Raw genomic sequence first — 113,725 nt, 5'->3', positions numbered from 1 at the left:
GCGAGGGCTGGGTCACCGCCGAGTACGCCATGCTGCCCCGGGCCACCAACACCCGCGGCGACCGCGAGTCCGTCCGCGGCAAGATCGGCGGCCGCACCCACGAGATCAGCCGGCTGATCGGCCGCTCGCTGCGCGCCGTGGTCGACCACCGGGCGCTCGCCGAGAACACCATCGTGCTCGACTGCGACGTCCTGCAGGCCGACGGCGGCACCCGCACCGCCGCGATCACCGGCGCGTACGTCGCCCTGGTCGACGCGGTCTCCTGGGCGCGCGGGAAGAAGCTGCTGCGGGCCAAGGGCCAGCCGATCACCGGCGGCGTCAGCGCGGTCAGCGTCGGCATCATCGACGGCGTCCCGATGCTCGACCTCCAGTACGAGGAGGACGTCCGGGCCGAGACCGACATGAACGTCGTCTGCACCTCCGACGGCCGCTTCGTCGAGGTCCAGGGCACCGCCGAGGGCGCCCCGTTCGACCGCGGGCTGCTCGACCAGCTGCTCGACCTCGGCAGCCTGGGCTGCGCCGAACTGGACGAGATCCAGCGCAAGGCCCTGGAGCTGTAGGAACCGCGACCGGCTGAACCGTCGTCAGGAAGGGTGGGCGGGCCCCGGAGTGCTGTACAGGCACGCGGGCCCGGCCTTAACGTTCGGGGTGAGCCCGCACACCCTCCTGGAGGACTCGCCGATGCAGCAGTCGCTGACCATCAACCGCACCACCGCCTTCGCCGTCGCCGCGCTGGCGCTGGTCCTCCCGTTGAGCGCGGTCAGCTGCTCCGCCGCGGAGAAGGCGGTCAGCTGCGCCAACACCGCGGTGCAGATCACCTCGGACGTGGCCCAGCTCGGCTCCGCGTACGACAGCGCCGAGCAGGACCCGGTCGCCGCCGGGAAGGCGCTGCAGAAGCTCAAGGGCGACATGGACAAGATCGGGCGCAACTCCAGCGACGCCGACCTCGGCAAGGCGATCGGCGACCTGCAGACCCAGATCGACAAGGCGCAGCAGGCCGTCGACAGCAACCAGGTGCCCGACCTCGGGCCGCTCGGCGACGCGGCGGGCCGGGTCAGCAAGGTGTGCACCGGCTGACCGGGCCGGTTCACTAGGCTGGGGGCATGACCAAGCGACTCGTTCTCGCCACCCGCAACCAGCACAAGGTCGCCGAGCTGCGCGACATCCTCGGCGCGGCCGGACTGGAGGTCGAGCTGGTCGGGGCGGACGCCTTCCCCGAGGTGCCGGACGTGCCGGAGACCGGGGTGACCTTCGCCGAGAACGCGCTGCTCAAGGCGCACGCGCTGGCGCAGGCGACCGGGCTGCCGGCGGTGGCCGACGACTCGGGGCTGTGCGTGGACGTGCTGGGCGGGGCGCCCGGGATCTTCTCCGCGCGGTGGGCCGGGCGGCACGGCGACGACAGGGCCAACCTGGACCTGCTGCTGGCCCAGCTCGGCGACATCGCCGCGGAGCACCGGGCCGCCTCGTTCGCCTGCGCCGCCGCGCTCGCGCTGCCGGACGGCACCGAGCGGGTGGTCGAGGGCCGGCTGCACGGCACCCTGCGCACCGAGCCGGCCGGGACGGGCGGCTTCGGCTACGACCCGATCCTGCAGCCGCTCGGCGAGAGCCGGACCTGCGCCGAGCTGAGCGCCGAGGAGAAGAACGCGATCAGCCACCGCGGGCAGGCGTTCCGCTCGCTGGCGCCGGTGGTCGCCGAACTGCTGGGCTAGGCCCTGTCCGGTCGATCTTGTCGGATCAGCGCGCGGCTCCCCCAGCCCCGAGGGGGGCTGGGAGGTACCCCCTTGGCGCCCGGCTGGGAGTGCCGGCCCGACGCCCTCGTACTGGATGTACTTGGGTGTTGGGCCGGTGCTTCCAGGCGAAGGGGGCACCTCCCGGCCCCCCTTGGGGCCGGGGGAGATCCGGCGTCGGGCGCCCGGCAAGATCGGCCGGACAGGGCCTAGGCGACGAAACACGCGGAGAGGCCCGTCCCGGGGGAACCGGGGCGGGCCTCGTTCGCGCGTGGATGCGCCGGTGCGGCCTGAGGGACTCGAACCCTCACGAGATCTCTCTCACGGGCACCTAAAACCCGGGCGTCTGCCAATTCCGCCAAGACCGCCGATACGTGACGTCCGCCATGCTACTGGCCCGTTGCGGGGGCGTGCACCACCCTTTCCGACGGCGGTTCGGGGTGTTCCCACTTGTTCAAAAATTGGTACAGACCTATTGACCCTTGTGGTCCAGACCACGTACGTTCGCGCCGATCCGCGGAAAACCGGGCCCCGGGCGGTGCGCAACGACCGGGCCCAGGCACGTCTTCCTCCCCCACGGCGTCCGGTCCCCCTGCCGGGCGCGAGCATTGGAGCGACCCATGCCCGAACGCGCCACAGCCGCGCGCTCCGCCGCCCGCACCGGGCGGCGTCCGCTGAAGGCCGGCACCGCGCTGGCGACCGCGACCGCACTGGTGGCCGGCGCCGCCGGACTGGTCACCGCGATGGGCGGCGCCTCCTCGGCCGCCACCGTCAACCTGCTGGCCAACGGCGACTTCGAGAGCGGCACGCTGACCGGCTGGAACTGCTCGGCCGGCCTCGGCTCGATCACCTCCACCGCCCCGCACTCCGGCACCAAGGCGCTGCAGGCGGCGGCCTCCGCCTCGGACAGCGCCCAGTGCTCGCAGACCGTCGCGGTCAGCCCGAACACCACGTACAGCCTGAGCGGCTGGCTGAAGGGCAACTACACCTACCTGGGCGTCACCGGGACGGGCACCACCGACACCAACTCCTGGGGTTCCAGCGCCGACTGGGCCAACCGCAGCACCACCTTCACCACCGGCGCCTCGACCACCTCGGTGACGGTCTACACCCACGGCTGGTACGGCCAGGGCACCTACTACGCGGACGACCTGGTCCTCACCGGCCCCGGCGGGTCGGGCTCCAGCAGCCCGTCGGCGAGCGGGAGTTCGAGCCCGAGCGCCAGTGCCAGTGCCAGCGCCAGTGCGAGCGCTTCGGCGAGCCCGTCCTCGTCCGCCTCCGCCTCCGCCTCGGCCTCCGCCTCGCCCTCGCAGAGCGCCTCGCCGTCGGCCAGTGCCTCGCAGACCGGGACGCCGGGCGGGGACGGGGTGGTGACCACGCCGACCGGGCTGAGCGCGAGCGTGGCGGGCACCGCGGTGACGCTGAAGTGGAACGCCTCGACCGACAACGCGCAGAACGGCAACAGCGCGGTCTACCGGATCTTCACCGGCGGGACCACGACCCAGACCGCGACCTCGATGGGCACCACGGTGACCATCTCCTCGCTGCTGCCGAACACCGCGTACTCCTTCACCGTGCAGGGCTACGACAAGGACGGGCACAGCAGCGGGTTCACCGCGCCGGTGACCGTGACCACCGGGGCGGCCCCGACCGGCGCGCTGAAGTCGGCGTACTTCGCGCAGTGGGGCATCTACGGGAACAAGTACTACCCGTCGACGATGGCCGCGACCGGCGCGGCGGGCGGGCTGAACACGATGACCTACGCGTTCGCCAACATCGACCCGTCGACGCTGAGCTGCTTCGAGACGATCAAGGCTGCGGACACCAACGACAACAACCCGAACGCCGGCGACGGCGCGGGCGACGCGTTCGCGGACTACCAGAAGGGCTACACCGCGGACATCGCGGTGGACGGCACCACCGACGCCTGGACCCAGCCGCTGAAGGGCAACTTCAACCAGCTGCGCGAGCTCAAGGCGAAGTACCCGAACCTGAAGATCACCATGTCGCTGGGCGGCTGGACGTACTCCAAGTACTTCTCGGACGCGGCGGCCACCGACGCCTCGCGCAAGAAGCTGGTCTCCTCCTGCATCGACATGTTCATCAAGGGCAACCTGCCCTCGATCCAGGGCGACGCGACCGGCGGCGCCGCCGCGGCGATGGGCATCTTCGACGGCATCGACATCGACTGGGAGTACCCGGCCTCCGCGGGCGGCCACACCGGCAACCACTACGCGGCCGCCGACACCGCCAACTACACCGCACTGCTGGCCGAGTTCCGCAACCAGCTGGACGCGTACGGGCAGACCGTCGGCAAGAAGTACCTGCTCACCGCAGCCCTGCCGTCCGGCCAGGACAAGATCGCGCTGCTGCAGACCGACCAGATCGGCAAGTACCTGGACTACGGCAACGTGATGTCCTACGACATGCACGGCGCCTGGGACGCGACCGGCCCGACCAACCTGCAGGACCCGCTGTACGACAGCCCGAACGACCCGAGCAACGTCGTCGCCCCGGGCACCCAGAAGTACACCGTGGACAACGCGGTCAACGCCTACCTGAACGGCGCCCCGGCGTACGGGATCAAGGGCGGCTTCCCGGCGAAGAAGCTGGTGCTGGGCGTGCCGTTCTACATGCGCGGGTGGACCGGGGTGCCGGCCGGCTCGAACTACGGCCTGTACCAGAGCGCGACCGGCCCGGCGGCGGCGCAGGGCACCAGCCAGACCGCCGGCGTGGCGTTCTGGAAGGAGCTGGTGGCGGCCGGCAAGACCACCGGTTCCTCGGTGCACTGGGACCCGACCACGCAGAGCTCGTGGATCTACGACGGCACCAGCCTGTGGACCGGTGACACCCCGCAGGCGATCGCGGCGCGCGGCTCGTACGCCACCTCCAAGGGCCTCGGCGGCATCTTCGCCTACTCGCTGGAGGCGGACGACCCGTCCGGAACCCTCGTCAACGCGATGACCGGAAGCATGAAGTAGCGTCAACTTCCCCTAGGGAGGGCCGGATCGTCCGAGTGCGGACGGTTCGGCCCTCTTCAGCAAGTTGGTACAGACCTGTTGACGTGGATGGTCCAGACCTTTTAAGTTCGGCGGAACTTCCCCCACATGTGCCCGGCTTCCCACGGCCGTGCGCACGACACTCTCTCCAGGAGGACCGAGTGTTGATCCGAAACAGGGCGGAGCAGCGTCCCACCGCTGCCGGCCGCCACCTCAAGGGCCGCAAGGTGGCGTTCGCCGCCACCGCGGCCGCGGGTCTGGCGGGCCTGCTGATGAGCACGCTCGGCGTGGCTCCGTCCGCGGCCGCCGTCGACAACCAGGCGTGCCGCCCCGACGGCATGTACACCACGCCCGGCGTCGACGTCCCCTACTGCAACGTCTACGACACCAGCGGCCGCGAGCAGATGGGCGCCGACCACCAGCGCCGCGTCATCGGCTACTTCACCAGCTGGCGCACCGGCAAGGACGGCACGCCCGCCTACCTGGTGAACAACATCCCCTGGGACAAGGTCACCCACCTCAACTACGCGTTCGCGCACGTGGCTTCCGACAACACGCTGTCGGTCGGCGCGGACGGCCCGAACAACGCCTCGACCGGGATGACCTTCCCGGGCGTGGCGGGCGCGGAGATGGACCCGGCGTACTCGTACAAGGGCCACTTCAACCTGCTCAGCAAGTTCAAGAAGCAGTACCCGAACGTCAAGACCATGGTCTCGGTGGGCGGTTGGGCCGAGACCGGCGGCTACTTCGACGACTCGGGCAGCCGGGTCAACTCGGGCGGCTTCTACTCGATGACCGTCAACGCGGACGGGTCGGTCAACCAGGCCGGCATCAACACCTTCGCGGACTCGGCCGTCACCTTCATCAAGAAGTACGGCTTCAACGGCGTCGACCTCGACTACGAGTACCCGACCTCGATGAAGGACGCGGGCAACCCGCTCGACTACACCATCTCCAACGCCAAGCGCGCCTCCCTGATGAAGGGCTACGCCGCGCTGATGAAGACCATGCGGGAGAAGCTCGACCGGGCCTCCGCCGCCGACGGCAAGTACTACCTGCTGTCGGTCGCCGCCCCGTCCTCGGGCTACCTGCTGCGCGGCATGGAGACCTTCCAGGTCACCCAGTACCTGGACTACGTCAACATCATGTCGTACGACCTGCACGGCGCCTGGAACAAGTACGTCGGCCCGAACGCGGCGCTGTTCGACGACGGCAAGGACGCCGAGCTGGCCGCCGCCAACGTGTACGGCACCTCGCAGTACGGCGGCATCGGCTACCTGAACGGCGACTGGGCCGTGCACTACTTCCGCGGCGCGATGCCGGCCGGCCGGATCAACCTCGGCGTGCCGTACTACACCCGCGGCTTCCAGAACGTGCAGGGCGGCACCAACGGCCTGTGGGGCACCGCCTCCACCACCAACTGCCCGGCCGGCTCCGGCCTGACCACCTGTGGTGACGGCGCCGTCGGCATCGACAACCTCTGGCACGACCTGGACACCAACGGCAAGGAGTCGCCCGCCGGCTCCAACCCGATGTGGCACGCCAAGAACCTGGAAGCGGGCGTCCTGCCGGACTACCTGTCCAAGTACGGCGTGAGCGACACCGCGCTCAAGGGCACCTACACCCGCAACTACGACTCGACCCTGGTCGCGCCGTGGCTGTGGAACGCCGACAAGAAGGTCTTCCTCTCCACCGAGGACGACCAGTCGATCGCGGCCAAGGCCGACTACCTGGTCAACCAGGGCGTCGGCGGCGCGATGATCTGGGAACTGGCCGGCGACTACAAGTGGGACGCCACCGCCAACGGCGGCAAGGGCGAGTACGTCCAGGGCAACACCATGACCTCGCTGCTGTACGACAAGTTCAAGTCGGCCTCGGCGTACGGCGCGACCCGCTCGACCATCGCGCTGCCGCAGCAGACCCTGCCGATCGACGTGTCCTTCACCGACTTCGCGCTGGGCGACAACAACTACCCGATCAACCCGAAGATCCACATCGTCAACAACTCGACCACCACCCTGCCGGGCGGCACCGAGTTCCAGTTCGACTACTCGGTCTCCGCGCCCAGCAACGCCGCCGACCAGTCCGGCTTCGGCTCCAAGGTGATCCGGGCCGACCACACCGGCAGCAACGTCGGCGGCCTCAAGGGCACCTACAACCGGGTCTCGCTGAAGCTGCCGACCTGGCAGACCCTGGCGCCCGGCGCCTCGGTGGACGTCGCCTTCGTCTACTACCTGCCGGTCTCCACCCCGTCCAACTGGACCGTGAACGTCGGCGGCACGCTGTACGGCATCAACGGCGACTTCACCCGCGGCGCCACCGCGGGCACCGCCTCGCCGTCCGCGTCGGCCAGCGCCTCCGCCTCGGCCTCGCAGTCCGCGTCGCCGTCGGCCTCGGCCAGCGCCTCCGCCTCGCAGTCGGCGTCCCCGTCGGCCTCCGCCTCGCAGTCCGCCTCGCCGTCGGCCAGCGCCTCCGCGTCGGTCACCGCCGGGACCTGCTCGGGCGCGCCGAGCTGGAGCGCGGGCACCACCTACGCCACCGTCACCAAGGTGTCGTGGAAGGGCCACTACTACCAGAACAAGTGGTGGACCGCGGGCGAGGACCCCTCGCTGAGCGGCGCCTGGGGCGTCTGGACGGACCTCGGGGCCTGCTGAGCCTGATCCCGAGCCCATGAACGGCGGTGGCGGTCGACCCGGTCGGGGGGTCGGCCGCCACCGCTGCCCGCGTTCGCGCGCCGGCTAGTCGCCGACCTTCAGGTCCTTCAGCAGCTTGGCGACGTGGCCGGTGGCCCGGACGTTGTACAGCGCCCGCTCCACCTTGCCCTGCTCGTCGACCACGACCGTCGAGCGGATCACGCCCTGGTAGGTGCGGCCGTAGTTCACCTTCTCGCCGTAGGCGCCGTACGCCTCCAGCACCCGGTGCTCCGGGTCGGAGAGCAGGGTCACCTTCAGCTGCTCGGTCTCGCGGAACTTGCCGAGCCGCTCCGGCGCGTCCGGCGAGATGCCGATCACGTCGTAGCCGGCGCCCGCGAACACCTCCAGGTTGTCGGTGAAGTCGCAGGCCTGCTTGGTGCAGCCCGGGGTGAGTGCCTTCGGGTAGAAGTAGACGATCACCTTGCGGCCCAGGTGGTCGGCCAGCGACACCTCCTCGCCGTCGGCGTCGGGCAGGGTGAAGGCGGGGGCGGTGTCGCCCGCCTGCAGGCGCTCGCTCACGGTGCTTGGATCTCCTCTGGAGCTGGACGGGGTCGGTACTGCCCGCCAACCTACTCCCGTTGGTGGGTGGCGCTGCGCGTGCGCGGCAGCGAGCTGACAGACTGTCGGTGGAGAAGAAGTACCTAGCGGTAACAGAGATGGGGTGGCCCCAGTGGCAGCGAGCGGCAAGGACACGTCGGCACCGCGTACGACGGCCCAGATCGAGGCGGACATCGCCGGGACCAGGGACCGGCTCGCCGTGACCCTCGACGAGCTCGCCATGCGCGTCCACCCGGCCACCGTCGCCGCCCAGGCCAAGGCCAAGGTCCGCGCTTCGGTCGAGCAGAAGGCCGGGCAGGCGTACGTCGCCGCGAGCGGGGCCCTCGAGCAGGCCAAGTCGAAGTTCGTTGACGAGGACGGGCGGCTGCGGACCGAGCGAGTGGTGCCGGCCGCGCTGGTCGGCGTCGGCGTGGTGCTGCTGATCGCCTCGGTGCGGCGGCGGCGCAAGGGCTGACCGCACGTCGCGGCGGGGCCCCGGGCAGGTGCCCGGGGCCCCGCCGTTTCCGCGGTCCGGTACGGTCGGGGCGTGAGTGAGAACGACACCCAGAACACGGCCGCGCCCGGTGAGGATGCCCCGCACGGGCGGCACGACCGGCTCGGGGAGAAGCTGCCGATCCGGATGCTGCACGACCGGGTGCTGGTGCGGACCGAGACCGGCGAGGGCGAGCGCCGCTCCACCGGCGGCATCCTGATCCCGGCCACCGCCGAGCTGTCCCGGCGCTGTGCGTGGGCCGAGGCGGTGGCCGTCGGCCAGAGCGTCCGGTCCGTCGAACCCGGGGACCGGGTGCTGTACGACCCGGAGGACAAGCTGGAGGTCGAGGTGCGCGGCGCCACCTACGTGCTGCTGCGCGAACGCGACCTGCACGCGGTCGCGGCCGGGCGGTTCGGCGACCTGGAGGGCTCGACCGGGCTGTACCTCTAGCGGCGCGGCCCCGGCGGCAGGTCAGCCGGAAATAGGGGTGCGGGGCGCGGGGCGGCGGGCCTAGCCTGATGGGTCGCTCCGGTGCGGAGCCCTGTCGACGGGGGGACACGGTGGTGGGCGGCGTCTACCTGTCGGTGGCCCGCGGCGCGTTCCGGCGGTACTCGACGTACCGGGCGGCCACCGTCGCCGGGACGGTCACCAACAGCGTCTTCGGCGTCATCCTGGCGTCCACCATGCTCGCGCTGTGGCGGGCCCGGCCCGGCCTGGGCGGGTACGACGCCGCCCAGGCGGTGACGTACACCTGGATCAGCCAGGCGCTGCTGGCCACCGTCGCGGTGTGGGGCGGCGGCTTCCAGGACGACCTGCAGGCGCGCTTCCGCAGCGGGGACATCGCGGTCGACCTGTACCGGCCGGTCGACTTCCAGGGCTGGTGGCTGGCCACCGACCTGGGGCGGGCCGCGTTCCAACTGGTCACCCGGGGCGCGCTGCCGGTCCTGGTCGGCGCGGCGCTGTTCGACCTGGCGCTGCCCGGCAGCCCGCTGGTGTGGGCCGAGTTCCTGCTCGCGGTGGCGCTGGCCGTGGTGGTCAGCTTCGGGCTGCGCTTCCTGGCCTCGCTGACCGGCTTCTGGCTGCACGAGTCCGAAGGGGTGCGGGCCGTGATGACCGTGGTGTCGATGTTCTTCTCCGGCATGCTGCTGCCGCTCGCGCTCTTCCCCGGCCTGCTCGGCGAACTGGCCCGGGCGCTGCCGTTCTCGGCGATGGTGCAACTGCCCGCCGACGTGCTGCTGCGCCGACGCACCGGCACCGGCCTGCTCGCCCTGTACGGGTTCCAACTCGGCTGGGCCGCCGCCCTGCTGGCCCTCGGCCGGGCCGGGCAGGCGCTCGCCGTGCGCCGGGTGGTGGTGCAGGGTGGCTGAACCGGACGGCCCGGCGGCCCGGGCGGGCTGGGCGGTGCGCTCGTGGTGGCTGATCGCCGGGATGTGGATCCGCTCCACCATGGCCTACCGGGCCTCGTTCGCGCTCAGCCTGGCCGCCAACACCCTGGTCACCTTCCTGGACTTCGCGGTGCTGCTGCTGATGTTCGCCCACACCCGGCAACTGGCCGGGTGGACGCTGGCCGAGACCGGCTTCCTGTACGGCACCTCCTCGGCGGCCCTCGGCGCGGCCAACGTCCTGGTCGGATCGGTCGGCGGACTCGGCGAGCGGGTCCGCTCCGGAAGCCTGGACACCATGCTGATCCGGCCCGCCCCCGCACTGGCCCAACTCGCCGCCGAGCGCTTCTCGCTGCGCCGCCTGGGCCGGCTGCTGCAGGCCCTCGCGGTGCTCGGCTGGTCGCTCACCGCGCTGGACGTGCACTGGACCTGGGACCGGGTGCTGATGGTGCCCGTGCTGCTGCTGTGCGGCACGCTGATCTTCTGCGCGCTGTTCATCGGCTGCTCCTGCGTGCAGTTCTGGTGGGGCGAGGCCGCCGAACTGCAGAACTCGGTCACCTACGGCGGCGCCACCCTGCTCCAGTACCCGCCCACCGTCTTCGCCCGGGAGCTCGTCGCGGGCACCGTGTTCGGCGTGCCGCTGGCCTTCGTCAACTGGCTGCCCGCGCTGCACGTCCTCGGCCGGCCCGACCCGCTCGGGCTGCCCGCCGCGTTCCGGTTCGCCTCGCCGCTGGCTGCCGCGCTCTGCCTGCTGGCGGCCGGACTGGCCTGGCGGACCGGGCTGCGCGCCTACCGCTCCACCGGAAGCTGACGGAAGGACCAGCATGGCGATGATCGAGGTCGAGGACGTCCGGCGGAGCTTCACCGTCCGGGTCCGGGACGGGCGCTGGCGGCGGACCAGGCGCGAGGTGCGGGCCGTCGACGGGCTGACCTTCGCCGTCGAGGAGGGCGAGTGCGTCGGCTACATCGGGCCCAACGGCGCCGGGAAGTCCACCACCGTCAAGATGCTCACCGGCATCCTGGTGCCCAGCGGCGGCCGGCTGCGGGTGGCCGGCGTCGACCCGGCCGCCCGCCGGGCCGAACTCGCCCGCCGGATCGGCGTGGTGTTCGGCCAGCGCACCACCCTGTGGTGGGACCTGCCGCTGCGCGACAGCTACGAACTGGCCCGCCGGATCTACCGGATCCCCGCCGCGGCGTACCGGGCCAACCTCGACCGGTGCGTCGAACTCCTCGACCTCGGCGACCTGCTGGACACCCCCGTCCGGCAGCTCTCGCTCGGCCAGCGGATGCGCGGCGACCTCGCCGCCGCCCTGCTGCACGACCCCGGCGTGCTCTACCTCGACGAACCCACCATCGGGCTCGACGTGGTCAGCAAGGCCAAGGTCCGGGCGTTCCTGCGCGAGACCAACCGGGAACGGCGCACCACCGTGCTGCTCACCACCCACGACCTCACCGACATCGAGCAGCTGTGCGACCGGGTGATGGTGATCGACCACGGCCGGCTCGTCCTGGACGGCCCGCTGGAGCGGCTGCACGAGATCGGCGGCAGCGAACGCACCCTGGTGGTCGACCTCGCCGAGGCGCACCCGCCGATCGAGCTGCCCGGCGTCCGGGTGGTGCGCACCGAGGGCCCGCGGCAGTGGCTGGCCTTCCCCGCCCGGCAGAGCGCCGCCCCCGTGGTCGCCGCCGTCGCCGAGCGCTACCCGCTGGTCGACCTGTCGGTGCGGGAACCCGCCATCGAGGACGTGATCGCCCGGATCTACGCCGGGAGCGCCCCCGCACCGGCGCACTGACCCTCCCTCACTCGTTCGGGTGAGGAAGGTGACCAGACGGCCGGTACGGGAGTTGACACCGCGTGACCGAGCAAGGACCGGACGTCAGCGTGGTGATCGCCGTCCACGACACCATGCCCTACTTGACCGCCTGCCTCGACTCGCTGGTGGGCCAGAGCATCGAGCGGCAGCGGATGGAAGTCGTCGCCGTCGACGACGGCTCCAGCGACGGCAGCAGCGAGGAACTCGCCCGCTACGCGGCCGCCCACCCGGGGCTGTTCCGCACCGCCCGGCAGCCCGCCTCCGGCGGCCCCGCCAGCCCCACCAACCGCGGCACCGACCTCGCCCGCGGCCGCTACCTGCTCTACCTCGGCTCCGACGACTGGCTCGGCCCCGAGGCGCTGGAGCGGATGGTCGCCGCCGCCGACCGCTGGCAGTCCGACGTGCTGATCCCCAAGCAGGTCGGCGAGCACGGCCGGGTCGTCCCGCAGGGCATCTTCGACCGCACCGCCGAACAGGTCGGCTTCACCGACTCCGCGCTCGCCTGGGCCCTCGGCGACACCAAGCTGTTCCGCCGCGACCTGGTCACCAGCCACGGCCTGCGCCGCCGCGAGGACCTGGTCATCCACTCCGACCAGCCCTTCACCCTCGGCGCGCTGCTGCACGCCCGCAAGGTCTCCGTCCTCGCCGACTACGACTACTACCACCTGGTGCTCCGCCAGGACCGCTCCAACGTCACCCACCGGGCCGGGCCGCTGGACCGGCTGCGCGGCTTCACCGCCGCCCACGAGGTGCTCGACCGCTCCACCCTGCCCGGCCCCGCCCGGGACGCCGTCCGGGCCCGCTACTTCAGCTGGGACGTCCCGCAGCTGCTGCAGGCCCCGTTCCTCGCCGAACCGCCCGCCATGCAGCGCCGGATCGTCCAGGAGATCGGCCGGTTCACCGAACGGCACTGCTCGCCCGCCGTGTTCCGCACCCTGCCCGTCCCCGCCCGGCTGCGCCTCGCCCTCGCCCGGCGCGGCGAACTGCTCGCCCTGTGCGACCTGATCACCTGGGAGCGGGACCACGGCGAGGCCCCCGCCGTCCGCCGCGGCTCCCGGCTCTACGCCGGCTACCCGGTCTTCCGCGACCGGCACCTCGGCCTGCCCGACGCCCTGTTCGAACTCGGCCGCGCCCCCGGACCGGCCGGCTGGCGCCGCCTCGTCCCCGCCCCGCTGCGCCGCGCCCGGTGGGCCGCCAAACGCCTGCTGCGCCGCACCCGGCGGCACGGCCTGGCCGCCGCGCTGCGCGGAGCCGCCCGATGAGCGCCGCACCCGCCCGGGACGTCTGCGTCGTCGGCCTCGGCAAGATCGGCCTGCCGCTGGCCGTCCAGTACGCCGGCAAGGGCCACCTGGTGACCGGCGCCGACATCGCCCCCGAGGTGGTCACCGCCGTCAACGCCGGCCGGCCGCCCTTCCCGCGCGAGGCCCACCTCGACGAGCGGCTCGCCGAGGCCGTCGCGGCCGGCCGGCTGCGCGCCACCACCGACACCGCCGCCGCCACCGCCGGGGCCGACGCCGTGGTGATCGTCGTCCCGCTGGTCACCGGCCCCGACGGCAGCCCCGACTTCTCCCTGCTGGACGCCGCCACCGACGCCGTCGCCGCCGGGCTGCGCCCCGGCACCCTGGTCAGCTACGAGACCACGCTGCCGGTCGGCACCGTCCGCGGCCGCTTCGCCCGGCGGCTGGAGGCCGGCTCCCAACTGGCCGCCGGGCGGGACTTCGCGCTGGTGTTCAGCCCCGAACGGGTGCGCACCGGACGGGTCTTCGCCGACCTGCGGCGCTACCCGAAACTGGTCGGCGGCATCGACGAGGAGTCCACCCGGCGCGGCGTCGACTTCTACCGGGCGGTGCTCGACTTCGACCCGCGCCCCGACCTGCCGCGCGGCAACGGCGTGTGGGCGCTGTCCACGGCGGAGGCCGCCGAGTTCGCCAAGCTCGCCGAGACCACCTACCGGGACGTCAACATCGCGCTGGTCAACCAGTTCGCCCGGTACGCGGACCGGGTCGGCGTCGACCTCGCCGAGATCGTCGACGCCTGCAACTCCCAGCCCTACAGCCACCTGCACCGGCCCGGCATCGCGGTCGGCGGCCACTGCATCCCGGTCTACCCGCGGCTGTACCTGTGGAACGACCCCGGCGCCACCGTGGTGCGGGCCGCCCGCGAGGCCAACGAACAGGTCCCGGCGTACGCGGTCGGGCTGCTGGAGGGCGCGCTCGGCCCGCTGGCGGGCGTCGCGGTGACGGTGCTCGGCGCGTCCTACCGGGGCGGGGTCAAGGAGACCGCGTACTCCGGGGTGTTCCCGCTGGTCGAGGCGCTGCGGGCGGCCGGGGCCGAGGTCGGCGTCAGCGACCCGCTGTACCTCCCGGAGGAGCTGGCCGCCCTCGGCCTGCCGCCCGACCAGGGCAAACCCGCCACCGCGCTGGTCGTCCAGGCCGACCACCCCGAGTACCGGGACCTCGGCGCGGTCGACTTCCCGGGCGTGCGGGTGCTGCTCGACGGCCGCCGGGTCACCGACCCCGCCCGCTGGGAGGGCGTGCGGCGGATCGTGCTCGGCGGGGGCGGCTGAGCGTTCCCGGCCCGGGCCCCGGCGCCCGGGCCGGGCGGATTCGCGGGGCGGGGGCCGTTTCGCCGGGCCGGTGTGCCAGGCTGGCGGGGTGAGCGCGGACCAGACTGCCCCCGGAGTCAGCTTCACCGCCGCCGACGAGGAGAAACGGCGCGGTGTCCGACGGATGAAGACCATCGCCACCGGCCTGCTCGGCCTGGCCACCCTGGTCTTCGCCCTCGCCACCTGGGCCAAGGCGGCCGGGGCGGGCGCCTGGGCCGGGTACGTGGCCGCCGCCGCCGAGGCCGGCATGGTCGGCGCGCTCGCCGACTGGTTCGCCGTCACCGCGCTGTTCCGCCGCCCGTTCGGCCTGCCGATCCCGCACACCGCGATCATCCCGACCAAGAAGGACGCCTTCGGGCGCTCGCTCGGCGACTTCGTCGGCGACAACTTCCTGTCCGCGCCGGTGGTCCGGGCCCGGCTCGGCCGGATCGGCGTGGCCCGGCGGCTCGGCGAGTGGCTGTCCGCGCCCGGCAGCGCCGAACGCGTCACCCGGGAGGCCGCCGCCGCGCTGCGCGGCCTGCTCGCGGTGCTCCGCGACGACGACGTGCAGGCCGTGGTCGCCGAGGCGGTCACCCGGCGGGCCGCCGCCACCTCGGTCGCCGAACCCGCCGGCCGGTTGCTCGGGAAGATCGTCGCGGACGGCGGGCACAAGGGCGTGGTCGACCTGGTCGCGGTGCGGGCCCACGACTGGCTGGTCGAGCACCACGGCGAGGTGGTCGCCCGGGTCACCGCCAAGACCCCCGGCTGGACGCCCAAGTTCCTCGACCAGCAGGTCGGCGAACGGGTCTACAAGGAACTGCTGCGCTTCGTCGGCGACGTCCGCGACGACCCGGTGCACCCCGCGCGCGGCGCCCTCGACAACTTCCTCGCCGACTTCGCGCAGGAGCTCCAGCACGACCCCGCGACCATCGACCGGGTCGAGCGCGCCAAGTCCGAACTGCTGGCCCGTCCCGAGGTGCAGGACCTGATCGCCTCCTCCTGGTCGGCCGTCCGCACCCTGGTGCTGAACGCCGCCGAGGACGAGGACAGCGAACTGCGCCGCCGCCTCACCGACGGGCTGCGGAGCCTCGGCCGACGGCTCGCCACCGACGGCAAACTTCAGGCAAAAACTGACGGTTGGCTGCTGGACGCCGCCGAGTACGTGGTCTCCACCTACCGGGAGGAGATCACCTCGCTGATCTCCGACACCGTGGCCGGCTGGGACGCCGCCGACGCCTCCCGCAAGATCGAGGCCAACGTGGGCCGTGACCTGCAGTTCATCCGGATCAACGGCACCGTGGTCGGCGCGCTGGCCGGCCTGCTGATCCACACCGTCAGCACCGCGCTGGGCGGCTGACGGACCGTCGGGCCGGCCCCCACCGACCGGTCGGTGGGCGTCCGGACCCTTGGGTAGGGTGAGCGACCGATCGGCGCGGCCAGGGGGGTCGGACGCCTGTTCTCCACGGGGGAGTTGACGGACATGACGGTACGTGCACGAAAGCTCGGGCTGCGGGTCGCGGCACTGGCGGCCGCCGGACTGGTGCTGACGGCCTGCAACGACGACCTGACGGACGCCGGCGCGGCCCCGTCCACGGCGGCCGGCTCGCCGGCCGCGAGCGCCAGCCCGACCGGCAAGGGCAAGGCCAAGGAGCCCGCCAACGGCGGCAAGCCCAGCACCAAGCCGAGCGGCGGCACCGCGACGGGCACCGACAAGGCGGCGCAGGCGAAGATGGGCAAGCTCGCGCTGACCGCCGCCGAGTGGGAGACCTACGCGGCCGACGGCGACGACAGCACCAGCACGGACAACTACGTGATGGACAAGTCCTGCGCCAACGTGCCGGACGGCACCGCGGTCAAGGGGCTGACCGCCACCGTGCTGCGCTTCGTCAAGCAGGACCACGAGAGCGACACCACCTTCGCCAGCACCGAGGCCGACCAGTTCGCCACGGTCGCCGACGCGCGCCAGGAGGTCCAGGCCTTCCGGCAGAACACCCAGCGCTGCCCGAACTACACCGAGGACGACGACAAGTACACCGGCGTCCACGCGGGCAAGGCGCCCGCGGTGCCCGGCGCCGACGAGGTGTACCTCGACGAGGGCAAGGCCACCTACCCCACCACCGACGGCGGCCGGACCGACCCGCGGGACTTCGTCCTCATCGCGGCCCGCAAGGGCACCGTCGTGGTCAAGGTGTTCCTGGACGTCGACCCGAACTTCAACGCCGCCACCAGCAAGGACGACGCGCGCGCCGCGATCGCCAAGCTGGCCGCCAAGTGGTGACCGGCCGGCGGGCCGCCGCGGGTTAGCATGCGAGGTCCGTTCGGGTCCGGGTGGTCCGGGCCCGGGCGACCCGCGTCCGGGCGGTCCGGATCCGGGTGAGAGCAGACGGGAGCGTGCCGTGGCCGAGGGTGTCCAGGGGATCGAGGCGTTCATCGCCGGAATGCCGAAGGCGGAGCTGCACGTGCACCACGTGGGCTCGGCCTCGCCGCGGGTGGTGGCCGAACTCGCGGCCCGGCACGCCGGGCGCAGCAAGGTGCCGGCGGACCCGCAGGCGCTCGCCGAGTACTTCACCTTCACCGACTTCGCGCACTTCATCGAGGTGTACCTGAGCGTCGTCGACCTGATCCGGGACGCCGAGGACGTCCGGGCGCTGACCTACGGCGTCGCCCAGGACATGGCCCGGCAGAACATCCGCTACGCCGAACTGACCGTCACCCCCTACTCGTCGGTCAGCCGCGGCATCCCCGACGTCGCCTTCATGGAGGCGATCGAGGACGCCCGGCTGTCCGCCGAGAAGGACCTCGGCATCGTGCTGCGCTGGTGCTTCGACATCCCCGGCGAGGCCGGGCTGGCCTCCGCCGAGGAGACCGCCCGCCTCGCCCTCGACCTGGCCCCCGAGGGGCTGGTCTCGTTCGGGCTCGGCGGGCCCGAGATCGGCGTGCCGCGCCCGCAGTTCAAGCCGTACTTCGACCGGGCCCGGGCGGCCGGCCTGCACAGCGTGCCGCACGCGGGCGAGTCGACCGGCCCCGAGACGGTCTGGGACGCGATCCGGGTGCTCGGCGCCGAGCGGATCGGCCACGGCACCCAGTCGGTCAAGGACCCGGCCCTGGTCGACCACCTGGGCGAGCACCGGATCCCGCTGGAGGTCTGCCCGACCTCCAACCTGGCGACCCGGGTGGTCGAACGGATCGAGGACCACCCCGTCCGGCAGATGGTCGACGCCGGGCTGCTGGTCACCATCAACAGCGACGACCCGCCGATGTTCGGCACCGACCTGAACACCGAGTACGCGGTCGCCGCGAAACTGCTCGGCCTGGACGAGGCCGGGGTCGCGGCGCTCGCCCGCAACGCCGTCGAGGCGTCCTTCCTCGACGAGGCGGGCAAGCGCCGGCTGGCCGGCGAGATCGACGCCTACCTGGCGGGGTGGCCCACCGCCTGACCGGTGGCGGGGCCGGCGGCCGGGCGGTGCAGGTACCACCGTTCGGCCGTCGTCCAGGCCGTGCTGGTCAGCAGGTAGAGCTGGCCCGCGAGCGGCAGCAGCAGGGCGAACAGCGGGGTGCCGAAGGCCAGCCAGCGGACCGGGCCGGCGGGGGCGGGGGCGTGCTTCGCGCGGCGGACGCCGGCCCAGGCCAGGGCCAGCAGGGCCGCCTCCAGGACGGCGAACACCGCGAACTGCGCCGGCGTGTGGGCCGCCGCGGGATGGACGGCCAGCGGGACGCCCGCGAGGGTCGCGTCGAGCAGGTGGCCCGGGGCGGTGGTGAACAGGCGGTACATCACCGAGAAGAACGGGGCCTGCAGCAGCACCGGGAGCAGCCCCGCGAACGGGCCGGTGCCCTCGGCGCGGTGCAGGGCGAGCAGTTCGCGGTTCAGCCGCTCGGGGTTTCGGGCGTGCCGCTCGCGCAGCCGCGCGACCTTCGGCGCGAGCCGGGCGCGGACCCGCTCGGCCCGGGCCGCCGACCGGGCCAGCGGGTGCAGGGCGGCCCGGACGGCCAGGGTGAACAGGACGATCGCGGCCGCGGTGGGGACGACGGCGGCGAGGGCCGCGACGGCGGCGTGGGCGAGGTGGACGGCGGGGTCGAGGACGCTCAGGACGGACATGGTCGGGCTCTCCGGGAGTCGGCGGGTCGTGACGACGGTGCTCGGAGGGCGGACGCGAGGAGGGGACGCAGGGCCGACCCGGCGGCGCCGCGCGCGGGCTGGCGTGGCGGGCGCGGCGGGAGCCGGGCGGTGCGTGTGCGTGTGGTTGCCCGCGCGGTTCCCCGTGCGGTTCCCCGCGCCCCGGGCGGGGTGCGCGAGAGCGGTGGGCCCTCGGCCCCGGCGGGGGGAGCGGGAGTTCGGGGACTGCAGGGAGGAACGGGCCCCTCAGGCGGCCGCGGGCCGGTGTCCCGGGGCTCGGGGGCGGGCGCGGCCCGCGGCGTCCGGGTCGCGCGGCGGCAGGTAGGCGGTGCGGTAGGCGCGGCGGCGCAGCGCCGCCGCGTGCACGGCCGCCGGGGTGCGGGCGCCGGGGAGGCGGGTGGTGGTGAGGGTGGCGGTGACGGCGACGGCGAGCAGCAGCAGCGCGGCCGTGGTCAGCGCACCCGGGCCGGTGAGCAGGTCACCGGTGAGGACCCGGAACAGGACGAGCAGGAGCGGGGTGACGAGCACGGTGCGCAACCTCCTCGGGCCGGGGCGGGAACCGTCCGGGCGGGGTGCCGCCGGACGGGTCGAGTGCGGACGCTGCGTCAACGGCCGGGCCGGGCGGCGCAGTTCCGGAGCGGTCAACGGCGGGGCGGGCACCGGAGTTCCCGGCTCCGGGTTCCGGGTTCCGGAGTTCCCGGCTCCGGGTTCCGGGTCCCTGGTTTCGCCCCGCCGTCGACGCGAGGGCTCGGTCCGTCCGGGGTTCAGGGCAGCCGGACCACCGAGGCGGTCGCGGCGGAGGCGCGGGCGGCCTCCAGGACGGCGAGGGTGGCGACCGCGTCGCGCGGGTCGACCGGCGGTGGGGTGCGGTCGGCGAGCGAGGCGGCGATGCCCGCGTAGTACGCCGGGTAGTCGCCCGGGTCGGTGGTGACCGGTTCGGCGTCGCCGTCGCTGCCGAGCAGGCCGTACGCGGCCGGGTCGTCGTCGCCCCAGCGGTCCGCCGGCCCGCCGGGGCGGCGGCCGGCCCGCAGGGCGGCCTCCTGCGGGTCCATGCCGAACTTGACGTACCCGGCGCTGTCGCCGAGGACGCGCAGCCGGGGCCCGGCGAGCGGGGCCAGCGCGCTGGTCCACAGCTGGGAGCGGACGCCGCCGATGTGGGTCAGGGCGAGGAAGGCGTCGTCGTCGACCACCGCGCCGTCGCGGCGCACGTCGATCTCCGCGTACACCGTCTCGACCGGCCCGAACAGGGTCAGTGCCTGGTCGACCAGGTGGCTGCCCAGGTCGTACAGGGTGCCGCCGACCTCGGCCGGGTCGGCGAGCTCGCGCCAGCCCGGCTTGGGCTTGGGGCGGAAGCGCTCGAACCGGGACTCGAAGCGGTGCACCCGGCCGAGCCGGCCCTCCTCGACCAGGCGGCGGGCGGTCAGGAAGTCGCCGTCCCAGCGGCGGTTCTGGAACACCGACAGCAGCAGGCCGGACTTCTCGGCGAACTCGCACAGGTCGCGGGCCTCGGCGCTGGTCGCGGCCAGCGGCTTGTCGACCACGGTGGCCAGGCCGGCCAGCAGGGCGGTGCGGGCGAGCGGGACGTGGGTGCGGTTGGGGGAGGCGATCACCACCAGGTCGAACCGGTCGGCGTCCTCGAACAGCTGCTCGGGGGTGTCGAGGGCGCGGGCGCCCGGGTGGTCGCGGTGCAACTGGGCCCGGCGGTCGGGGTTGGCGGTGACCACCGCGTCCAGCTGCAGTCCGGGCGTGGTGGCGATCAGCGGGGCGTGGAAGGCGGAACCGGCCAGGCCGTAGCCGATCAGGCCGACGCGGAACGGGGCGGAGGGCGTGCTCATGCCCTCAACTCAACCACCCCGGCCCCGCCGAACGGCGGAGGCCGACCGGTTCGCCGGACCCGGTCGGCGCAGGCCCGGGCCCCGGCTCCGGCGGCGTGCTCAGCGGTCGGAGGGCGGACGGCGCCGGTACAGCACGGCGCACGCCGCGCCGGTCAGCAGCAGCACCGAGCCCAGCGACAGCAGCATGCCGTTGCGGACCGCGTCCCCGCCGTCCCCGCTGCCGCCACCGTCGCCGGACCGGGCCAGCGGCGCGGTGACGGGGACGGCGGCGGCAGCGGCCGCGGCAGCGGCGGGGACGGCGGCCGGGACGGCGCCGGGAGCGGCGGCGACGGCGGGCCGGGCGGCCGGGCCGGCCGACAGCGCGGCCACGGCCAGCAGCAGGACGGCGGCGCGCGCGGCGGCGGCGCGGACGGCGCGGACGGCGCGGGGACGGGCGGGGGAGGCGGTGCGGCGGACGGAGGCCATCGAGGGCTCCCTTGCGTCGTGCGGAGAGGGCGTGTCCGGGACGCTAGCCAGTCCTGGTACGGGAATTGACGGTACGTCAGGGTAGTTACGGGCGGCTTAAGGCGGCGTTGAGGTGCCCCGGACCGGGTGCGACGGTCCGGGGCCGGGCGGTCACCCGCCGTTCGGGAGCGGGGCGGTCACCCGCCGTTCGGGAACAGGGTCTCGGCGACGTGCCGGGTGTCGGTGTACTCGCGGACGGCGGCGATCCGGCCGTCCCGGACGGTGAAGACGCCCAGGCAGTGGTTGTCGTAACGGCGGCCGTGCACGGTGGTGCCGCGCGAGGTCCACTCGGCGACCACCCGGTCGCCCTCGGCGATCGGCGTGCCGACCAGGGCGACCTCGACGGCGGTGCCGGGCTCGAAGACGCCGCCGACCGAGCCGAGGAAGTCCTCGACGACGGCCGTCCGGCCGCACCACTCGCCGCTCAGCGGCAGGTCGCCCGGGTAGCTCCAGACCACGTCCTCGGTGAAGGCGTCCCGGATGGCGTCCGCGTCGCCGCGGGCCACCGCGGCCACGTAGTCGGTGACGACGGTGCGGGGATCGGTGTTCATGGCGGATCTCCTCGGGTGGAAGGTCAGTTGAGGGTGAGGACGGTGTTGCCGCGCACGCGCCGGCCGCGCAGGGCGGCGATCGCCTCCGCGGTGTGCTGCCAGTCGTCGACCAGGCCGAGTTCGGGGTGCAGCCGGCCCTGCTCGGTCAGCCGGACCAGGGTGCGCAGGTCGTCCCCGTCCGGGTGGTCGACGTCCGCGTAGCTGAAGTGCCGGACGGTGGCCGAGACCGGGCCGTTCAGCAGGGCGAAGAAGTCCAGCCGGACCGGCTCGCGGGACGCCTGCCCGAACCACAGCAGCCGGCCGCGCGGGGCGAGCAGCGCCAGCGCCCGGGGCAGCTCCGTGCCGCCGGTCGACTCCAGCACCAGGTCGTACGGGCCGTGCGCCCCGGCCACCTCGTGCACCACCTCGGCCGCGCCCAACTCCCGTAGCCGGGCGCCGCGTTCGGCATTCGCGGTGACGACCGTCAGCTGCGCCCCGGCGGCCGCCGCCAGCTCGGTGACGTAGTGGCCGACGCCGCCGGACGCGCCGGTCAGCAGCAGCCGCCGCCCGGTCACCGGGCCCGCCGCGCGCAGCAGCCGCAGTGCGGTCAGGCCGGCCAGCGGCAGCGCGGCGGCGGTCGGGGCGGCCAGCCGCTCGGGCAGCACCGCCAGCGCGTCCGTGCGCACCGCCGCGTACTCCGCCCAGCCCGCGCCCGGCGGGTGCGCCACCACCCGCTGCCCGACCGCCGGGCCGGTGCCGTCCGCGGCGGCCTGCACGACCAGCCCGGCGACGTCCTTGCCGGGCCGCCAGTGCGGCGGGGGATCCTCCAGCAGGAAGGTCTCGCCGCGGTTCACCGAGAACGCGTCGACCTTCACCAGCACCTCGCCGGGGTGCGGCTCGGGCTGCGGGACCTCGGCGAACTCGACCGTGCCGTGCGCCGGAACCAGGGCCTTCATCAGGGGACTTCCTCTCGTGGGGACCGACTCGCTCGGTGCTGGACCCAGTCAACGGCCCGGGCCCCGGGAGGGTCCAACAACCAGAACGGCCCTACGACAACCGCCGGTTGTCGGCGATGATGGCCCGATGGACGACCCCGACCTCCGGCAGCTGCGGGCCTTCGTCGCAGTCGCCGAGCAGCGCCACTTCGGGCGCGCCGCCGAGCAGTTGGCGATCACCCAGCAGGCCGCCTCCAAGCGGATCGCCGCCCTGGAACGGGAGTTGGGCGTCCAGCTGCTCGACCGCGGCCCCGCCGCCGTGCAACTCACCGACGCCGGACGGCGGTTGCTCGACCCCGCGCGGGCCGCGCTGGCCGCCGGGCAGGCCGCTCTCGCCGCCGTCCGGCAGCGGGCCGCACCCGCCCGGCTGGACGTCTGGGGCCACCTGTTCGAGCCGCTGCGCACCGTGCGCGACGCGCTCGCCGCCGCCCCCGGACTGACCGTCGAGGTCGGCCCCGCCCGGGACCTCGACGCGGTCGCCGCCGCCCTGGTCCGGGGCGAGAGCGCCGCCGGGTTCGGACGCCACCAGCCGGGCGCCGGAGGGGAGTTGGCGCACCGGCTGGTCCGGCTGGAACCCGTCGACGCGGTGCTGCCCGCCGACCACCCGCTGGCCCGCGCCGACCGGCTGCGCCCCGCCGACCTGGCCGCGCTGCGGCTGGTGCTGCCCGCCGACCCGGCCCGGCTGGACTTCCTGGCCCGGTTCGGCGCGCACTTCGGCGTCCCGCTGCTGCCCGGCGAGGCCAACCTCGGCCTCGCCCACCTGCTCGACCGGGTCCGCGCCGTCCCCGACGGCTGCACCCTGCTGCCCGCCGAACTCCCGCTCGCCGTCCCGCCCGGCCTGACCGTCCGCCCGCTGGTGGACCCCGTCCCGCTGTACGCCTGGTCCCTGGTCTGGCACCGCGAACGCCCGCACCCCGCCGTCCCCACCCTGCTGCGCGCCTTCGCCGAACGCGGCCGCGAACGCCGCTGGCTGGAGTACCGCCCCGACCGCGACTGGCTGCCCGGCGCCGACGCCCGCGACCTGGCATGACGGAGGGCCCCGGCGCGGCGGCAGCACGGCGGCGGCACGGCGGAGGGCCCCGGCGAGGCGTTCGCCGGGGCCCTCCGGGGCGGGGTCAGACCAGTTCGACCAGGTCGGCGATCGAGTTGACCACCTGGGTCGGCCGGTACGGGAAGCGGTCGACGTCGGCGGCCTGGGTCAGGCCGGTCAGCACCAGGAAGGTCGACATGCCGGCCTCCATGCCGGAGACGATGTCGGTGTCCATCCGGTCGCCGATCATCGCGCTGTGCTCGGAGTGCGCGCCGATCGCGTTCAGGCCGGCCCGCATCATCAGCGGGTTCGGCTTGCCCACGAAGTACGGCTCCACGCCGGTCGCCTTGGTGATCAGCGCGGCCACCGCACCGGTCGCGGGCAGCGCGCCCTCGGCGGACGGGCCGGTCTCGTCCGGGTTGGTCGCGATGAACCGGGCACCGTCGTTGATCAGGCGGACGGCCTTGGTCATCGCCTCGAAGGAGTACGTCCGGGTCTCGCCCAGCACCACGAAGTCCGGGGCGGTGTCGGTCAGCACGTAGCCGACGTCGTGCAGCGCGGTGGTCAGGCCGGCCTCGCCGATCACGTACGCGGTGCCGCCCGGGCGCTGGTCCTCCAGGAACTTCGCGGTGGCCAGGGCGGAGGTCCAGATGTGCTCGGCGGGCACGTCCAGGCCCATCCGGGACAGGCGGGCGTGCAGGTCGCGCTGGGTGTAGATCGAATTGTTGGTGAGCACCAGGAAGGGCTTCCCGGACTCACGCAGCCGCTTGATGAAGGCATCGGCCCCGGGGATCGGCACGCCCTCGTGGATGAGGACTCCGTCCATGTCGGTCAGCCAGGTCTCGATGGGCTTGCGGTCTGCCACGTGGGTGTCTCCTTGGTCTTGCACAGGTCGAACGATCTTCGTGATCGCTCCGACCGGACACCACTGGCCGGCCGGGCGCCACAGGCTGCCCCAACGCCGATCAGCCTAGTCGTCCCGACCGGCCGGACACAGGGGCGTCCGCGCCCGCGGCCACCCGCGTGGGCACCCGTGCGGACCAGGGCCCGCGGGACCCGGGACGGGGGCGGGAGGCCGGCGAACGCCGACGGCGGGCGGCCCGGGCACTCCGGGCCGCCCGCCGTCCGGGCCGCTGCGGCGTCAGTTCGCGTACGGGTTCCCGCCCGAGGGCGGCGGCTGCTGCCCGTACGGCGGCTGCTGGCCGTACCCGGGGGCGCGGCGGGCGGTGCGGCGGGCCGGCCGTAGGGCGGCTGCTGGCCGTACCCGGGCGGGGCGGCCGGTGGCGCGGCGGGCTGCTGGCCGTAGGGCTGCGGCGCGGGCGGCTGCGGGGCGTACGGCTGCTGCTGCGGCGGCACGCCGTACGGGGCGCCCGGCGGCACCGGGCCCGGGCCGGTGGAGCGGTTGCGCCGGACGACCAGCACCACCACGAGCACCAGCACCAGGACGCCCGCCACCGCGCCGCCGACGACCAGCGGGAGGCTGCCCGAACCGGAGGACTGCTGCCCGGTCGCCTCGGGCGCCGAGGACTTCGCGGGCGCGGACCCCTCCGGCGCGGCACTCGCGGCGTCGCTCGCCGCCCCGCCCGGCTGGTCCGCCGCGCCCGACTTCCCGGCCCCGGGCGAGGCCGAGGCCCCGGCACCGGTGCCGGGCAGCGGGCTGACGTCCGCCGGGCCCGGGTCGCCCGGGCTGGTCAGGGCGATCCGGGGCCGGATGACGCCGTAGCCCAGGTAGTCGCTGCGCTCCTTCGGGTTGCTCGCGGTGTTGATCAGCACCCGCAGCACCTGGTTGGCCGTCCAGTCCGGGTGCACCGACCAGATCAGCGCGGCGGCGGCCGAGGTCAGGGCGGTGGAGTCGGAGGTGCCGTCGCCCTTGCAGTAGCCGGACCCGCTGGTGCAGGCGCCGTAGATCTCCACCGCCGGGGCGGCCAGCACCACCTGCGGGCCGTGCTGCGACTTCGACCAGGCCTTCGCGTCCCGGTCGGTGCCGGCCACGGTGACGACACCGGGCAGGCCGCCCGGGTAGTCGACCTCGTTACCCGTGTCGCCGCTGTTGCCGGCCGCGGCGATCACCAGAGAGCCCCGGGAACGGGCGTGGTCGACGGCTGCCTGGAGCTTGGCGCGGTCGGCAGCTTCGCGCAGGGGGCTGCCCTGGGAGACGTTGATGACCTTGGCACCCTGATCGGCCGCGTAGGTGATGCCCTGGGCCAACTGGTTCAGAATCTGGTTCTGGGTCTCGTAACTGCCGTCGTTGACGGTTCTGATCTTGATGGGGAGGATCTTGACTCCGGGCGCCAGACCGTAGGCGCCCTGGCCGTTCAGGTTTTTCCCGGTGCCGGCGATGTCGCTGGCCATGTGCGTTCCGTGGCCGATCGGGTCGGAGAGCACGCCGCCGGGCAGTCCGCTGAGGTCGGTGCCGGTCAGCAACTGGCCGGCCAGGTCGGGGGTGCCGTCCTGGAAACCGCTGTCGACCACCGCGACCGTGATGCCCTTGCCGGTGCTGATCTGCCACATCTCGTCGGCGTGCATCGCGTCCAGGTGCCACTCCTGCGCGCGGATCGAGTCCGCGGCCGACGCGGGTCCGGCCGTCCACCCCCACAGGACGGCGCCGACCGCCGCCGCGGCGGCGAACCGTCGCCCCCGCCCTGCCCTGCCCGTTCCCCGCATCACACGCTCCCTCGTCCTTCGCCACGTCCACCGGGGCGGCCCCGGCGCACAGTTCGGCCCGGCCGCGGGAGCCGCAGCCCCCGCGACCGGGCCGTCGAACCGGTCACTACTCGATCACGTTCGGATTGACCGGGCCCATCCCGGACGTCCAGGTGTTCTCGTCCTCGGTCAGGTAGTCCGGACGGTTGCCCTGGGCCTTGCCCTTGCGGTTGGCGCTGCCGCCGCCGTGCCCGCCGCCGAAGGAGCCGCCGGCCCGGCCGTCCGCGCCCCGCTCGGCCCGGCCGCGCAGGCCGGTCCCGCCCGGGGTGAACTCGCCGCGCCCGCCCGGGGCGCGGTTCGCGCCGACGGTGCCGCCCGCGCGGTTCACCAACCCGCTGCCGCGCGAACCGCCGGCCCCGCCGCGGGCACCGCCCGCGCCGCCACCGCCGTGCATGCCGCCCATGCCGCCCGCGCCCGAGGCGCCCGCCCGGCCGGTCTGGCCGGCCGCGCCCGCGGCGCCCGACGAGGCGCCGGTGCCGGTGCCGGTCCGGGCACCCGCGCCGGTCGTCCCGGCCGTGCCGCCGCCGGTGGCCCGGCCGCCGCCTGCGCCGCTCCCGCCGAGCGCACCGCCGCCGCCCAGGCCCGGGACCAGGCCGCCGGTGTAACCACCGCCGCCCCCGCCCCCACCGAGACCGCCGCCGCCCAGGCCGCCACCGCCGCCGCCACCGATCAGGCCGCCGCCACCGCCGCCCGTGGGTGGGAGGCCGCCCGGGCCGGGGACCGTCGGGGTCGGCGCCACGTGGTCGATCTTCAGCGGCGGCGGGTCCGGGATCACCGGGGTGGGGCCGCCCGGCGGCGTGACCGGGGGCGGCGGGGTCGGGGTCGGGTAGGGGTACGGGGTCGGCACCGGGCCGGGGTGCCGGATCAGGTGCGGCGGGCTCGGCGGGGGCGGTACCACCGTCGGAGGAGGTGTGGTCGTGCCGCCTCCGCCGCCCCCGGGCGGCGTCCAGGTCGGCGGCTGGGGCGGCGTGGTGCTGCCGCCACCGCCACCGCGGCCGTTGCCGCCACCGATCGGGACTTCCTGCAGGTTGTCGAGGTCGACGGCTCCTCCCGGCGGGGCCGGGAAGGTCGGCACCGCGGCCGAGTTGAGCTGGGTGCTCGCGTACTCGTACGACTGGCTGAGGCGCTCCATCTGCGTGATGGCCTCCTGGTGCGCCTGGAAGACCCGGTCGGACGCGGCGCGGGCCTGCTCCTCGGTGACCCAGTTCGGGTCGAGCATCCCGGCCACCTTGCCGCCGAGGTAGCCGCCCGCGGCGGCGCCGATGCCCGGCATGACCACCCCGCCGATGATGGCGCCGCCGATGGTCGCGGCCGTGTTGTCCTGCGCCTCGTAGCGGCGGACGGTCTCCATGTCGTCGTACGGCACCGGGGGCAGGCCGTACTTGACGGTGCTGAGGGTGTCGCCGGCCGAGGTCATGTGGGTGCCGGCGGTCCGCGAGTAGGTGGCCAGGTCCATGGTGGAGCGGGAGACCTGGGTGCCCCAGTTCTTGAAGCTGTCAGCGGCCTGGCCCTCCCAGTCGAGGCTGCTGATGTGGGTGTGCAGCTCCTCGCTGATCTGGTCCAACTGCTGGGCAGCGTCGACCAGTTGCTGTCCGACGCCGGACACCGCGAACGGGTTGGCGTTCTCGATCATGGCGACCAGCTGTTCGTGGCTGGCGCGGCCAATCTCGCCCGGCTGGATCCGGACCAGTCTCGACTCTTCGAGTTCCATCGGTTCTCTCCCCCTGTGCTGTGGTCGGACCGGGCGGTCAGTACGAGCCCTGCTGGACGTTGCTGCCGGGTGCCGCGGCCGGGTAGCCGGGCTGCTGCCCGTACTGCGAACTGCCGGCCGGCGGGAGCTGGGCCTGGGCACCTGCCCTGCGCAGGAGCGAATGGAACTGCTCCTGTTGTTCGGCGTCCGCGTTCTGGTAGCCCCGGGCCGCCATGTCGATGCTGGCGCTCATCGCCTCGATCTGCATGGACAGCGTCTTGGAGAGCTGGTCCAGGTTGGCGTGCACCGTGGTGTAGGCGCTCATCAGGTCGCCGGCCTGGCCGAAGTCCTGGCCGAGCTGGCCGGGCGTCAGCTGCTGCCGGGAGATCGTGCCCTGGCCCGCGGCCGAGCTGTCCAGCGTGCTGAGCAGGTCGTCGACCCGCTTCTTGAAGGTCTGCAGGTTCTCCACCTCGACCTTGACCGCGGCGGCGCCGACCTGGCCGATCAGGGCCTGGGTCTGGGCGACCACCGCGGCCGCCGCCACGCCGCCGACCACCGCGCCGATGGCGCCGCCCACCGCGGCGCCGGACGCACCGCTGTCGTTGGAGGGTTCGTTCATCGCGGTTTTCCTTCCCCCGTGGCACGGCTGGCCGCGCCCGTCACTGCTTCCACTGCCGGGCCCCGCTCCCCGGGCCCGTCCCCGTCCCCGTCCCGTTCCCACGGCGGGGCACGGGTCGCCACGGCAAAGATAGCGCTCCGCGCGGACACTCCGGGAGGGGCCTCGCGCGGGCGTCCGGAACGGGGCGGCGGCGGCCGGAGCCGGGCGGGCGGGCGTCTCGGTCGTACGCCAAGGGGCTTGCGGTGCGGGGGAGTTGCGGCGGGCGGCGCGGGCTGTCGGCGCGACTGTGTAGCGTTCACCGCGGTGGGTCCGGGACGGGCCCGCGGAACGCACGAGTCAAGAGCGGCCGCCGTGCGGCGCGGCCGGTGGGAGGTACAACGTGACGGAGCTGGCCGAGACGTCCGCGGGCGGCGTGCCGGAGCTGCCCGAGTCCTGGCGGGGAGTGCTCGCCGAGGAGACCGGCAAGCCCTACTTCGCGCAGCTGGCGGAGTTCCTGGCCGCCGAGCGCGCCGAGCACGAGGTGTTCCCGCCGGCCGGGCAGGAGTTCGCGGCGCTGGAGGCGGTGCCCTACCAGGACGTCAAGGTGCTGATCCTCGGCCAGGACCCGTACCACGACAACGGCCAGGCGCACGGCATGAGCTTCTCGGTGCTGCCCGGCGTCAGGACCCCGCCGTCGCTGCGCAACATCTACAAGGAGCTCGGCACCGACCTCGGCCTGACCGTGCCGGACAACGGGTACCTGATGCCGTGGGCCGAGCAGGGCGTGCTGCTGCTCAACGCGGTGCTCACGGTGCGGGCGCACGAGGCCAACTCGCACAAGAACAAGGGCTGGGAGAAGTTCACCGACGCGGTGATCAAGGCGGTCAGCGCCCGCGAGGAGCCCTGCGTGTTCGTGCTCTGGGGCGGCTACGCGAAGAAGAAGCTCCCGCTGATCGACACCGAGCGCCACGTGGTGGTCCAGGGCGCGCACCCGTCGCCGCTGTCCGCGAAGCTGTTCCTCGGCAGCAAGCCGTTCTCGCAGATCAACGAGGCCCTGGAGGGCTTCGGCCAGAAGCCGATCGACTGGCAGATCCCGAACATCAAGGGCTGACCGCAGGACGGAGGGGGCCCGCCGGGAACGGCGGGCCCCCTCCGGCGCGTGCTCAGGCCAGCACCGGCGGCTCGGTCGCCGCCCGCAGCTGCGCCAGGGTGACGCCGTCCGCGAGGGAAACCAGGCGCAGGCCCTCGGGGGTGACGTCGAGGGTGGCGAGGTCGGTGACGACGCGGTGGACGACGGCGCGGCCGGTGGCGGGCAGGCTCAGCTCGTCGACGATCTTCGGGCTGCCGTCCTTCGCGGTGTGCTCCATCACCACGATCAGCCGGCGGGCGCCGTGGACCAGGTCCATCGCGCCGCCCATGCCCTTGACCATCCGGCCGGGGATCATCCAGTTGGCGAGGTCGCCGCCCGCGGAGACCTGCATCGCGCCGAGCACCGAGACGTCGATCCGCCCGGAGCGCACCATGCCGAAGGAGAACGCCGAATCGAAGTACGCCGCACCGGGGTTGACGGTGACGGTCTCCTTGCCGGCGTTGATCAGGTCGGGGTGGACGTCGGCGTCCGCCGGGTAGGGGCCGGTGCCGAGGATGCCGTTCTCGGAGTGCAGGACGACGTGCACGCCGGGCGGCAGGTGGCCGGGGATCAGGGTGGGCAGGCCGATGCCGAGGTTGACGTACTGGCCGTCGCGCAGTTCGCGGGCGGCCCGGGCGGCGAGCGCGGCCCGGGGTCGAGCGCGGCCCGGGCGGCGAGCGCGTCGCGGGGGTCGAGGGCGGCGGTCATCGGGACTCCTCCGGGGCGGCGGGGCTGCTGACGGTGCGCCGTTCGATCCGGCGGTCGGCCGGGTCGGCGGCGACGATCCGGTCGACGTAGACGCCGGGCAGGTGGACGGCGTCCGGCGGGATCTCGCCCGCTTCGACGATCCGGTCGGCCTCGACCACCGTGATCCGGCCGGCGGTGGCGCACAGCGGGTTGAAGTTGCGGGCGGCGGCGTGGAAGACGCAGTTGCCGTGCCGGTCGGCGACCTCGGCGCGCACCAGCGCGAAGTCGGCGCGGATCGCCTCCTCCAGCAGGTGGCGGCGGCCGCCGAACTCCCGGACCTCCTTGGGCGGGGAGGCCACCGCGACCGCGCCGCCGCCGGGGGCGTAGCGCCAGGGCAGGCCGCCCTCCTCGACCTGGGTCCCGGCCCCGGCGGGGGTGTAGAAGGCCGGGATGCCGGCGCCGCCGGCCCGCAGCCGCTCGGCCAGGGTGCCCTGCGGGGTGAGTTCGACCTCGAGTTCGCCGCTCAGGTACTGCCGGGCGAACTCCTTGTTCTCGCCGACGTAGCTGGAGGTCATCCGGGCGATCCGCCCGGCCCGCAGCAGCAGGCCCAGGCCCCAGTCGTCGACCCCGCAGTTGTTGGAGACCACCCGCAGGCCGGTGGTGCCGGCGTCGACCAGGGCGCCGATCAGGGTGGACGGGATGCCGCACAGGCCGAAGCCGCCGACCGCGAGCAGTGCGCCGTCGGGAATGTCCCCGACCGCGCGGGCCGGGGAGTCCAGGACCTTGTCCAAGGGGGCCGCCTTAACCAGGGGGAGGGGCTGACTGGCGCACCACCCTCCCCGCAGGCCCCGGGGCTTTCCATGGCGGACGGCGCCATGGCGCGCACGCGCACCATGTGAGCCCCGCACACTCCCGGCCGCCGGCCGCCGCGACATGGCGGCGGGCCACGCAGTGCGGGCGGCCGATGTGTGGGCTCGTCACATGTCGTCCGGGGGGACGCACCCCTACGGTTCCGGCATCCCACCAGCACCGGCACGTCAGGAGCCCCCCACCATGCCACTCACGGACGCCACCCGCAGACGCCCCGTCCGGAAGTTCGCCGCGCTGGCCGCCTGCGTGCTGCTCGCCGCGGGCTGCGCGAAGGCCGGCACCGCGGGCACCTCGACCGGGGCCGGGAGCGGTGGGGGCGACAAGAGCCCGGTCAAGGTCGGCCTGGTGTACTCGAAGACCGGCCCGCTGGCCGCCTACGGCAAGCAGTACCTGGAGGGATTCAAGGCGGGCCTGGCGTACGCCACCAAGGGCACCGGCGCGGTGGACGGACACCCGGTGGAGGTTGCCGAGCAGGACGACGCGGGCGACCCGGCGAAGGCGGTCTCCGCGGCCAAGGACCTGATCGGCAAGAACTACAAGATCCTGGCGGGCTCCACCGCGTCCGGCGTGGCGCTGCAGGTCGGCCCGATCGCCGCGCAGAACAAGGTGCTGTTCATCTCCGGCCCGGCCGCCGCCGACAAGGTCACCGGCCTGAACAAGTACACCTTCCGCTCCGGCCGCCAGTCCTACCAGGACACCAGGGCGGCGGCCTCGTTCATCGGCGACGCCAAGGGCAAGAAGGTCACCGTGCTCGCCCAGGACAACGCCTTCGGCCAGGCCAACGTGGCCGCCGTCAAGGACGTGCTGGGCGGCGAGGGCGCCACCGTGGACGCCGTGCTGGCCCCGCCGTCCGCCACCGACCTGACGCCGTTCGCCACCCAGGCCAAGGACGCCAAACCCGACCTGCTGTACGTCGCCTGGGCCGGCGACACCGCGTCCGCGCTGTGGACCTCGCTCAACCAGCAGGACGTGTTCTCCGCGACCAAGGTGGTCACCGGCCTCGACGTGGCCGCCTCCTACCCGCTGTTCGGCCCGGCCGCCGAGAAGATCGACTTCCTGAACCACTACTTCGGCGGCGCCGCCGGCACCGAGGCCGAGAAGGCGATGACCGACGCGGTCGCCAAGGCCGGCTCCAAGCCCGACCTGTTCACCCCCGACGGCTTCACCGCCGCCCAGATGGTGGTGCACGCGCTGGAGGCCAACCAGGGCTCCGACGCGGACACCGACGCCCTGGTGAAGGCCCTGGAGGGCTGGAGCTTCGACGGCGTCAAGGGGAAGTTCACCGTCCGGGCCGAGGACCACGCGCTGCTCCAGCCGATGTTCCAGGTCAAGCTGACCGGCTCCGGCGCCGGCGCCATGCCCACCGCGGTCAGGACCCTGCCCGCCGACCAGGTCGCCCCGCCGGTCGCCAAGACGGCGGGCTGAGCCGGATGAGCACCCCCGCCCCGGTCCTGCGGCTGGACGGCCTCGGCTGGTCCGTGCGCGGCGTCCCGATCGTGCAGGACGTCAGCCTGGACGTCGCCGAGGGCGAGTTCGTCGCCTTCATCGGCCCGAACGGGGCGGGCAAGACCTCCCTGTTCAACCTGGTCTCCGGCATCTACCCCGCCACCCGCGGCACCCTCCACCTGGACGGCGCCGACATCACCGCCCTGCCGGTGCCCGCCCGGGCCCGGCGGGGCCTGGGCCGGACCTTCCAGACCTCCTCGCTCTGGCCCGGCCTGACCGTCGCCGAGCACGTCCGGCTCGCCGCCCAGGCCGCCGCCGGACCCGCCGCCTCCTACCGGATCTGGCGCCGGTCCGGGCACTACCGGCAGCAGGTCGAGCAGACCCTGGAGCGCACCGGCCTCGCCGACCGCGCCGACCACCTCGCCGGGTCCCTCTCGCACGGCGGCAAGCGGAAGCTGGAGCTCGCCGTGCTGCTGGTCGGCGAGCCCCGGCTGATCCTGCTGGACGAGCCGATGGCCGGCGTCAGCGCCGAGGAGGTGCCCGCGCTGGTCGAACTGATCCGCTCCGTCCACCAGGAGCAGGGCCGCACCGTGCTGATGGTCGAGCACCACATGGACGTGCTGCTCGGCCTGGCCGACCGGCTCGCCGTGATGCACCACGGCACCCTGCTCGCACTCGACACCCCCGACGCCGTGATGGCCGACGCCACCGTCCAGGGGGCCTACCTCGGGGAGGCGCTGTGACCGAACCCCTGCTCCGGGTACGGGAGTTGCGGGTCGTCATCGACGGCCTGCACATCCTGCACGGCGTCGACCTGGACGTCGCCGCCACCGGCGTCACCGCCCTGCTCGGCCGCAACGGCGCCGGCAAGACCACCACCGTCAAGGCCGTCATGGGACTCGTCCCGCGCACCGGGGCGGTCACCTTCGACGGCGCGGACATCACCGCCCTGCCCACCCACCTGGTGGTGCGCCGCGGCATCGGCTACGCCCCCGAGGACCGCGGCGTCTTCGCGGGCCTGAGCGTCGCGGAGAACCTGCGGCTGGCCGAACGCGACGGCGACCCCGCCTACGACCTGGTCCACGAGCTGTTCCCCGAGCTGAAGCAGCGCCACAAGCAGCCCGCCGGGACCCTCTCCGGCGGGCAGCAGCAGATGGTCGCCATCGCCCGCACCCTACTCAACGGCAACCGGCTGATCATCGCCGACGAACCCACCAAGGGCCTCGCCCCGAAGATCGTCACCGAGGTCGCCGACGTGCTCGCCCGGGCCGCCGAGACCGTCCCCGTCCTGCTGGTCGAGCAGAACCTCGCCCTGGTCCGCCGGGTGGCCGGCCACTGCGCCGTCCTCGCCGACGGCCGCACCGCCCACCAGGGCGACGCCCGCGCCCTGCTCGCCGACGAGGACGCCGCCCGCCGCCTGCTCGGCGTCGGCAGCCACCGACCCGACACCCACGGGAGGACGCCCCGATGAACACCGTCGTCCTGCTCGCCTGCACCGGCCTCGGGCTCGGCGCGCTGTACTTCCTGGTCGCCTCCGGCCTCTCGCTGATCTTCGGCCTGATGGACGTGCTCAACTTCGCCCACGGCGCGCTGCTCTCGATCGGCGCCTACGCCGCCTGGTGGGCCGCCACCGACGGCGGCATGGGCTTCTGGCTGGCCGTCCCGTTCGGCACCCTGGTCGGCACCGCCGCCTCGGTGCTGCTCGAACTCGCCCTGATCCGCCCGCTGTACGCCCGCCCCCGGGACCAGATCCTGGCCACCGTCGGCGTCGGCCTCGCCCTGCCCGCCCTGCTGATGGGCATCTGGGGCTCCGACGCCCGCCCCTTCCCGCAGCCCGCCGCACTGGCCGGCACCGTCGACCTGCTCGGCGCCACCGTCCCGGTCAACCGCTTCGTGCTGATGGCCGCCGCCCTGGTCGTGCTGGTCCTGCTGCGGCTGTTCCTGGCCAGGACCCGCTACGGCCTGATCGTCCGGGCCGGCGTCGAGGACCGGGCCATGGTCACCGCGCTGGGCATCGACGTCCGCAAGGCGTTCACCCTGGTCTTCGCCATCGGCGGCGCCGCCGCCTCGCTCGGCGGGGCGCTGGCCGGCCTCTACTTCGGCTCGGTCAACCCCTCGCAGGGCACCGGACTGCTGATCTTCGCCTTCGTCGTCGTGGTGATGGGCGGCATGGGCTCGGTCACCGGCGCCGCCGTCGCCTCGGTCGGCGTCGGCCTGGTCCAGCAGTTCGCCAACTACTACACAGCGGCCGGACTCGGCGACCTCTCGGTGGTCGTGCTGCTCGCCGTCCTGCTGCTCGTCAAGCCGCGCGGACTCACCGGGAGACTCGCATGACCGCCCACCTCAAGCGCTGGTGGCCGCTGGCCCTGCTGCTCGTCCTGTTCGCCGCGCCCTACAGCGCCCTGCCGGTGCCCGGCCTGCTGGACGGCCCGCTCGGCAGCCCCGGCAGCCTGCAGTTGATCGCGCTGTGCCTGCTGTACGGCGGCCTCGCCACCGGCTACGACCTGCTGCTGGGACGCACCGGGCTGCTCTCCTTCGGGCACGCGCTGTACTTCGCCACCGGCCTGTACGCCACCGACCTGGCGATGCTCGAGTTCGGCCTCGGCTTCGTGCCCGCCGCGCTGTTCGGCATCGCCTGCACCGTCGCGCTGGCCCTGCTGCTCGGCTCGGTGTCGCTGCGGGTCACCGGCATCGGCTTCTCGATGGTCACGCTGGCCTTCGCCCAGGCCGGCTCGATCCTGGTGCAGCGCAACCCCGGCGGCCTGACCGGCGGCGAGGAGGGCCGCTCCGCCCCCGCCGAGCACCTGCCCGACGCGCTGATCGGCATCCAGAACACCGCCAACCTGTACTGGATCGCGCTGGCCTACCTGGTCGTCACCCTCGCCGTGGTGCACTGGACGGTCTCCTCGCCCACCGGCCGGATCTGGGCCGGCATCCGGGAGAACGAGCGCCGCGTCGAGGTGCTGGGCCTGCGCCCGTACGGCTTCAAGCTGGTCGCGTTCACCGTCTCCGGCGCGCTGGCCGGCGCGGGCGGCGTGGTCTACCTGCTGCTCACCGGCGGCGCCACCCCGCAGGCGGCCGGCTCGGACGCGACGCTGGCGCTGCTGGTGATGGTGGTGCTCGGCGGCTCCGGCACCCGCTGGGGCCCGCTGCTCGGCGGCGTCCTGTACACCTGGGCCGCGCACCGGCTCGGCGACCTCGCCAACTCCGACTCGATCGCCCACCTGCCCCCGGTGCTGCGGGTTCCGCTCTCCCAGCCGCTGTTCCTGCTCGGTACGCTCTTCGTCGCCGTGGTCTACCTGCTGCCCGGCGGCCTCGCCAAGCTCCCCGCCCGGCTGCGCGGCGGCCGCGCCGCCAAGACCGCCGTCCCCGTCACCGCCGTACCGGAAGGCGCCGCATGACCGCCCCCCAGCCGCTCACCGTCCCCGTCGACGGCGGCGAACTCGCCGTCCTGCACTGGCCCGCGACCGTGCCCGGCGCGCCCGTGGTGGTCGCCGTCCACGGCATCACCGCCAACGCGCTGGCCTGGGGCGCGCTGGCCCGGCTGCTCGACGGCCGGGTCGCGCTGTACGCCCCCGACCTGCGCGGGCGCGCCGCCAGCCGCGACCTGCCCGGCCCGTGGGGCCTGGCCCGGCACGCCGAGGACGTCGCCGCGCTGGTCACCGCGCTGGACGCGGGCCCGGTCCGGCTGGTCGGCCACTCGATGGGCGCCTGGGTCTGCTCGCTGGCCGCCGCCCGGCACCCCCACCTGGTCGCCGAACTCACCCTGGTGGACGGCGCGGTGACCTTCCCGCTGCCGCCCGGCGTCCGCGAGCAGGACGCCCTCGCGGCGGTCCTCGGCCCCGCGCTGACCCGGCTCTCGATGACCTTCGCCAGCCGCGCGGCGTACCGCGAGTTCTGGCAGGCCCACCCCGCCTTCACCCCCTGGACCGACGAGCTCGACGCCTACACCCAGCGCGACCTGGTCGGCGAGGCCCCCGAACTGGTCTCCTCCTGCGTGCACGAGGCGGTCACCACCGACGGCACCCAGGTCCTGCTCGACGAGGAGGCGGCCGGCGCGGTCCACCGCCAGCGCGTCCCGACCCGGCTGCTCTACGCCGAGCGCGGCCTGCTGGACGAGCCCCAGGGCCTCTACGACCCGGCCCGGCTGGCGGCCGCGGAGGTCACCGTGCCGACCGAGCCGGTCGCGGACACCAACCACTACTCGATCATCTGGTCCGACCGGCTGGTGGAACTGCTGCTCGCGCCCTGACCGGCCGCACCGACGGCGCCGGGGCCCGGGAAGCAGCACGCTTCCCGGGCCCCGTGCCGTGCGGGCGCGCTACCCGCCCAGGAAGGCCTGCCAGCCGCCGGCCGGGGCCTGGCCGACGTTGAGGGTGCGCAGCTTGCGGAGGGTGGACTGGTCCTGGACCTCCAGCCAGTCGACCAGCTGCCGGAACGAGACCAGCCGGACGTCGGGCTTGTCGGCGATCTGCTTGAGGGTCTCCTCGACGGCGTCCATGTAGATGCCGCCGTTCCACTGCTCGAAGTGGTTGCCGACGAACAGCGGGGCGCGGTTGGTGGTGTAGGCCCGGTTGAAGCCCGCCAGGTAGGAGTCGCGGGCCTGGTCGCGCCACTGCCCGTACTTCGACGGGTCGCCCTTGGTGGAGCCGCCGGACTGGTTGGCCAGGATGTTGTAGTCCATGGACAGCACCTGGAAGCTGTGGCCGGGGAACGGGATGCCCTGCAGCGGGAAGTCCCAGATCTTGCCGTCCTGGACCTTCTGCGGCCAGATCTGCAGGCCGCCGGGGGAGCTGGCGTCGTACTTCCAGCCCAGCTTGGCGGCGGTCGGCAGCAGCGCCTTCTGGCCCTCCAGGCAGGGGGTGCGGCCGCCGATCAGCTCCTTCTTGTAGTCGAAGGGCAGCGGGTCGACGTCGGTGAAGCCGGTGTTGGTCCTCCAGTTGGTGACGAAGGAGACGGCCTGCTGGATCTCGCTCTCCCAGTCCTCCGGCGTCCACTTGTTGACGCCGTTGTGGTCCGAGCGGGTGGAGCAGAAGTGCCCGTTGAAGTGGGTGCCGATCTCGTGGCCGGCCAGCCACGCCTGGCTGATCAGCTTGATGGTGTTGCGGACGGCGTTGTCGGACAGGAACGGGATGTCCGAGGCGCCGACCGGGTGCTGCGGCGGGTGGTAGAGCGAGGACTTCTCCTTCGGCAGCGTGTAGATGCCGGAGAGGAAGAAGGTCATCGTCGCCTTGTGCTCCTCGGCGAGCTTGAGGAAGCGGGTGAACTGCCCGTCGTCGGTGGCGCCGGCGCCGTCCCAGGAGAAGACCACGAACTGCGGCGGGGTCTCGCCCGGCTTGAGCTTCTCGGGGGCGGGCTGGTGGGGCTGGGTGCCGGTGTCGGCGGTGGAGCCGTCGCCGATCGGGGTGCCCTTGACGGCGGACGGGCTGCCGCTGCCGGCGCCGGTGGCGCCCCCGGTCTTCGCGTCGGAGCCGGGGTGGTTCGCCGCGCCGCCCCCGCTGGAACAGGCCGCGACGGCGCCGAGGGCCGCCGTGGCCGCTGTGGCGGTCAGCACTGTCCTGCGCGAGATGCTGCTCATGGTCTCCCCTGCCACGGTGGGCCCGGCCAAAAGAAGGTCCGGACGCCGACACGCGGCTCCGGAGGTCAACTTCTGGCAAAATCGGACAATTTGACGGTATCGCCACCCAAGGATGGCATGTCCGGGGTGGCCGGTCCAACGCCGCCCACCCTCACCCGGTCATCACGCCGGCCGGGCCCGCCCGGCTCCCGGCCGACCCGCCTTGTTGCCGTCCTGAGACAGACAACCCCGAGGTCGAGGCCGCTACTCGCCCTCCACCAGGGCCGCCAACCGGCGCCGCCGCCGGACGAGTTGCACCACCACCGAGCTGATCGCGGTGGCCGCCGCGCAGGAGATCACGAAGCTCAGCCAGGCGGTGTCGAACCAGTGCAGGTTCAACCAGCCGAGGCTGACGATGTACGCCGCCCACACCACGGCGGCCACCGCCGACCAGCGCAGGAACGTCCAGGGCCGGTACGCGGAGTGCCCGACCGCCAGGTCCAGGACGGTCCGCCCGGCCGGCACGAAGCGCGCGATGATCACGATGGCCGCCGCCGCCCGGCTGGTGGTGCGCCCGGTCAGCGCCCGCTGCACCCGCTCGACGCTCGCCGCCAGCCGCGGCCGCCGGGCCAGCCGGCGGTGCACCGCGGGCGCGCCGCGCCGGGCCAGCTGGAGCAGCAGCAGGTCGCCCAGGAAGGAGGCGACCGCCACGCCCGCGCCCAGCAGCAGCGGCGAGCCGTCCACGTGCGCGGTCTTCAGCACGGCGAGGATCACCAGCGTCCCGCTGGGCAGGAACGGCAGGAAGGCGTCGCCGAGGACGGCCGCCAGTGCCAGCGCGCAGTACCAGGCGGGGCCGATGACGGCATCCAGATCCACGGTGTCTCTCCCTCCAGCACGCCCGGGGGGAGCAGCTGCAACGGGGATCAACGCTAGCGCGGGCAAATTTCATGGCATGAAGCACCCCCGTGTGGCATACCGCACACGGCCCCGGGCACGGCGAGAGCCCCCGGGCGGGGTGCCGCTCCGGGGGCTCATGGGATCGAACGACGCTGGTCGAGCCCGCCGATCTGTCGCTGGCGCGCGGAACCGGTACGTGTTCCGCGCCGGTCTCCAGACTGCCCCATCCGCACCCCCGAACGGGCCGCCGGACCTGGCGACTTCTCGCTGTGGCGTGAAGTCGCCACGCAGCGTGGCCTGCTGGCGGACCGTCAGCCGTCGCGCCCCGGCGGCCCCGCCGGGGCGGGAACAGCCCGGCCACCGGACGGGTTGTGCTCCGACGAACGCCCGGGCACCCGGCCGGGGCACCAGGAGGACGCACCGCATGAGCACCGCACCGGAGCCGACCGCCCCCGAGACCGCACCCGAGCCCGCTGCCGCCGTGGACCCGGTCCGCGGCCGGACCGCCGGCCGCGCCCCCGCCCCGCTCTCCATCCTGGACCTCGCCACCGTCGGCTCCGGCCACACCGCGGGCGAGGCGCTCGCCGCCACCACCGAACTGGCCCGGGCCGCCGAGGGCTGGGGCTACCACCGGTTCTGGGTGGCCGAGCACCACGGCATGCCCGGCGTCGCCTCCTCGGTGCCCGCCGTGCTGCTCGCCCACCTCGGCGCCCGCACCACGACGCTGCGCCTGGGCTCCGGCGGCGTGATGCTGCCCAACCACGCCCCGCTGGCGATCGCCGAGCAGTTCGGCCTGCTGGAGGCCCTGCACCCGGGCCGGATCGACCTCGGCCTGGGCCGCGCCCCCGGCACCGACCAGGCCACCGCCCGGGCCCTGCGCCGCGGCCTGGCCGACGGCGCCGACGACTTCCCGCGCCAGCTCGCCGAGCTCACCCACTTCCTGGACGGCGACTTCCCGCCCGGCCACCCGTACGCCCGGCTGGAGGCGGTGCCGCGCTCGGCCTCCCGCCCGCCGGTGTGGCTGCTCGGCTCGTCCGGCTTCAGCGCCCAGCTGGCCGCCCGGCTCGGGTACCCGTTCGCGTTCGCGCACCACTTCAGCGCCGCCAACACCGTCCCGGCGCTCGACCTCTACCGGGACGGCTTCACCCCGTCCGAGGTGCTGGAGAAGCCGTACGCGCTGATCGGGGTCAGCGCGGTGGCCGCGGAGAGCCGGGAGCGGGCGCTGTGGCTGGCCCGCTCGGCCGGGCTGGGCATGCTGCGGCTGCGCCAGGGCCGGCCGGGTCCGATCCCGACGCCGGAGGAGGCCGCCGCGCACCCCTACACCCTCGCCGAGGAGGACTTCCTCGACTCCTGGCTGGCGAACGTGGTGCTCGGCACCCCGGCCGAGGTCGCCGAGGGCCTGGAGGCACTGCGGCGGCGCACCGGGGCGGACGAGCTGATGGTCACCTCGCACATCCACGGGCACCGGAACCGGCTGGAGTCCTACGGCCTGATCGCCGAGGCGTACGGCCTCACCGGCTGATCGCGTCGAGCACGGCCAGCTGCTCGGCGACCCGCTCGGCGGACCAGGTCCGCACCCAGTCGGCGAAGTCGCCGGTGTACGCCCGGGGCGCGGCCTCGGTCCGCATGACCAGCGCCAGGTAGATCCGGTACAGCGCGAGCCGGGCCCGCCCCGCGTCGTCCACCGCGAAGGCCGGGTCGACCGAGCGGTAGCCGGCCACGAAGTCCTCGTCCCGCTCGGCGGCCCCGAGCGGGTCGAGGCCGACCAGTTCGGCGAGCGGGTCGCCGAAGAAGGCCCGCTCGCCGTCGATCACGCCGGTCAGCTCCCAGCCGCCGTCCGGGCCGGGGGTGAGCAGCAGGTTCCCCTCCCAGGCGTCGAAGTGCACCAGGGCGGGGCGGCGGACCTCGGCCAGCGCGGCCCCGAACCGCTCCGGCAGGGCGCGCAACTCCTCGGCCGGGGCGGGCAGTTCGACGCCGTAGCGGTCGGCGTCGGCGAGCAGCGCGCCGAGCATCGCGGCGAACGCGGCCGGCCAGTCACCGGCCGACAGCCCGGCCTCGGGCTGCGGGTAGCCGTAGCGCTCCCCGGTGGCCCGGGCCACCCCGGCGGCCCAGGCGCCCAGGGTGCGGCGCAGCCCGGCCCGGTCGGCGGCGGAGAGCTGCTCGCGCAGGCTGTCCCAGGTGCGGCCCTCGACGTAGCCGAGCAGCAGCCACTCGCGGCTGTCGGCGTCCCCGTCCGGGTCGTGGTGCAGCACCTGCGGGACGGTCAGCCCGGCGTCCGCGGCCAGCGCGTGGAACAGCCGCTCGGTGCCCAGCAGGCCGCGCTCGTGCGCCAGCCCCGGGGTGCCGGGCGGCGGGGCGCACTTGAGCACCAGCCGCCGCCCGTCGGCCAGTTCGAGCAGCCGGGCGGCGTTGTACAGCCCGCCCGTCAGCGGGGTCTCGGCGACCACCGCCACCCCGCCCAGCACCGCGTCCACGCGTCCCATCGTCCTGCTCCCCTCCGCACCGGAAGACCGCGGCCGTCACCGCGACCGGTCACGGAGTATCGCCGCGATCGCCTCGGGACCGCCAGGGCGGGCGTAGTACCAGCCCTGCGCGGTGTCGCAGCCGGTCTGGCGCAGCCGCTCGGCCTGGGCGGCGTGCTCGATGCCCTCGGCGGTGACGGTCAGGCCCAGGGCGTGCGCGAGCTGCACCATGGCGCCGACGATCTGCTCGTCGGCGGCCCGCCGCCGGCCGTCGGCGCCGGGCGCGGACTCGCGGAACGCCTCGATGAAGGTGGCGTCCAGCTTGAGCGCGTGCACCGGCAGCCGGGACAGGTAGGCGAGGTTGGAGTAGCCGGTGCCGAAGTCGTCGATGGCGATCCGCACGCCCATGTCGGCCAGCGCCTGCAGGGACTGCAGCGGGCGGCCGCCGGGGCCGAGCAGCGCGCTCTCGGTGATCTCCAGCTGGAGCAGCGCGGCGGGCAGCCCGGTGCGCTCCAGCACCTCGGCGACGTCCGCGACCACGTCGGAGTCCCAGATCTGGCGGGGCGCCAGGTTGACGCTGACCAGCACCGGCTGCCCGGGGAACCCGTCCAGCCACTGCCGGGCCTGCCGGCAGGACTCCTCCAGCACCCACTTGCCCAGCGCCACGATCGCCCCGGACTCCTCGGCGAGCGGGATGAACCGGTCCGGCGGCAGCAGCCCGTACCGGGGGTGGTTCCAGCGCACCAGCGCCTCCGCGCCGCGCACCGCGCCGTCGGCCAGGCCCACCAGCGGCTGGTACTCGACGGTGAACTCGCCGCGCTCCACGGCCGGGCGCAGCTCGGTCGCCAGCAGGTGCCGGGCGAGCTGGTCGGCGCCCCGGTCGCGGTCGTACAGCGTCCAGCGGGCGCGGCCGTCGGACTTCGACCAGTACAGCGTGGAGTCGGCGTCCCGGACCAGGTCGGTGGGCGTGGAGCCGTGCACGGGGCGCTCCACCACGCCGATCGAGGCGGTGACGGTCAGCCGGTGCCCGGCCACCTCGAAGGGCCGCTCCAGGGCCTCCATCAGGTCGGCGGCCAGCCGGGTCAGCTGCTGGTGGCCGGCGCTGCCGGTGACCAGCACGGCGAACTCGTCGCCGCCCAGCCGGGCCACCAACTGCCGCCCGTCCCGGGCGAACCCGTGCTCCAGCCGGGCGGCGACCGCCACCAGCAGCTGGTCGCCGATGTGGTGGCCGAGGGTCTCGTTGATGGCGGCGAAGCCGTCCAGGTCGACGTAGCACAGCCCGATCCGCCGCTCGCCGTCCGCGCCCGGCCCGCCCCGGCCGTCCGGCTTGAACGCGGCCTCCAGCCGCTCGTAGAACAGCGTCCGGTTCGGCAGCCTGGTCAGCGGGTCGTGCAGCGCCTGGTAGGCGAGCCGGTCGCCGAGCTGGCGGCGCTCGGTGACGTCCTCGACCATCACCATCGTGTAGTACGGGTCGCCCGCGCCGTCGCGGATCAGCGAGACGGTGACCCGGCCCCAGACCTCCCGCCCGCCGCGGTGCTTGAGCCGCTTCTCGGCGCGCATCCGGTCGCGCTCGCCGCGCACCAGCTCGCGGTAGCGGCTGCGGGAGGGCTCCTCCGGCTCGATGACCTGGTGGATGTGCATGCCGGGGAGCTCGGCCACCTCGCGGCCCAGCATCGCCGCGAACACCGGGTTGCCCTCGATCAGCAGGTCGTCGGAGTCGATCAGCGCCATGCCGATCCCGGCGTCCGAGAACGCGGCCCGGAACCGCGACTCGCTGGCCCGCAGGGCGGCGGCCAGCCGCTCGGCCTCGGTGTCCGGCGGGGCCCCGCAGGCGGTGCACGCCCCGGCTCCGGTACCCGGGCGCGGCGCTTCGGGCCGCCCACCCCGATGGTGTGCGTCGGCCCCGACGTTCCGGCCCGGCACGGCACGCTCCCGTCCGCTGCTGCCACTGGTCGCGCCGGACGCTCCTCGCGGACGGCGACCGGCCAGGCGGCCCGCGCCCGCCCGCGGCCCCGGCCCGGTGGGCGGGGAGCGGTCGGCGGCCTCGGGCCACGCCCGCCGATCATAGGCCGCCGGTGTAACTGTCCGCGACCGCCGCCAGGGTGATTGGCGAGGCTTGTCCCGAGCTGCCCGTTACATTCTGTGCGAGGCGCGCGGATCGCCGCCGGAGCGCGCCGGCGGGCCGGCCGCCGCCGCGCGGGCGGGGGCCGGGGAGTGCGCCCGCGCGCACGGACCGTGACGGCGCGGGCGGGCGGGCGCGGGGGTGCCGGACGGTCAGGCCAGGGCGGCGGAGAGCGTGATGGTGGTGCCGGACAGCGCCTGGCTCACCGGGCAGTTGGCCTTCGCGTCCTCGGCGGCCTTCACGAAGCCCGCCTCGTCCAGGCCCGGGACGGTGCCGACCACGGTCAGGTGGATGCCGGTGATGCCGGTGCCCGGCTGGAAGGTCACGTCCGCCTTGGTCTCCAGCTTGGTGGGCGGGGTGCCGGCGCCGGTCAGGCCGTGCGAGAGCGCCATCGAGAAGCAGGACGAGTGGGCGGCCGCGATCAGCTCCTCCGGGCTGGTCTTGCCGTTCGCCGCCTCGGCCCGGGACGGCCAGGACACCGGGAACTCGCCGACGCCGGAGGAGTCGAGGGTCACCAGGCCCTTGCCGTCGAGCAGGTTGCCCTCCCACTCGGTGTGCGCGGTGCGGGTCGTCGCCACGATCAGGTACCTCCCATGAGAAGCGGACAGCTGTCGAACTGCTGTGCCCGCGGCCGGACTTCCGGCCGAGGCCCGCCCAGCCTACGGCCCGCACCGCGCTCCGGAGGCCGAACGCCGCGCGGAGCGGCCGGCCGTCCCGAACGCCGTCCCACATGCCGGAACGGGCGGGTGATCAGGGCGGACGGGCCCGGCCCGCCCTGTTAGATTGGCCGTCCGCCGCGCCCGAGCGCCCACCCGAAATCCCGCATCGGAGCCACCCCACATGACGGACCAGCCCACTCCCTCCCCGGCGGGGATCGACGACGCCGTGCGGGCCGAGCTGACCCGCCTGCGCGAGTCCATCGACAACATCGACGCCGCCGTCGTCCACATGCTCGCCGAGCGCTTCAAGGCCACCCAGCAGGTCGGCCGGCTCAAGGCCGAGCACCAGCTGCCCCCCGCCGACCCGGCCCGCGAGCGCCGCCAGATCAAGCGCCTGCGCGAACTCGCCCTCAGCGCCAACCTCGACCCGGTGTTCGCCGAGAAGTTCCTCAACTTCATCATCGCCGAGGTGATCCGCCACCACGAGGCCATCGCCAACGAGGCCTGAGCCGCCCGCACGGCGGTTGTCTGCTCCGGGTAAGGGCCGGATTTCGCCCTGCCCCGGGCACGGGTTAGCGTGCAGTCCTTGCCAAGGAGGCGGTGTCGGTGTCGGTGGCGGTGACCGAGGGGCCCACCCAGGAACGGCGTCCGCGCAAGCGGCGGCCCTGGTACGTGGAACTGCCCGTGATGATCGTGATCGGCCTGGTCGTCGCCGTGCTGATCAAGACCTGCCTGTTCCAGATGTTCTCCATCCCGTCCGGCTCGATGGAGAACACCCTCCAGGTCGGCGACCGGGTCGCGGTCAACAAGTTCGCCACCCTCACCGGCTGGAAACCGGAGCCCGGCGAACCCGTGGTGTTCAAGGACCCCGGCGGCTGGCTGCCGCCCGCCCCGCAGAGCGGCAACGCCTTCACCCGCACCGTGCACTCCGGCCTCAGCGCCGTCGGCCTGCTCCCGCCCGGCGACGACTACCTGGTCAAGCGGGTCATCGCCACCGGCGGCCAGAGCGTCGCCTGCCACGGCACCACCCTCACCGTCGACGGGCAGCCCGTCGCCGAGCCCTACCTGCACCCCGGCGACGACTCCTGCTCCGGCATCGACTTCGGCCCGCTCACCGTCCCGGCCGGCCACGTCTGGGTCGAGGGCGACCACCGCAGCGACTCCGCCGACTCCCGCTACCACCGCGACGGCCCGGACGGCGGCGCGGTCCCCGTCGCCGACCTGGTCGGCCCCACCACCGCCGTCGTCTGGCCGCTCAACCACTTCACCTGGTTCGGCTGGACCGGCCACTGACCGGCCCCCGCCGGATCAGCCGCCGGTGACGCCGCGCCGCAGCCGCACCGCGCAGCCCGCCGCCACCGCACCCGACAGCAGCACCAGCACCCCCGCCTCCGCCCACTGGAACGGCCAGTAGCGGCGGGCCGGCTGGTACTCGACGCGCTGCACCAGCCCCATCGCGTTGATCGCCCCCCGGCACGCCGCGACCGAGTCCAGGTCCTGGTGGCACGCCGCGGGCACCGGCCCGGTGAACGTCCGCCCCGCCGGATCCACCGCGCGCACCGACAGCACCCACGCCCCCGGCAGCGACACCGGCACCGACGCGTACAGCTCGTCCCCCGTGATCCGGATCGTCCCCCGCTCCGGCTCCAGCACCAACGCCCCCTCCACCCGGGCCGGCGCCGCCAGGTGCGGGCGCACCAGCAGCGGCACCAGCACCTGGACGGCCACCAGCACCCCCAGCACCACCGCCATCGCCGCGACCTGACGGCGCAGCAGCAACCCCGCCGCCACCCCCGCCGCGAACCCGAACAGCGCCCACCCCACCGGGACGATCCCGTGCGCCGCGAACACCAGCGGCCCGAACCGGCCCGGCAGCGCGCCGTCCCCCGCCCCCGGCAGCGCCTGCGCCCGGTCCAGCGGCGCCGCCCACCAGGACACCGCCCACGACAGCAGCCCCGCCAGTCCCGCCACCGCCGCGCCCACCAGCGCCAGCCGCACCAGCAGCCAGCGCGTCCGGGACACCCCCTGCGTCCACGACAGCCGGAACGCCCCCGACTCCAGGTCGCGCGCCACCAGCGGCACCCCCGCGAACATCCCCGCCCCCGCGGGCAGCACCAGCAGCAGCACCAGCCCCAGCCAGAACAGGCCGGTGAGCAGCCCGTCCCCGTCCACCGCCGCCGCGAACGCCGACTGCGCCCGCTCGCAGCCCGCCCCCGTCCGGGCGCACCCCGGCAGGCCGCTGGAGTCGTACAGGCCCGCCAACCGGGGCCCGGTCGCGCCGTACAGGGCCGCGACGACCGCCAGCGCGGCCAGCGCGCACCACGCCTGCGCCCGGTACTGACGCCAGGTCAGCCAGCTCACGACAGCTCCTCCGCCCGCTCGTCGCGGTCCTGCTGCAACTGCTCCAGGACCACCTCCTCCAAGTCCCGCACCCGCCCGTCCGGGCCGGCCAGCAGCTCCGCCAGCGGGCCCGCCGACCGGACCCGGCCCCGGCCCAGCACGATCAGGTGGTCGCAGTCCCGGGCCAGGTCGCCGATCAGGTGCGAGGACAGCAGCACGCTCGGGCCGTGCTCGGCCCGGGCCTCCGCCAGCCGGTCCAGGAACTCCCGCCGGGCCAGCGGGTCCAGCGCCGCCACCGGCTCGTCCAGCACCAGCAGGTCCGGCCGCTTCGCCAGCGCCAGGGTCAGCGCGAGCTGCGCCCGCTGGCCCCCCGACAGCCGGTCCGCCCGCTGCCCCGGGTCCAGTCCCAGCTCCGCCACCCGCCGCCGCGCCCAGCCGTCGTCCCACCGGCGGTTGGCCCGGCGGCCGAACACCAGGTGCTCCGCCACCGTCAACCCCCGGTGCACCGGCGCGTCCTGCCCCACGAACCCCACCCGGGCCGGCCACTGCGGCCCGGACCCCGGCCGGGCGCCCCACACCCGCAACTCGCCCGCGCTCGGCGGCAGCAGCCCCGTCACCAGGTGCAGCAGCGTGCTCTTCCCGGCCCCGTTCGGCCCCACCAGCCCCACCGTTCGCCCCGCCGGCACCTCCAACGTGCACTCCCGCAGTGCCCACCGCCTCCGGTAGCGCCGCCCCACACCCCGAGCCTCGATCACGACCCCTCCTCCGTCACGTCCTGCGAACACCCACCACCCTGGCCCCGGGCCCCGCCGCACCGCGTCGGACCTGGGACCACGCCCGGAGCGGTACTCCAGCAGGAGGGCGCCCGGGGAACGGCGGGTCCGTGCCGCCGGCGGCCGGAGCCCCTCGAACGCCGGGGCTGCCGCGGGCCCTTGCCGGAACCGGAAGCCGATGCCCGCACCGGCAGCGAACCACCGGCGGACCCGGCCCCGCCGTCCCCCGAGCCCCCGGTGGTCGCTCCCAGGTACGACGTCCGCCGTCGTCCCCAGGTCCGATCCGCCCGCCCCCGCCCGGCCGCTAGCGTGGCGGGCATGGACTTGCACCGGCCGCTCGGCCCACGGTCGCGGGCCGCCGTGGACGCGGCCGCCGCCGCCGTCCTGACCTCACTGCCCCTGCTCCCGGTCTGGAACGCGACGTCCGGGCACCCGCAGCGGGTCGCCCTCGCGGCGGTGCTCCCGGGCCCGCGCCCGGCGGACCTGGCGATGGTGGCGCTGGCCGCGCTGGCCGCGCCGCTCGCCCGGCTCCGGCCCGCCGGGGTGCTGCTCGCGGTGCTGGGCCCGGCGGCGCTGAGCGTCGGCGTGGCGTCCTCGCCCGCGCCGTGGGTGGCGGTCGCGGTGGTGCTGTACCGGCTGCCGGGGGCGGTGCCGCGCCGCCGGGCCGGGCAGCTGCTGGCGCTGGCCCTGCTGGTGGCGGCGCTGTGCCTGTCCGGGATGCTGGGCTGGTTCTGGCCGCACCCCGGCTTCGGCGGCCCGGGCGCGGTCCTGACGGCCTGCCTGTTCCTGGCCACCGGCTGGACGGCGGGCTGGGCGGTGGACGAGCGCCGCCGCCGCCGGATCGAGCACGCCGCGTCCCGGGAGCGCGAGGAGCGGCTGCTGATCGCCCGCGAACTGCACGACGTGGTCGCGCACAGCCTCGGAGTGATCGCCGTGCAGGCGGGCGTCGCCAACCACGTCGCGGCCGAGCAGCCCGAGCAGGCCCGGCTGGCCCTGGCCTCGATCGAGGAGACCAGCCGCACCGCGCTGAACGAGATGCGGGCCCTGCTGGGCGTGCTGCGCACCGGCGGGGACGGGGAGCGGCTGCCCGCGCCGCGGCTGTCCGACCTGGACGGGGTGGTGCGCCGGGCGGCCGCCGCGGGCGTCCGGGTGGAGGTCCAACTGGTCGGCGAGCAGGCCGAGTTGCCGCCGGGGCTGGAGCTGGCCGGCTACCGGGTGGTGCAGGAGGCGGTCACCAACGTGGTCCGCCACGCCGCCACCGACCGCTGCCGGGTCCGGCTCGACTACCGGCCGGAGGCGCTGGAACTGACCGTCACCGACGAGGGCCGCGGCGGGCCGCCGCACGCAGGCGGCAGCGGGCACGGCCTGGCCGGGATGCGCGAGCGGGTCGCCGTGCACGGCGGCCGGTTCCGGGCCGGGCGGGGGCCCGCCGGGCGGGGCTTCGAGGTGTCTGCGGTGTTCCCGCTGGTGGTGGCCGGATGATCCGGGTGCTGGTGGCGGACGACCAGGCGCTGGTGCGCGGCAGCTTCCGGCTGCTGGTGGACTCCGCGCCCGACCTGGCCGCGGTCGGCGAGGCCGCGGACGGCGCCGAGGCCCTCGAACTCGCCCGCCGGGAGCGGCCGGACGTGGTGCTGATGGACATCCGGATGCCCCGGCTGGACGGCATCGAGGCCACCCGGCAGCTCACCGCCGACCCGGCCCTGGCGGGCGTCCGGGTGCTGGTGCTGACCACCTTCGACCTGGACGACTACGCCTTCGCGGCGCTGCGCGCGGGCGCCGCCGGGTTCCTGCTCAAGGACACCCGCCCGGCCGAACTGCTGGACGCGGTCCGGGTGGTGGCCGCGGGGGAGGCGCTGCTCGCGCCCCGGGTGACCCGCCGGCTGATCGAGGAGTACACCCGCCGCCCGGAGCCGTCCGCGCTGCCCGCCCCGGCGGCCCTGGCGGGGGCGACCGAGCGGGAGCGGGAGGTGCTGGCACTGGTCGGGCTGGGCTTCTCCAACGAGGAGATCGCCGCCGAGCTGCACGTCAGCCTGTCCACCGCGAAGACCCACATCGGCCGGCTGCTGCAGAAGCTCGCCGCCCGCGACCGGGCCCAACTGGTCATCGCGGCCTACGAGTCGGGCCTGGTCCGGCCCGGCGTACGATGACCGGGTGTTCATCCTCGAGCTGACCTACACCGCCCCGCTGGAGCGCGTCGACGCCCTGCTGCCCGCCCACCTCTCCTGGCTGGAGCAGCACTACGCGAACGGGACCTTCCTGGCCTCCGGCCGCAAGGTCCCGCGCGACGGCGGCATCATCCTGGCCGTCGCCCCCGACCGCCCCGCCGTCGAGGCCCTCGCCGCCACCGACCCGTTCGTCCCGGCCGGGATCGCCGCCTACCGGATCACCGAGTTCGTCGCCACCACCACCGCCCCCGCCCTCGCCGCCCACCGCGAGACCCTGCCGGTCTGAGGGCGCCTCAGCTCCGGGCCGCCGACTGGGCGGCGAACGCGCCTGCCAGGACGAGTGCGCCGCCCGCCAGTTGCGGGGTGCCGAGGTGCTCGCCGAGCAGGATCCAGGCGAGCACGGTGGCCACCACCGCCTCCAGGTTGGCGACCACGCCCGCGACCGGCGGGGAGAGGTGCTGCACCGAGGCCACCCCGGTCAGGTAGGCCAGCACGGTGGCCACCAGCACCATCCACAGCGCCGGCAGGAGCGCGGGCACCTGGTGGCCGTTCATCGCCACCGAGCGCCCCAGCAGCGACCAGTCGGCGTCCCAGGGCAGGGTGAACGCGGTCAGCAGCACGGCGCCGATCAGCAGGCCGTACGCGGAGACCGCCAGCGGGTCGACCGGGCGCTCGCCCTGCCGGCCGGCGTCGGCGAGCACGAAGTAGCCGACCTGGCAGCAGGCCGCGCCGAGCGCGAACAGCACGCCCAGCGCGTCGAAGGACAGCCCGTTCCACACCTCGACCACGCAGGCCAGCCCCGCCACCGCGACGCCTGCCCCGGCCGTCGCCCGCCGGGAGACCGGCCGCCGCTGCACCAGCCGGACGTAGGCGATCAGCAGCGGCGGTCCCAGGTACTCGATCAGCAGCGCGACGCCCACCGGGATCCGCGAGATCGCCGCGAAGTAGCAGGCCTGCACGCCCGCGACGGCCAGCAGGCCGAAGCCGAGCAGCACCCCGGGCCGCCGCAGCACCGCGTCCCGGTGCCGCCACGCCACCGGCAGCAGCACCAGCGCCGCCCCGGTCACCCGCAGCCACACGGTGTGCGCGGAGGACAGCCCGGCCTCGATCAGCGGCTTGGCCGCCGTCCCCGACCCGCCGAACGCGACCGCCGACACCAGCGCCAGCCCCAGCCCCAGCGGAGCCGCCCGCCGGGCCGCCCGCCGGGTCGGACCCGGACCCGGACCCGGACGCGGGGCCGCGGCCGCAGCCGTGGCCGGGACGGGCGGGGGAGGGGCGTCGACGGGAACGGCGGAGGGGTCCGAGCTGCTGTGCATCGCCGCATTCTGCCAGCCCGGACCCCTCCGCCGTAAGGTGTTACCCCGCCGGTTGGTACTGATCGCCGAGCAGCCCGCCGGCCCCGCCCAGCCCCGGCGCGGTGCTGGCGGACGGGCTGCGACCGGCCCCGCCGCTCGGCCGGGCCGAGGGCGAACGGGTCGGCCGGAGGCCGTTCTCGCCGCCGTCCGGGCTCGCCCCGCTGCCGCCGCTGGGACGGGCCGACGGCGAGGCCGAGGGCCGGTCGTCACCCGCGGACGGCGAGGGCGTGCTGCTCGCGCTGTCCGCCGCGGACGGGCTCTGGCTCGGCGAGGCGGAGCCGCTCGGCGTGCCGGAGGGCGCGCTCGCGGCCGGGGCCCGGGTCGGCCCGGCGAAGTCGGTGACCGGCTGCCCGGCCAGCGCGGACTTCATGTACGCCGTCCAGATCTGCGCCGGGTACTTGCCGCCCGCCGCGCTGCCGGTGCCGCCCACGCCGTCCAGGCTGACCTGCTTGCCGGTGCCCGGCTCCTGCCCGAACAGGCCGACCACGGTCACCAGTTCGGGGGTGTACCCGGCGAACCAGACCGACCTGGAGTCATCGGTGGTGCCGGTCTTGCCCGCCACCGGGCGGTTCAGCGCGGCGGCCCGGTAGCCGGTGCCGCCCTGGTCGTCGACGACGCCCTGCAGGATCGAGGTGGTGGCCCGGGCCGCGTCCTTGGAGATCGCCTGGGCGGTCTTGTGCTCGGGCAGCACGACCTGCTCGCCGCCCGCCTCCAGGCCCTTCACCAGCCACGGGGTGATCTGCTGCCCGTCGTTGTCCAGGGTGGCGTACACCCCCGCCAGCTCCAGCGCGCTCGGGGTGGCCGCGCCCAGCGGGATCGACGGGACGGCACTGAGGCCCGGCGTGTCGGCGGGCAGGCCGAGCGCCACCGCGGTGGCGCGGACCCTCTCCAGCCCGGTGTCCTGCGCGAGCTGCGCGAACACCGAGTTCACCGACCAGTCGGTGGCCTGCTGCAGCGAGATCTGCCCGTACGAGTGCTCGCCCTCGTTCGGCGGCGCGTACGGGGTGCCCTTCGCGCCGCGCACCGGCCGCCGGTTGGTGCCGTCGTACACGGTGTCGGCGGTGATCCGCTCGCCGGACTGGGTGCGCGCCCCGGAGTCCAGGGCGGCCGCCAGCGCGATCGCCTTGAAGGTGGAGCCCGCCTGGTAGTCGGTGCGGGTGGCGTTGTCGATCCAGTGCTTGGTGGCGTCCGCGCCGCCGTACAGCGCCAGCACCTGCCCGCTCTTCGGGTCCACCGAGACCGCGCCGGCCTGGGCCGCCGCGTCGACCTTCCGGCTGTCCGGCTTGAGGTTGTCGGTCAGCTGGGTCTGCACCGCGTCCTGCAGCTGCTGCTGCTTCTTCGGGTCGACGGTCAGCGTGATGGTGTACCCGCCCTGGGCGAGCTGGGCGTCCGAGACGATGCCGTGGTCGGTCAGGTACGAGGTGGCCGCGGCCACCAGGTAGCCCGCCTGCCCGGACAGGCCCGGCGCCGACTTCGGGGCCAGCACCTCCGGGAACGCGGTGTGCTGCCGCTCCTCGGCGCCCAGCCACTTCTTCGCCACCATGCCGTCCAGCACGTAGTTCCAGCGCGCCGTCGCCTTCTGCTTGCCGGCCTCGCTGGCCGAGGAGACGTCGAAGGCGCTCGGCGCGTTCAGCAGCGTCGCCAGGTAGGCGCCCTGGGCGGCGGTCAGCCGGCTCGCGTCCACCCCGAAGTACGCCTGCGCGGCGGCCTGGATGCCGTACGCGCCGCGCCCGTAGTACGAGGTGTTCAGGTAGGAGGAGAGGATCTCGTCCTTGCTCTGGGTGGCGTCCACCTTGATGGCGATGAACACCTCCTTCACCTTGCGGCTGACGGTCTGCTTCTGGTTCAGGTACGCGTTCTTCACGTACTGCTGGGTGATCGTCGAGCCGCCCTGGGTGGAGCCGCCGGACGCGGTGTTGAACGCGGCCCGGGCCATGCCCTTGAGGTTGACCGCGCCCTCCGAGTAGAAGTTGCGGTCCTCGGCGGCCAGCGCGGCGTGCTGCGCCTCGGGGGAGACCTTGTCCAGCGAGACGTTCTGCCGGTTGGTCTGGCCGGTGCGGGCCAGCACCGAGCCGTCCGCGTACAGCCAGGTGTTGGACTGGGCGGTGGCGGCCGCGTGCGCGTCCGGCACCTTCACCAGGGCGATGCCCAGGGCGAACAGTCCGACCCCCAGCAGCACCGACGCCGCCAGGCCCAGCAGGGTGATCCGCCAGGTGGGTATCAGCCGGCGCCAGCCGGTCCGCTTCTTGCGCTCACGAGGCTTTCGAGGCAACGGAGACCTTCCCGCAGGCCCCGGACGGGCTGCTCGCTCGGGCGACGGCGTGAACCTCGCCAGCCTGACTGATCGACTTGTCAGATGTTAGGGACCTATGTCCCATTTCTCCTAAGACGATCTTTAAATCCCCCTTAGCTTCACATCCTCCCCCTTCTCAACGAGCGCGCCGCGCAAGGGACATGGCGGGAACGGCCGGAAAACGCCGAAGGCCCCTCGCTGAGAGCGAGGGGCCTTCGTGCTGTCGGTGCGCCGCCAGGGACTCGAACCCCGGACCCGCTGATTAAGAGTCAGCTGCTCTAACCAACTGAGCTAGCGGCGCGTGCTGACGTGGAGAACACTACACGCTCCCCGACCTGCGGTGAAACCCGGTTCCCGGGCGAGCCGGACCGGGCCCGGAAACGCCGAGCGGCCCGGAAGCGCCGAGAGCCTCCCCGGAGGGAGGCTCTCGTGCTGTCGGTGCGCCGCCAGGGACTCGAACCCCGGACCCGCTGATTAAGAGTCAGCTGCTCTAACCAACTGAGCTAGCGGCGCCTGCTGACCCGGAGAACACTACACGCCCCGGGCCGCCCGCCGAAATCGTGACACCCCGCTCACCTAGCGTGCTCAGCGCGGTGGCGGCAGCCGGCTCAGGAACACCTCGAACGCGGTCGGCTTCACCGCGTTCGCCCCGTCGAACGGGTAGTTCATCTCCTTGATGGCGATCAGCGACAGCGCGATCAGCCCGGCCAGGCTGAGCACCATCGCCAGGTGCGCCCAGGTGTTGGAGAGGCCGAACAGGAAGGTGAAGGCGATGGTGACCACCGCGCCGGCGATCAGCGCCGCCCACAGCAGCGGCGGCACGCAGTCCGCGATCAGGTTCAGCCGGGCCCGGCGCTTGCTGGCCAGCCCGTCCACGTGCTGGATCACGTTCTGGTAGATCGCCGACTGCTGGTCCCCCTGCGGGTCGAAGGAGAGCGCGGACTCCCGGATCCGGTACATCAGCGCCGTCGCCGCCGGGTCGCTGTGGTGGTCGTTCATCCGCCGCCACTCGGTGTCCACCACCGCGTGCGCGTAGCTGAGCGTCAGCCCCTCCAGCTCGGCCCCCGCGGGCAGCGGCATCTGCCGGGACATCCAGTACACCCCCGCCAGCTCGTCCGCCTCGTCGAAGGTGGTCGCCTTCGCCGTCGACGAGTTCTCCCACACCACGATCACCACGAACGCCACCAGCACCGCGTAGAACGCCCCGACCGCCGCGAAGATGAACCCCGCCACGTCGTTGCAGTTCTCCCGCGCCGGCACCGACGCGTACTTCTGCACCAGCAGCATCCCCGCCGCGGTCCCCGTCAGCGTGCCCACCATGATCATCACATCGACCCAGTTCACGCCGCCCCCACATCCCCTCGGTGCCCGATTGTGCGCATACGGCCATCACACCGCCCGCCCTCGCCCCCCAGCGACCCGAACTAGCCCGACCGGCCGCCGGACGCACCCCTGCCGGACGGCGGGCGGCGCTGTCGGGCAGCGCGGTGATCACGAGGAGTTCGGGTCCTGCGGAGCGCGGGGGCCGGCCCCGTGCTCCACCCTCGTCCTTGACCTTCCGCGTTGCCCGCGAAGCGCCCTCGTCGGCCGTCCATCCGCAGAGGAATCTATCGGTCGAATTCGGACAGACGGGACAATCAACGCAACACGCGCCGAAATGGACCGCGCTGTCACTCGGATCGCGCACTGCGGCGTCAACTCCGGGTGACGAGTAGTCAGATCGGGTGGAAATCGGTCAACCGGCGTGCCGCGCCCGGTGCGTGCGCCGCGCACGCCGGGCTGCCAGGATCTCCGGTGTCCAACTCCCCTGCCGCGCCCGCCCCCTGCCCGCGCGGCCCGCTGCGAAGGCAGAACCATGAGCACCGCCCCCGACCCCTACCGGCCGGTCCGCCGGATGCGGGCCCGCGACCGGCGCGAGTCGCACCGGGTCTCCACCCCGCTCGAGCTGTTCTTCGACCTGTGCTTCGTGGTCGCCATCGCCCAGGCCGGCCGGGAACTCGCCCACGCCCTGGCCGAGGGCCACTACGCCGCCGCCCTCACCGGCTACGCGATGGCCTTCTTCGCGGTGTGGTGGGCCTGGATGAACTTCACCTGGTTCGCCTCCGCGTACGACGTCGACGACGTGCCCTACCGGCTCACCACCCTGGTGCAGATCACCGGCGTGCTGGTGCTCGCGGCGGGCGTCCCGCGGATCTTCGAGGACCAGGACCTGGTGCTCGGCGTGGCCGGCTACGTGCTGATGCGCCTGGCCATGGTCACCCAGTGGCTGCGCGCGGCCCGCGGCGAGAGCGGCCCGGCCCGCACCTGCGCGCTGCGCTACGCGGTGGGGATCTCGGTCGTCCAGGTGTTCTGGGTGGTGCTGCTGTTCCTCCCGCACGGCACCCAGGGCCCGCTGTTCCCGCTCGGCGTGCTGGTCGAACTCGCCGTCCCGGTCTGGGCCGAGAAGGACAACCAGACGCCCTGGCACCGGCACCACATCGTGGAGCGCTACGGCCTGTTCACCATCATCGTGCTGGGCGAGACGGTCGCCGCCGCCACCGTCGCGGTCCAGGCCGCGCTGGACGAGCACCGGGCGGTCGCCGAACTGCTGCCGATCGCGGCCGGCGGCCTGCTGATCTGCTTCGGCGCCTGGTGGATCTACTTCGCCGACGACAGCCACGACCACCTGCGCGACAACCGGCAGGCGCTGCCCTGGGGCTACGGCCACTACCTGGTCTTCGCCTCGGCCGCCGCGGTCGGCGCCGGCCTGGAGGTCGCCGCCGGGCACGCGGTGGGCACCGCGCACCTCTCGGCCCGGGCCGCGAGCGCCGCCGTGACCGTCCCCACCGCGCTGTTCCTGGTCACCGTCTGGGCCCTGCACTCCCGCCACCACAAGCGCGGCGCCGCCCAGGCGATCCTGCCGCTGGCCGCGCTGTCGGTGCTGGCTGCGACGCTGGCGGGGGAGTCCGCGGTGCTGATCGCCGGGCTCCTGGTGGCGCTGGCCGTCGCCACCGGCCTGATCCTGTCCGCGAAACGGAGCTGACCGTGCGCCTCGAAGACCTCCCCTACGCCCACCTGCTGCAGCGCCACACCGGGCCGCTGCGCCCCGACGCCCGGTACGACACGGTGCACTTCGACGGCCTCGCGCTGACCGGGCAGTTCGGCGGCGCGCACTTCCTGGAGTGCGCGTTCACCGGGGTGCGGATCGAGGAGGCGAAGCTGCGCCGGGCCGGGTTCAACGAGGTGTGGGTGCAGGGCGGCCGGCTGGTCGGGGTCGACCTGGCGGAGAGCGAGTGGCAGGACGCCGAGGTCGACTCCACCGTGCTGGCGGGCATCTCCGGGTACGGCTCGGCCGTCCGCCGCACGGTGTTCCGCCAGTGCAAGCTGGAGGCGGTCAACCTGCGCGGCGCGGTGCTGCGCGACGTGGTCTTCGAGGACTGCCTGCTGCGGGACATCGACCTCGCCGAGGCCAAGCTGACCGACGTCTCCTTCCCCGGCAGCACCCTGGACGAGGTCCGCCTGCGCGGCGCGAGCCTGAAGAACACCGACCTGCGCACCGCCGCCCGCCTCGGCCTGCCCGACGGCCACCTCGGCCTGCGCGGCGCCGTCATCTCGACCACCCAACTGCTCGACCTCGCGCCGCAGTTCGCCCACGCCCTGGGCATCGCGGTGCAGGACTGAACCCGGCCGCCGCGAGCCGTCCGTCGAGGATTTCCCCCGGCTGTTCACCTCCTGTCCGCCGTTGCGGCCGTCGGTGAACAGTCCGCCAAACCTTCGTCCCGGCCGGTGACCCGAGGGCCCGTCCTGCGTGAGGATGCTCGGCGTTCGACACGAAGGTGTCTGGACAACACCAGCAGCCGAGGGGACGGGCGGGTCGAAGTGGCAGAGCTGAGTCGTAGGAAGTTCATCGCGTTGTCGGCGAGTGCGGCGGCCGGGGCGGCGGTCGCCGGCACCGCGGCGGGAGCCGGGGCGGCACCCGCGGCGGCGGCCGCGGCGGGGGCCACCGGCACCCTCGCGGACGCCCGGCACATCGTGGTCCTGATGCAGGAGAACCGCAGTTTCGACCACTACTTCGGCATGCTGAAGGGCGTGCGCGGCTTCGCCGACCGGGCGACGATCCAACTGTCCGGCGGCTACGGCGTCTTCAACCAGCCGAACCTGCTCGGCCGCCAGTACCCGTGGCAGTTCTCCGCGACCAAGCCGGCGGGCGGCGCGGACCCGGAGCGCCTGGCCCAGTGCAACGGGGACCTCGCGCACGGCTGGAGCGACCAGCACAAGGCGTGGAACGGCGGGAAGTTGGACTCCTGGGTGTCCGCCAAGGGCAACGTGCGCACCCTCGGCTACCTGACCCGGGCCGACATCCCGTTCCACTACGCGCTGGCCGACAACTGGACGGTCAACGACGCCTACCACTGCTCGGTGCTCTCCGCGACCGGCCCCAACCGCACCTACCACTGGTCCGGCCAGATCGACCCGGCCGGCACGGCCGGCGGCCCCGCGTACGACGGCGGCGACGAGTCGGGCCTGAAGTGGCAGACGTACGCGGAGGCCCTGGAGGCGGCCGGCGTCAGCTGGAAGGTCTACCAGAACGCCGCCGACAACTACGGCGACAACGCGCTCGCCTACTTCACCGCCTTCTCCTCCGCCCCCGCCGGCAGCGCGCTCGCCGCCAAGGGCATGGGCTCGGTCCCGAAGGCGACCGGGAAGACCCCGGACGACATCGTCGCCGCGATCAGGGCGGACGTGCTGGCCGGGACGCTGCCCCAGGTGTCCTGGATCGTGCCGGACCAGGCGTCCTCGGAGCACCCGTACGCCACCCCGGCCGACGGCGCGCACTTCGTGCACAACGTGCTGGACGCGCTGAACGCCGACCCGGCCGTGTTCGACTCCACGATCCTGTTCCTCAACTACGACGAGAACGACGGCTTCTTCGACCACGTCCCGCCGCCGGTCGCCCCGTCCGGTACGGCGGGCGAGTTCTACAACGGCACCAACATCGGCCTCGGCTTCCGCGTCCCGATGATCGCCGTCTCGCCGTGGAGCCGCGGCGGCTGGGTCTCCTCGGAGACCTCCGACCACACCTCGGTGCTGCGCTTCCTGGAGAAGTGGACCGCCGCCCTCGGCAAGCCCGCGACCTGCCCGAACATCTCGGCCTGGCGGCGGAAGGTCACCGGCGACCTGACCGGCATGTTCGACTTCGCCCACCCGGTGTACGGGATGCCCGCGCTGCCGGACACCTCGCAGACCATCGGCCTGGCCGCCTGCGGCCCGCTGCCCAACCCGGCCCCGGTGAACAACCAGCTGCCGGTGCAGGAGCCGGGCACCCGCCCGGCCCGCGCGCTGCCCTACCAGCCGGTGGCCAACCTGGACCGCCTGGAGTTCGGCTCCGGCGGCGTGATCAAGGTCTGGATCGCGATGTCCAACCAGGGCAGCGCGAGCAGCCACTTCGCCGCGTACGCCAACGCCTACCGCTCCGGCGGCCCGTGGCCGTACACCGTCGACCCGGCCGGCTCGACCAGCGACTTCTTCAACTGCGGCACCGGCTACGGCGCGGGCAAGTACGACCTGACGGTGGTCGGCCCCAACCGCTTCCTGCGCCGCTTCACCGGCGACGCCACCGCCGCCGGCAAGAACGCCGCCGCCACCGCCACGTACGCCCCCGCCCCGGACACCGGCAAGCTCGCCCTCTGGTTCGAACTCGCCAACACCGGCAGCACGGCGGTGACCTTCACCGTCACCTCCAACGCCTACCGCTCCGACGGCCCGTGGACGTACCAGGTCGCGGCCGGGGCGAGCACCCGCGACTACTTCAACGCCGTCGCCTACACCAACGGCTGGTACGACTTCACCGTGACGGTCAGCGGCGACGCCGGCTGGTCGCAGCGCTTCACCGGCCACCTGGAGACCGGCGCCCCCTCGATCTCCGGCTGACGCCCGGGGCGGGGCCGCCGCACCCGGACGCCCCGGTCCGGGTGCGGCCTCCCGGGGCCGGTGCGAGGGTGGACGGAGCCCGATGTCCGCGAAACCCCGAGGAGGAGACATGGGCCTGAGCGACCAGTTCAAGGACAAGGCGAAGGACCTCGCCGACCAGGCCAAGTCGGCGCTCGGCGACCACGGTTCCAAGGCCGAGGAGACCGAGCAGAAGGCCCGCGAGCAGGCCGAGGGCATGATGCCCGGCGGCCAGGAGTCCGCGGACGACCAGCAGCAGCAGGAGGGCGAGTCCTCCTGACCTGCCGACCGCGTGGGACGGGCCCGACCGGGTCCGTCCCACCGGCGTACCGTGGCAAGGGGGGACCGCCCACCCGAGGAGGAGACATGGGCATCTTCGACAGGTTCCGCCACAAGGCGGCGGCCCAGCCCCCCGCCGACTCGCCCGAACGGGCCGCCCTCGCCCACGACGAGGCCGCCGACGCCTTCGGGGACCGGGTCGAACGGGCCCGCGACGACGCCGAACGCCGGATCCGGCAGGAGCGCGAGGACCGCGAGGCCGCCGAGAACATGACCGCCGAGGGCGACCCCTGGAGCTGACCCGCGCGACACCCCCGGAGCGCCGGCCCCGTCACCGGGCGCCGGCGCTCCGCGCGCTGTGACACGGCGGTGACGGTAGGCATACGTCACACGGATGTCGGGCTGGAAGTATTCCTTCTGCGCGGGGGAGCGGGCCGAGAGGGAAACCGGCCCGCGGAGCGCGCAACCCACACCAGTCGCAGCACCCGTATCCCTTGGGGGGAAACCCATGAACACCCGCCGGTCCGTGTCGTCCGCCGCCGCTGCGACGAAGGTCGCCGCCGCCGCGGCGCTGGTCCTCGCCGCCACCGCCGTGGCCGGCGGCACCGCGTGGGCGACCGACCGACCGGTCGTCCCGTGCGCCGACGGGGCGGTCAAGCTGCCGGGCGAGAACGCCGTCGAGGGCGCGCCCGCGCACACCGGGACGGTGTCGCTCCAGGTCGGCGGCGACGCCGCGCCGACCGTCGCGGGGGACGTGGCCACCTACCGGCTGCGGATCACCGAGAGCAACCGGACCGGCGCCGGCTACCGGCACGTGACGGTGGTGCCGGTGCTGTTCACCCAGCTCGGCGTGATGAACACCGGCAACACCAAGGTCACCTGGGTGCACGGCGGCACCGAGACCGAACTGCCCACCCGGATGGGCTGCGACCCGTCGATCTGGGGCGCCTCGGGTGCGCTGGACCTGGCGCTGGCGGACGGGCAGACGGCCACCGTCGAGCTGAAGGTCACCACCTCCACCGAGGTGGCGCGCAAGGTCAAGGAGCTCTCGGTGTCGGCGCGCGGCGCGGCGGACGGCGACCGCTCCCTGGAGAGCAACCTGATCACGCTGCCCGGCGTCGCCCCGGCCTCCGAGCCCACCGCGATGCCCACCAAGAAGCCCACCGAGCCGACCGCGACCCCGACCAAGCCGGCCACTCCGACGCCGACCGCGACCCCGACGAAGGCGCCCGCCGCCTCGGCGACCCCGACCGCGACCGCCGCCACCCCGGCCCCCGCGGCCGCCTCCGCCGAACTCGCCTCCACCGGCGGCGGCAGCAACACCGGCCTGCTGGCCGCCGCCGCGGCCCTGCTGATCGCCGCGGGCGGCGCCGTCCTCTACACCCTGCGCCGCCGCACCCGCTGACCTTCCGCCACCCTCCGTACGGCCGGCCCCTTCCGAGGGGCCGGCCGTACGGCGTTCAGGGCCGCGGCGGCAGCGGAGGGCGGCGCAGGTCGGGGCGGGGGTGTCGGCGGGCGGGGGCGCGGCGGCGGGCGTCGCGCTGAGCAGGGTGAGGGCGAGGTCGACGGCGGCGGCGAGGTCGGTGTGCTCGCCGCGGGCCCAGTCGTGGGGGGTGCGGACGACCTCGATGTCGGGGTCGACGCCCCGGTTCTCGACCGAGAAGCCGATGCCGCCGGTGAACCAGCTGGCGTTCTTCGGCACGGAGATCTGGGTGCCGTCGCCGAGCGCGTGCCGCCCGGTCATGCCGACCACGCCGCCCCAGGTGCGGGTGCCGACCACCGGGCCGAGGGCGAGTGCCTTGATGGCGGTGATGATGACGTCGCCGTCGGAGCTGGTGGCGTGGTCGGCGAGGGCGACGACCGGGCCGCGCGGGGCGTCCCGGGGCCAGCGGACGGGCTGCCGGCCGCGGGTGAAGTCCCAGGCCAGGACCCGGCGGTGGAGCTTCTCCAGGACGAGTTCGGAGACGTTGCCGCCGGCGTTGCCGCGGACGTCCAGGACCAGGGCGGGGCGGGCGAGTTCGGAGCGCAGGTCGCGGTTGAACTGGGCCCAGCCGGAGCCGCCGAGGTCCGGGATGTGCAGGTAGCCGCACAGGCCGTCGCTGAACTCCCGGACCAGGTGCCGCCGCCTGGCCACCCAGTCCTGGTAGCGGATCGGCCGCTCGTCGGTGAGCGGGGTGACCGCGATCCGCCGGGTCCGCCCGTCGTGGCGGACGGTCAGTTCGACGGTGCTGCCGCCCGTCCCGGCCAGCAGCGGGGTCGGGCCGCGCACCGGGTCGGGCGGACGGCCGTCCACCGCGAGCAGTTCGTCGCCGTCGTGCAGGCCGTAACCGGCCAGCGGGGCGCGGGCCTTGGGGTCGGAGGACTCGCCGGGCAGGATCCGGTCGACCAGCCAGCGGCCGTCGACGTCGCGGTGCGCGTTGGCGCCGAGCAGGCCGAGCGGCTGCTGGGCGATGGCCGGGCCCTCGCCGCGCCGGGACGGGGTGACGTAGGCGTGCGAGGTGCCCAGTTCGCCGAGGAGTTCGCGCAGCAGGTCGGCGAAGTCGTCGGGGGAGGCGATCCGTTCCAGCAGCGGGGCGTACTGGTCGGTGAGCGCGGGCCAGTCGAGGCCGCACATCCCGGCGTCCCAGAACTGGTCGGCGACGATCCGGGCCGCCTCGGCGTAGGACTGCCGCCACTCGGCGGCCGGGTGCACGGTGTGGGTGATCCGGCGCAGGTCGACCGGGACGGGGGCGGTGGGCGCGGCCAGCGGGTACAGCTTGAGCGCGCCGGCCGAGAACACCGAGACGGCCGAGCCGTCCGCGGAGACCGCGAAGCCGTCCAACTGCTCGACCAGGGTGGTGCGGCGGCCCCGGGCCAGGTCGAAGTGCTCCAGGGCGGGGCGGCCGGAGGTGTCCTCGGGGTTGGCGAAGGTCTGGCCGAGCGCGCCGGAGATCGGCCAGCGCAGCCACACCACGCCGCCGCGGACCGCCGCCGTCGCCGAGTACTTGGAGGCGATCACCGGGAACGGGACGAGCCGCTTGCCCAGCCCCTCCTCGTCGACCCGCACGGTGCCGTCGCCGGTGGCCTCCTCCGGGTCGAGGCCGACCGGCGGGCGGCCCTCGGCGGGCGAGGCGAACGGGGACGGGGTGCCGGCGGCCAGCGGGACCAGGTAGGGGCGGCAGCCGAGCGGGAAGGACAGGTCGCCGGTGTGCACGTCGTGCACCGGGTCGAAGCCGCGCCAGGACAGGAACACCAGGAAGCGGCCGTCCCGGGTGAACACCGGGTGCTCGTCCTCGAACCGGCCGCCGGTGACGGCGACCTTGTGCTCGGGCCGGTCGGTGCGGGCCAGCCGGATCGCCCGCAGCGAGCGGCCCGCGACCGGCTCCGACCAGGCCAGCCACTGCGAGTCGGGGGAGAACGACGGGCTGGAGACCGGCCCGAACCGGGACGCGGCGACCTCGGCGACCGCGCCGTCCGCGGTGTCCACCAGCAGCAGCCGCCCGTCCGAGCAGGCCACCGCGAGGCGCCCGCCGTCGGGGGCGGCGGCCAGCTCCTGGACCCGGCCGATCCGGCCGCCGGCGATCCGCCGGTGCGGGGGGTGCTCGTCGGCGGCGTCCTTGCCCGGCAGCGCCGCCAGCTCGATCGCGTCCTCGCCGTCCGCGTCGGTCACCCAGGCCGCCTGGTTGCCGTAGCCGAGCACCAGCGGCAGCCGGCAGCGCACGCCCGGGGTGTCGGCCAGCACCCGGGCCGGGCCGTCGCGGTGGGTCAGCCAGTACAGCGAGCCGCGGACGTTGATCACCCCGGCCCGGCCGGTGGCGTCGCAGGCCAGGTCCTTGACGTTGTTGGCGGCGCTGACCTGGTACGGCCGCCGCCCGGCCCGCGCCCCGCCCAGCGGCACCTCCAGCCGGCGCGGGGCGGGGGCGTCCAGCGAGTCCAGCAGCCAGACGTCCCCGGCGTGCTGGTAGACCACCCGGACGCCGTCGGTGGCGGCCTCCCGGGCGTAGTACGAGGCGTGGTCGGTGTGCCGGCGCAGGCCGGTGCCGTCCGGGCGGACCGAGTACAGGTTGCCGACGCCCTCGTGGTCGGAGAGGAACGCGATCCGGGTGCCGTCGGCGGCGGCCACCGGCATCGGCGAGGCCAGGTGCCCGGGCAGGCCGGGCAGCAGCAGGTCGTGGTCGACCCAGAGCCGGCCGGTCGCGCCGCCCCGGTAGCGCTTCCAGAACGCGGGCTCGTGCGGCGCCGCGTCGGTCAGCAGCACCGTGTGCCCCTCGCCGACCTGGGCGTCCGCGACCGGCCCCCACGGCATCCGCCGCCCCGGCGCGCCGTCCGGCGACAGCTCCCACGCCCAGGCGTAGTGCGCGAACGGCTCGTGGTACGAGGTCACCGCCAGCACCTCGCCGTTCGGCAGCCAGCCGCGCACCCGGGTGTCCTGGCTGCCCCAGTACGTCAGCCGCACCGCCGCCCCGCCGTCCACCGGCGCGGTGAACACCTCCGGCACCAGCGCCGACCAGCTCGTCCAGGCCAGCACCGCGCCGTCCGGCGACAGCCGGGGGTGGCTGACCCTGGTCCGGTCCGCGCTCACCCGCCAGGCCCGGCCCACCGTCCCGTCCGCCGCCAGCGGCGCGACCCAGACGTCGTCCTCCGCGGTGAAGGCGAGCAGCCCACCGCGCACATGGGGGTACCGCAGGTATCCGGACACCCCTCCATGGTTCGATCGGCGGCCGGGGCCCGCAAACGCGGTCGGTCCGGGCGGGCCGCCGGAGGGCCGCCGGGGCGGCTGACGCGGGGTCAGTGAACCGGGTCCGCCGGTCCATTGACAGGGGACGGCCGCAGCCGCTTCAGTGGTCTAGTCCAACTCCCTGGGTGGGTGCCGGTGCGGCGGCACGCCCCGGTCGGGAACCCCACAGCCCGGCGGACGGAGGAGGGCGTCCCCCACACAGAGGCAGGAGCATCCCCACATGCACACTCCCCGCAGGAAGCGGCTGCTCGCCGCCGGAACGGCCTGGGCGGTGGCGGCCACCGGCGCCGTCGCGCTCAGCTTCGGCCTGGCCGGGTCGGCCTCGGCCGGAGAATTCCTGGTCAACGGCGGTTTCGAGACCAATGCACTGAGCCCCTGGACCTGTAGCGGCTCGACCGGCTCGGTGGTCACCGGCCACGCCCACGGCGGCACCTACGCGCTCGCGGGCGCGGCCTCCGCGTCCGACACCGCGCAGTGCGCCCAGACCGTCGCGGTCGCCCCCAGCACCACGTACACGCTCAGCGCGTACGTCAACGGCGCCTACGTCTACCTCGGCGTGGACGGCGGCGCCTCGACCTGGACGCCGAGCACCGGCGGCGGCTACCAGAAGCTCTCGGTCAGCTTCACCACCTCCGCGACCCAGACCTCCGCCACCGTGTTCACCCACGGCTGGTACGGGCAGGGCACCTACTACGCGGACGACGTCTCGCTGGACGGCCCCGGCGCGCCCGCCTCGCCCTCCGCCAGCGCGAGCCCCTCCACGCCGGCCAGCCCCAGCCCGTCCGCCTCGGCCTCGGCCAGCAGCAGCCCGTCGACCAGCGCCTCGCCGTCGACCTCGGCCAGCCCGTCGAGCAGCCCGTCCACCTCGGTGCCGCCCACCAGCCCGCCGCCCGCGGGCGGCCACGCCCTGGTCGGCTACCTGCACGCCAGCTTCGCCAACGGCGCCGGGTACATGAAGATGTCCGACGTCCCCGACAGCTGGGACATCATCGACCTGGCCTTCGGCGAGCCGGACTCCATCACCGGCGGCACCATCCACTTCAACCGCTGCCCGGTCACCGAGTGCCCCGGCGTCGAGTCCGACGCCGACTTCAAGGCGGCCATCGCCGCCAAGCAGGCCAAGGGCAAGAAGGTCCTGCTGTCGATCGGCGGCCAGAACGGCGAGGTGCAGCTCACCACCACCGCCGCCCGCGACAACTTCGTCAACTCGGTCTCCGCGATCATCGACAAGTGGGGCCTGGACGGCCTCGACATCGACTTCGAGGGCCACTCGCTGTCGCTCAACACCGGCGACAACGACTTCAAGAACCCCACCACCCCGGTGATCACCAACCTGATCTCCGCGGTCAAGACCCTCAAGGCCAAGTACGGCGCGAAGTTCCAGCTCACCATGGCGCCGGAGACCTTCTTCGTCCAGCTCGGCTACCAGTACTACGGTTCGGGCCCCTGGGGCGGCCAGGACCCGCGGGCCGGCGCCTTCCTGCCGGTCATCTACGCCCTGCGCGACGACCTGACGCTGCTGCACGTCCAGGACTACAACTCGGGCTCGATCATGGGCCTCGACAACCAGTACCACAACATGGGCGGCGCGGACTTCCACATCGCCATGACCGACATGCTGCTCAGCGGCTTCCCGGTGGCCGGCAACACCAACAACGTGTTCCCGGCGCTCAAGCCCTCGCAGGTCGCCATCGGCATGCCCGCCAACACCTACGCCGGCAACGGCTACGTCGCCCCGGCCGTGGTCAACCAGGCGCTGGACTGCCTCACCAAGGGCACCAGCTGCGGCTCCTACACCCCGCGGGCCGGCAAGCAGCCGAACCTGCGCGGCCTGATGACCTGGTCGATCAACTGGGACAGCTACAACGGCAACGAGTTCTCGAAGAACTTCCACAGCTACTTCGGCTGAGACCCGGCACGGCACTGACGGAGCCGGCCGCCCTCCGAGGGGCGGCCGGCTCCGGCCGTCCTCCGGCCGGACCGCCGCTGGTCGACCGGGGCGGAGGGCGCGCCTAGCCTGGGGAGGAAGGAGGTGATGGCGATGCTGGCAGACGCGCCCCTGTTCGCGGTGATCCCCGTGACCGACCTCGAACGGGCCAAGCGCTACTACCACGACACGCTCGGGCTCACGCTCGCCCGGGAAGGCGCCGAAGAGGTGGTCTTCCGTTGCGGCAGCACCGAGTTCGGGATGTACGAGACCCCGTACGGCGGGCAGGCCGGCCACACCCTGGCCAGCTGGAAGGTCGCCGACCTGGACACCGAGATGGCCGAACTGCGCGGCCGCGGCGTGGTGTTCGAGGAGTACGACCAGCCCGGGCTGAAGACCCTCGACGGGGTCGCCGAGGCCGACGGCATGCGGGCCGCCTGGTTCAAGGACCCCGACGGCAACGTGCTGTGCGTCAACGAACTGCACCAGGCGTGAGCGGGCCGGCGAACAGCGGACCGGCGAACGCAGAAGGCCTCCCCGGAGGGAGGCCTTCGTGCTGTCGGTGCGCCGCCAGGGACTCGAACCCCGGACCCGCTGATTAAGAGTCAGCTGCTCTAACCAACTGAGCTAGCGGCGCCTGCTGACGGAGAGAACATTACCTGGTCAGCGCCTGAAACACACAATCGGCCCGGCCCGGACCCGGACGTATGCTGAAGCCGGCGCACCCCGCACCTGCCGAGAGGAACCACCGTGGGCCAGCTGACCCTGCTCTTCCTGGTGCTGCTCGCCTCGGTGGTCACGATGCCGCTGGCCCGCCGGAGCAGGATCCCGCAGCCGGTGCTGATGACCATGGTGGGCCTGGTCTTCGCGGTCGTCCCGCAGATCCCCAACGTGCAGGTCAATCCGGAGTTCATCCTGCCGTTGGTGCTGCCGCCGCTGATCTTCGCGGTGGCCCGGCGCTCCTCGGTGCGGTACTTCAAGGCCAACATCCGCTCGATCCTGCTGCTGGCCGTCGCCCTGGTGGTGGTCACCACCACCGCGGTGGCCGGGGTGTTCAGCTGGCTGGTGCCCGCCGCGCCGCTGGCCGCCGCGGTCGCGCTGGGCGCGCTGGTCTCCCCGCCGGACCCGGTCGCCGCCGTCGCGGTGGCCGGCGAGGTCGGGCTGCCGCGCCGGCTGACCGCGGTGCTGGAGAGCGAGGGCCTGTTCAACGACGTCACCGCGATCGTCATCTACTCGCTGGCCGTCGAGGCCGTGGTCGACGGCGACCTGTCGGTGGGCCGGGCGGTCGAGCGCTTCCTGCTCTCCGCCGTCGTCGCGGTCGCCGTCGGCATCGGGCTCGGCTGGCTGAACGCGAAGATCGCCGGGTTCCTGGACGACCCGACCCAGCAGGTCGCGCTCAACCTGCTCGTCCCGTTCGCCGCCTACACGCTGGCCGAGGAGGCGCACGGCTCCGGCGTGCTGGCCGTGGTGGTCTGCGCGCTCTACCTCGCCGACCGGGCCTCCGACGCCGACGAGGTCTCCTACCGGCTGGTCGGCAACGCGTTCTGGGAGATCGTCGAGACCCTGATCACCGGCGTCGCGTTCGGCCTGATCGGCCTGGAGCTGTCCACCGTCCTGCAGGACGTCAAGGACACCTGGCACACCATGATCGGCGACACCGCGATCGTGATCGGCGTGGTCGTGCTGCTGCGCCTGCTGTGGCTGCTGCCCGCCGCCTGGATCTCCCGGCGGGTCACCCACGGCGAGGAGGACACCCCGATCAGCTGGCGGGAGACCGTCGTGCTGTGGTGGTCCGGCATGCGCGGGGTGGCCACCGTCGCGCTGGCGCTCGGCATCCCGCTCGCGCTGCACGACGGGCTGGCGTTCCCGGCCCGCAGCGAGATCGTCTTCATCGCGTTCAGCGTGGTGCTGTTCACCCTGGTGGTCCAGGGCCTGACGCTGCCCTACGTGGTCAAGCTGCTCGGCCTGGACGACGCCCACGACGAGCACGAGCGGGCCGTCCGGGAGCTGTGGTGGCGCGCCGCCAAGGCCGGGCTGCACCGGCTCGCCGAACTGGAGGAGGAGGACCAGCTCCCGCCGGAGATCACCGAGCGGCTGCGCGAGCGCCAGCACGACCGCCTCGCCCGGCTCTGCCCGGAGAAGTACGAGGAGGAGGAGGCGCTGGAGGCCAAGCGCCGCGGCAAGCAGTGGCGGCAGGCCTTCGCCGTCGAGCAGGAGATGATCGCCGCCTCCCGCCGGGAGGTGCTGGTGGCCCGCGGCGAGGCCGGCGCCGACCCCGAGGTGGCGGACCGCGTGCTGCGCGCGCTCGACCTCCAGTCGGCCCGGAAGTGACGTCCCGTCGACCTCTCGCGGTGCGTCTCTGCGGGCGCGCCCGCAGGGCATAGGGTTGGGGGCGGGCAAGGCCGTCGACGGAGCCGGCACACGCACGCGTACCCGCCCGGACCAGCGCGACCCTCCCGCCGGAACCAGCCGGTAGACGCAACCCGTACGACGCTAGGAGCAACCGATGTCGGACACCCCTGCCAACGGCCGGACCCCGTTGGACCGCACCCCGCAGTGGGCCGCGCTGGGGAAGCACCGGGCGGAACTGGGCGACCAGCACCTGCGCGAGCTGTTCGCCGCCGACCCCGACCGCGGCACGCGCTACACCCTTCAGGTCGGCGACCTCTTCGTCGACTACTCGAAGCACCTGGTCACCGACCGCACCCTCGACCTGCTGCGCGAACTCGCCGCCGCGACCGGCGTCGCCGAGCTGCGCGACGCGATGTTCCGCGGCGAGAAGATCAACACCACCGAGGACCGCGCCGTCCTGCACACCGCGCTGCGCGCCCCGCGCGGCGCCGTGATCGAGGTCGACGGCGAGAACGTGGTGCCCGCCGTGCACGCCGTCCTCGACAAGATGGCCGACTTCTCCGGACGGGTGCGCTCCGGCGCCTGGACCGGCCACACCGGCCGGCGGATCCGCAACGTCGTCAACATCGGCATCGGCGGCTCCGACCTCGGCCCCGCGATGGCCTACGAGGTGCTGCGCTCCTACACCGACCGCGACCTGACGGTCCGTTTCGTCTCCAACGTGGACGGCGCCGACCTGCACGAGGCCGTCCGCGACCTGGACGCCGCCGAGACGCTGTTCATCGTCGCCTCCAAGACCTTCACCACCATCGAGACCATCACCAACGCGGTCGCCGCCCGCAGTTGGCTGCTGGAGCAGCTCGGCGCCGGCGAGGAGGCCGTCGCCAAGCACTTCGTGGCGCTGTCCACCAACGCGCAGGGCGTCGCCGACTTCGGCATCGACACCGCCAACATGTTCGAGTTCTGGGACTGGGTGGGCGGCCGCTACTCCTACGACTCGGCGATCGGCCTCTCGCTGATGATCGCCATCGGCGCCGAGCGGTTCCAGGAGATGCTGGCCGGCTTCCACCTGGTCGACGAGCACTTCCGCACCGCCCCCGCCGAGCAGAACGTGCCGCTGCTGCTCGGCCTGCTCGGCGTCTGGTACGGCGCGTTCTTCGACGCCCAGGCGCACGCCGTGCTCCCGTACTCGCACTACCTGTCGAAGTTCACCGCGTACCTGCAGCAGCTCGACATGGAGTCCAACGGCAAGTCCGTCGACCGCCAGGGCAACCCCGTCGACTGGCAGACCGGCCCGGTGGTCTGGGGCACCCCCGGCACCAACGGGCAGCACGCGTACTACCAGCTGCTGCACCAGGGCACCAAGACCATCCCCGCCGACTTCCTCGGCTTCGCGAAGCCGGTCGCCGACCTGCAGCCCGGCCTGGTCGCCCAGCACGACCTGCTGATGGCCAACTTCTTCGCCCAGACCCAGGCGCTGGCCTTCGGCAAGACCGCCGAGGAGGTCGCGGCCGAGGGCGTGCCCGCCGAGCTCGTCCCGCACAAGACCTTCCGCGGCAACCACCCCACCACGACCATCCTGGCCGACGAGCTGACCCCGCACGTGCTGGGCCAGCTGATCGCGCTCTACGAGCACAAGGTGTTCGTCCAGGGCGCGGTCTGGAACATCGACTCCTTCGACCAGTGGGGCGTCGAGCTCGGCAAGGTGCTGGCCAAGAAGGTCGAGCCGGTGCTGCTCACCGGCGAGGGCGCCGGGGCGCTGGACGCCTCCACCGCCAACCTGGTGGGCCGCTACCGGGAGCTGCGCGGCCGGTGATTTTCTAGGGGCTCGGTGAGAACGGCGGGCCCGCGTTCAGGGGCTCGGGGAACGGCGAGTCCGTGCTGCTGACGGTCGGAGCCCATCGGAGGTTCGTGCTGCTGCGTGCAGTGAACGGAACCGGAAGCCGATGCGCGCAACGGCAGTGCACCGTCAGCAGACTCGGGCTCGCCGTTCCCCGAGCCCCTGTTCTCACGTCATCCGCGCCAGCAGGGAGTCGGCGTGCGCGGTGACCAGTTCGCGGGCGCGGGCCGGGTCGGGGACGGCGAGGGCGCGGGCCAGCGCCAGGTGTTCGGCGTGGTCCCGCTCGGCGTGGTCGGCGGTCGCGGTGGCGGCGGCCGAGACGCGTATCTGGCGGTCCCAGAGGGTCTGGTAGAGCGAGGTCAGGACGGGGTTGCCGGCCGCCCGCAGCAGGGTGAGGTGGAAGTGCCGGCCGGCCTCGACGGGGTGCGGGTCGCGGTGTTCGCAGGCGGCCAGCAGGTCCGCGGCGGCGGCCGTCAGCGCGGCCGGGCCGCGGGCGGCCAGGGTGTCGACGGCGGCGTGCTCGAACAGGACCCGGGCGGCCAGCACGTCGCGGGCCTCGCCCGGGGCGATCGGGACGACCTGGGCGCCGCGCTTGGGGTACAGGTGCAGGAAGCCCTCCGACTGCAGGCGCAGGAACGCCTCCCGGACGGGCGTGCGGGACAGGCCCAGCTCGGTGGCGACGACGCCCTCGGAGAGCAGCGTGCCGCCGGGCCAACTGCCGTCCAGCAGGCGGGTGCGGACGTGCCGGTAGGCCCGGTCGGCGGTGGGGAGGGAAGCGTCGCTCACGCCGTCATTCTGTCACGGGTCCTGGCTTGCATCTAAGCTTGCATCTATGATGCGGGCATGCCCCCGGACACCCCGCGCTCCCGCACCGCCCTGTTCGTGACCTGCCTGAACGACACCCTCTTCCCCGGCACCGGCCGCGCCGCCGTCACCCTGCTGCGCCGCCTCGGCGTCGAGGTCGACTTCCCGCCCGGCCAGAGCTGCTGCGGCCAGATGCACTTCAACACCGGCTACCGCAGGGAGACCGCCAGGCTCGCCCGGCACTTCGTCGACACCTTCGGCGGCTACGAGGAGATCGTCGTCCCCTCCGCCTCCTGCGCCGGCATGCCCGCCGAGGCCTACCCGCAGGCCGCCGTCGGCGACCCCGGACTGGCCCGGGCAGTTGCCGAACTCGCGCCCCGCACCTTCGAGTTGACCGAGTACCTGACCGACCGGCTGGGCGTCGAGGACGTCGGCGCGCACTTCCCGCACCGGGTCACCTACCACCCGACCTGCCACAGCCTGCGCGCCACCCGGCTCGGCGACCGGCCGCACCGGCTGCTGCGCGCCGTCGGCGGGATCGACTACGTCGAGCTGCCCGCCGCCGAGGAGTGCTGCGGCTTCGGCGGCACCTTCTCGGTCAAGAACCCGGCCGTCTCCGGCGCCATGAACGGCGACAAGGCCCGGCACGTCCTGGAGACCGGCGCGTCCGTGCTGGCCGCCGTCGACAACTCCTGCCTGATGAACATCGGCGGCCGGCTGACGAAGGACGGCCACCCGGTGCGCACCCTGCACCTGGTGGAGATCCTGGCCCGCACCGCCCAGGACGGGCCGCTGCCCGGCCTCCCCGTGGTGGAGGCCGCCCGATGAGCAGGTCCTTCCTGGGCTGGCCCGCGTTCCCCGAGGCCGCCGCCCGCGAGGTCGGCAACCGGCAGCTGCGCGAGAACGTCCGCCGCGCCACCCACACCATCCGCGGCAAGCGGGCCGTGCTGGCCGCCGAACGCCCCGACTGGGAGCAGCTGCGCGACAGCGCCGCCGCGATCAAGGACCGGGTGCTGGCCGGCCTGGAGGGCTACCTGCTGCAGGTCGAGGAGAAGGTCACCGCGGCCGGCGGCACCGTCCACTGGGCCCGGGACGCCGCCGAGGCCAACCGGATCGTCACCGACCTGGTCAGGGCCACCGGCGAACGCGAGATCGTCAAGGTCAAGTCGATGCTCACCGAGGAGATCGGCCTCGACGCCGCCCTCGAAGCCGCCGGGATCAACGCCCGCGAGACCGACCTCGCCGCCACCATCGTCCAGCTCGGCGACGACCTGCCCTCGCACGTGGTCGTCCCCGCCCTGCACCGCAACCGCAGCGAGATCCGCGACATCTTCGCCCGCGAGATGGGCCGGCACGGCCGCCCCGCCCCCGAAGGGCTCACCGACGACCCCGCCGAACTCGCCGAAGCCGCCCGGCTGCACCTGCGGGAGAAGTTCCTCGGCGCCAAGGTCGCCGTCTCCGGCGCCAACTTCGTGGTCGCCGAGACCGGCACCCTGGTCGTCGTCGAGTCCGAGGGCAACGGCCGGATGTGCCTCACCCTCGCCGACACCCTGATCTCCGTCGTCGGCATCGAGAAGACCGTCCCCACCTGGCAGGACCTCGAAGTCTTCCTGCAACTGCTGGCCCGCAACGCCACCGGGGAGCGGATGGCCCCCTACACCAGCACCTGGACCGGCACGGTCGACGGCGACGGCCCGCGCGACTTCCACCTCGTCCTGGTCGACAACGGTCGCACCCGCGCCCTCGCCGACCCGGTCGGCCGGCAGGCCCTGCGCTGCATCCGCTGCGGCGCCTGCATGAACACCTGCCCCGTCTACGAGCGCACCGGCGGCCACGCCTACGGTTCGGTCTACCCCGGGCCGATCGGCGCGATCCTCAACCCGCTGCTGCGCGGCCTCGACGACCCGCAGACCGCCTCGCTCCCGTACGCCTCCACGCTGTGCGGCGCCTGCAACGAGGTCTGCCCGGTCCGGATCCGGTTCACCGACGTGCTGCTCGACCTGCGCGCCCAGGTCGCCGACGGCGGCAAGCACCCGGTCGAGCGGGCCGCGCTGAACACCGTCGGCGCCGCGATGCAGCGCCCGCTGCTGTGGAAGGCCGCCGTGAAGGGCGCCGGGCTGCTCGGACCGCTGCTGCCCGCGCGCACCCCCGTCCCGGGCTGGACCGACAACCGGGCCCTGCCCGACGTCCCCGGGGAGTCCTTCCGCACCTGGTGGAAGCGGAACGAAGGAGAACGCGCATGACCGCCGCCGCCCGCGAGGAGATCCTCCGCCGGATCCGCGCCGCCGCCGTCCCGCCCGCCCCCGAACCGCCCCGCCACTACCTGCGGCACGCCCCCGGCACCGACCCGGACGACCGGCCCGGCACGCTCGCACTGTTCGCCGAACGGCTGGCCGAGTACGGCGCCCGGGTGCTGCGCGCCACCGACCCCGGCCCCGCCGTCGCCCGGGCCCTGCACGACGAGGGCGCCCGCAGCCTGGTCGTCCCGGACGGACTGCCTGCCGACTGGACCGCCGACTGGGACGGCGAGGTGCGCGCCGACCGGCCGCCGCTCGGCACGGCCGAACTCGACGCCACCGACGCCGTCCTGACGGGCTGTGCGGCCGCCGTCGCCGACTCCGGCACCCTGGTCCTCGACGGCGGACCCGCCCAGGGGCGCCGCGCCGCCACTCTGCTGCCCGACCTGCACGTGTGCGTGGTGCGGGCCGAGCAGGTGCACTCCGCGCTGTCCGGCGCGCTCGCCGTCCTCGACCCGGCCCGGCCGCTCACCTTCGTCAGCGGGCCGTCCGCCACCGCCGACATCGAGATGATCCGGGTCAAGGGCGTGCACGGGCCGCGCCGGCTGGTGGTCGTGCTGCTGGAGGCCCCGAGCGGCTGACCGGCCGAGGACCCGGGCCGGCTAACCGGCCGGGGTGGGGGAGGCGGAGACCGCCGGGCGCGGGGGCGGGCCGTGCTGGGCCGTGTACACCAGGCCGAAGCCCAGGCCGGCCGCCAGCGTCACCGCGCCCGTCCAGGCCAGCGCGCGGCACAGGCGCCGCCTGCGCCGCTCCTGCCGGTGCCCGCGCAGGGCGGCCGCCTCGGCCTCGGCGAGCTCCGCGTCGAGCCAGGCGGCCCAGTCGGAGTGAAGATCGTCGGACGCCATGACCCGGACATTAGCAGCCCTTTACACACCGTCCCGGGGAGCGCGGCCCGGACGGCGCAACGCGAAAGGCCCCCCGGTGAAGGGGGGCCTTTCGCTGTCTGTGCGCCGCCAGGGACTCGAACCCCGGACCCGCTGATTAAGAGTCAGCTGCTCTAACCAACTGAGCTAGCGGCGCCTGCTGACGTGGAAGACTCTAGCAGCGCCCGGCGCCCGGGCCCAAATCCATTCCCACCGGAGCGGCACCCCCCGTTCAGCGCGCGTTCGGCACCGGGTCGCCCGCCTCCCGGGTGCGGCCGCGGGCCGCCCGGACGCACGCCCACAGCACCACCGACGCCCCCGGCAGCCACGGCTCGGTGGTGTCCGGCGCGACGACCCACCGGCTGGACGAGGACTCCGGCTGGTCGACCGCCCGCTGCACCGGCGGCACCGTGACCGCGTCCCCCGGGCCGTGGCACAGCAGCGGCGGCACGTCCCGGGCCCACTCCTCCCAGGCCAGCAGCGTCCGCAGCCGGGCCGCCGTCCCCGGCTGCACGAACAGCAGCGTCCGGCCCCGGTAGGTCGCCACCGGGCCGCAGCCCGGGCCCGAGGTCCACAGCTCGTCCAGCACCCGGCGGCCGAACACCGCCGGCAGGCTGATCACGTCGAAGACCCGGCCGCACGGGAGGACCGCGGGCGCCCACGGGCGGGCCTCCCACAGCGCGCGCATGCTGCTCGGGTACTCGCTGGCGGAGGCGAGCCACGCCTCCCCGGCGACGCTGACGTACTCCACGGATTGATAGGTCCAGATGTCCACCCGGAAAGGGTGGACCGGCGGCCCGGCGGGGCGCGCCGAAAACGGCGTTCGCCGGACAGCGGCGGGGGAGGGGGCGTACCATCGCCCGCCGCATATGCCAGTGGCCTGGCGGGGCCGCTCCGGGGCTCGCCCGAGCCCGCTCGGGCCTACTCCTCGGGGCCGCGGCGCTGCAGCGAGCGGCCGTACTCGACCATCTTCCGCGCGTAGTCAGGCGTCCAGTCCGCCCGCTCGGCGATCTGCTCCGCGGAGAGCGCGTCGAACCGGCGCGGATCCGCGAGCTGGGCGGCGGCCAGCGCCTGGAAGTCCGTCGCCCGCTCCGCCGCGGCCCGGAACGCCAGGGCCAACTCGGTGGAACGCGACAGCAGTTCGGACGGGTCGTCGATCGACTCCAGGTCGAAGAACCGCTCCGGCTCCGGCTCCGCCCCCGCCGGCTCGAAGATCAACTCAACCGGCCGGATCCGCCGGGCCGGGCCCGGCACCGACGGAACGACCGCCGGAGTCGGCGAACCGCCCTGGTCGGACGCCTGCGGATGCGAGTCGGGCATGACGGAGCACCTCCGGGGGTGACAGGGGAAAGACGGCCGCCGTCCATTGTCGCGCGCGGACCGCCAGAACCGGAACGGTGCGCCCACGAGCGCTATTCCCCGCCGGGGGCGCGAGGCCCGCGCCGCACGCCTCCGGCTTCGGGCGGGCGAAGGGAGAGCGCCGCCAGGGGCTCGGGGAACGGCGAGCCCGGGTCTGCGAGAGGTTCACTGCCGGAGCGCGCATCGGCTTCCGGTTCTTGTCACTGCACGCAGCAGCACGAACCTCCGATGGGCTCCGACCACCAGCAGCACGGACTCGCCGTTCCCCGAGCCCCTGGTTTCACTCCCCCGTCTGCTCACAACCGGACGCGGTGTTCCGAGAGGTGGGCCAGCACCGCGTGGTTGGCCTCCCAGCCGTCGGGGAACTTGACGGCCACGCCGAGCTGGACCGGCTCGGTGGCCGGATGGTTGTCGAGCAGCTCGGGGATGCCCGCGCGGGCCACCACGATGCAGGCGTGCCGGTGCCGGGAGGCCAGCACGCACAGCCGGCCGGTCTCCAGGTGGAAGGCGGTCGCGTCGGGGCGGCCGGAGAGCGGGTGCAGCACGACCGTGACGTCGTACTCGCGGCCCTGCAACCGGTTCGCGGTGTCCACCGTGACGGCCTCGCCCGCCGCCGGGTCGACCGGCACGCCCAGCCGGGCCAGCTCGGCGCGCACCGCGGCGGCCTGGTCCCGGTGCGCGGTGCCGACCGCGACCCGGCCCGCTCCGAGCAGGGCGGCCCCTGCTCGGAGCGGGCGGTCAGCCCGCGCTCCAGCAGCCGGCGCACGGTGGCCGCGACCGCGGCCACCGCCTGCGCGTCGGTGCGGACGGTGTGCCGGGCGGGCAGCTCCAGCAGCGCCCAGCCGCCGGCCGCCGCCTCGTCGATCGCCGCGTCCACCGCCGAACCGTCGCCGCGCACACCCGGCACCAGCGTCCGGTCGTCCGGGCCGGTGCCGGACCGGAACGGGGTGTACGGGTAGAACGCGGCCGAGACCAGCGGCGCCGCCGACGCGGGCAGCCGCCAGGACACCGGCAGGCGGTGCGGGCGGATCGCCGGGTTGTGCGCGAGCAGCGTCACCACCGCCGAGGAGGACGGGTCGTAGGACAGGCCCGCCCACTGGTCGGTGCCCACCACGGTGAACGGGTCCAGCTGGCCCGGGTCGCCGACGAACAGCGCCCGCTCGAACAGCCGGGCCACCGCCAGCAGCGCGTCCGAACGCATCTGGTACGCCTCGTCGACGATCGCCTGCCGCCAGGGCTGCTCGGCCTTCACCCACTGCCACTTCGCCGCGGTGGAGATCACCACGTCCTGCTCCAGCAGGTCGGCGACCTTGTCCTTCGCCGTGACGTTGGGGTGCCGCAGGGCCTCCGGCGCGGGCCTGGAGTCGCTCGCGTGCAGCCGGCCGATGCCGATCTCCGGGGCCTTCGACGCCAACCGGTCGACCAGGTCGTCGACCTGGCTGTTGGTCTGGGCCACGATCATCAGCCGCTCGCCCGCGCCGACCAGTTCGCGGGCCGCCCGCACCACCAGCGTCGACTTGCCCGCACCCGGCGGGGAGTCGACCACCACCCCGCGCGGTGCGCCCGGCGCCGGGCGCACCACCGCGTCGAGGATCCCCGCGACGGCCCGGTCGGCGGCCTCGCCCGGGGCCAACTCGCCGGCAGGGGAGCCGTCCTGACGGTCCGCCACCGGATCTCCGGAAAGGTTCATTCGCTGATCATTCCCACTCGTCCGCACCGGCCGGTGCATCCTCGACGGCCACCGGAGGGCCGCCGTGCGTCCACGGCGTGTCCGCCGGGTCCGGCAGCGGGGCGGACTGCCGGGGCGCCAGCTCGAACAGGGTGAACACCACGGCCGCCCCCGGCTCCGGGACGCTGCCCGGCTCCGGGTCCTTGCGCCGCCCCATGCCGGACAGCAGCCGCACCACCACCTCGCCCGGCCCGGACGAGACGATCTCGGCCCGCTGGGCCGGCTCCGCGTGCGCCCGGTACACCTCCCGGCCCGGATCGGCGTGCGGACGGTCCTCGGTGCGCACCACCAGCAGCGGGCGCGGCTTGGGCGAACGGCCCGCGGACCACTCCGGGACCACGTCCACCACCTCGCCGGCGAACGCCTCGCCGGACAGCCGGCGCTCCGCCATCGCCAGCGGGTCGTCCAACGCCTCCTGGATCTCCAGCTTCGCCTGCTCCCGCTCCCGCTGGGCCAGCTTCCGGGCCGCCGTCACCGCGTCGTCCAGCCGCGGCTGCGGCGGCTCGCCCGCCGCCACCCGGTCCCGGTGCATGGTGAACGACCACCGGTCGCCCTCCCAGCGGTCCGCCAGGTGCCCGGCCGCGGGCAGCTCCCGCAGCAGGTCCACGCCGTGCCAGACGTCGCGCCAGGTCGGCAGCGCCACCGCGAGCAGCAGCCGGGCCAGCTCGGCGTGCGCCTGCTCGACCAGGCCCGCCGCCCGGCGGACCTCCACGCCGTCCCGGGCCGCCTCGGCCCGCTCGCGCACCGCCACCGCGGCGTCGTGCCGCAGGATCGCCGGGGCCAGCACCCGCTCGTCGAACTTCGGATCGGTGGCCGGACCGGCCGGCGGGTGCAGCAGCAGGCCCCCGCCGTCCCGCGCCGACTCCACCCACTCCGCCGCCGACGCGCCCGTACCGGCCGGCTCGAACCCGGCCGGCGACCGGTGCCAGGCCAGCCGGGCTGCCAGGTGCTGGTCCTCCAGGTGGCTCTGCCCCGTCGCCCAGTGCCGGGCCAGCAGACCGGTCATCGACAGCAGCAACGAGGAACCCGGCACCTGCGCACGGTCCGTCAGGTGCGTCAACCAGCGCCCCAGCAACGGGACTTCGGTCGGCGCCGGGTACTCGCCCGGCTCCGGGTCCTCCGCCGTGCGGCGGAACCTGGTCGAACGGCCCAGCAGCGCCAGGTGCGCCACGCCCCCCGCGTTCGGCACGATCAGCTGCGGCGCGTCCGCGCACAGCTCCCGCACCACCGGCACCTTCTCCCCGCTCACCGGATCCTTCTCGGAGCCCTCCAGCAGCTCCACCTCGTCCCCGAACGACTCCAGGTACGGCACCACGTCCCGGGCCGTCGCCGCCAGGAACTCCGAACGCTGGGTGCGGTTCAGCGGCTGCGGCACGAAGTGCAGCCGGGGCGCCTCCCGGTCGGTGCCCAGTAGCACCGCCAGCGGCGCCCCCGACTCGCCCGCGGCCGCCAACGGCACCAGCACCATCGGACGCTCCGACAGGTGCCGGTGCCGCACCGTCGCCACCGGCTGAGCCCGCTGCGCCCGCACCGCCTCCAACCGGGCCAGCGTGGATAGCAGGCTCACCGCACGCCCCCGACCGCCAGCGCCTCGGCCCGCAGCCGGGCCGCGTACGCCAGCCGCTCGGACGCCTCGTCCAGGCCCAACTCGCCCGCCAGCTCCGGCTCCAGGCCCGCCGCTCCGCCCGACTCCGCCGCCGCCAGCGCCTCCTCGACGGTGCGCAGCGACCCCAGCTCGCCGCGCACCCCGCGGCCCAACTGCTCCACGTCGCCCGCGCAGCGCGCCTGCGAACGGCAGTGGAAGCCCAGCTCGCAGGCCGAGATGCAGTCCGGGGCGTACGCGGCGGGCACCGCGGCGACCGCTTCGGCCAGCTCCCCGGCCGGCCGGGTCGGAGTGCCGGTCTCGTCCCGGGCGAGGTCGAACGTCACCCCGTCGGGCAGCGCCGCGAGCAGCTGGTCGATCCGCGTCATCCGGGACAACTGCCGCCGGGTGACCGCCAGTTCGCGCCGCACGTCGACCGGGACGGCGACCGGCTGGGAGGAGAAGTCCTTCGGGCAGACCAGCAGCACCGTCAACTCCGGTGCGCCGGGCAGCTCCTGGGCCGCGTACGGATCCGCGGACAGCGGCCGGCCGGCCAGTCGGGCCGCCGCCTCCTGCAGCGCCAGCACGTACACCGCGGCCTGCCGGGCGGCCGCCCCGACGTTCGCCGGATCGGCCGAACCGTCCAGCACCGGAAAGGACTTGATCTCCACCACGGTGCACCGGCCGGCGTGCACCACCAGCGCGTCCGGCTCCAGGTAGGCCGGGCTGCCCGCCACGTCCAGCCGCAGCATCGGGTGGTCCAGCAGCGTCCAGGCCACCGGATCGGCCGCCGCCTCGGCGAGCACCGCCAGCGTCCGCTCCGCGCGGACCGCCGGGGCCGCCGAGGGCAGCAAGTCCGGTACGGCGAGCGAGGACACCTCGTCCGCCGGGACGCCCAGCCGGCGGCGCAGCGGCTCCAGCAGCACCGCGTAGCCGTCCCGCTTCAGGCGGGACTCGAACTGCAGGCCGCGGCGGATCGCGAACGGCGACTGGCCGAACGGCGCCGGACGGCCCAACTGCTGGGCTAGCGCGGTCTTGTCGACGCCCGCGGCGTCCAGCAGGGCGCGGCGGCGGCAACCCGGATTGGCGGCGAGCGCGGCGAGGGCACGGGCGTCGAGGCTGCGCTGCGGCGCCGGGCCGCGCAACTCGGAGAGCCGCCGCAGCGGCGGGGAAGCCTGCCCCAGGTGCGAGACGTTCATGGTGCGGCCCAGTCTCGCATCCTGAGCCGACAAAGCGGAGCCCGGCACTCGAACCGGGCGCACCGGGCGCACCGGGCAGGTTGCCGCGGGATGCCGGCGTGGGACGTCGCCGCGGGACGCCGGCGCACCCGGTGCGGGACCGCGGGGTGCCGGTGCGGGATCATGGGACGTTGGCCCCGACGCCGGGGCCAGTGAACCGCCCCCATCGAACGAGGTACACCGCATGCCCGCCCGCATCGTGCTGGTCCGCCACGGCGAGACCTCCTGGTCGGCCACCGGCCGGCACACCGGCCGCACCGACGTCCCGCTCACCGACGAGGGCCGGCAGATGGCCCGCGCCCTCGGCGAGCGCCTGGCCCGCGCCCCCTGGAACGGCCTGCCCGGGGCGACCGTGTACACCAGCCCGCTCTCCCGGGCCCGGGAGACCGCCGAACTGGCCGGCTTCGGCGACCGCGCCACCGACCGCCCCGAACTCCTCGAGTGGGACTACGGGCAGTACGAGGGCCGCACCGGCACCGACATCCGGGAGACCGACCAGCCCGGCTGGCTGATCTGGCGCGACGGCGTGCCCGGCGGCGAGACGCTGGCCCAGGTGTCCGACCGGGTCGACGCCTTCCTCGCCGAACTCAACGAGGAGCACGGCACCCCCGACCCCGACACCACCACCATGCACTGCGCGGACCGCGACGTCGTCCTGTTCGCCCACGGCCACCTGCTGCGGATCCTCACCGCCCGCTGGCTCGGCCTGCCCCCCGAGTACGCCCAGCGCCTCAAGCTCGGCACCGCCGCGCTCTGCGTGCTCTCCTGGGAGTACGGGCTGCCCGCGATCGAGATCTGGAACGACCACAGCCACCTGGAGCGGCTCGGGCACTGACGACCCGACAGCCGACGGGAGGCCGGTCGGCGGGAGGTCGGGGGACGGGCGGTCAGCCGACGGAGGCTCAGGCCGCCGCCGCGTCGTAGCCGTCCAGGAAGTCCCGGACCTCCGGCACGGCGGCGTGCGGGCGCAGCCGGTCCGCGGTGTGCGCCAGCATGCCGCGGATCCGCGCCGAGCGGACCTGGCCGAGCAGCGCCACCGCCGCCGAACCGTGCTCGGCCGCGCCCGCCAGGTCGCCCCGGCCCAGCCGGTCGTGCGCCAACTCGGCGGTGTACAGCACCCGGTTGCGGACGAAGTGCGGCTCCTGCAGCCCCACCGCCCGCTCGGCCCGGGCGGTGGCCCGGTCCCACTCGCCGAGCGCCGACCAGCACTGCGCCTCCTGCCCGGCCAGCTCCGCCTCGCCGTAGAACGACATCCACTCCGGGTCGTCCGGCCGCTCGCCCCGGTCGAACAGCTCGTACGCCCGGGCCAGCGCCCGCTCGCAGGCCGACCGGTCGCCGAGCAGCGCCCAGCCGCCCGCCTCGCGCAGCACCAGCAGCGACAGCAGCCGGTCCGAGCCCAGCCCGTCCGCCGCGGCCTGCCCGGCCTGGGCGGCCCGCAGCGCCTCGCGGGGGCGGCCGGCGTCCCGGGCCAGGAAGGCGCTGTTGCTGAACACGTGCGCCTCCAGGTGCGGGTCGCGGGCCATCCGGGCGGTGGCCAGCGCCTCCGAGTAGAACGACCTGGCGTCCGTCAGCCGGTTCGAGTCGTGTGCCAACCAGCCCACCGAGATGGCGAGTTCGCCCGCCCCGCACTGCAGTCGGCGCTCGGTCGCGGCGTTGTACTCGCCGTCGTTGAGCAGCACGTAGGCGCTGCGCAGCGACTGCCCGGCCAGCTCGAACAGGGCGTCCGCGCCGTGCGCGTCGTCCAGCAGCCGGATGTCGCGGACCGCCTGCTCCACGCCCTGCACCTCGGCCGCGCCGACCCGGCGGCGCTCCGGCCGGGGCGGGGCCGCGGGCAGCGGGGCGGCGGCGGGCGGGGCCTGGTCCAGGCCGAGCACGGCCGCCAGGGCGGTGGGACCGCCGTTCAGGAACGTACGGCGAAGCACGTCGTCGTTCTCCTCGTCAGACCGGAGCGGGGCGTCCGGCGGGTGCGCCGGGACGGGCGGTTCGGCGGCCGGCGCCCGGCGGCGGGCCGCCGAGCGCGGTGCGAACCCGAGCTCCGCCAGTGACTTCTCCGGCCACAGGTGCCGGAACACCCGCTCGTACGCGTAGTTGGGGCAGCGGATCTCGCCGGACTCGACCCGTCCGACGTAGCGCGCGTCGCAGGACACGTGCTCGCCGATCTCCCGGGCGGCCCGGCGGACCAGGGTGGCGAACTCCCCCGGCGAGAGGGCGCCGCGCAGCTCGCGCATCGCCTGGTTGGGGACGGGCGCCGGACGGGGCCCGCCGGTTCGCGTGGCTGCCATGCTGCACTCCGAGGTCGTGCCGGGGTGGTCGCGCCGACCCCTGGGGGGAGGGCCGCCGCGTCGGCACGACAGTACCGGCAGTCACCGTGCGAACACGGCGGGTTGCCGGGAGCGGGTGGGTCAATTACGGACAATCCGGACGCAGTTGCCGCGTTGTGCCATGAAATGCCATGGCTTGCTGTATCGGAGGCCGTGGCCTGGACGCCGGGTCCCGCGTTGTCCTGATACATGGACACCGGCGGTACGGGCCCCCTCCCGGACCGGCCTCCCGTCGCACGACCGGGTGACGGAGCACCATCCGGTTTCCGCGCGACCCGAGGCGACAGGAGGTCCCCCATGGCCACCGGAGTTCCCCAGTACCGACGGCAGGCCGTCCCCGCCACGCCGCCGCCCGTCAGCTCGGCCGCCCGCGTCGTCCAGTACGACACCGTCACCGTCCAGGTCCGGCACGGCCTGGAGGCGGTCGACATCCTCCGCCTGCGGCGCGCCTGCGGCGCCGTCCAGCAGACCGCCGCCGGCACCGCCATCGCCTTCCTGGTCCCGGCCGGCACCGCCCTGCGCTGGCACCTCACCGGCTCCGCCTGCACCCCCGGGGCTGACCTGCTCCCGCCCACCGACCCGCGCTGGATCATCCCGCCCTCCGGCTCCCAGCCGTACCCGCGCCCCACCGACGCCTGGGTGCTGCGCTCCGCCCTCTGCGAAGCCGCCACCACCCTCACCGCGGGCGGCCTGGGCCCGCTCTGAGCGCGTCCGGGCGATGTCTGACGGCTCATCAGAGAACTTGCCTGACGCGTGAGTTGGCATGCAACCGTCGTCTCAGCGGGCGGAACGTCCGACCCCGCAGCGGGCAGCTCCCGTCACCCACCGTCGCGGCCGCCGGGCGTGCGGACCGCTCCGTGGCCGGACGTTTCCCGTCGAACGCCTGTGCCCGCCCCTGGTGCGGTCATATAGTCGGCACCACACGGGAGTTGGGGGGACGACAGGTGTCCGAGCACGTCTCCGTTCCGGGTCCACCAGGACCCCAGGGCCCACCGGGACCCCCGGGGCCGGCGGTGCCACCGCGGCCCGCCTTCCGGCCCGGGCAGGTCGAAGTCAGGATCGACGGGCGGACCCTGTGGATCGCCGGGGCCGCCTACCCGCTGCGCAACATCGCCCGGGTCTACCAGGTGGTCCTCTACCCCCGGAGCGCCGAGGCGTTCGGCCGGTTCGGCCGCCGGTTCGCCGGCACCCTGGCCGTACTGGTCGTCGTGCTCTCGGTCGGGCTGATGTCCATCAGCGCGTCCTCCTCCTACAGCGACGAACGCGACCAGAACCGGACCTCGTTCTCCCAGTTCGTGGTGACCGTCGGCGTCGTCCTGCTGGTCTTCTACGTGGTCGACCTGCTCAGGGTCGTCCTGCAGAAGGCCCGGCACGTGGTCGCCGTCGAGACCAACGGCTCCTCGGTCGCCCTGATCACCGCCCCCGACGAGGCGGGCCGCCGGGCCATCACCCGGTACCTCGCCGCCGCCATCGACCGCCCCGAGGCCGGCCTGCTCCTGCACGTCGACACCCTGGCGGTCAACCCGGCCCACTACTACTTCGGCGACACCGTCAACGTCCACGGCACCGGAAACATCGGAAGGATCAGCGGGTGAGCGGCGAGCAGAACTTCTACCTGGGCAACGTCACCAACGTGAGCGGCACCGGCAACATCGGGTCGATCAGCTTCGGCGGGAGCGCCCTCCCGCCCACTCCGGAGCAGATCTCCCAGCAACTCGCCCAGCTCCGGGCCGCCCTGGCCGGCCTGCGCGGACACCTCCCGGCGGACCAGGCCCAGCGGCTGGACCAGACGCTCCTCGAACTCGACCCGGCAGCCGCGCCGCAGGAGACCGAGGCCCAGCGCGGCGCCCGACTGGGGCGGGCGCTGGAGACCGCCCGGCGGGTCGCCGAGACGGCGGGGGCGGTCGGGCCCGGGGTGATCGCGCTGGTCGAGCGGGTCATGGGGATGGTCTCGGGACGCTGAGGGCCGCCGGTGGCGGGCGGGGCGTCCAGGGGCTGCGGGCTGCGGGCTGCGGGCGGCGAGGGGCGTCGGGGGCCGTCGGGGTCCGTCGGGGGCGAGGGCTCCGGGGAGATCATCGGATAATGGGGCCATGGGCCGTCCACGCACCACCCCCGCCGCCCCCGGCCGCACGCACAGCCAGGGCCCGCTCACCGCCGCCGTCGCCTCCGGCACCGCCGAGCTCCGCCCCGACCGCGACCGGCCGCACGCCTGGGAACTGCTCCTCGACGGCGCACCGCAGTCCCTGGTCGACCTCGCCGACCCCACCCACCTCGGCTTCGCCTACCAGCGCCGGATCGGCCACCTGATCGACCTCGCCGCCCCCGCCCGGCAGCCCCTCACCGCCCTGCACCTCGGCGGCGGCGCCCTCACCCTGGCCCGCTACACGGCCGCCACCCGGCCCCGCTCCCGCCAGCAGGTCGCCGAGATCGACACCGCGCTCACCGAACTCGTCCGCACCGAACTGCCGCTCGACCGGAGCTGGCAGCTCAAGGTCCGCGGCGGCGATGCCCGCGCCGTCCTCGAACGCACCCCCGACGACTCCACCGACCTGGTCGTCGCCGACGTCTTCGCCGGCGCCCGGGTCCCCGCGCACTGCGCCACCGTCGAGTTCGCCCGGCACGCCGCCCGCGCCCTCGCGGCCGGCGGCCACTACGCCGCCAACATCACCGACGGCGGCCCGCTCGCCTTCGCCCGCGCCCAGACCGCCACCCTGGCCGCCGTCTTCCCCGAGCTCTGCCTGATCGCCGACCCCGCCGTCCTGCGCGGCAAACGCTTCGGCAACCTCGTCCTGCTCGCCGCGCACACCCCCCTCCCGCTCACCGACCTCACCCGCCGCCTCGCCACCGACCCCGCCCAGGCCCGCCTCCTGCACGGCCGCGACCTCACCGACTTCACCGCCGGCACCCCCGCGACCACCGACACCACCGCCGTCCCGTCCCCGGCCCCGCCGCCGAAGACCTTCGGTTGACGTTCCCGGCGGCTGTCGGGGTCAGCGCCGCAGCGCGGCCGGATCGAGGTCGAACGGGAACGGTTCGGTGAGGGCGGTGGACTCACCGGGCTGGACGGTGCGGTCGAGGTAGCCACTGCCGTCGGGGGCCAGGCGGCCGAGGTGCAGGCGCGGCGCCGGGTCGAGGTCCAGGCGCCAGTAGTGCGGGATGCCGGCGGCGGCGTACAGGCCGGGCTTGGTGCGGCGGTCGATGACCTTGGTGGACGGCGAGGCGATCTCGATGGCGACCACGACGTCGTCGGCGTGCAGGGTGGACCCGGCCCCGGCGGTCGCGGCGGCGTCGGCGATCACCAGGTCGGGGATCAGCAGGCCGTCCGGCACCAGCACGTTGACGGCCTCCAGCACCTCGAACGGGGCGTCGGCGGCGACAACCGCGGCGTCGAGCAGCGCCCACAGCCGCGAACTGATCCGCTGGTGCGGTACTCCGGGGTTGGGGCTCATCAGCAGGGCCCCCCCGACCAGTTCGATGCGATGGCGGGAGTCCTCGGGCAGCGCCAGGACGTCGTCGACCGTCCACGGTCCGAGGTGATCGGAAACAGCGACACTCATGATCCTTCCTACCTTCCTTCGACGCCGTGGAACGGGATGCCTCCATTGTCTCCACAGGCGTCGGTCGGCGATACCGGTTGCTCGGAGGAACAGGTCAGTGGCCGCCGCCCGGGAGGCCGCGGTGCTTGTACATGGCGGCGGCGGTGAGCAGCAGGCCGGCGGCGATGGGGAGGAGGACGGCGACGGCGCTCTCGCCGGCGGGGCGGGTGGGGGCGGCGGTGAGGGCGAGGCGGTCGGGGGTGGCGGGGGAGGGGGCGCCGGGGGCCGGGGCGGGGCGGGGGGCCGGGGTGCGGCCGGTGGTGGCGGTCGCTGCGGCGGCCGGGGCCGCGGCGGGTGCGGGGAGGCGACCGGGCCGCGGTCGGCGGGGGTGCGCTGGGCCGGGACGGCGGGGACGGGGTTCTCGTCGGGTTCGCGGCCGGCGGCGGGGCCGGAGCGGGAGGCGCGGGCGGCGTCCTCGGCGCGGGGCTGCGGGGGGACGGCGGAGAGCAGGCCGTTGGCGAGCGAGAAGGCGTCGGGGCGGTCGGCGTGGTGGCCGGGCAGCGGGAGTTCGCCGGTGCCGAGGTGGTGGTCGAGGAGGCTGCCGAGGTCCTCGACCGGCCGGCTGCCGGTGACGGCGGAACCGGCGGAGCCGGCCGAACCGACGGGGTCGGCCGGGTCGAGCGCGTCGGCCGCGCCGTCGAGCAGGTCGCCGTCGCCGGAGCCGGGGCGGACGACGGTGCCGAGGGCGCGGCCGGGGTGGTGCGGGGGGTGGCCGGTGTCGGCGGCGCGGGCGTCCGCCGCTCCGAGGCCGAGGCCGAGCACCTGGGCGGCGAGCATGCCGCCCGCCGCCAGTGCCCGGGGTCGCCCCCATCGGAGGCGGGGGGTGTCCGAACGTCGCGGTCGCTTCGCGTAGTTGGTTCGCACACCAGGGGAGAACGAGCGGGACTCCCCGCGGTCACGCCCGTCGCTCACACTCCGTCACACTGTGCGGGGGTGCGGGAGTTCAGGCGAGCCCCCCGCGCCGGATCACCTCCGCGTACCAGCGGGCGCTGGTCTTGGGGGTGCGCTGCTGGGTGTCGTAGTCGACGTGGACGATGCCGAAGCGCTTGCTGTAGCCGTACGCCCACTCGAAGTTGTCCAGCAGCGACCAGAGGTAGTAGCCCCGCACGTCCGCCCCCGCGGCGATCGCGTCGGCCACGGCCTGCAGGTGCAGTTCGACGTAGCGGACCCGCTCGGGGTCGTCGACCTCGCCGTCGGGGCCGACTACGTCCTCGAAGGCGGCGCCGTTCTCGGTGACCAGCAGCGGCAGGCCGAAGTCGCGGTGCATGCCGACCAGCGAGTCGACCAGGCCGGAGGCGTCGATCGGCCAGCCCATAGCGGTGACGTCGTCGTTGGCGAGGTGGAAGACCACGTCCTCGGAGCCGGGCCAGCAGCTGAACTCGCTGTCGCCGTGGCCGTCGTTGCGGGCCGCCTCGGCCGTCTCGGCGTTGTCGCGCGGCGCCGAGACGACGGTCGGGTTGTAGTAGTTGAGGCCGAGCAGGTCGATCGGACGGCCGATCTCCGCCTCGTCGCCGGGGCGCACCAGCTCGTCCCAGTCGACGAGGTGGGCGGTGTCGGCCTTGAGGTCCTCGTCGTAGCCGCCCTTGAACATCGGGCCGGTCCAGACCCGGTTGCCGACCGCCTCGATCCGGCGGGCCGCCTCGCGGTCCTCGGGGGTGTCGGTGAGCGGGCGGACCAGGTGCAGGTTGAGCGAGACGGCGATCTTCGCCGAGGCGGGCAGCACCTCGCGCAGCGCGCCGACGGCCAGGCCGTGGCCGAGGTTGAGGTGGTGGGCGGCCTTGAGCGCGTCGGCCGGGTTGGTGCGGCCGGGGGCGTGCACGCCGGAGCCGTAGCCGAGGAAGGCGCTGCACCAGGGCTCGTTGAGGGTGGTCCAGACCGGCACGCGGTCGCCGAGCGCGCCGGCCGCGAGGGCCGCGTACTCGGCGAAGCGGTAGGCGGTCTCCCGGATCGGCCAGCCGCCGGCCTCCTCCAGGTCCTGCGGGAGGTCCCAGTGGTAGAGGGTGGCGACGGGGGAGATGCCGTGTTCGAGCAAGGTGTCGACCAGGGCGCGGTAGAAGTCGAGGCCGCGCTCGACGGCCGGGCCGCGGCCGGTGGGCTGGATCCGCGGCCAGGACAGCGAGAAGCGGTACGAGGTGAGGCCGAGGTCGGCCATCAGGCGGACGTCCTCGCGGAAGCGGTGGTAGTGGTCCACCGCGACGTCGCCGGTGTCGCCGTTCAGCACCTTGCCGGGGGTCTTGGCGAAGGCGTCCCAGATGGACGGGGTGCGCCCGTCCTCGGCGGCGGCGCCCTCGATCTGGTAGGCGGCGGTGGCCGCGCCCCAGGAGAAGCCGGGCGGGAAGGCCACCCGGGGCACCGCCACGGAGGAGTGGGCGGCTGTGGTCGGATCGGTCATGGTCATACGGGAGCGCTCCCATGGCTGAGGAGTGGACAGGGCGGGTGTGCCGGGGTCTTCCAGAGGGTCAGCTCTTGACGGCGCCGGACGTGATCCCGCCGACAATGTGCTTCCCCAGAACGGCGAAGATCAGCAGCAGCGGCAGGGTGCCGACGAGCGCACCGGTCATGATCACGGCCTGGTTGATGTCGTGGCCGGAGCCGCCGCCGAGGCCGGAGAGCGCGACCTGGACGGTGGGGTTCTGCGCGTTGAGCGCCACGAACGGCCAGAAGAAGTCGTTCCAGGACTGCACGAACACCAGCATGCCGAGCACCGCCATGGCGGGCCGGGCGATCGGGAACACCACGTGCCAGATGATCCGCAGGCTGTTCGCGCCGTCCACCCGGGCCGCCTCGACCAGCTCGAACGGCAGCGCCTCGGACAGGAACTGGCGCATGAAGAACACGCCGAACGCGGCCACCAGCGAGGGCAGGATCACCGACTGCAGGTGACCGCTCCACTCCAGCTTGGTGACGATCCGGTACAGCGGGATGACGCTCAGCTGCGGCGGGATGGTCATGGTGGCGACCACCAGGGTCAGCAGCGCGTTGCGGCCGCGGAAGCGCAGCTTGGCGAAGGCGAAGCCGGCCAGCGTGGAGAACAGCACCGTGGACAGCGACACGCAGCCCGCCACGATGGTGGAGTTCAGCAGCGCGAGGCCCATGTCGGCCTGGTCCCAGGCGGTGGAGATGTTGTTCCACAGCTCGCCGCCGGGAATCATCGGCGGCGGCGACAGGGCCACCCGCTCACCGGTGTTGGAGGCCGCGACGAAGGTCCAGTACAGCGGGAACAGCGAGACCAGCGCGGCGATCCCGAGCAGCACGTAGGTGACCGGGCCGGCCTTGTCGTGGTCGCCCGCCTTGCGCCGGAACAGGCCGCGCGGGCGGGCCGGGTCGGCGCTCTTCGCCTCGCGGGGGGAGGGGGTGGACAGGGTGGCGGCCATGTCAGCCTCCCAGCTCGTGGCGCTTGCGGTAACGGGTGATCAGGAACTGCACCAGGCCGATCAGCAGCAGGATCAGCAGCATCGTCCAGGCCACCGCCGAGGCGCGGCCCAACTGGCGCGACGGCCAGCCCAGTTCGTACATGTAGAGGCTGAGCGTCTGGAACTGGTGCGCGGAGCCGCCGGACACGCCGACACCGCCTCCGAACAGCATCGGCTCGCCGAACAGCTGGGTGGCGCCGATGGTGGAGACGATGATGGTGAACATGATGGTCGGGCGGATCGACGGGATGGTGATCCGGGTGAACTGCTGCCAGCGGTTGGCCCCGTCCAGGCTGGCCGCCTCGTACAGGTCCTTCGGCACCGCCTGCATCGCGGCCAGGTAGATCAGCGCGTTGTAGCCGGTCCAGCGCCAGGTCACGATGGTGGCGATGGCGATCTGCGAGGGCCAGGTGTCGGAGTACCAGTTGGGGTGCAGGCCGACCAGGTCCAGCATCCAGTTGATGAAGCCGTAGTCCGGGTTGAACAGCTGGACGAACACCAGGGTCGCCGCGGCGATCGAGGTGGCGTACGGGGCGAGGATCGCCACCCGGAGGAAGCCCCGGGCCCGCATCCGGTAGTTGAGCAGGTGGGCCAGCCCGAGCGCCATCAGCAACTGCGGGACGGTCGAGATCACCCCGATGGTGAAGGTGTTGCGCAGCGCCGTCCAGAACTGGTCGTTGGACCACAGGCGGGTGTAGTTGCCGAAGCCCCGCCACTCCATCACGTCCGGCTTGAGCAGGTCGACGTAGTGCAGCGACAGCCAGCCCGTCCAGATCAGCGGGAAGAGGCCGAAGGCGGCGAAGCAGAGGAAGAACGGCGCGATGAAGGCGTACGGGGAGGCCTTCAGGTCGAACCGGTACAGGCGGGAGCGCCAGGAGGAGCGCGCGGCGGGCGGGGCCTCGGCGCGGACGTGGGTGGCCACTTGGGGTTTCCTTCCCGGAGGTGGCGAGGGGCGGCGGAACGGCGCCCGGCCGGGTGGGCGGACCCGGCCGGGCAGTTGGGACCGGTTACCGGCGCGAGGCCGGCCCGGATCAGTGGCCGGTCTTGTCGTCGACCAGCTTGGTCACGTTGTCCCAGGCCTTGGCCGGGTCGGTGCCGTGCTCCTCGATGTCGAGGATGCCGTTGTCGGTGATGATCGTCTTGACGTTGCCGTCCTGCTCGCCGATCGGGACCGGCTTGATCGAGGTGGCGGACGCGGCGAAGATCTGACCGGTCGGGGCGTTGTTGAAGTACTCCAGCTTGGCGCTCTGGACGGCGGGCTGCTGCAGGCCGCCCACGGTGGAGGGCAGGTTGCCGACCTTGGTGAAGACCTTGGCCTGCTGCTCCGGCGCGGTCAGCCAGGCGGCGAGCGCCGTGGCCTCCTTGATGTGCTTGCCGGCCTTCGGGACGGTCAGGAAGGCGCCGCCCCAGTTGGAGGCGACCGGCGCGGCCGCGACGTCCCACTTGCCCTTGCCGGCCTCGCCGCCGTACTTGCTCAGCGAGGAGGTCATCCAGGACGGGCAGACCACCGCGGCGAACTTGGCGTTGGCGACGGCCGCGTTCCACGGGTCCTGGAACTGGCGCAGGCCGGCGCTGATCTTCGCCTGCGAGGCGGAGACCGCGAGGTCCCAGGCGGTCTTCACACCGGCGCTGGTCTTGTAGACGAGCTTGCCGGAGGCGTCCGAGTACTGCTCCGGCTGGGCCGACAGCACGGCGTTGAACAGGCCGGAGGCCGAGTCGGTGAAGAAGGTGCCGGCCGGGGCGTTCTGCTGGTACTTCTTGCCGGTCTCGACGAACTTCGACCAGTCGCCCGCCCACAGCTTGCCGACCTCTTCGCGGTCGGTCGGCAGGCCGGCCTGCTGGAACAGGTCGGTGCGGTAGCAGACCGCCATCGGGCCGATGTCGGTGCCCAGGCCGATCAGCGAGCCGGACGGGGTGGTGGCCTGCTTCGACTTCCAGGGCAGCCAGTTGGCGGCGTTGACGCCGTCGGCCTTGCCGAGGTCCACGAACTTGTCGCCCAGGGTGTTGGTGGCCTGCGCGATGTAGCCGACCTCGACCGCCTGGATGTCGGCCAGGCCGCTGCCCGAGCCCAGGTGGGTGGTCAGCGCGTCCCAGTACTTCTGGCCGTCCTGGGTGGTCTGGTACTTGATGGTGATGTTCGGGTGCGCGGCCATGTACTCGTCGTACAGGCCGGCCTCCACGTAGCCGAAGGTGCCGAAGTCGCCGACGTTCAGGGTGATCTTCGCGTTGGCGTCGTCGGAGCCGCCCTTGTCGGAGCTCGAGGAGCAGGCCGTGAGCAGCAGGGTGGAGGCGGCGAGGACCGCGACGGCGGCGACAGCGGCTCTGCGGGGGCGGGAGGTGGTGCGCATGGGGGCGAACTCCTTTGTCCGGGTGGTTGATCCGGGTCGGTCCGGCGTCGGTCCGGTCGTCTTCCGGGGCCTGCCGGTGGTCTTCCATGGGTGGTGCCGGGCTTGGAACGAGAGCTTCGTGGGTGTTCTTGGTGCGCTGAATCTTGGCTACAGTGTGGGAGCGCTCCCACAGCTGGGCATGCCGGAAGGTTGCTGTGTCGCGGGGGTGAGTGTCAAGACGTGGTGACATAAACGTTGCCGGAGCGTTTCCGCCTTCGTTACCACCGCCGTTGACGCCCTCGTGCTGCCCCCGGGCCGGTCCCGGACCGCTCCGGGCCGCCCCGGATGGTCGGAAACGCGGCAGGACCGGCCACAATGAACAGTCCGCACGGACCCGGGGCGGGTCCCGGCGGATCCGTCCCATCCGTCCCAGAGACCGAGAGGTGTAGCGATGAGCCCGACCGCACAGCGCCCCGACGCGCTCCATCCGGGCGCCGGCGGCAGAGCCACCGCGCGCCCCACCCTGGAGGAGGTGGCCGCGCTGGCAGGCGTCGGCCGCGGCACCGTCTCCCGGGTGATCAACGGCTCCCCGCGGGTCAGCGCCAAGGCCCGCGAAGCCGTCCAGAACGCCATCGCCGAACTCGGCTACGTCCCCAACCGGGCCGCCCGCACCCTGGTCACCTCGCGCACCGACTCGATCGCGCTGGTCGTCCCCGAGGCCGAGACCAGGCTGTTCTCCGAGCCGTACTTCTCCGACATCATCAGCGGCGTCTCGGCCGAACTCGCCGAGACCGACATGCAGCTGCTGCTGATCCTGGTCCGCAACCAGCGCGAGCGCGACCGGCTCTCGGCCTACCTGACCGCCCAGCGCGTCGACGGCGTCCTGGTCGTCTCGGTGCACCGCGACGACCCGCTGCCCGGACTGCTGGAGAGCCTGGAGATCCCCTCCGTGCTGGCCGGCCGGCGCAGCGACCTCGAACCGCTCAGCTACGTCCACGCCGACAACGCCGGCGGCGCCCGGATGGCCGTGCGCCACCTGCTCCGGCGCGGCTGCACCCAGGTGGCCACCCTCACCGGCCCGCTCGACATGGAGGTCGCCCAGGCCCGCCTCGGCGGCTACCGCCGGGCCCTGGAGGAGGCCGGTCACGCCTACGACGAGGAACTCGTCGGCCTGGCCGACTTCACCGAGGAGGGCGGCCGGGTCGCCATGCGCGAACTCCTCGCCCGCAGGCCCGAGTTGGACGGCGTCTTCTGCGCCTCCGACGTGATGGCGGCCGGCGCCATGCAGGTGCTCCGGGCGGCCGGGCGCCGGATCCCCGACGACGTCGCGGTGATCGGCTTCGACGACTCGATCGTGGCCCGGCACACCGACCCGCCGATGACCAGCGTCCGCCAGCCGATCGAGGAGATGGGCCGCACCATGGCCCGGCTGCTGCTCGACGAGATCCACGAACGCGGCCGGGCCCGGCGGCAGGTGGTGCTGGCGACCGAGCTGATCGTCCGCGACTCCGCCTGACGAGGGCGGCCGCCGCTCGCGGCTTGCTGCCGAGGGGCCGGGCCGGGCGCCGGGGTGCGTGCGGTGCGGCGGGTGTCCGTGCGTTCGCGTGCGGGCCGTCCGGGGCCGGGGCCGGCGTGCGGTCGGCCCGGCCCGGACGGCCGCCGGGGGCTCAGGAGTTGGGGCGCAGCGTCCAGACGATCTCCAGCACGCCGGTGACGGCGCCGTCCTCGCGGGTGATCTCCACCGTGATCGGGAACTCGGGGCGCTTGCCCTCGTCCAGCTCGGCGATCACCTCGGCCACCGGCCGGCCGAGCGTCGCGGTGGCGGTCACCACGCCGCGGGCGAGCTTCTTGAACGAGATCTCGCCGACCGTCGGCAGCGGCACCGCGCGGCCCAACTGGTCGCCGAACGCCGCCAGCACGATCGCCCCGCTGGCGGACTCGGCCAGCGTGAACATCGCCCCCGCGTGCGGGCCGCCCACGTGGTTGCGGTACTCCGGCAGGTCGGGCAGCCGCAGCACGGCCCGCTCCGGGGTGGTCTCCAGGTACTCCAGCTGCAGGGTCTTCACCATCGGGACGGTGGACGTGAGCAGCTCGCCGATCGCAGTAGTGGTCATGCCGCGATGTTACTAGCGGGTAGCTTGGTCGTCCATGCCCCGCCGTTCACGTCCCGCGGCCGCCGCGCCGCCGCTGTGTCGCTGACCCGCCCGCGCGGGCCCCAACTCGCCGCCGCGGTGCGTCCGGTGCTCGGCGCGTCCGGTATGTCTGGTATATCCGGCGCGTCCGGCGCTCCGGTCCGGAGAACGACGAAGGCCCCGGTCGATTTCTCGACCGGGGCCTTCGCTTACTGGGGTGAGTGACGGGACTCGAACCCGCGGCCACCTGGACCACAACCAGGTGCTCTACCAACTGAGCTACACCCACCATCTGTCAGGTGCTTTCCCGCTTCCGCGTTCCCGCTCCGACAGGAAGAACTCTACAGGATGCGGAGGGGTGCTCGCGCCAGGGTTTCCGTGACCGCCCGGGCCGGATCCCTGGTCAGCCGGTGGGCAACTGGTGCCGGGCGGCGATCTCCCGCGCGGTGTCGGTGTCCGGGCCCGGCTGCGGGACGAACACCGCCTCGCGGTAGTAGCGCAGTTCGGCGATCGACTCGCGGATGTCGGCCAGCGCGCGGTGGCTGCCGCCCTTCTGCGGGCTGTTGTAGTAGGCCCGCGGGTACCAGCGGCGGGCCAGCTCCTTGATCGAGGAGACGTCCACGATCCGGTAGTGCAGGTGCCCCTCCAGCTCCGGCATGTCCCGGGACAGGAAGCCGCGGTCGGTGGCCACCGAGTTCCCGCACAGCGGCGTCCTGCCAGCCTCCGGCACGTGCTCGCGGACGTACGCCAGCACCCGCTCCTGCGCCTCGGCCATGGTCAGGCCGTCCGCGAGCTCGTCGAGCAGGCCCGAGGAGGTGTGCATCTGCCGCACCACCTCGGGCATGGTCTCCAGCGCCTCGGCGGGCGGTCGGATGATCACATCCACGCCTTCGCCGAGCACGTTCAGCTCGGAGTCGGTCACCAGGGCGGCGACCTCGATCAGGGCGTCCCGATCGAGGTCGAGGCCGGTCATCTCACAGTCGATCCATACCAGACGGTCATTCACGCCTTCACCCTACGGCGCGATCACGCGCCCCCGACACCGCACGCGCCCCGTCCGGACCGAAGTCCGCCGTGCCGCGCGCCCCGCGCTCCGGCTCGACCTCCGGACGGTGCGCCACCTGCCGGCCCCGGGCGCTCGGCTGCTCGCCGACCGGGTCCTCCGCGATGGCGTGCTCCATCGGACGGTCCGGACGCTCCGCCGGCCCCGACCCGCGCCCGCCCGGGTACGCCGCGCTCGGCCGCACCGGCTGCCCGGGCGAGGGCTGCGCGTGCGCGTGCGCGGGCGGCGGCCCCTGCAGGGCCCCCGGCTGCCCGCTGCCGCCGGACTGCCCGCCCTGGCCGCTGTGCCCGCCGTGCCCGGACTGCCCGCCGTGCCCGGACTGGCCCGGCTGGCCGGGCTGACCGCCGTACGCGGCCGGGCCGGTGGCGCGGCCCGCGTACCGGGGGTCGCCCGGACGCTCCGGCACCCGCCCGCCGAAGGCGCTCGGCGGCGGACCGGCCTGCGGCGGCACCAGCGGACGCGGACGTTGCCGCCCCGCCGCACCCCCGCCCGCCCCGACCGGCACCCCGCCGACCGGACCGGCCCCGCCCGGGACCTGCTGACCGGGCGTCACCGGGCCGTGCGCGGCGGGCCCGTGGGACGCCGGGACGTGCCCGGCCCGGTCCGCGCCGCGCTCGGCCGGGGCACCGCCCGGCGCCTGCGCCGCCACCGGCCCGCCGGCGGACGGCCGGCGGGCCCGGAAGGTGGTCCGGTACGCGGCGGGGGAGACCCCGAGCTGCCGCCGGAAGTGCCCGCGCAGCGCCACCGGCGAGCGGAAGCCGCAGCGCCGGGCGACGTCGTCCACCGACAGGTCCGAGGTCTCCAGCAGCCGCTGCGCCTGCAGCACCCGCTGGGTGATCAGCCACTGCAGCGGTGCGCTGCCGGTCAGGGTCCGGAACCGGCGGTCGAAGGTGCGCCGCGACATGTAGGCGCGGGCCGCCAGCACCTCGACGTCGAACTGCTGGTTGAGGTTCTCCAACGCCCAGGTGACCACCTCGGCCAGCGGGTCGTTGCCGATCTCCTCCGGTAAAGACTGGTCGATGTACTGGGCCTGACCTCCGCCGCCGCGGCGGTTCGGCACCACCAGCCGGCGGGCCAGCGCGTTGGCGGCCTCGGCGCCGTGGTCGCTGCGCACCACGTGCAGGCACAGGTCGATGCCGGCCGCGGTGCCCGCGGAGGTGAGCACGTCGCCGTCGTCGACGAACAGTTCGCGCGGGTCGACGTGGACCCGCGGGTAGCGCTTCGCCAGCGTCGGCGCGTACATCCAGTGGGTGGTGGCCGGACGCCCGTCCAGCAGCCCGGCGGCGGCCAGCACGAAGGCGCCGGTGCACAGGCCGATGATCCGGGCCCCCTCGTGGTGGGCCTTGCGCAGCGCGGCGATCGCCTCGACCGGCGGCGGCTGCGAGATCGACCGCCAGGCCGGCACCACGATGGTGCCCGCCCGGGACAGCGCCTCCAGCCCGTACGGGGCGGTCAGCGTCAGCCCGCCGGTGGTGGTCAGCGGGCCCTCCTCGCCGGCGCACACCAGCAGCCGGTAGCGGGGGACGCCGGCGTCCTGCCGGTCCACGCCGAACACCGACAGCGGGATCGAGCTCTCGAAGATCGGCGCCCCGCTGAACAGCAGCACCGCGACCGTCTCGCGCCGCCGCCGACCGGCCAGCTTGCGCGAGGAGGAGAGCGCACCGGGACCGGCCGCGAGCACGTCCGTCGCCGTACCCGCACCCGTACCCGTGCCCGCGCTGGTGCCCGCGCCCGCGCCCGCGGCGCCGTGCGCGGAGGACGCTGCCGAGAGGGACGGAACCGCGGAGTGCTGACCCGGCGTCATCGCTCCCGGAGCACCCTGGAGCTGGCCGCCCGGCCCACCGACCGGCGAACCGGCCGACGCGCCACCGAACTTGCCGAGTCTCGCCGCACCACCGGGATAGGACGACGGCTGGCGACCGTTATCAGGACCCGCGTCGCTCCTGCTCACCCTGCTCAAGGCGCTCCAGCCCCCTCGGTGGTGTGGTGGTCTCGGCTGCCGCTCTGCGAGCCAAGATCGAATCTACTTGGTGGACCGTTGCCGTTGTGACAAGTTCACCATCCGACGCTATGTCGACATGGCAATTTGGCGTGAAGCATTCGATCACGAAGCGTGGCACCCGTCGACCCCGCTGTGAAGGGGGCGCGGACAACCGTGGCCGGTTGTCGCACGACCTGCCGGTGATTCACCCGCCGGCGGTGCACCCACCGCCCGCTGTGTGCTGCGGATTTGCCCGAACGGCAGGGGAGCGGCGCAAGTTGGCCGAAAACGCACGGTTCGAATCGGGGGCGTGAAACCGCCTCCCACGCGCCACAGCGCACACCTGAGCCATGATCCCCGCGCCCCGTCAGCCCCCCGGCCCGACCTGAACCGGCCACTCCTGAACGCCTCCCACCTCACGCTCAGTCACTTCGGCCCCGCTGTTCCGGTTCTGACCCACCAGTACCACCGCCCCCACCCACCCCGGCCGCCGCACCGCTCCACCCCCGCCCCGGACGCCCCGCCCCGACGGCCCCACCGCCGCACATTCGTCTGAATTCGACCCCTCCTCGCGGGGCACCCACCCGCCCCGGCCCCCGCCGCCGGGTGCCGGTCGCCGACACCACTCGACCGGACCCGGTACGGAGACGGCGGGGGAGCGGTCCGGGGTTGCCGCGCGGCGCGAACTCAGTCGAATGACGTAGCGTCAACTCCTGTTTCCCACTTGGCGGGTGGCTGCTTCGAGTGCCCCTCGTGCGGGGCGGTGACGGCCGTCTCGGCGGCGGAACTCCGGGGCCACGGCAGGGCGATCGGGCGGCAGGGGTCAGCCCGTGGCTGCCGCGGCGTCGCCCCAGCGGGCCTGGGTGGGCTCGATCGGAGCGAGCGGCCGGGCCTTCGCCAGCGGGACCTGCTGGGCGAGCGACGCGCCAGCAGCCTTGGTGGCCGGAGCCGACTGGGTCGTCTGGGCGGACTGGGGGGCCTGAGCTGCCTGAACGGCCTTGGCGGCCTTGACGGGCGGCGGAGCCAGTCGGGAGGCGGGGATGGCGAGTTGGCCGCGCGACCGCTGCGGGCGGCCGGCCGCAGCCGCGGCGAATCCCCGTCCGGCGGACGGGTGTTCGCCCGCAGCGAGGATCACCCGCACCGCCTCCGGCAGGCTCGGCGCGCTGACCGTCGGCCGGTAGGCCCGTTCCGCCCACGGCCGGCCGTGGTGCAGCCACGCGCTGCGCAGCCCCGTCGCGGCCGCCCCCGCGATGTCGGCCGGGCCGTAGTCGCCGACCATCCAGGTCTGCGCCTTCCAGTCCCCGGCCGGCCGGAAGTCGCACCGCCGCGCCGCGATCTCGAAGATCAACGGGTCCGGCTTCAGGCAGTGGGCCTCCTCCGAGATGACCCAGCCGTCCACCAGGGGGGCGAGCCCGGTCAGCCGGATCTTCTCCAACTGGGGCAGCGTCCCGCCGTTGCTGACGATCCCCAGCGTCCAGCCCGCCTCGCGGGCCTCCCGGAGCGCCGCGACGTGCGAATCCGGGCACTGGATGTGCGAGTTGATGCCGTCCCGGTAGTGCGCGAGCATCGACTCCACCGACCGGTCGATGCCGTAGCGACGCCTCGCCGCACCCAGTACCGTGCTGCGCGGTACGTAGCCGCTGCCGTCGAGCATGACCAGCCAGTCGAGGTCCCCGGCGGGCAGACCGTTCTCAGTGAGGAAGTCCCCTGCCCAGGCCCGGAACGCGGCGTCCCTGGGCAGCAGGGTGTTGTCGAGGTCGAGCAGGAGCAGCGGCATGCCGAGCATGCTGCCAGCGGCCGCCACGTATGCACGTGGCAATTGCCAAAGGTGGAGGGAAATTCCGCGAATTGGCCGAATCCGGCCGCTACGCACCCAACCCGGACCATGATCCCAAAAGGCCCCGACCGCGACGCGGAACCCCTGCCCCCGCTCACCGGATCGCCGGACCGGCACCGCCGCCGTGCCGTACGGTGCGAACCGGGCGGGAGTCGGGCGGGATCCGGATGCCGGCCGGGCACCGGCCGGGTACGAACCGGGCGGGAGCCGGGCGCGATCGAGACGACAACTGCCGTGCACCGCACACGGACAGGGGCGATGACAGTCGGGTCACGTTGTGTCGGCGCACTGTTGCGCACATCGCGTGTCGTCGGTCAAGCTCCTGGGAACCCGCCGCGAGGGGGCGCACGACGGAGTGCGTCTTTCCCCCACACGCGGGAACCTGACCGCACGAGGGCGCCGTCACTGGGCGGGGCCCGTTCCGAGCCGTACTCTGAAAGGCACAGGTCGCCAACGGTGGTAGTCGTTCGCGGACGCATCGCCACCGCTGCCGTTCCTGCCACCGGGACCGGGCGGTCCGCCGTCGCCTCCCCCTGCGTAGGTCCGTTCCAGTTGAAGAGTTTTGAGCCATGGCCGGTGAAGAGCCTTCCGCTTCTGCCCACGGCAGCCCGCCCGACAGCAGGTCCGCTGTCGAGGACCCGGGCGCCCCGCCGCCCGCCGATCACCCACGCCCCCCGGACGCCCGGCCTGCCGACCCCGGCCCCGGTTCCGGTTCCGGCGGGTCGGCGCCCGGCACCCCTGAACGACGTGACACCTCCGGGAGCGACCGCCCCGGAGCGGCGGCGAACGCCGTCGTCGGACCTCGACCCGGTACTGCGGAGGACGCGATGACCGACCGATCCCGTCCCACCGTGGGCCGCCGCGACGGCGAGGGCGAACCGCAACTCCAGGAACACGGCTCGCGCGCCTGCGACCCGCAGTTCCAGCACGGCGTGGTGGTCGGCTTCGACGGCTCGCTCTCCAGCGAGCGCGCCCTGGCCTACGCCGTCGGCATGGCCCGCCGCTCCCGCTGCGGCCTGGTGATCGTCCACGTCGCCAACCGGCTCCCCACCACCGTCTGGGCCGGCTGCGAACCGCCCGTCTTCGTGGACCTCCCGGACCAGCGCACCGAGATCCTCGGCCTCGAACTCGCCTGCGCCGACTTCCTCTCCGGCGTCCCCTGGATCCTGGTCGAACGCGGCGGGGACATCTGCCACGAGATCGAGGAGGTCGGCCGCGAGTACGCCGCGGACGCCATCGTGGTCGGCAGCACCCACGGCCTGCTCGGCAAGATCTTCGGCTCGGTCTCCGGCCGACTCGCCCGCCGCGCCAACCGCCCGGTGATCGTCATCCCCTGACCGGCCCGCCTGTCTGCTTGCTTGCCTACCTCCTGCCTGCCTGCCTGCCTGCCCGCCCGCCCTGCCGAGGCCGGTTCACACCCTGTCGTGCCGTGTCGCGTCGTACCGGGCGCGGGTAGGCCCGGTCGGCCGCTCTGGATCCCGTTCCCGCCCGCGCCCGCTGCCGGTCTGCTGGTGGCACGCCGCCGCGCCGGGCGGGGCCGTTCCCGGCAGCTCCCGGCGGTTCCTGCTGGCTCCCGGCAGTGCCCGGGGACGGCTTAGAGGGGCACCTGGGGGCGACCGGAGGGCAGCCCGGCGGTATCGGCCGATCGAGTCGTTCCCGGCTGCCCCGGTGCGCCGCGCCGGTGACCGGCCGATTCCCTGATCGATCATGCCGAAGTGACCAATCGTCATATCGACGTACTGACCGCCGGACGGCGGGCCCCCGCAGCCGCACTCCGCCGCCCCGTGCCTGCCGTGCTCGGGATCGCGCTGCTGGCTCCCGCCCTCCTCGGCACCTGGACGTCGGAACCGGGCACCACCCGCGGCGGCGAGGTGCACGACGAGCTGAGGCTGAGCGTCAGCACCAACGCCAGCACCGACCCCGGCGTGCGGCTCCGGGCCGGGGAGCCCGCCACCCGCACCTACCACCTGAGCAACCACGCCGAGTACCCGCTCGGCGGCGTGCTGCTGAGCGACCCTCAGCTCCCCGGCGGACGACTCGCCTGCGGGGCCGACCGGAGCATCCCGCCCGGCGGTGCCCTCGACTGCACCGCCACCTTCACTGCCGCGGCTGGCCCGCAGGCCGCCCAGGTCGCGGCGGTCGCGGACGCCCCCGACCACCTGCCGCAGGCGCACGCCGACGCGCCCACCGGATACCTGGGCATCACCGCGGGCCTCCGCCTCACCCGGGTGGGCACCCCCTCGGGCACGGGCCTGTCCCACCGCTCCGTACCCCGGACGCCTCCGCCCGGCATCTCCGAACCCGCGGCCGGGCCTGTCACCGGGGCAGCTACCGGGGCCGCGGCGCCCCGGCCCGGTGCATCGACCCGGGCGCTGCCCGGAGCCGCGCCCGGCCTGGTGACCGACGTCGGCGGAACCATCGAACTCCAGTACCGCCTGGAGGCGTTCGGCGATGTCCCGATCACCGCAGCCTCGATCACCGAAGGGCTGCCCGGCCTGGGCACGGTGGACTGCGCGGGCTCCGACGGCGGGCGAACCCTCGCCCCCGGACAGGCCGTCGACTGCCGCGCGACCGGCACCGCCCGCCCGGGACGCCAGACCGGCAGGGCCCGGGCCGACGGCCTGGCGGACGACGCGACCGTCGGCCCGGACGGCACCCGCCAAGCACCCCGCCAGGTCTCCGCCGAGGCGGACGGCGCCTACGACGGCCTACGACCGACCCAGCCCACCCCGGAACCGGCCGGCCCGGCCACCGGTCCCGGTCCCGGTGCCGGCCCTGGCGCCAGTAGCGGACCTGGCACCGGCACCGGCATCGCGCCCGGCTCCGGCTCCGGCTCTGCAACCGGCCCGGGGACGAACTCGGGGCCGGGCACGACAGGGACCGGCGGCGCCACAGGCTCGGGCACACCCCCGAGCCTCTCGGGCGACGCCGTCCCACCGGGGCTGTTCCCGGTCTCCGTCCCGCCCGGCACCCGTCCGGCGGCTGCCACGGTCGGACAGCAGCCCGCCGCCGCGGCGCAGGCGCAACCCGCGGCGGGAGCCCAGGCCCTGGCGGGGCAGCTGCTCGCGCCGTTCCTCCCCGGGCAGGCCCCGGCCCTGCTGCCGGGCGGAACCGCCTTCGCCAGGCCCGCCTCGCCCTTCGCCGCACCGGGATCGTCCGGCACGGCAAACCCCCTCTCCGGAAACCCGGCGACAACGAACACGACGGGCAACCAGACCGCCACAGCCGCAGCCGTCACAGCCGCCGTTGCATCCGGCCCGAGCCGGCCGACCGATCAGGAGTCCGGTGCCACCGCGGGCCAGCCGCAGTCGGCGCCCGCCGTGGGCCGGACCGCGGGCGGGCAGGCGGAGAGCCAGTTCGCGCAGGAGGACTGGCCCCCGGGGCAGGAGGACGACACCTGGGACGGAACCGAGGTGATGATGCTGCTGCTGGCGATCGTCCTCCCGGTGCTGTGCGTCCTGGCAGCGGCGTTCACCGTACGGACCCGGGGACGGCGGGGACGGTGGTGATGACGGCGAACGGAACCGCGAAGCCGGGCACAGCCACAGGCACGGACATGAACGCAGGCGGCAGTCAGGGCGTGGCCACGAGCGCGGCCGGGCCGAGATGCTGACCGTTGCCGTCGCCGCCGTGTCGGGTGCGGTGCTGGCGCTGGTGATCGGCCTGCTGCTGGGGCGGACCAAGCGGGCGCGGGAAGGGGCGACGACACCGCAGGCGATGTCTTTCGCCGGGGCGGCGATCCTCGGCTTCTTCGCGCTCTTCCTGGGGTTCAGCATCGCCGGCACCTGGCAGCAGCTGAACTCGGCGCGCCAGCACACCTACGAGGAGTCGCGGGCCCTCACGGAGGCGTACTGGACCGCCGGCGGTCTGCCCGACGCCGATCGGCCCGTGGTGCGGGACAGGCTGCGGTCCTACACCAGGGTGGTGATCGACGACGAGTGGGCCGCCATGCAGCACGACACCGGAAGTCAGGCCGCCTGGCGGGCGGTCGACCAGGTGCGGGCCGCGGTCGACCGGGCCGCGGTGCACAGCCAGGTCGAGGCGAGTGCTCGGACCGACGTGCTGCGGAGCCTGTCCGAGGTCAACGCCAAGCGGAACGCGCGGCTGGGTGATCTCCGTGCGTCGGTGCCCGTCCTGGCGATCGGCGGCCTGCTGGTGGGGGCGGTGTTCGTCCTGGCGACCCCCTCGGTGATCGGGCTGACCTCCAACCCGCGGAACCTGGTGCTGATGTGCTTCGTGGGCGCCTCCGTGGCGTTCGGGGTGAGCATGGTGGCGGTGATGAGCGGGCCGTTCTCCGGCGCGGTGCGGATCCAACCGACGGCGTTCCAACTGGCGTTGGAGCGCTACGATCAGATCGACAACGACGCCGGGGTGTCGGCCCTGCCCCCGTTCCTGCCCTGACTGGTGTGGTTCAGGACGTCATGCCGAGTTCACGTGCGATGAGCATCCGCTGGACCTCCGAAGTGCCTTCGCCGATCTCCAGGATCTTGCAGTCGCGCCACATGCGGGCGACCGGGTACTCGTTCATGAAGCCGTAGCCGCCGTGGATCTGGGTCGCCTCGCGGGCGTTGTCGACCGCGGCTTCGGACGCGTACAGCTTGGCAATGGCTGCCTCCTTCTTGAAGGGCTCGGAGTGCAGCAGCCGGGAGGCGGCGTCCCGCCAGGCCAGGCGGGAGATGTGCGCGCGCGTCTCCATGTCGGCGAGCTTGAACTGGATGACCTGGTTGGCGCCGATCGCCCGGCCGAAGGCGCGACGGGTGCCGGCGTACGAGAGGGACTGGTCCACGCACCCCTGGGCCAGGCCGGTGGCCAGGGCCGCGATGGCGATCCGGCCCTCGTCGAGGATGCGCAGGAACTGGGCGTAGCCGCGGCCTCGGCGTCCCAGCAGGTTGGCCGCGGGTACTCGACATTCGGTGAAGGACAGTTCGCGGGTGTCGGAGGCGTTCCACCCGACCTTCGAATACTTCTTCGACACCTGGAACCCGGGAGTCCCAGTGGGAACGATGATGGAGGAGATTTCCCTGGTGGGCGAGTGATTTGACGATCCGTCACTCGAATGTGTGATCGGTTCGGTCAGTGCGGTGACGGTGACCAGGCCGGTGATGTCGGTGCCGGAGTTGGTGATGAAGCACTTGCTGCCGTTGATCACCCACTCGTCGGTGGCCTCGTCGTAGCGCGCCGTGGTCCGGGTCGCCCCGGCGTCCGTGCCGCCCTCGGGCTCGGTCAGGCCGAAGGCGCCGAGCACCTCGCCGGAGGTCAGCTTCGGCAGCCACTCGCGCTTCTGCTCCTCGGTGCCGAAGAGGTGGATCGGCATCGCGCCGAGCGAGACCGCCGCCTCCAGGGTGATCGCCACCGAGGAGTCGACCCGGGCCAGCTCCTCCAGGACCAGGCAGAGCGCGAAGTAGTCGCCGCCCATGCCGCCGTACTCCTCCGGGAAGGGCAGCCCGAACAGGCCCATCCGCCCCATTTCCCGGATGATTTCGTACGGGAATTCATTCTGCTCGTAGTATTCGCCGATCTTCGGCGCGATCACATCGTTGGCGAACTCCGCGACGGTGCTGCGGAGTTCCTCGTACTCACTGCTCAGGCGGTGGTCGAGCACGGCTGATCCTCCCGGGATCGCGGCCTGGTGGGCCTGGTGGAGGTGGGGAGTTCGGAGGGTGTCGGGGATCAGGTCGTCGGCCCGAGCAGGGCGCGGACGGTCCTCGACGGGCTGGGGCGACCGAGGTGACGGGCCATCCAGCCGCTGGTCGCGGCGAGTGCCGCGAGGTCCACGCCGGTCTCGATGCCCAGACCGTGCAGCATCCAGACGAGGTCCTCGGTGGCCAGGTTGCCGGTCGCGCTCTTGGCGTACGGGCAGCCGCCGAGGCCGCCGGCCGACGCGTCCACCACGGTCACGCCGGAGCGCAGCGCCGCCAGGGTGTTGGCGAGCGCCTGCCCGTAGGTGTCGTGGAAGTGCACGGCCAACTGTCCGACCGGCACGCCGGAACGGGTGAACGCGTCGATCAGTGCGTTGACGTGGCCGGGGGTGGCGACGCCGATGGTGTCGCCGAGGCTCAGCTCGGCGCAACCCATCTCCAGCAGCGCCAGGCCGTGGCGGACCACCTGGTCGACCGGGACGGGGCCCTCCCAGGGGTCGCCGAAGCACATCGACAGGTAGCCGCGCACCGGGATCCCGGCCCCCGTGGCGCGCTCGACCACCGGGCGGAACATCGCCATCGCCTCGTCCGCCGAGCGGTTGAGGTTGCGCCTGGCGAAGGTCTCGGTGGCGCTGGCGAACACCGCGACCTCGCCGGCGTGGTGCGCCAGCGCCCGGTCCAGCCCGCGCTCGTTGGGCACCAGCACGGGTAGCCGTAGGCCCGGGTGGCGCGCGGGCAGGTCGGCCAGCCGGGGCATCAGCTCCTCGGCGTCCGCCAACTGCGGCACCCACTTGGGGTGGACGAAGCTGGTGGCCTCGACGGTGCGCAGCCCGGCGGCGGCCAGCCGGGCGATGAACTCGGCCTTCACCTCGACGGGCACGAGGGCGGACTCGTTCTGCAGCCCGTCGCGCGCGCCGACCTCGTGGATCCGGACCCGCTCGGGCAGCCCGGGGTCGCGCACCGGCTGCGGCAGGCCGAGTTCCAGCACGGTCGGTTCGGCCGTCCCGGCCGCTCCTGTCGTCGCGCGGGCCGTGGTCGGTTCGGGCGGGGTGGCGTTCATCGGACCGCCTCCGGGAGGGGCTCGGCGGGGACGGACGGGTCCTCGGCGGCCGTGACGGTCACCAGGGGCGCGTCCATGGCGACGGTCGCGCCGGCGGCCACCCGGAGGTCGTCGACGGTGCCGTCGTGCGGCGCGGAGATGACGTGCTCCATCTTCATGGCCTCCAGCACCAGCAGCGCCTGGCCCCGGCGGACCTGCTCGCCGGGCTCGACCTTGACCACGGTGACGGTGCCGGGCATCGGCGCGGTGAGGGTGCCGTGGTGGGCGGTGCCGGCCGCGGCGCGCTCGGCGATTGCATCGAACGGGTGAACGGGCCAGGCGTCCCCGTCGATGCCGAGCCAGTGGACGACGCCGTCCGCGGTGCGCTCCGAAGCGACCGTGAAAGTGGCCTGCAGCCCGTCAACCGCAAGGCGCAGCAGGTCTCCGTCGAGGGTCGCGCGGGCCCGCCGGACGGGCCCGCCGTCCAGCCGCACCTCCCAGTCGGGGGAGGCCGCCGCGGAAAAACCGATGGCGCTCTCGATTTCACCACTGGTAGTCATTCGGCAGCTCACGGTGACCGGTTCGCGGCCGGGAAGCCGGAGCCGGTGCGTGGTCCACGCGGCCTCGCCACCGAGCCGCCAGCCCGAAGGGAGGGAGAAGGGGTCGGTCCAGCCGTCGGAGGCGTCGGCGCGGCCGAGTTCGAGCTGCCGCAGCAGTGCGGCGGCGAAGTGGAGCAGGTCGACCGACCCGGGACGGGTGTACGGGGAGCTCAGCAGGGAGGCGTCCTGCTGCGCGCTGCGTTCCACCAGGCCGGTGTCGAGCCGCCCTGCCGTCACCTCGGGCTGCGCCAGCAGCCGGCGCAGGTAGCCGGTGTTGGTGGTGACGCCCAGGATGCGGGTCTCGGCGAGTGCGGCCCGCAGCCGACGGATCGCGGTCGGGCGGTCGGGCCCGTACGCGATCACCTTGGCGAGCATCGGGTCGTACAGGCTGCCGACCCGGTCGCCGGGTGCGATTCCGGAGTCCACCCGGACGCCCTCTCCGGAGGGCTCGTCCAGCAGCAGTACCTCGCCGCCGGTGGGCAGGAAGTCCCGTTCCGGGTCCTCGGCGCAGATCCGGGCCTCGATCGCGTGGCCCAGGAAGGAGACGTCCGGCTGAGCGAACGGCAGCGCCTCGCCCGCGGCGACGCGCAGCTGCCACTCGACCAGGTCGAGCCGTTGCGGGCCGTCGGGCCCGGCCACGGCGACGGCGAGTTCGGTGACGGGGTGTTCCACCTGGAGGCGGGTGTTCATCTCCATGAAGAAGAAGTCGAGGACGTCGTCCGTGTCCGGTCCCGCGGGATCGCCGCCGGGGACGATGAACTCGACCGTGCCGGCGCCGGTGTAGCCGCAGGCTTCGGCGGCGCGCACCGCGGCCGCGCCCATCGCGGCGCGGGTGCTCGGGTTCAACAGGACGGAAGGGGCCTCTTCGATGAGCTTCTGATGGCGGCGCTGCAGACTGCACTCGCGCTCGCCGAGGTGGACGGTCCGGCCGTGGGTGTCGGCCAGGACCTGCACCTCGATGTGCCGGGGCTGGTCGACCCAGCGCTCCAGCAGCAGGGTGTCGTCGCCGAACGCGGTGCGGGCCACCCGGCGGGCCGCGGCGAGCTCGGCGGGCAGCTCGGCCGGGTCGCGGACCAGCCGCATGCCCTTGCCGCCGCCGCCGGCCGAGGGCTTGAGCAGCACCGGGTAGCCGATCCGGGTCGCCGCCTCGATCAGCTGCTCGTCGCTGGGCGAGCCGTCCTCGCTGCCGGGGACGACGGGCACCCCGGCGGCCCGGACGGCTTCCTTGGCGTTGATCTTGTCGCCCATCAGTTCCACCGCGGCCGGCGGCGGACCGATGAAGACCAGCCCGGCCTGCGTGCAGGCCTCGGCGAACGCGGAGTTCTCGGCGAGGAACCCGTAGCCGGGGTGGACGGCCTGCGCGCCGGTCCGGCGGGCGGCGTCCAGGATCAGGTCGGCGCGCAGGTACGTCTCGGCGGCCGAGCTGTCGCTGCGGTCGGCGGGCCCGAGCCGGACCGCGAGGTCGGCGGCCCGGACGTGCGGGGCGTCGGCGTCCGCGTCGCTGTGCACGGCGACCGACCGCACGCCCAGCCGCCGGAGGGTGCGGATCACCCGCAGCGCGATCTCGCCGCGGTTGGCGACGAGCACGGTGTCGAACATGAGAGGTGTTCCTCCGTCACGAAGGGAACGGTGAGCGGGTTGACGATGCGTCATGAGTGGTGATCCGGCGGTCGCGCCGGTCCGGCGGGGCGTCACATCCGGAAGACCCCGAACGGGCGCGGTTCGGCGAGCGGGGCGTTGGCGCAGGCGGTGAGCGCCAGGCCGAGCGCGGTCCGGGTCTGCAGCGGGTCGATCACACCGTCGTCCCACAGCCGGGCGGTGGCGTAGTACGCGTTGCCCTGCTGCTCGTACTGCTCGCGGACGGGGCGCTTGAACTCGTCCTCGTCCTCGGCGGACCAGTGCTCGCCGCGGGCCTCCAACTGGTCGCGGCGGACGGTGGCCAGCACCGACGCCGCCTGCTCGCCGCCCATCACGGAGATCTTCGCGTTCGGCCACATCCACAGGAACCGGGGCGAGTAGGCCCGGCCGCACATCGAGTAGTTGCCCGCCCCGTACGAGCCGCCGATCACCACCGTCAGCTTGGGCACCCGGGTGCAGGCCACCGCGGTGACCATCTTGGCGCCGTGCTTGGCGATGCCGCCGGCCTCGTACTGGCGGCCCACCATGAAACCGGTGATGTTCTGCAGGAAGAGGAGGGGGATGCCGCGCTGGTCGCACAGCTCGATGAAGTGCGCGCCCTTGAGCGCGGACTCGGCGAACAGGACGCCGTTGTTGGCGACGATGCCGACCGGGTGGCCGTGGATCCGGGCGAACCCGGTCACCAGGGTGGTGCCGTACTCGGCCTTGAACTCGGCGAACCGGCTGCCGTCCACCAGCCGGGCGATCACCTCGCGCACGTCGTAGGGGGTGCGCGGGTCGACCGGCACCACGCCGTACAACCCGGCCGGGTCGACCGCGGGCGGCTCGACCGGGGCGAGCGGCCACGGCTTGGCGGCGCGCGGGCCCAGCCCGGCCACGATGGTGCGGACGATGGCGAGCGCGTGCGCGTCGTCCTCCGCCAGGTGGTCGGTCACGCCCGAGGTGCGGGAGTGGAGGTCGCCGCCGCCGAGTTCCTCGGCGGTCACCACCTCGCCGGTGGCGGCCTTCACCAGCGGCGGTCCGCCCAGGAAGATGGTGCCCTGGTTGCGGACGATCACGGCCTCGTCGCTCATCGCCGGGACGTACGCGCCGCCCGCGGTGCAGGAGCCCAGCACCGCCGCGATCTGCGGGATCCCGGCGGCGGACAGGCGCGCCTGGTTGTAGAAGATCCGCCCGAAGTGGTCGCGGTCGGGGAACACCTCGTCCTGCATCGGCAGGAACGCCCCGCCGGAGTCCACCAGGTAGACGCAGGGCAGCCGGTTCTCCAGGGCCACCTCCTGCGCGCGCAGGTGCTTCTTCACCGTCATCGGGTAGTAGGTGCCGCCCTTGACCGTGGCGTCGTTCGCCACCACCAGGACCTCGCGTCCGGCGACCCGGCCGATTCCGGCGATCACCCCGGCCGCCGGGGCGGCTCCGCCGTACAGCCCGTCGGCGGCGAGCGGCGCCAGCTCCAGGAACGGCGAGCCGGGGTCGAGCAGGGTGTCCACCCGCTCCCGGGGCAGCAGTTTGCCGCGGGCGGTGTGCTTGGCGCGCGCCTTCTCGCCGCCGCCGAGCGCCGCCGCGGCGAGCTTGCCGCGCAGTTCGGCGACCAGTTGGCGGTGGGCCTGCGCGTTGGCCAGCCCGGCCGGGGAGGACGGGTCGACCGCGCCCTCCAGCCGGGGGGCCGGGGCGTCGGCGGCGCTGAACGGCGGGACGACCGGCGCGGTGCTCCGCGAAGGGGCGGAGGACCGCGGAGGGGTCTGTGCCGAAGAGAGGACCATCCCAAGAGCTCCCTTGCCCTCGGATTCGGATCGGGGCAGGCCGAAGGGCGAGCCGGCCAGCCCGTGTTAATGAGCGTTAACTCTGCGGCCAGGTTAACCATCGATAACCCGACTGTCTACGATGGGCAGCATGCCCAACCGCTCCACCGCCCCCGCGCTCCCACGCCGTGACCAGATCCGGAAAGAGGCAGCCAGGCTGTTCGCCGCGCGCGGCTTCCTCGGGGTCGGCGTCGACGAGATCGGCAAGGCGGTCGGTATCAGCGGCCCCGGCCTGTACCGGCACTTCGCGGGCAAGGACGCGATGCTCGCCGACCTCCTGGTCGGCATCAGCGAGCGCCTGCTCGACGAGGGCCGCCGCCGCGAGGGCGAGGCCGCCGGGCCGCGCGCCGCGCTGGACTCCCTGATCGACGGGCACATCGACTTCGCCCTGGACGACCGGGACCTGATCACCCTCCACGACCGCGAGCTGCTCCACCTCAAGGAGGACGACCGCCGCCGGGTCCGCCGGCTCCAGCGCGGCTACGTCGAGCTCTGGGTCACGGTGGTGCGCGAGGCGTTCCCGCCGCTGGCCGCGCCGGAGGCGGAGCCGGTCGCCCGCGCCGCCGTGCACGCGGTCTTCGGCCTGCTCAACTCCACCCCGCACAGCGCCGCGCCGCAGCCGGCCCAGAACGCGCAGGGGGCCCAGGCCGACTCCGGCCCCGAGCGCTCCGGGCTGGCCCGCGACAGCATGGCGGCCCTGCTGCGCGCGCTCGCCCAGGGGGCGTTCGCGGCGGCCGCCGCAGAGGTCGGTCAGGCCGGGCCGGGCGCCTGACCCACGGGCCGGACGACGCCGCCCCGCGAGCGGGTGCCGACCCCTCGCGGGCGGCCGGGGTGAGGCTGGCTACACCCTCCGCCTAGGACGATCGGCTGATCCAGGTCTAGCCGATCGCCCGAGGCGCACCACCGCGCAGCACGGGCAACCTGTAGACGGGAAGGAAGCTCGACCCGAGGTCGTTCAGCTTCCCATGCGCCCCTCGAATCCGATGGACGCTCAACCGGCCGAATGGTTAGCATCACTAAATATGCCCGAGACTCATGGTTTCCCAGAGCGAAGTTGGCTCCGCCGACTCGGTGGCTACTGCTGGCGCTACCGTCGCAACCTGCTGCTCTCCTTCGGAGCGTCGCTGGTGGGCATGGCGGTCACCGCGATCGTCCCGCTCATCACCAAGCTGATCATCGATGACGTGATCACCACGCACAGCCGTCCGCTCACCCCGTGGGCGGTGCTGCTGCTGGTCGCGGCAGCGGTGGTGTTCCTCTGCACCCAGATCCGGCGCTACTACGGCGGCCAGCTCGCGCTGGACGTCCAGCACGACATGCGGGCCGACCTGTTCCGCTCGCTGACCAGGCTCGACGGCCACCGGCAGGACCGGCTGGACACCGGACAGGTGGTCGGCCGGGCCACCTCCGACCTGCAACTGGTCAACGGCCTGCTGTCGATGCTGCCGATGATGACGGGCTACGCCCTGATGTTCGGCATGTCGCTGGTGGTCATGCTCTGGCTGTCCCTGCCGCTCACCCTGATCGCCCTGGTGATGGGCCCGGCCCTGTGGTGGCTGGCCACCCTCAGCCGCAAGCGCCTGTTCCCCGCCACCTGGGCCGCCCAGCAGCAGGCCGCCGAGGTCGCGGGCGTGGTGGACGCCGCGATCGGCGGCGTCCGGGTGGTCAAGGGCTTCGGCCAGGAGGCCCAGGAGCGCGGCAAGCTGGAGCGCGCCTCGCGCGAGCTGTTCGCGGCCCGGCTGCGGTCGATCAAGCTGAACGCCCGCTACACCCCGGCCATGCAGGCCGTCCCCGCGCTCGGGCAGGTCGCGGTGCTCGCCGTCGGCGGCTGGCTGGCCGTCCGGGGAGACGTCACGCTCGGCACCTTCGTCGCCTTCTCCACCTACCTGGCGCAGATGACCGGCCCGGTGCGGATGCTCGCCATGGTGATCACCGTCGGCCAGCAGGCCCGCGCCGGAGTGGAGCGCGTCCTGCAGTTGATCGACCAGCGCCCGCTGGTCTCCGACGCCCCCGACGCCCGCCCGCTCGACCCGGCCGCAGCCCCGTCCGGCACCCCCGCGCTGGAGCTCGACCGGGTCGACTTCCACTACCGCGCCGAGGAGCACCCCGAGCCGGGCAGCGTCCCCGACGGCGTCCCGGTGCTGGAGGGCCTCAGCCTGCGGCTCGCCCAGGGGGAGACGCTGGCCCTGGTCGGCGCGTCCGGCTCCGGCAAGTCCACCGTCGCCCAGCTGGTGCCCCGCTTCTACGACCCCACCTCCGGCACGGTCCGGCTGTTCGGGCAGGACGTCCGCGAGGCCACCCTCGACTCGGTGCGCGCCGCCATCGGCATCGTCCCCGAGGAGAGCTTCCTGTTCTCCGAGAGCGTCCGGACGAACATCGCCTACGGGCACCCCGACGCCACCGAAGAGCAGATCGAGGCCGCCGCCCGGATCGCCCAGGCCGACGGCTTCATCCGGGAGCTCCCCGAGGGCTACGACACCAAGGTCGGCGAACAGGGCCTCACCCTCTCCGGCGGCCAGCGCCAGCGCATCGCGCTCGCCCGGGCCGTCCTCACCGACCCGCGCATCCTGCTGCTCGACGACGCCACCTCCGCGGTCGACCCGCAGATCGAGGCGGAGATCCACGACGCGCTGCACAGCGTGATGGCCGGCCGCACCACCCTGCTGATCGCCCACCGCCGCTCCACCCTCCAGCTCGCCGACCGGATCGCCGTCCTGGACGCGGGCCGGCTGATCGACCTCGGCACGCACGAGGAGCTCACCGCCCGATGTCCGCGCTACCGGTCGCTGATCACCGACCCGGAGGCGCTGGCCGCCCCCGCCCCGGCGGCCGAAGCGGAGACCACGGCACCGGCCACCGCGGCCGAGACCGCCGCACCGGCCGCCGAGAAGCCCGGCGCGGACGCCGAACTGCTCGCCAAGGTCGCCGCCCTGGCCCCCGCGACGGACACCCCCGACATCCCGGTCGAACAGGCCGAGGCCGCCGACCCCGGGTTCGGCCTGGCCCGGCTGCTCGCCCCCTTCCGCCGCCCCCTGCTGCTCGCCCTGCTCCTGGTCGCGCTGGACACCGCCGCCGGGCTCACCCTGCCCGTCCTGATCCGGCACGGCATCGACGACGGCGTCAGCAAGGCCGCGATCGGCGGCGTCGCGGTCGCCTCCCTGCTGGCCCTCGTCGTGGTCCTGCTCGACTGGCTGGTGCAGGCCACCGAGAGCCAGGTCTCCGGCCGCACCGGCGAACGCGTCCTCTACACACTGCGGCTGAAGATCTTCGCGCACCTCAACCGGCTCGGCCTCGACTACTACGAGCGGGAACTGACCGGCCGGATCATGACGCGGATGACCACCGACGTCGACTCCATCTCCTCCTTCCTGCAGACCGGCGTGGTCACCGCGGTGGTCAGCGTCTTCACCTTCTTCGGCATCTTCGCCGCCCTGATCGTGATCGACCCCGGCCTCGCTCTGGTGGTCTTCGCAGTGCTCCCGCCGCTGGTCATCGCCACGCTGGTGTTCCGCAAGAAGTCCGCCCAGCAGTACCAGGTCTCCCGGGACCTGATCAGCACCGTCAACGCGGACCTGCAGGAGAACGTCGCCGGCATGCGGATCGTGCAGGCCTTCCGCCGACAGGACACCAACACCGAGCGGTTCGTCGAGCGGGGCCTCGCCTACCGCCACGCCCGGGCCAGGGCCCAGCTCTACATCTCGCTGTACTTCCCGTTCGTGCAGTTCCTCTCCAGCGTCGCCTCCGCCCTGGTGCTGATCGCCGGAGCCTCCCGGGTCGACGACGGCACCCTCACCATCGGCGCCCTGGTCGCCTACCTGCTCTACATCGACCTGTTCTTCGCACCCGTCAACCAGCTCTCGCAGATCTTCGACGGCTACCAGCAGGCCGCCGTCGGCCTCGGCCGGATCCGCGACCTGATGCGCACCCCCACCAGCACCCCCCAGGCCGAACACCCCGTCCCGGTCGGCCCGCTGCGCGGCGAGATCGACTTCCGGAACGTCAGCTTCGCCTACAACGGCGGCGGCGAGGGCAACCCCGAGGTGCTCTCCGGCATCGACCTGCACATCCCGCCCGGCCAGACCGTCGCCCTGGTCGGCGAGACCGGCGCGGGCAAGTCCACCCTGGTCAAACTGGTCGCCCGGTTCTACGACGCCACCGGCGGCACCCTCCGGGTGGACGGCACCGACCTCACCGGCTACGACCTGGACGGGTACCGGCACCGGCTCGGCGTCGTCCCGCAGGAGGCCTACCTCTTCGCCGGGACGGTCCGCGACGCCATCGCCTACGGCCGCCCCGAGGCGAGCGACGCCGAGGTCGAAGCGGCAGCCAAGGCGGTCGGCGCCCACGACATGATCACCCGGCTGACCGGCGGCTACCGCCACCAGGTCGCCCCCCGGGGCCGCAACCTCTCCGCGGGCCAGCGCCAGCTCATCGCCCTCGCCC

The 113,725-nt window shown here is 74.1% G+C and carries 95 protein-coding genes, 6 tRNA genes and 3 pseudogenes (2 of these 104 running past the window's edge); 53 read left to right on the top strand and 51 right to left on the bottom strand.

Features of this window, described 5'->3' with window-relative positions; translation table 11 throughout:
* The 3 genes from rph to rdgB form a co-directional block, all read left to right on the top strand.
* A protein-coding gene (rph, locus tag OU787_RS10795; protein WP_268659205.1) for a ribonuclease PH crosses the window boundary here: on the top strand, nucleotides 1-560 show its 3' portion. The gene continues 166 nt to the left of window position 1, outside the view; 560 of the gene's 726 nt are visible here — the last part of the coding sequence; its start codon lies beyond the left edge, outside the window; the stop codon is at nucleotides 558-560.
* 88 nt (nucleotides 561-648) lie between these two features.
* A complete protein-coding gene (locus OU787_RS10790; protein WP_051816886.1) occupies nucleotides 649-1,077 on the top strand; it encodes a hypothetical protein in 429 nt (142 codons plus the stop codon).
* Between the two features lie 26 nt (nucleotides 1,078-1,103).
* On the top strand, nucleotides 1,104-1,709 hold the full coding sequence (gene rdgB / locus OU787_RS10785) for an RdgB/HAM1 family non-canonical purine NTP pyrophosphatase (protein ID WP_030459875.1): 606 nt from the start codon (nucleotides 1,104-1,106) through the stop codon (nucleotides 1,707-1,709).
* A 302-nt stretch (nucleotides 1,710-2,011) separates the two neighbouring features.
* Here rdgB and OU787_RS10780 read toward each other — a convergent pair.
* Nucleotides 2,012-2,095: transfer RNA gene (locus tag OU787_RS10780), tRNA-Leu, on the bottom strand.
* 252 nt (nucleotides 2,096-2,347) lie between these two features.
* On the opposite strand from OU787_RS10780, the gene OU787_RS10775 reads away from it, so the two are divergent.
* Together OU787_RS10775 and OU787_RS10770 are read left to right on the top strand one after the other, a co-directional pair.
* On the top strand, nucleotides 2,348-4,708 hold the full coding sequence (locus tag OU787_RS10775) for a glycosyl hydrolase family 18 protein (RefSeq protein WP_268659204.1): 2,361 nt from the start codon (nucleotides 2,348-2,350) through the stop codon (nucleotides 4,706-4,708).
* Nucleotides 4,709-4,953: 245 nt separating this feature from the next.
* Nucleotides 4,954-7,380: a chitinase C-terminal domain-containing protein gene (locus tag OU787_RS10770; RefSeq protein ID WP_268661846.1), complete on the top strand. Its 2,427-nt coding sequence runs from the start codon at nucleotides 4,954-4,956 to the stop codon at nucleotides 7,378-7,380.
* A gap of 84 nt (nucleotides 7,381-7,464) precedes the next feature.
* On the opposite strand, the gene bcp is transcribed toward OU787_RS10770, so the two are convergent.
* Nucleotides 7,465-7,938 (bottom strand): thioredoxin-dependent thiol peroxidase, encoded by a 474-nt coding sequence (bcp, locus tag OU787_RS10765; protein ID WP_268659203.1) that lies wholly within the window; start codon nucleotides 7,936-7,938, stop codon nucleotides 7,465-7,467.
* Nucleotides 7,939-8,080: 142 nt separating this feature from the next.
* On the opposite strand from bcp, the gene OU787_RS10760 reads away from it, so the two are divergent.
* The 10 genes from OU787_RS10760 (at nucleotide 8,081) to OU787_RS10715 (ending at nucleotide 17,666) form a co-directional block, all read left to right on the top strand.
* Nucleotides 8,081-8,431 carry a DUF3618 domain-containing protein gene (locus OU787_RS10760; RefSeq protein WP_387851098.1) on the top strand — a complete coding sequence of 117 codons (351 nt, stop codon included), beginning with the start codon at nucleotides 8,081-8,083 and terminating at the stop codon, nucleotides 8,429-8,431.
* 165 nt (nucleotides 8,432-8,596) lie between these two features.
* Nucleotides 8,597-8,899, top strand: coding sequence for a GroES family chaperonin (locus OU787_RS10755; RefSeq protein WP_051732111.1), 303 nt, complete (start codon nucleotides 8,597-8,599; stop codon nucleotides 8,897-8,899).
* A 68-nt stretch (nucleotides 8,900-8,967) separates the two neighbouring features.
* The gene (locus OU787_RS10750; RefSeq protein WP_051816885.1) at nucleotides 8,968-9,816 is read left to right on the top strand and encodes an ABC transporter permease; all 849 of its coding nucleotides are present in this window, start codon (nucleotides 8,968-8,970) and stop codon (nucleotides 9,814-9,816) included.
* Nucleotides 9,809-10,642 (top strand): ABC transporter permease, encoded by an 834-nt coding sequence (locus OU787_RS10745; protein WP_030459869.1) that lies wholly within the window; start codon nucleotides 9,809-9,811, stop codon nucleotides 10,640-10,642. Before OU787_RS10750 ends, OU787_RS10745 begins: the two co-directional genes overlap by 8 nt.
* Before the next feature lie 13 nt (nucleotides 10,643-10,655).
* Nucleotides 10,656-11,624: an ABC transporter ATP-binding protein gene (locus OU787_RS10740; RefSeq protein ID WP_268659202.1), complete on the top strand. Its 969-nt coding sequence runs from the start codon at nucleotides 10,656-10,658 to the stop codon at nucleotides 11,622-11,624.
* 62 nt (nucleotides 11,625-11,686) lie between these two features.
* A complete protein-coding gene (locus OU787_RS10735) occupies nucleotides 11,687-12,907 on the top strand; it encodes a glycosyltransferase family 2 protein (protein WP_051816884.1) in 1,221 nt (406 codons plus the stop codon).
* Nucleotides 12,904-14,211 carry a nucleotide sugar dehydrogenase gene (locus OU787_RS10730; protein ID WP_268659201.1) on the top strand — a complete coding sequence of 436 codons (1,308 nt, stop codon included), beginning with the start codon at nucleotides 12,904-12,906 and terminating at the stop codon, nucleotides 14,209-14,211. Before OU787_RS10735 ends, OU787_RS10730 begins: the two co-directional genes overlap by 4 nt.
* Nucleotides 14,212-14,281: 70 nt before the next feature.
* Nucleotides 14,282-15,586 carry a DUF445 domain-containing protein gene (locus OU787_RS10725; RefSeq protein WP_030459865.1) on the top strand — a complete coding sequence of 435 codons (1,305 nt, stop codon included), beginning with the start codon at nucleotides 14,282-14,284 and terminating at the stop codon, nucleotides 15,584-15,586.
* Nucleotides 15,587-15,709: 123 nt separating this feature from the next.
* Entirely contained in the window at nucleotides 15,710-16,507 is a 798-nt protein-coding gene (locus tag OU787_RS10720; RefSeq protein ID WP_030459864.1) for a hypothetical protein, read from the top strand.
* Nucleotides 16,508-16,667: 160 nt separating this feature from the next.
* Entirely contained in the window at nucleotides 16,668-17,666 is a 999-nt protein-coding gene (locus tag OU787_RS10715; protein ID WP_030459863.1) for an adenosine deaminase, read from the top strand.
* Here OU787_RS10715 and yidC read toward each other — a convergent pair.
* From yidC to OU787_RS10685, 6 genes are all read right to left on the bottom strand, one after another.
* Nucleotides 17,639-18,325, bottom strand: coding sequence for a membrane protein insertase YidC (gene yidC, locus OU787_RS10710; RefSeq protein ID WP_268659200.1), 687 nt, complete (start codon nucleotides 18,323-18,325; stop codon nucleotides 17,639-17,641). The genes OU787_RS10715 and yidC overlap by 28 nt on opposite strands.
* Nucleotides 18,326-18,589: 264 nt before the next feature.
* Nucleotides 18,590-18,871 (bottom strand): DUF6412 domain-containing protein, encoded by a 282-nt coding sequence (locus tag OU787_RS10705; RefSeq protein ID WP_030459861.1) that lies wholly within the window; start codon nucleotides 18,869-18,871, stop codon nucleotides 18,590-18,592.
* A gap of 236 nt (nucleotides 18,872-19,107) precedes the next feature.
* Entirely contained in the window at nucleotides 19,108-20,178 is a 1,071-nt protein-coding gene (locus OU787_RS10700; RefSeq protein WP_030459860.1) for a Gfo/Idh/MocA family oxidoreductase, read from the bottom strand.
* 99 nt (nucleotides 20,179-20,277) lie between these two features.
* Nucleotides 20,278-20,643, bottom strand: a complete 366-nt coding sequence (locus OU787_RS10695; protein WP_268659199.1) for a hypothetical protein — start codon at nucleotides 20,641-20,643, stop codon at nucleotides 20,278-20,280.
* Nucleotides 20,644-20,819: 176 nt separating this feature from the next.
* Nucleotides 20,820-21,233, bottom strand: a complete 414-nt coding sequence (locus OU787_RS10690; RefSeq protein ID WP_268659198.1) for a nuclear transport factor 2 family protein — start codon at nucleotides 21,231-21,233, stop codon at nucleotides 20,820-20,822.
* A 23-nt stretch (nucleotides 21,234-21,256) separates the two neighbouring features.
* Nucleotides 21,257-22,168, bottom strand: a complete 912-nt coding sequence (locus tag OU787_RS10685; RefSeq protein ID WP_268659197.1) for a zinc-binding dehydrogenase — start codon at nucleotides 22,166-22,168, stop codon at nucleotides 21,257-21,259.
* A gap of 127 nt (nucleotides 22,169-22,295) precedes the next feature.
* Between OU787_RS10685 and OU787_RS10680 the strand changes: the two genes are divergently transcribed.
* Nucleotides 22,296-23,237 carry a LysR family transcriptional regulator gene (locus tag OU787_RS10680; RefSeq protein WP_268659196.1) on the top strand — a complete coding sequence of 314 codons (942 nt, stop codon included), beginning with the start codon at nucleotides 22,296-22,298 and terminating at the stop codon, nucleotides 23,235-23,237.
* A gap of 85 nt (nucleotides 23,238-23,322) precedes the next feature.
* Here the strand turns inward: OU787_RS10680 and OU787_RS10675 are convergent, their stop codons facing one another.
* From OU787_RS10675 to OU787_RS10660, 4 genes are all read right to left on the bottom strand, one after another.
* On the bottom strand, nucleotides 23,323-24,102 hold the full coding sequence (locus tag OU787_RS10675; protein ID WP_030459855.1) for an HAD-IIA family hydrolase: 780 nt from the start codon (nucleotides 24,100-24,102) through the stop codon (nucleotides 23,323-23,325).
* A complete protein-coding gene (mycP, locus tag OU787_RS10670) occupies nucleotides 24,069-25,901 on the bottom strand; it encodes a type VII secretion-associated serine protease mycosin (RefSeq protein ID WP_268659195.1) in 1,833 nt (610 codons plus the stop codon). The genes OU787_RS10675 and mycP overlap by 34 nt, the downstream gene beginning before the upstream one ends.
* 106 nt (nucleotides 25,902-26,007) lie before the next feature.
* Complete coding sequence (locus OU787_RS10665) at nucleotides 26,008-27,651, bottom strand: WXG100 family type VII secretion target (protein WP_051816881.1); 1,644 nt, start codon at nucleotides 27,649-27,651, stop codon at nucleotides 26,008-26,010.
* A 37-nt stretch (nucleotides 27,652-27,688) separates the two neighbouring features.
* A complete protein-coding gene (locus OU787_RS10660) occupies nucleotides 27,689-28,249 on the bottom strand; it encodes a hypothetical protein (RefSeq protein ID WP_051816880.1) in 561 nt (186 codons plus the stop codon).
* A gap of 379 nt (nucleotides 28,250-28,628) precedes the next feature.
* Here OU787_RS10660 and OU787_RS10655 point away from each other — a divergent pair, with 379 nt between their 5' ends.
* Nucleotides 28,629-29,339 carry a uracil-DNA glycosylase gene (locus OU787_RS10655; RefSeq protein ID WP_232794941.1) on the top strand — a complete coding sequence of 237 codons (711 nt, stop codon included), beginning with the start codon at nucleotides 28,629-28,631 and terminating at the stop codon, nucleotides 29,337-29,339.
* A 52-nt stretch (nucleotides 29,340-29,391) separates the two neighbouring features.
* On the opposite strand, the gene OU787_RS10650 is transcribed toward OU787_RS10655, so the two are convergent.
* Together OU787_RS10650 and OU787_RS10645 are read right to left on the bottom strand one after the other, a co-directional pair.
* On the bottom strand, nucleotides 29,392-29,976 hold the full coding sequence (locus OU787_RS10650) for a 3-oxoacid CoA-transferase subunit B (RefSeq protein WP_268661845.1): 585 nt from the start codon (nucleotides 29,974-29,976) through the stop codon (nucleotides 29,392-29,394).
* A gap of 85 nt (nucleotides 29,977-30,061) precedes the next feature.
* Nucleotides 30,062-30,835, bottom strand: a complete 774-nt coding sequence (locus OU787_RS10645; RefSeq protein WP_030459849.1) for a CoA transferase subunit A — start codon at nucleotides 30,833-30,835, stop codon at nucleotides 30,062-30,064.
* 262 nt (nucleotides 30,836-31,097) lie between these two features.
* Between OU787_RS10645 and OU787_RS10640 the strand changes: the two genes are divergently transcribed.
* Genes OU787_RS10640 through OU787_RS10615 form a run of 6 tightly spaced genes read left to right on the top strand, consistent with a single transcriptional unit; the run spans nucleotide 31,098 to nucleotide 36,612 of the window.
* Nucleotides 31,098-32,339: a substrate-binding domain-containing protein gene (locus tag OU787_RS10640; protein WP_030459848.1), complete on the top strand. Its 1,242-nt coding sequence runs from the start codon at nucleotides 31,098-31,100 to the stop codon at nucleotides 32,337-32,339.
* A 5-nt stretch (nucleotides 32,340-32,344) separates the two neighbouring features.
* On the top strand, nucleotides 32,345-33,103 hold the full coding sequence (locus OU787_RS10635) for an ABC transporter ATP-binding protein (RefSeq protein WP_268659194.1): 759 nt from the start codon (nucleotides 32,345-32,347) through the stop codon (nucleotides 33,101-33,103).
* Nucleotides 33,100-33,831, top strand: a complete 732-nt coding sequence (locus tag OU787_RS10630) for an ABC transporter ATP-binding protein (protein WP_268659193.1) — start codon at nucleotides 33,100-33,102, stop codon at nucleotides 33,829-33,831. The genes OU787_RS10635 and OU787_RS10630 overlap by 4 nt, the downstream gene beginning before the upstream one ends.
* The gene (locus tag OU787_RS10625) at nucleotides 33,828-34,694 is read left to right on the top strand and encodes a branched-chain amino acid ABC transporter permease (RefSeq protein WP_123555511.1); all 867 of its coding nucleotides are present in this window, start codon (nucleotides 33,828-33,830) and stop codon (nucleotides 34,692-34,694) included. The genes OU787_RS10630 and OU787_RS10625 overlap by 4 nt, the downstream gene beginning before the upstream one ends.
* The gene (locus tag OU787_RS10620) at nucleotides 34,691-35,761 is read left to right on the top strand and encodes a branched-chain amino acid ABC transporter permease (protein ID WP_268659192.1); all 1,071 of its coding nucleotides are present in this window, start codon (nucleotides 34,691-34,693) and stop codon (nucleotides 35,759-35,761) included. The genes OU787_RS10625 and OU787_RS10620 overlap by 4 nt, the downstream gene beginning before the upstream one ends.
* Nucleotides 35,758-36,612, top strand: a complete 855-nt coding sequence (locus OU787_RS10615; protein WP_268659191.1) for an alpha/beta hydrolase — start codon at nucleotides 35,758-35,760, stop codon at nucleotides 36,610-36,612. Before OU787_RS10620 ends, OU787_RS10615 begins: the two co-directional genes overlap by 4 nt.
* Nucleotides 36,613-36,681: 69 nt before the next feature.
* Here the strand turns inward: OU787_RS10615 and OU787_RS10610 are convergent, their stop codons facing one another.
* Both OU787_RS10610 and OU787_RS10605 read right to left on the bottom strand, forming a co-directional pair.
* Nucleotides 36,682-37,938: a hypothetical protein gene (locus OU787_RS10610; protein ID WP_268659190.1), complete on the bottom strand. Its 1,257-nt coding sequence runs from the start codon at nucleotides 37,936-37,938 to the stop codon at nucleotides 36,682-36,684.
* 243 nt (nucleotides 37,939-38,181) lie between these two features.
* Nucleotides 38,182-38,793 carry a VTT domain-containing protein gene (locus tag OU787_RS10605; RefSeq protein ID WP_162869998.1) on the bottom strand — a complete coding sequence of 204 codons (612 nt, stop codon included), beginning with the start codon at nucleotides 38,791-38,793 and terminating at the stop codon, nucleotides 38,182-38,184.
* Nucleotides 38,794-39,238: 445 nt separating this feature from the next.
* Between OU787_RS10605 and OU787_RS10600 the strand changes: the two genes are divergently transcribed.
* Nucleotides 39,239-40,336 carry an LLM class flavin-dependent oxidoreductase gene (locus OU787_RS10600; RefSeq protein ID WP_268659189.1) on the top strand — a complete coding sequence of 366 codons (1,098 nt, stop codon included), beginning with the start codon at nucleotides 39,239-39,241 and terminating at the stop codon, nucleotides 40,334-40,336.
* On the opposite strand, the gene OU787_RS10595 is transcribed toward OU787_RS10600, so the two are convergent.
* The 3 genes from OU787_RS10595 to OU787_RS10585 form a co-directional block, all read right to left on the bottom strand.
* Complete coding sequence (locus OU787_RS10595; protein ID WP_268659188.1) at nucleotides 40,326-41,297, bottom strand: phosphotransferase family protein; 972 nt, start codon at nucleotides 41,295-41,297, stop codon at nucleotides 40,326-40,328. The genes OU787_RS10600 and OU787_RS10595 overlap by 11 nt on opposite strands.
* A 36-nt stretch (nucleotides 41,298-41,333) precedes the next feature.
* Nucleotides 41,334-43,199: a putative bifunctional diguanylate cyclase/phosphodiesterase gene (locus OU787_RS10590; protein ID WP_268659187.1), complete on the bottom strand. Its 1,866-nt coding sequence runs from the start codon at nucleotides 43,197-43,199 to the stop codon at nucleotides 41,334-41,336.
* Nucleotides 43,200-43,550: 351 nt separating this feature from the next.
* Nucleotides 43,551-43,976, bottom strand: coding sequence for an OsmC family protein (locus tag OU787_RS10585; protein ID WP_030459838.1), 426 nt, complete (start codon nucleotides 43,974-43,976; stop codon nucleotides 43,551-43,553).
* A 262-nt stretch (nucleotides 43,977-44,238) separates the two neighbouring features.
* Here OU787_RS10585 and OU787_RS10580 point away from each other — a divergent pair, with 262 nt between their 5' ends.
* Together OU787_RS10580 and lepB are read left to right on the top strand one after the other, a co-directional pair.
* Nucleotides 44,239-44,565 (top strand): chorismate mutase, encoded by a 327-nt coding sequence (locus tag OU787_RS10580; protein WP_030459837.1) that lies wholly within the window; start codon nucleotides 44,239-44,241, stop codon nucleotides 44,563-44,565.
* A gap of 98 nt (nucleotides 44,566-44,663) precedes the next feature.
* Nucleotides 44,664-45,350: a signal peptidase I gene (gene lepB, locus OU787_RS10575; RefSeq protein ID WP_107066527.1), complete on the top strand. Its 687-nt coding sequence runs from the start codon at nucleotides 44,664-44,666 to the stop codon at nucleotides 45,348-45,350.
* Between the two features lie 15 nt (nucleotides 45,351-45,365).
* Here lepB and OU787_RS10570 read toward each other — a convergent pair whose 3' ends face one another.
* Both OU787_RS10570 and OU787_RS10565 read right to left on the bottom strand, forming a co-directional pair.
* Entirely contained in the window at nucleotides 45,366-46,418 is a 1,053-nt protein-coding gene (locus OU787_RS10570) for an ABC transporter permease subunit (protein ID WP_030459835.1), read from the bottom strand.
* Nucleotides 46,415-47,134 (bottom strand): ABC transporter ATP-binding protein, encoded by a 720-nt coding sequence (locus OU787_RS10565; RefSeq protein ID WP_255358063.1) that lies wholly within the window; start codon nucleotides 47,132-47,134, stop codon nucleotides 46,415-46,417. The genes OU787_RS10570 and OU787_RS10565 overlap by 4 nt, the downstream gene beginning before the upstream one ends.
* A 354-nt stretch (nucleotides 47,135-47,488) precedes the next feature.
* Between OU787_RS10565 and OU787_RS10560 the strand changes: the two genes are divergently transcribed.
* Genes OU787_RS10560 through OU787_RS10550 form a run of 3 tightly spaced genes read left to right on the top strand, consistent with a single transcriptional unit; the run spans nucleotide 47,489 to nucleotide 49,621 of the window.
* On the top strand, nucleotides 47,489-48,652 hold the full coding sequence (locus OU787_RS10560; protein ID WP_051816875.1) for a sensor histidine kinase: 1,164 nt from the start codon (nucleotides 47,489-47,491) through the stop codon (nucleotides 48,650-48,652).
* Nucleotides 48,649-49,317 carry a response regulator transcription factor gene (locus tag OU787_RS10555; protein ID WP_030459832.1) on the top strand — a complete coding sequence of 223 codons (669 nt, stop codon included), beginning with the start codon at nucleotides 48,649-48,651 and terminating at the stop codon, nucleotides 49,315-49,317. The genes OU787_RS10560 and OU787_RS10555 overlap by 4 nt, the downstream gene beginning before the upstream one ends.
* 4 nt (nucleotides 49,318-49,321) lie before the next feature.
* Complete coding sequence (locus OU787_RS10550) at nucleotides 49,322-49,621, top strand: YciI family protein (protein WP_030459831.1); 300 nt, start codon at nucleotides 49,322-49,324, stop codon at nucleotides 49,619-49,621.
* A gap of 7 nt (nucleotides 49,622-49,628) precedes the next feature.
* On the opposite strand, the gene OU787_RS10545 is transcribed toward OU787_RS10550, so the two are convergent.
* From OU787_RS10545 to OU787_RS10525, 5 genes are all read right to left on the bottom strand, one after another.
* Nucleotides 49,629-50,651 carry an EamA family transporter gene (locus OU787_RS10545; protein ID WP_030459830.1) on the bottom strand — a complete coding sequence of 341 codons (1,023 nt, stop codon included), beginning with the start codon at nucleotides 50,649-50,651 and terminating at the stop codon, nucleotides 49,629-49,631.
* Nucleotides 50,652-50,691: 40 nt separating this feature from the next.
* Nucleotides 50,692-52,962 (bottom strand): transglycosylase domain-containing protein, encoded by a 2,271-nt coding sequence (locus tag OU787_RS10540; protein ID WP_268659186.1) that lies wholly within the window; start codon nucleotides 52,960-52,962, stop codon nucleotides 50,692-50,694.
* 248 nt (nucleotides 52,963-53,210) lie between these two features.
* A tRNA-Lys gene (locus OU787_RS10535) sits at nucleotides 53,211-53,284 on the bottom strand.
* Between the two features lie 138 nt (nucleotides 53,285-53,422).
* Nucleotides 53,423-53,496, bottom strand: a tRNA-Lys gene (locus OU787_RS10530).
* A 72-nt stretch (nucleotides 53,497-53,568) separates the two neighbouring features.
* Nucleotides 53,569-54,327 (bottom strand): bestrophin-like domain, encoded by a 759-nt coding sequence (locus OU787_RS10525; protein ID WP_268659185.1) that lies wholly within the window; start codon nucleotides 54,325-54,327, stop codon nucleotides 53,569-53,571.
* Between the two features lie 511 nt (nucleotides 54,328-54,838).
* On the opposite strand from OU787_RS10525, the gene OU787_RS10520 reads away from it, so the two are divergent.
* The 6 genes from OU787_RS10520 to OU787_RS10495 all read left to right on the top strand — a co-directional run bounded on the left by OU787_RS10520 (nucleotide 54,839) and on the right by OU787_RS10495 (nucleotide 60,595).
* Nucleotides 54,839-56,005: a low temperature requirement protein A gene (locus OU787_RS10520; protein ID WP_051816874.1), complete on the top strand. Its 1,167-nt coding sequence runs from the start codon at nucleotides 54,839-54,841 to the stop codon at nucleotides 56,003-56,005.
* Nucleotides 56,006-56,007: 2 nt separating this feature from the next.
* The gene (locus tag OU787_RS10515; RefSeq protein WP_268659184.1) at nucleotides 56,008-56,643 is read left to right on the top strand and encodes a pentapeptide repeat-containing protein; all 636 of its coding nucleotides are present in this window, start codon (nucleotides 56,008-56,010) and stop codon (nucleotides 56,641-56,643) included.
* A gap of 198 nt (nucleotides 56,644-56,841) precedes the next feature.
* Nucleotides 56,842-58,893, top strand: coding sequence for a phosphocholine-specific phospholipase C (locus OU787_RS10510; RefSeq protein WP_268659183.1), 2,052 nt, complete (start codon nucleotides 56,842-56,844; stop codon nucleotides 58,891-58,893).
* 109 nt (nucleotides 58,894-59,002) lie between these two features.
* Nucleotides 59,003-59,191, top strand: a complete 189-nt coding sequence (locus OU787_RS10505) for a hypothetical protein (protein WP_030459824.1) — start codon at nucleotides 59,003-59,005, stop codon at nucleotides 59,189-59,191.
* Nucleotides 59,192-59,277: 86 nt separating this feature from the next.
* Complete coding sequence (locus tag OU787_RS10500; protein ID WP_030459823.1) at nucleotides 59,278-59,490, top strand: hypothetical protein; 213 nt, start codon at nucleotides 59,278-59,280, stop codon at nucleotides 59,488-59,490.
* Nucleotides 59,491-59,584: 94 nt separating this feature from the next.
* Nucleotides 59,585-60,595 (top strand): LAETG motif-containing sortase-dependent surface protein, encoded by a 1,011-nt coding sequence (locus OU787_RS10495; RefSeq protein WP_442788450.1) that lies wholly within the window; start codon nucleotides 59,585-59,587, stop codon nucleotides 60,593-60,595.
* Nucleotides 60,596-60,650: 55 nt separating this feature from the next.
* On the opposite strand, the pseudogene OU787_RS10490 reads toward OU787_RS10495, so the two are convergent.
* Nucleotides 60,651-63,841 (bottom strand): annotated as a pseudogene (locus tag OU787_RS10490) (S41 family peptidase).
* 286 nt (nucleotides 63,842-64,127) lie between these two features.
* Here OU787_RS10490 and OU787_RS10485 point away from each other — a divergent pair.
* Together OU787_RS10485 and OU787_RS10480 are read left to right on the top strand one after the other, a co-directional pair.
* Nucleotides 64,128-65,816: a chitinase gene (locus tag OU787_RS10485; protein ID WP_030459820.1), complete on the top strand. Its 1,689-nt coding sequence runs from the start codon at nucleotides 64,128-64,130 to the stop codon at nucleotides 65,814-65,816.
* Nucleotides 65,817-65,942: 126 nt separating this feature from the next.
* Nucleotides 65,943-66,329, top strand: a complete 387-nt coding sequence (locus OU787_RS10480) for a VOC family protein (protein ID WP_051816873.1) — start codon at nucleotides 65,943-65,945, stop codon at nucleotides 66,327-66,329.
* A gap of 68 nt (nucleotides 66,330-66,397) precedes the next feature.
* On the opposite strand, the gene OU787_RS10475 is transcribed toward OU787_RS10480, so the two are convergent.
* A tRNA-Lys gene (locus OU787_RS10475) sits at nucleotides 66,398-66,471 on the bottom strand.
* Between the two features lie 113 nt (nucleotides 66,472-66,584).
* Here OU787_RS10475 and OU787_RS10470 point away from each other — a divergent pair.
* Nucleotides 66,585-68,165 carry a Na+/H+ antiporter gene (locus OU787_RS10470; protein ID WP_030459818.1) on the top strand — a complete coding sequence of 527 codons (1,581 nt, stop codon included), beginning with the start codon at nucleotides 66,585-66,587 and terminating at the stop codon, nucleotides 68,163-68,165.
* A 175-nt stretch (nucleotides 68,166-68,340) separates the two neighbouring features.
* Nucleotides 68,341-70,002: a glucose-6-phosphate isomerase gene (pgi, locus tag OU787_RS10465; protein WP_030459817.1), complete on the top strand. Its 1,662-nt coding sequence runs from the start codon at nucleotides 68,341-68,343 to the stop codon at nucleotides 70,000-70,002.
* Nucleotides 70,003-70,194: 192 nt separating this feature from the next.
* On the opposite strand, the gene OU787_RS10460 is transcribed toward pgi, so the two are convergent.
* Nucleotides 70,195-70,812, bottom strand: a complete 618-nt coding sequence (locus tag OU787_RS10460; protein ID WP_268659181.1) for a GntR family transcriptional regulator — start codon at nucleotides 70,810-70,812, stop codon at nucleotides 70,195-70,197.
* A 57-nt stretch (nucleotides 70,813-70,869) separates the two neighbouring features.
* On the opposite strand from OU787_RS10460, the gene OU787_RS10455 reads away from it, so the two are divergent.
* Genes OU787_RS10455 through OU787_RS10445 form a run of 3 tightly spaced genes read left to right on the top strand, consistent with a single transcriptional unit; the run spans nucleotide 70,870 to nucleotide 73,708 of the window.
* Entirely contained in the window at nucleotides 70,870-71,658 is a 789-nt protein-coding gene (locus OU787_RS10455) for a (Fe-S)-binding protein (RefSeq protein WP_268659180.1), read from the top strand.
* A complete protein-coding gene (locus OU787_RS10450) occupies nucleotides 71,655-73,073 on the top strand; it encodes a LutB/LldF family L-lactate oxidation iron-sulfur protein (RefSeq protein ID WP_030459814.1) in 1,419 nt (472 codons plus the stop codon). Before OU787_RS10455 ends, OU787_RS10450 begins: the two co-directional genes overlap by 4 nt.
* The gene (locus OU787_RS10445; protein WP_268659179.1) at nucleotides 73,070-73,708 is read left to right on the top strand and encodes a LutC/YkgG family protein; all 639 of its coding nucleotides are present in this window, start codon (nucleotides 73,070-73,072) and stop codon (nucleotides 73,706-73,708) included. The genes OU787_RS10450 and OU787_RS10445 overlap by 4 nt, the downstream gene beginning before the upstream one ends.
* A gap of 21 nt (nucleotides 73,709-73,729) precedes the next feature.
* Here the strand turns inward: OU787_RS10445 and OU787_RS10440 are convergent, their stop codons facing one another.
* The 7 genes and pseudogenes from OU787_RS10440 to OU787_RS10410 form a co-directional block, all read right to left on the bottom strand.
* Complete coding sequence (locus OU787_RS10440) at nucleotides 73,730-73,972, bottom strand: hypothetical protein (protein WP_030459812.1); 243 nt, start codon at nucleotides 73,970-73,972, stop codon at nucleotides 73,730-73,732.
* A 101-nt stretch (nucleotides 73,973-74,073) separates the two neighbouring features.
* A tRNA-Lys gene (locus tag OU787_RS10435) sits at nucleotides 74,074-74,147 on the bottom strand.
* A 75-nt stretch (nucleotides 74,148-74,222) separates the two neighbouring features.
* Nucleotides 74,223-74,765 (bottom strand): bifunctional DNA primase/polymerase, encoded by a 543-nt coding sequence (locus OU787_RS10430; protein ID WP_030459811.1) that lies wholly within the window; start codon nucleotides 74,763-74,765, stop codon nucleotides 74,223-74,225.
* Between the two features lie 146 nt (nucleotides 74,766-74,911).
* Nucleotides 74,912-75,310: a hypothetical protein gene (locus OU787_RS10425; RefSeq protein ID WP_232794936.1), complete on the bottom strand. Its 399-nt coding sequence runs from the start codon at nucleotides 75,308-75,310 to the stop codon at nucleotides 74,912-74,914.
* A 335-nt stretch (nucleotides 75,311-75,645) separates the two neighbouring features.
* Nucleotides 75,646-77,039 (bottom strand): annotated as a pseudogene (locus OU787_RS10420) (AAA family ATPase).
* A gap of 7 nt (nucleotides 77,040-77,046) precedes the next feature.
* Nucleotides 77,047-78,645 (bottom strand): hypothetical protein, encoded by a 1,599-nt coding sequence (locus OU787_RS10415; RefSeq protein ID WP_268659178.1) that lies wholly within the window; start codon nucleotides 78,643-78,645, stop codon nucleotides 77,047-77,049.
* Entirely contained in the window at nucleotides 78,642-79,859 is a 1,218-nt protein-coding gene (locus tag OU787_RS10410; protein ID WP_030459807.1) for a hypothetical protein, read from the bottom strand. The genes OU787_RS10415 and OU787_RS10410 overlap by 4 nt, the downstream gene beginning before the upstream one ends.
* 223 nt (nucleotides 79,860-80,082) lie before the next feature.
* Between OU787_RS10410 and OU787_RS10405 the strand changes: the two genes are divergently transcribed.
* Nucleotides 80,083-80,733 carry a histidine phosphatase family protein gene (locus OU787_RS10405; protein ID WP_030459806.1) on the top strand — a complete coding sequence of 217 codons (651 nt, stop codon included), beginning with the start codon at nucleotides 80,083-80,085 and terminating at the stop codon, nucleotides 80,731-80,733.
* A gap of 67 nt (nucleotides 80,734-80,800) precedes the next feature.
* On the opposite strand, the gene OU787_RS10400 is transcribed toward OU787_RS10405, so the two are convergent.
* Nucleotides 80,801-82,180, bottom strand: coding sequence for a hypothetical protein (locus OU787_RS10400; protein ID WP_030459805.1), 1,380 nt, complete (start codon nucleotides 82,178-82,180; stop codon nucleotides 80,801-80,803).
* 336 nt (nucleotides 82,181-82,516) lie between these two features.
* On the opposite strand from OU787_RS10400, the gene OU787_RS10395 reads away from it, so the two are divergent.
* The 4 genes from OU787_RS10395 (at nucleotide 82,517) to OU787_RS10380 (ending at nucleotide 85,188) form a co-directional block, all read left to right on the top strand.
* Entirely contained in the window at nucleotides 82,517-82,924 is a 408-nt protein-coding gene (locus OU787_RS10395) for a hypothetical protein (RefSeq protein WP_232794935.1), read from the top strand.
* Between the two features lie 308 nt (nucleotides 82,925-83,232).
* Nucleotides 83,233-83,814, top strand: a complete 582-nt coding sequence (locus tag OU787_RS10390) for a DUF6232 family protein (protein WP_030459803.1) — start codon at nucleotides 83,233-83,235, stop codon at nucleotides 83,812-83,814.
* Nucleotides 83,811-84,182 carry a hypothetical protein gene (locus OU787_RS10385; RefSeq protein WP_268659177.1) on the top strand — a complete coding sequence of 124 codons (372 nt, stop codon included), beginning with the start codon at nucleotides 83,811-83,813 and terminating at the stop codon, nucleotides 84,180-84,182. The genes OU787_RS10390 and OU787_RS10385 overlap by 4 nt, the downstream gene beginning before the upstream one ends.
* A 127-nt stretch (nucleotides 84,183-84,309) precedes the next feature.
* Complete coding sequence (locus OU787_RS10380) at nucleotides 84,310-85,188, top strand: spermidine synthase (protein ID WP_268659176.1); 879 nt, start codon at nucleotides 84,310-84,312, stop codon at nucleotides 85,186-85,188.
* Between the two features lie 21 nt (nucleotides 85,189-85,209).
* Here the strand turns inward: OU787_RS10380 and OU787_RS10375 are convergent, their stop codons facing one another.
* The 5 genes from OU787_RS10375 to OU787_RS10355 form a co-directional block, all read right to left on the bottom strand.
* Entirely contained in the window at nucleotides 85,210-85,776 is a 567-nt protein-coding gene (locus tag OU787_RS10375) for a Uma2 family endonuclease (RefSeq protein WP_268659175.1), read from the bottom strand.
* Nucleotides 85,777-86,758: 982 nt separating this feature from the next.
* On the bottom strand, nucleotides 86,759-88,213 hold the full coding sequence (locus OU787_RS10370; protein WP_380375028.1) for a GH1 family beta-glucosidase: 1,455 nt from the start codon (nucleotides 88,211-88,213) through the stop codon (nucleotides 86,759-86,761).
* Between the two features lie 61 nt (nucleotides 88,214-88,274).
* Nucleotides 88,275-89,189: a carbohydrate ABC transporter permease gene (locus tag OU787_RS10365; RefSeq protein ID WP_268659173.1), complete on the bottom strand. Its 915-nt coding sequence runs from the start codon at nucleotides 89,187-89,189 to the stop codon at nucleotides 88,275-88,277.
* A gap of 1 nt (nucleotide 89,190) precedes the next feature.
* Entirely contained in the window at nucleotides 89,191-90,150 is a 960-nt protein-coding gene (locus OU787_RS10360) for a carbohydrate ABC transporter permease (protein WP_051817309.1), read from the bottom strand.
* Nucleotides 90,151-90,259: 109 nt separating this feature from the next.
* Entirely contained in the window at nucleotides 90,260-91,576 is a 1,317-nt protein-coding gene (locus OU787_RS10355; protein WP_268659172.1) for an ABC transporter substrate-binding protein, read from the bottom strand.
* Nucleotides 91,577-92,006: 430 nt separating this feature from the next.
* Here OU787_RS10355 and OU787_RS10350 point away from each other — a divergent pair, with 430 nt between their 5' ends.
* Nucleotides 92,007-93,071, top strand: a complete 1,065-nt coding sequence (locus OU787_RS10350) for a LacI family DNA-binding transcriptional regulator (RefSeq protein ID WP_030462089.1) — start codon at nucleotides 92,007-92,009, stop codon at nucleotides 93,069-93,071.
* 151 nt (nucleotides 93,072-93,222) lie between these two features.
* Here the strand turns inward: OU787_RS10350 and OU787_RS10345 are convergent, their stop codons facing one another.
* From OU787_RS10345 to OU787_RS10325, 5 genes and pseudogenes are all read right to left on the bottom strand, one after another.
* Nucleotides 93,223-93,669, bottom strand: coding sequence for a DUF4442 domain-containing protein (locus OU787_RS10345; RefSeq protein WP_030462090.1), 447 nt, complete (start codon nucleotides 93,667-93,669; stop codon nucleotides 93,223-93,225).
* A gap of 231 nt (nucleotides 93,670-93,900) precedes the next feature.
* Nucleotides 93,901-93,976, bottom strand: a tRNA-His gene (locus OU787_RS10340).
* Between the two features lie 114 nt (nucleotides 93,977-94,090).
* Nucleotides 94,091-94,693 (bottom strand): oligoribonuclease, encoded by a 603-nt coding sequence (gene orn, locus OU787_RS10335; RefSeq protein ID WP_081967116.1) that lies wholly within the window; start codon nucleotides 94,691-94,693, stop codon nucleotides 94,091-94,093.
* Nucleotides 94,694-95,276: 583 nt separating this feature from the next.
* Nucleotides 95,277-96,431, bottom strand: a pseudogene (locus tag OU787_RS10330) (helix-turn-helix domain-containing protein); the annotation flags it as partial.
* A gap of 1,123 nt (nucleotides 96,432-97,554) precedes the next feature.
* Nucleotides 97,555-98,508: an HAD family hydrolase gene (locus tag OU787_RS10325; protein WP_268659171.1), complete on the bottom strand. Its 954-nt coding sequence runs from the start codon at nucleotides 98,506-98,508 to the stop codon at nucleotides 97,555-97,557.
* An 887-nt stretch (nucleotides 98,509-99,395) separates the two neighbouring features.
* Here OU787_RS10325 and OU787_RS10320 point away from each other — a divergent pair.
* The 3 genes from OU787_RS10320 to OU787_RS10310 all read left to right on the top strand — a co-directional run bounded on the left by OU787_RS10320 (nucleotide 99,396) and on the right by OU787_RS10310 (nucleotide 102,969).
* The gene (locus tag OU787_RS10320) at nucleotides 99,396-99,905 is read left to right on the top strand and encodes a universal stress protein (RefSeq protein ID WP_030462094.1); all 510 of its coding nucleotides are present in this window, start codon (nucleotides 99,396-99,398) and stop codon (nucleotides 99,903-99,905) included.
* Nucleotides 99,906-100,283: 378 nt separating this feature from the next.
* Nucleotides 100,284-102,077 (top strand): hypothetical protein, encoded by a 1,794-nt coding sequence (locus OU787_RS10315; RefSeq protein ID WP_268659170.1) that lies wholly within the window; start codon nucleotides 100,284-100,286, stop codon nucleotides 102,075-102,077.
* Nucleotides 102,078-102,174: 97 nt separating this feature from the next.
* A complete protein-coding gene (locus tag OU787_RS10310) occupies nucleotides 102,175-102,969 on the top strand; it encodes a bestrophin-like domain (RefSeq protein WP_051817312.1) in 795 nt (264 codons plus the stop codon).
* A gap of 10 nt (nucleotides 102,970-102,979) precedes the next feature.
* On the opposite strand, the gene OU787_RS10305 is transcribed toward OU787_RS10310, so the two are convergent.
* The 4 genes from OU787_RS10305 to OU787_RS10290 all read right to left on the bottom strand — a co-directional run bounded on the left by OU787_RS10305 (nucleotide 102,980) and on the right by OU787_RS10290 (nucleotide 109,243).
* Nucleotides 102,980-104,170, bottom strand: a complete 1,191-nt coding sequence (locus OU787_RS10305) for an acyl-CoA dehydrogenase family protein (RefSeq protein WP_030462097.1) — start codon at nucleotides 104,168-104,170, stop codon at nucleotides 102,980-102,982.
* A gap of 68 nt (nucleotides 104,171-104,238) precedes the next feature.
* The gene (locus OU787_RS10300) at nucleotides 104,239-105,267 is read right to left on the bottom strand and encodes a hydroxymethylglutaryl-CoA lyase (RefSeq protein WP_369794994.1); all 1,029 of its coding nucleotides are present in this window, start codon (nucleotides 105,265-105,267) and stop codon (nucleotides 104,239-104,241) included.
* Nucleotides 105,264-107,444 (bottom strand): acetyl/propionyl/methylcrotonyl-CoA carboxylase subunit alpha, encoded by a 2,181-nt coding sequence (locus OU787_RS10295; protein ID WP_268659169.1) that lies wholly within the window; start codon nucleotides 107,442-107,444, stop codon nucleotides 105,264-105,266. The genes OU787_RS10300 and OU787_RS10295 overlap by 4 nt, the downstream gene beginning before the upstream one ends.
* Nucleotides 107,445-107,536: 92 nt before the next feature.
* The gene (locus OU787_RS10290) at nucleotides 107,537-109,243 is read right to left on the bottom strand and encodes a carboxyl transferase domain-containing protein (RefSeq protein WP_268659168.1); all 1,707 of its coding nucleotides are present in this window, start codon (nucleotides 109,241-109,243) and stop codon (nucleotides 107,537-107,539) included.
* 130 nt (nucleotides 109,244-109,373) lie between these two features.
* Between OU787_RS10290 and OU787_RS10285 the strand changes: the two genes are divergently transcribed.
* Together OU787_RS10285 and OU787_RS10280 are read left to right on the top strand one after the other, a co-directional pair.
* The gene (locus OU787_RS10285; protein ID WP_030462101.1) at nucleotides 109,374-110,054 is read left to right on the top strand and encodes a TetR/AcrR family transcriptional regulator; all 681 of its coding nucleotides are present in this window, start codon (nucleotides 109,374-109,376) and stop codon (nucleotides 110,052-110,054) included.
* A 250-nt stretch (nucleotides 110,055-110,304) separates the two neighbouring features.
* Nucleotides 110,305-113,725, top strand: the 5' portion of a protein-coding gene (locus OU787_RS10280; RefSeq protein WP_268659167.1) for an ABC transporter ATP-binding protein. It continues 296 nt past the right edge of the window; only the first 3,421 of its 3,717 coding nucleotides appear in the window; it begins with the start codon at nucleotides 110,305-110,307; its stop codon lies beyond the right edge, outside the window.

The sequence above is a fragment of the Kitasatospora sp. YST-16 genome (assembly GCF_026802215.1).
GTDB classification, from domain to species: Bacteria; Actinomycetota; Actinomycetes; order Streptomycetales; family Streptomycetaceae; genus Kitasatospora; species Kitasatospora cineracea.
The sequence above is the reverse complement of the archived record's forward strand: the minus strand, read 5'-3'. Positions and strand labels throughout refer to the sequence as shown.

What these genes read in the sequence shown, in the direction of transcription:
- OU787_RS10635 (WP_268659194.1), top strand. Translation starts at nt 32,345, where the DNA reads ATGAGCACCCCCGCCCCGGTCCTGCGGCTGGACGGCCTCGGCTGGTCC.
- OU787_RS10300 (WP_369794994.1), bottom strand. Translation starts at nt 105,267, where the DNA reads ATGAACGCCACCCCGCCCGAACCGACCACGGCCCGCGCGACGACAGGA.
- OU787_RS10520 (WP_051816874.1), top strand. Translation starts at nt 54,839, where the DNA reads ATGAGCACCGCCCCCGACCCCTACCGGCCGGTCCGCCGGATGCGGGCC.
- OU787_RS10425 (WP_232794936.1), bottom strand. Translation starts at nt 75,310, where the DNA reads ATGCCCGACTCGCATCCGCAGGCGTCCGACCAGGGCGGTTCGCCGACT.
- OU787_RS10750 (WP_051816885.1), top strand. Translation starts at nt 8,968, where the DNA reads ATGGGTCGCTCCGGTGCGGAGCCCTGTCGACGGGGGGACACGGTGGTG.
- OU787_RS10715 (WP_030459863.1), top strand. Translation starts at nt 16,668, where the DNA reads ATGCCGAAGGCGGAGCTGCACGTGCACCACGTGGGCTCGGCCTCGCCG.
- OU787_RS10410 (WP_030459807.1), bottom strand. Translation starts at nt 79,859, where the DNA reads ATGAACGTCTCGCACCTGGGGCAGGCTTCCCCGCCGCTGCGGCGGCTC.
- OU787_RS10665 (WP_051816881.1), bottom strand. Translation starts at nt 27,651, where the DNA reads ATGGAACTCGAAGAGTCGAGACTGGTCCGGATCCAGCCGGGCGAGATT.
- OU787_RS10700 (WP_030459860.1), bottom strand. Translation starts at nt 20,178, where the DNA reads ATGAGCACGCCCTCCGCCCCGTTCCGCGTCGGCCTGATCGGCTACGGC.
- OU787_RS10615 (WP_268659191.1), top strand. Translation starts at nt 35,758, where the DNA reads ATGACCGCCCCCCAGCCGCTCACCGTCCCCGTCGACGGCGGCGAACTC.
- OU787_RS10690 (WP_268659198.1), bottom strand. Translation starts at nt 21,233, where the DNA reads ATGAACACCGATCCCCGCACCGTCGTCACCGACTACGTGGCCGCGGTG.
- OU787_RS10500 (WP_030459823.1), top strand. Translation starts at nt 59,278, where the DNA reads ATGGGCATCTTCGACAGGTTCCGCCACAAGGCGGCGGCCCAGCCCCCC.
- OU787_RS10580 (WP_030459837.1), top strand. Translation starts at nt 44,239, where the DNA reads ATGACGGACCAGCCCACTCCCTCCCCGGCGGGGATCGACGACGCCGTG.
- OU787_RS10595 (WP_268659188.1), bottom strand. Translation starts at nt 41,297, where the DNA reads ATGGGACGCGTGGACGCGGTGCTGGGCGGGGTGGCGGTGGTCGCCGAG.
- OU787_RS10395 (WP_232794935.1), top strand. Translation starts at nt 82,517, where the DNA reads ATGGCCACCGGAGTTCCCCAGTACCGACGGCAGGCCGTCCCCGCCACG.
- OU787_RS10660 (WP_051816880.1), bottom strand. Translation starts at nt 28,249, where the DNA reads ATGAACGAACCCTCCAACGACAGCGGTGCGTCCGGCGCCGCGGTGGGC.
- OU787_RS10440 (WP_030459812.1), bottom strand. Translation starts at nt 73,972, where the DNA reads ATGGCGTCCGACGATCTTCACTCCGACTGGGCCGCCTGGCTCGACGCG.
- OU787_RS10350 (WP_030462089.1), top strand. Translation starts at nt 92,007, where the DNA reads ATGAGCCCGACCGCACAGCGCCCCGACGCGCTCCATCCGGGCGCCGGC.
- OU787_RS10445 (WP_268659179.1), top strand. Translation starts at nt 73,070, where the DNA reads ATGACCGCCGCCGCCCGCGAGGAGATCCTCCGCCGGATCCGCGCCGCC.
- OU787_RS10625 (WP_123555511.1), top strand. Translation starts at nt 33,828, where the DNA reads ATGAACACCGTCGTCCTGCTCGCCTGCACCGGCCTCGGGCTCGGCGCG.
- OU787_RS10285 (WP_030462101.1), top strand. Translation starts at nt 109,374, where the DNA reads ATGCCCAACCGCTCCACCGCCCCCGCGCTCCCACGCCGTGACCAGATC.
- OU787_RS10740 (WP_268659202.1), top strand. Translation starts at nt 10,656, where the DNA reads ATGGCGATGATCGAGGTCGAGGACGTCCGGCGGAGCTTCACCGTCCGG.
- OU787_RS10400 (WP_030459805.1), bottom strand. Translation starts at nt 82,180, where the DNA reads ATGGCAGCCACGCGAACCGGCGGGCCCCGTCCGGCGCCCGTCCCCAAC.
- OU787_RS10720 (WP_030459864.1), top strand. Translation starts at nt 15,710, where the DNA reads ATGACGGTACGTGCACGAAAGCTCGGGCTGCGGGTCGCGGCACTGGCG.
- OU787_RS10640 (WP_030459848.1), top strand. Translation starts at nt 31,098, where the DNA reads ATGCCACTCACGGACGCCACCCGCAGACGCCCCGTCCGGAAGTTCGCC.
- pgi (WP_030459817.1), top strand. Translation starts at nt 68,341, where the DNA reads ATGTCGGACACCCCTGCCAACGGCCGGACCCCGTTGGACCGCACCCCG.
- OU787_RS10325 (WP_268659171.1), bottom strand. Translation starts at nt 98,508, where the DNA reads ATGCCGCTGCTCCTGCTCGACCTCGACAACACCCTGCTGCCCAGGGAC.
- OU787_RS10685 (WP_268659197.1), bottom strand. Translation starts at nt 22,168, where the DNA reads ATGAAGGCCCTGGTTCCGGCGCACGGCACGGTCGAGTTCGCCGAGGTC.
- OU787_RS10380 (WP_268659176.1), top strand. Translation starts at nt 84,310, where the DNA reads ATGGGCCGTCCACGCACCACCCCCGCCGCCCCCGGCCGCACGCACAGC.
- OU787_RS10680 (WP_268659196.1), top strand. Translation starts at nt 22,296, where the DNA reads ATGGACGACCCCGACCTCCGGCAGCTGCGGGCCTTCGTCGCAGTCGCC.
- OU787_RS10455 (WP_268659180.1), top strand. Translation starts at nt 70,870, where the DNA reads ATGCCCCCGGACACCCCGCGCTCCCGCACCGCCCTGTTCGTGACCTGC.
- yidC (WP_268659200.1), bottom strand. Translation starts at nt 18,325, where the DNA reads ATGTCCGTCCTGAGCGTCCTCGACCCCGCCGTCCACCTCGCCCACGCC.
- OU787_RS10600 (WP_268659189.1), top strand. Translation starts at nt 39,239, where the DNA reads ATGAGCACCGCACCGGAGCCGACCGCCCCCGAGACCGCACCCGAGCCC.
- OU787_RS10375 (WP_268659175.1), bottom strand. Translation starts at nt 85,776, where the DNA reads ATGAGTGTCGCTGTTTCCGATCACCTCGGACCGTGGACGGTCGACGAC.
- OU787_RS10320 (WP_030462094.1), top strand. Translation starts at nt 99,396, where the DNA reads ATGACCGACCGATCCCGTCCCACCGTGGGCCGCCGCGACGGCGAGGGC.
- OU787_RS10775 (WP_268659204.1), top strand. Translation starts at nt 2,348, where the DNA reads ATGCCCGAACGCGCCACAGCCGCGCGCTCCGCCGCCCGCACCGGGCGG.
- OU787_RS10485 (WP_030459820.1), top strand. Translation starts at nt 64,128, where the DNA reads ATGCACACTCCCCGCAGGAAGCGGCTGCTCGCCGCCGGAACGGCCTGG.
- OU787_RS10730 (WP_268659201.1), top strand. Translation starts at nt 12,904, where the DNA reads ATGAGCGCCGCACCCGCCCGGGACGTCTGCGTCGTCGGCCTCGGCAAG.
- OU787_RS10450 (WP_030459814.1), top strand. Translation starts at nt 71,655, where the DNA reads ATGAGCAGGTCCTTCCTGGGCTGGCCCGCGTTCCCCGAGGCCGCCGCC.
- OU787_RS10505 (WP_030459824.1), top strand. Translation starts at nt 59,003, where the DNA reads ATGGGCCTGAGCGACCAGTTCAAGGACAAGGCGAAGGACCTCGCCGAC.
- OU787_RS10755 (WP_051732111.1), top strand. Translation starts at nt 8,597, where the DNA reads ATGCTGCACGACCGGGTGCTGGTGCGGACCGAGACCGGCGAGGGCGAG.
- OU787_RS10495 (WP_442788450.1), top strand. Translation starts at nt 59,585, where the DNA reads ATGTCGGGCTGGAAGTATTCCTTCTGCGCGGGGGAGCGGGCCGAGAGG.
- OU787_RS10405 (WP_030459806.1), top strand. Translation starts at nt 80,083, where the DNA reads ATGCCCGCCCGCATCGTGCTGGTCCGCCACGGCGAGACCTCCTGGTCG.
- OU787_RS10610 (WP_268659190.1), bottom strand. Translation starts at nt 37,938, where the DNA reads ATGAGCAGCATCTCGCGCAGGACAGTGCTGACCGCCACAGCGGCCACG.
- OU787_RS10295 (WP_268659169.1), bottom strand. Translation starts at nt 107,444, where the DNA reads ATGTTCGACACCGTGCTCGTCGCCAACCGCGGCGAGATCGCGCTGCGG.
- rdgB (WP_030459875.1), top strand. Translation starts at nt 1,104, where the DNA reads ATGACCAAGCGACTCGTTCTCGCCACCCGCAACCAGCACAAGGTCGCC.
- OU787_RS10365 (WP_268659173.1), bottom strand. Translation starts at nt 89,189, where the DNA reads ATGGCCGCCACCCTGTCCACCCCCTCCCCCCGCGAGGCGAAGAGCGCC.
- OU787_RS10620 (WP_268659192.1), top strand. Translation starts at nt 34,691, where the DNA reads ATGACCGCCCACCTCAAGCGCTGGTGGCCGCTGGCCCTGCTGCTCGTC.
- OU787_RS10555 (WP_030459832.1), top strand. Translation starts at nt 48,649, where the DNA reads ATGATCCGGGTGCTGGTGGCGGACGACCAGGCGCTGGTGCGCGGCAGC.
- OU787_RS10290 (WP_268659168.1), bottom strand. Translation starts at nt 109,243, where the DNA reads ATGGTCCTCTCTTCGGCACAGACCCCTCCGCGGTCCTCCGCCCCTTCG.
- OU787_RS10370 (WP_380375028.1), bottom strand. Translation starts at nt 88,213, where the DNA reads ATGACCATGACCGATCCGACCACAGCCGCCCACTCCTCCGTGGCGGTG.
- OU787_RS10310 (WP_051817312.1), top strand. Translation starts at nt 102,175, where the DNA reads ATGCTGACCGTTGCCGTCGCCGCCGTGTCGGGTGCGGTGCTGGCGCTG.
- mycP (WP_268659195.1), bottom strand. Translation starts at nt 25,901, where the DNA reads ATGCGGGGAACGGGCAGGGCAGGGCGGGGGCGACGGTTCGCCGCCGCG.
- OU787_RS10355 (WP_268659172.1), bottom strand. Translation starts at nt 91,576, where the DNA reads ATGCGCACCACCTCCCGCCCCCGCAGAGCCGCTGTCGCCGCCGTCGCG.
- OU787_RS10560 (WP_051816875.1), top strand. Translation starts at nt 47,489, where the DNA reads ATGGACTTGCACCGGCCGCTCGGCCCACGGTCGCGGGCCGCCGTGGAC.
- OU787_RS10545 (WP_030459830.1), bottom strand. Translation starts at nt 50,651, where the DNA reads ATGCACAGCAGCTCGGACCCCTCCGCCGTTCCCGTCGACGCCCCTCCC.
- OU787_RS10480 (WP_051816873.1), top strand. Translation starts at nt 65,943, where the DNA reads ATGGCGATGCTGGCAGACGCGCCCCTGTTCGCGGTGATCCCCGTGACC.
- OU787_RS10695 (WP_268659199.1), bottom strand. Translation starts at nt 20,643, where the DNA reads ATGGCCTCCGTCCGCCGCACCGCCTCCCCCGCCCGTCCCCGCGCCGTC.
- OU787_RS10345 (WP_030462090.1), bottom strand. Translation starts at nt 93,669, where the DNA reads ATGACCACTACTGCGATCGGCGAGCTGCTCACGTCCACCGTCCCGATG.